Source organism: Chitinophagaceae bacterium (genome assembly GCA_016713085.1).
Taxonomy (GTDB): Bacteria; Bacteroidota; Bacteroidia; order Chitinophagales; family Chitinophagaceae; genus Lacibacter.
Window position 1 is genome coordinate 1 of sequence record JADJPV010000006.1, and the last position, 115,343, is coordinate 115,343.

73 protein-coding genes, 1 tRNA gene, 22 pseudogenes and 1 riboswitch (1 of these 97 running past the window's edge) are annotated in these 115,343 nt (G+C 39.6%); of the genes and pseudogenes, 12 read left to right on the forward strand and 84 right to left on the reverse strand.

Annotated elements, in window-relative coordinates; translation table 11 throughout:
• Window positions 1–446: 446 nt before the first annotated feature.
• The 10 genes and pseudogenes from IPK31_20830 to IPK31_20875 all read right to left on the reverse strand — a co-directional run bounded on the left by IPK31_20830 (window position 447) and on the right by IPK31_20875 (window position 8,666).
• Complete coding sequence (locus tag IPK31_20830) at window positions 447–644, reverse strand: hypothetical protein (protein ID MBK8090156.1); 198 nt, start codon at window positions 642–644, stop codon at window positions 447–449.
• A gap of 160 nt (window positions 645–804) precedes the next feature.
• Window positions 805–2,289 carry a xanthine dehydrogenase family protein molybdopterin-binding subunit gene (locus IPK31_20835; GenBank protein MBK8090157.1) on the reverse strand — a complete coding sequence of 495 codons (1,485 nt, stop codon included), beginning with the start codon at window positions 2,287–2,289 and terminating at the stop codon, window positions 805–807.
• 2 nt (window positions 2,290–2,291) lie between these two features.
• Window positions 2,292–2,759 (reverse strand): (2Fe-2S)-binding protein, encoded by a 468-nt coding sequence (locus IPK31_20840; GenBank protein ID MBK8090158.1) that lies wholly within the window; start codon window positions 2,757–2,759, stop codon window positions 2,292–2,294.
• A gap of 113 nt (window positions 2,760–2,872) precedes the next feature.
• Window positions 2,873–4,015: a carboxymuconolactone decarboxylase family protein gene (locus IPK31_20845; protein ID MBK8090159.1), complete on the reverse strand. Its 1,143-nt coding sequence runs from the start codon at window positions 4,013–4,015 to the stop codon at window positions 2,873–2,875.
• Window positions 4,016–4,045: 30 nt separating this feature from the next.
• Window positions 4,046–5,074: pseudogene (locus IPK31_20850) on the reverse strand (alpha/beta hydrolase).
• 48 nt (window positions 5,075–5,122) lie between these two features.
• Window positions 5,123–6,155, reverse strand: a pseudogene (locus IPK31_20855) (alpha/beta fold hydrolase).
• A gap of 147 nt (window positions 6,156–6,302) precedes the next feature.
• A pseudogene (locus tag IPK31_20860) lies at window positions 6,303–6,902 on the reverse strand (aldo/keto reductase).
• A gap of 59 nt (window positions 6,903–6,961) precedes the next feature.
• Window positions 6,962–7,219, reverse strand: coding sequence for a hypothetical protein (locus IPK31_20865; GenBank protein ID MBK8090160.1), 258 nt, complete (start codon window positions 7,217–7,219; stop codon window positions 6,962–6,964).
• A gap of 67 nt (window positions 7,220–7,286) precedes the next feature.
• Window positions 7,287–7,690 (reverse strand): annotated as a pseudogene (locus tag IPK31_20870) (nuclear transport factor 2 family protein).
• A 123-nt stretch (window positions 7,691–7,813) separates the two neighbouring features.
• A pseudogene (locus IPK31_20875) lies at window positions 7,814–8,666 on the reverse strand (aldo/keto reductase).
• Window positions 8,667–8,817: 151 nt separating this feature from the next.
• Here IPK31_20875 and IPK31_20880 point away from each other — a divergent pair.
• Window positions 8,818–9,704: pseudogene (locus IPK31_20880) on the forward strand (AraC family transcriptional regulator).
• Between the two features lie 53 nt (window positions 9,705–9,757).
• Here the strand turns inward: IPK31_20880 and moaA are convergent.
• Window positions 9,758–10,738 carry a GTP 3',8-cyclase MoaA gene (gene moaA, locus IPK31_20885; protein MBK8090161.1) on the reverse strand — a complete coding sequence of 327 codons (981 nt, stop codon included), beginning with the start codon at window positions 10,736–10,738 and terminating at the stop codon, window positions 9,758–9,760.
• 23 nt (window positions 10,739–10,761) lie between these two features.
• Window positions 10,762–11,589: an MOSC domain-containing protein gene (locus IPK31_20890; protein MBK8090162.1), complete on the reverse strand. Its 828-nt coding sequence runs from the start codon at window positions 11,587–11,589 to the stop codon at window positions 10,762–10,764.
• A gap of 123 nt (window positions 11,590–11,712) precedes the next feature.
• Between IPK31_20890 and IPK31_20895 the strand changes: the two genes are divergently transcribed.
• Both IPK31_20895 and IPK31_20900 read left to right on the forward strand, forming a co-directional pair.
• Window positions 11,713–12,012, forward strand: coding sequence for a SelT/SelW/SelH family protein (locus tag IPK31_20895; GenBank protein ID MBK8090163.1), 300 nt, complete (start codon window positions 11,713–11,715; stop codon window positions 12,010–12,012).
• A gap of 5 nt (window positions 12,013–12,017) precedes the next feature.
• Window positions 12,018–12,602, forward strand: coding sequence for a molybdenum cofactor guanylyltransferase (locus IPK31_20900; protein MBK8090164.1), 585 nt, complete (start codon window positions 12,018–12,020; stop codon window positions 12,600–12,602).
• Here the strand turns inward: IPK31_20900 and IPK31_20905 are convergent.
• The 9 genes and pseudogenes from IPK31_20905 to nirB form a co-directional block, all read right to left on the reverse strand.
• Window positions 12,588–12,881 carry a rubredoxin gene (locus tag IPK31_20905; protein ID MBK8090165.1) on the reverse strand — a complete coding sequence of 98 codons (294 nt, stop codon included), beginning with the start codon at window positions 12,879–12,881 and terminating at the stop codon, window positions 12,588–12,590. The two genes, IPK31_20900 and IPK31_20905, sit on opposite strands and share 15 nt — an antisense overlap.
• 1,198 nt (window positions 12,882–14,079) lie before the next feature.
• Window positions 14,080–17,644: pseudogene (locus IPK31_20910) on the reverse strand (molybdopterin-dependent oxidoreductase).
• A 47-nt stretch (window positions 17,645–17,691) separates the two neighbouring features.
• Window positions 17,692–19,065, reverse strand: coding sequence for an MFS transporter (locus IPK31_20915; GenBank protein MBK8090166.1), 1,374 nt, complete (start codon window positions 19,063–19,065; stop codon window positions 17,692–17,694).
• Window positions 19,066–19,089: 24 nt separating this feature from the next.
• Window positions 19,090–19,938, reverse strand: coding sequence for an ABC transporter ATP-binding protein (locus IPK31_20920; GenBank protein ID MBK8090167.1), 849 nt, complete (start codon window positions 19,936–19,938; stop codon window positions 19,090–19,092).
• A 63-nt stretch (window positions 19,939–20,001) separates the two neighbouring features.
• Window positions 20,002–20,787, reverse strand: a complete 786-nt coding sequence (ntrB, locus tag IPK31_20925) for a nitrate ABC transporter permease (GenBank protein MBK8090168.1) — start codon at window positions 20,785–20,787, stop codon at window positions 20,002–20,004.
• A 33-nt stretch (window positions 20,788–20,820) separates the two neighbouring features.
• Window positions 20,821–22,029 (reverse strand): ABC transporter substrate-binding protein, encoded by a 1,209-nt coding sequence (locus IPK31_20930; GenBank protein MBK8090169.1) that lies wholly within the window; start codon window positions 22,027–22,029, stop codon window positions 20,821–20,823.
• Window positions 22,030–22,073: 44 nt separating this feature from the next.
• Window positions 22,074–23,672, reverse strand: a complete 1,599-nt coding sequence (locus IPK31_20935) for an alginate export family protein (protein MBK8090170.1) — start codon at window positions 23,670–23,672, stop codon at window positions 22,074–22,076.
• Between the two features lie 99 nt (window positions 23,673–23,771).
• Window positions 23,772–24,119 (reverse strand): nitrite reductase small subunit NirD, encoded by a 348-nt coding sequence (gene nirD / locus IPK31_20940; protein MBK8090171.1) that lies wholly within the window; start codon window positions 24,117–24,119, stop codon window positions 23,772–23,774.
• Between the two features lie 199 nt (window positions 24,120–24,318).
• A pseudogene (gene nirB / locus IPK31_20945) lies at window positions 24,319–26,817 on the reverse strand (nitrite reductase large subunit).
• A 404-nt stretch (window positions 26,818–27,221) separates the two neighbouring features.
• Here nirB and IPK31_20950 point away from each other — a divergent pair.
• Window positions 27,222–27,910 (forward strand): annotated as a pseudogene (locus IPK31_20950) (Crp/Fnr family transcriptional regulator).
• A gap of 1 nt (window position 27,911) precedes the next feature.
• Here the strand turns inward: IPK31_20950 and IPK31_20955 are convergent.
• The 10 genes from IPK31_20955 to IPK31_21000 all read right to left on the reverse strand — a co-directional run bounded on the left by IPK31_20955 (window position 27,912) and on the right by IPK31_21000 (window position 39,725).
• The gene (locus IPK31_20955) at window positions 27,912–29,603 is read right to left on the reverse strand and encodes an NADPH-dependent assimilatory sulfite reductase hemoprotein subunit (GenBank protein ID MBK8090172.1); all 1,692 of its coding nucleotides are present in this window, start codon (window positions 29,601–29,603) and stop codon (window positions 27,912–27,914) included.
• 17 nt (window positions 29,604–29,620) lie between these two features.
• Entirely contained in the window at window positions 29,621–31,336 is a 1,716-nt protein-coding gene (locus IPK31_20960; GenBank protein ID MBK8090173.1) for a flavodoxin domain-containing protein, read from the reverse strand.
• A gap of 17 nt (window positions 31,337–31,353) precedes the next feature.
• On the reverse strand, window positions 31,354–32,142 hold the full coding sequence (cobA, locus tag IPK31_20965) for a uroporphyrinogen-III C-methyltransferase (protein ID MBK8090174.1): 789 nt from the start codon (window positions 32,140–32,142) through the stop codon (window positions 31,354–31,356).
• 49 nt (window positions 32,143–32,191) lie between these two features.
• The gene (locus IPK31_20970; GenBank protein MBK8090175.1) at window positions 32,192–33,088 is read right to left on the reverse strand and encodes a hypothetical protein; all 897 of its coding nucleotides are present in this window, start codon (window positions 33,086–33,088) and stop codon (window positions 32,192–32,194) included.
• A gap of 31 nt (window positions 33,089–33,119) precedes the next feature.
• Window positions 33,120–34,028, reverse strand: coding sequence for a sulfate adenylyltransferase subunit CysD (gene cysD / locus IPK31_20975; GenBank protein MBK8090176.1), 909 nt, complete (start codon window positions 34,026–34,028; stop codon window positions 33,120–33,122).
• A gap of 106 nt (window positions 34,029–34,134) precedes the next feature.
• Entirely contained in the window at window positions 34,135–34,869 is a 735-nt protein-coding gene (locus IPK31_20980; GenBank protein ID MBK8090177.1) for a phosphoadenylyl-sulfate reductase, read from the reverse strand.
• A 2-nt stretch (window positions 34,870–34,871) separates the two neighbouring features.
• Complete coding sequence (locus tag IPK31_20985) at window positions 34,872–36,134, reverse strand: homoserine dehydrogenase (GenBank protein MBK8090178.1); 1,263 nt, start codon at window positions 36,132–36,134, stop codon at window positions 34,872–34,874.
• A 22-nt stretch (window positions 36,135–36,156) separates the two neighbouring features.
• Window positions 36,157–37,188, reverse strand: coding sequence for a homoserine O-acetyltransferase (metX, locus tag IPK31_20990; protein ID MBK8090179.1), 1,032 nt, complete (start codon window positions 37,186–37,188; stop codon window positions 36,157–36,159).
• Window positions 37,189–37,295: 107 nt separating this feature from the next.
• Window positions 37,296–38,621 carry an O-acetylhomoserine aminocarboxypropyltransferase/cysteine synthase gene (locus IPK31_20995; GenBank protein ID MBK8090180.1) on the reverse strand — a complete coding sequence of 442 codons (1,326 nt, stop codon included), beginning with the start codon at window positions 38,619–38,621 and terminating at the stop codon, window positions 37,296–37,298.
• Window positions 38,622–39,055: 434 nt separating this feature from the next.
• A riboswitch (SAM riboswitch) is annotated at window positions 39,056–39,195 on the reverse strand.
• A gap of 71 nt (window positions 39,196–39,266) precedes the next feature.
• Window positions 39,267–39,725, reverse strand: coding sequence for a hypothetical protein (locus IPK31_21000; protein MBK8090181.1), 459 nt, complete (start codon window positions 39,723–39,725; stop codon window positions 39,267–39,269).
• A 281-nt stretch (window positions 39,726–40,006) separates the two neighbouring features.
• Here IPK31_21000 and uvrA point away from each other — a divergent pair, with 281 nt between their 5' ends.
• A complete protein-coding gene (uvrA, locus tag IPK31_21005) occupies window positions 40,007–42,841 on the forward strand; it encodes an excinuclease ABC subunit UvrA (GenBank protein MBK8090182.1) in 2,835 nt (944 codons plus the stop codon).
• Window positions 42,842–43,189: 348 nt separating this feature from the next.
• Here uvrA and IPK31_21010 read toward each other — a convergent pair whose 3' ends face one another.
• The 8 genes from IPK31_21010 to IPK31_21045 all read right to left on the reverse strand — a co-directional run bounded on the left by IPK31_21010 (window position 43,190) and on the right by IPK31_21045 (window position 50,998).
• The gene (locus IPK31_21010) at window positions 43,190–44,185 is read right to left on the reverse strand and encodes a hypothetical protein (GenBank protein ID MBK8090183.1); all 996 of its coding nucleotides are present in this window, start codon (window positions 44,183–44,185) and stop codon (window positions 43,190–43,192) included.
• 156 nt (window positions 44,186–44,341) lie between these two features.
• On the reverse strand, window positions 44,342–44,803 hold the full coding sequence (locus IPK31_21015) for a GNAT family N-acetyltransferase (GenBank protein ID MBK8090184.1): 462 nt from the start codon (window positions 44,801–44,803) through the stop codon (window positions 44,342–44,344).
• 12 nt (window positions 44,804–44,815) lie between these two features.
• Window positions 44,816–46,078, reverse strand: coding sequence for a replication-associated recombination protein A (locus tag IPK31_21020; GenBank protein MBK8090185.1), 1,263 nt, complete (start codon window positions 46,076–46,078; stop codon window positions 44,816–44,818).
• A 42-nt stretch (window positions 46,079–46,120) separates the two neighbouring features.
• Complete coding sequence (locus tag IPK31_21025) at window positions 46,121–46,654, reverse strand: hypothetical protein (protein MBK8090186.1); 534 nt, start codon at window positions 46,652–46,654, stop codon at window positions 46,121–46,123.
• A gap of 45 nt (window positions 46,655–46,699) precedes the next feature.
• Window positions 46,700–48,526 (reverse strand): aspartate--tRNA ligase, encoded by a 1,827-nt coding sequence (aspS, locus tag IPK31_21030; GenBank protein MBK8090187.1) that lies wholly within the window; start codon window positions 48,524–48,526, stop codon window positions 46,700–46,702.
• Between the two features lie 175 nt (window positions 48,527–48,701).
• Window positions 48,702–49,082, reverse strand: coding sequence for a hypothetical protein (locus tag IPK31_21035; protein ID MBK8090188.1), 381 nt, complete (start codon window positions 49,080–49,082; stop codon window positions 48,702–48,704).
• 116 nt (window positions 49,083–49,198) lie between these two features.
• Window positions 49,199–50,371 carry a molecular chaperone DnaJ gene (dnaJ, locus tag IPK31_21040; GenBank protein MBK8090189.1) on the reverse strand — a complete coding sequence of 391 codons (1,173 nt, stop codon included), beginning with the start codon at window positions 50,369–50,371 and terminating at the stop codon, window positions 49,199–49,201.
• A gap of 81 nt (window positions 50,372–50,452) precedes the next feature.
• Window positions 50,453–50,998 (reverse strand): nucleotide exchange factor GrpE, encoded by a 546-nt coding sequence (locus IPK31_21045; protein ID MBK8090190.1) that lies wholly within the window; start codon window positions 50,996–50,998, stop codon window positions 50,453–50,455.
• Window positions 50,999–51,185: 187 nt separating this feature from the next.
• Here IPK31_21045 and IPK31_21050 point away from each other — a divergent pair.
• Window positions 51,186–52,357: pseudogene (locus IPK31_21050) on the forward strand (class I SAM-dependent rRNA methyltransferase).
• 114 nt (window positions 52,358–52,471) lie between these two features.
• Here the strand turns inward: IPK31_21050 and IPK31_21055 are convergent.
• From IPK31_21055 to IPK31_21070, 4 genes and pseudogenes are all read right to left on the reverse strand, one after another.
• Window positions 52,472–52,831: a T9SS type A sorting domain-containing protein gene (locus IPK31_21055; protein MBK8090191.1), complete on the reverse strand. Its 360-nt coding sequence runs from the start codon at window positions 52,829–52,831 to the stop codon at window positions 52,472–52,474.
• A gap of 102 nt (window positions 52,832–52,933) precedes the next feature.
• Complete coding sequence (locus tag IPK31_21060; protein ID MBK8090192.1) at window positions 52,934–53,404, reverse strand: redoxin domain-containing protein; 471 nt, start codon at window positions 53,402–53,404, stop codon at window positions 52,934–52,936.
• Window positions 53,405–53,498: 94 nt separating this feature from the next.
• Window positions 53,499–54,433: pseudogene (locus IPK31_21065) on the reverse strand (LysR family transcriptional regulator).
• A 123-nt stretch (window positions 54,434–54,556) separates the two neighbouring features.
• Window positions 54,557–54,979, reverse strand: a complete 423-nt coding sequence (locus IPK31_21070) for a hypothetical protein (protein MBK8090193.1) — start codon at window positions 54,977–54,979, stop codon at window positions 54,557–54,559.
• 161 nt (window positions 54,980–55,140) lie between these two features.
• Between IPK31_21070 and IPK31_21075 the strand changes: the two are divergent.
• The 3 pseudogenes from IPK31_21075 to recN all read left to right on the forward strand — a co-directional run bounded on the left by IPK31_21075 (window position 55,141) and on the right by recN (window position 58,920).
• A pseudogene (locus IPK31_21075) lies at window positions 55,141–56,237 on the forward strand (Nif3-like dinuclear metal center hexameric protein).
• Window positions 56,238–56,399: 162 nt separating this feature from the next.
• A pseudogene (locus IPK31_21080) lies at window positions 56,400–57,154 on the forward strand (hypothetical protein).
• Window positions 57,155–57,265: 111 nt separating this feature from the next.
• Window positions 57,266–58,920: pseudogene (gene recN, locus IPK31_21085) on the forward strand (DNA repair protein RecN).
• Between the two features lie 14 nt (window positions 58,921–58,934).
• Here recN and IPK31_21090 read toward each other — a convergent pair.
• The 31 genes and pseudogenes from IPK31_21090 to IPK31_21240 form a co-directional block, all read right to left on the reverse strand.
• On the reverse strand, window positions 58,935–59,531 hold the full coding sequence (locus IPK31_21090; GenBank protein MBK8090194.1) for a class I SAM-dependent methyltransferase: 597 nt from the start codon (window positions 59,529–59,531) through the stop codon (window positions 58,935–58,937).
• Between the two features lie 5 nt (window positions 59,532–59,536).
• On the reverse strand, window positions 59,537–59,836 hold the full coding sequence (gene trxA / locus IPK31_21095) for a thioredoxin (GenBank protein ID MBK8090195.1): 300 nt from the start codon (window positions 59,834–59,836) through the stop codon (window positions 59,537–59,539).
• 216 nt (window positions 59,837–60,052) lie between these two features.
• Window positions 60,053–61,635 (reverse strand): annotated as a pseudogene (locus tag IPK31_21100) (MFS transporter).
• Window positions 61,636–61,694: 59 nt separating this feature from the next.
• Complete coding sequence (locus IPK31_21105) at window positions 61,695–62,357, reverse strand: bifunctional 4-hydroxy-2-oxoglutarate aldolase/2-dehydro-3-deoxy-phosphogluconate aldolase (protein ID MBK8090196.1); 663 nt, start codon at window positions 62,355–62,357, stop codon at window positions 61,695–61,697.
• Between the two features lie 141 nt (window positions 62,358–62,498).
• Window positions 62,499–62,948, reverse strand: a complete 450-nt coding sequence (locus tag IPK31_21110; protein MBK8090197.1) for a YhcH/YjgK/YiaL family protein — start codon at window positions 62,946–62,948, stop codon at window positions 62,499–62,501.
• A 73-nt stretch (window positions 62,949–63,021) separates the two neighbouring features.
• Complete coding sequence (locus tag IPK31_21115; protein ID MBK8090198.1) at window positions 63,022–64,047, reverse strand: sugar kinase; 1,026 nt, start codon at window positions 64,045–64,047, stop codon at window positions 63,022–63,024.
• 25 nt (window positions 64,048–64,072) lie between these two features.
• A pseudogene (gene kduI, locus IPK31_21120) lies at window positions 64,073–64,901 on the reverse strand (5-dehydro-4-deoxy-D-glucuronate isomerase).
• A 140-nt stretch (window positions 64,902–65,041) separates the two neighbouring features.
• The gene (kduD, locus tag IPK31_21125; protein ID MBK8090199.1) at window positions 65,042–65,806 is read right to left on the reverse strand and encodes a 2-dehydro-3-deoxy-D-gluconate 5-dehydrogenase KduD; all 765 of its coding nucleotides are present in this window, start codon (window positions 65,804–65,806) and stop codon (window positions 65,042–65,044) included.
• 8 nt (window positions 65,807–65,814) lie between these two features.
• Window positions 65,815–67,230 carry a glucuronate isomerase gene (uxaC, locus tag IPK31_21130; GenBank protein MBK8090200.1) on the reverse strand — a complete coding sequence of 472 codons (1,416 nt, stop codon included), beginning with the start codon at window positions 67,228–67,230 and terminating at the stop codon, window positions 65,815–65,817.
• A 251-nt stretch (window positions 67,231–67,481) separates the two neighbouring features.
• Window positions 67,482–68,835, reverse strand: a pseudogene (locus tag IPK31_21135) (Gfo/Idh/MocA family oxidoreductase).
• Between the two features lie 236 nt (window positions 68,836–69,071).
• A complete protein-coding gene (locus IPK31_21140; protein ID MBK8090201.1) occupies window positions 69,072–70,073 on the reverse strand; it encodes a hypothetical protein in 1,002 nt (333 codons plus the stop codon).
• Between the two features lie 356 nt (window positions 70,074–70,429).
• Window positions 70,430–72,070, reverse strand: coding sequence for an altronate dehydratase (locus IPK31_21145; GenBank protein MBK8090202.1), 1,641 nt, complete (start codon window positions 72,068–72,070; stop codon window positions 70,430–70,432).
• On the reverse strand, window positions 72,060–73,598 hold the full coding sequence (locus tag IPK31_21150; protein ID MBK8090203.1) for a tagaturonate reductase: 1,539 nt from the start codon (window positions 73,596–73,598) through the stop codon (window positions 72,060–72,062). Before IPK31_21150 ends, IPK31_21145 begins: the two co-directional genes overlap by 11 nt.
• A gap of 108 nt (window positions 73,599–73,706) precedes the next feature.
• Complete coding sequence (locus tag IPK31_21155) at window positions 73,707–75,611, reverse strand: glycoside hydrolase family 88 protein (GenBank protein ID MBK8090204.1); 1,905 nt, start codon at window positions 75,609–75,611, stop codon at window positions 73,707–73,709.
• A gap of 38 nt (window positions 75,612–75,649) precedes the next feature.
• Window positions 75,650–77,293, reverse strand: a pseudogene (locus tag IPK31_21160) (glycoside hydrolase family 28 protein).
• A 128-nt stretch (window positions 77,294–77,421) separates the two neighbouring features.
• Window positions 77,422–77,754 carry a nuclear transport factor 2 family protein gene (locus IPK31_21165; GenBank protein MBK8090205.1) on the reverse strand — a complete coding sequence of 111 codons (333 nt, stop codon included), beginning with the start codon at window positions 77,752–77,754 and terminating at the stop codon, window positions 77,422–77,424.
• A 142-nt stretch (window positions 77,755–77,896) separates the two neighbouring features.
• Window positions 77,897–79,291 (reverse strand): Gfo/Idh/MocA family oxidoreductase, encoded by a 1,395-nt coding sequence (locus tag IPK31_21170; protein MBK8090206.1) that lies wholly within the window; start codon window positions 79,289–79,291, stop codon window positions 77,897–77,899.
• Window positions 79,292–79,502: 211 nt separating this feature from the next.
• A pseudogene (locus IPK31_21175) lies at window positions 79,503–81,109 on the reverse strand (glycoside hydrolase 43 family protein).
• A 30-nt stretch (window positions 81,110–81,139) separates the two neighbouring features.
• Window positions 81,140–82,042, reverse strand: coding sequence for an alpha/beta hydrolase (locus IPK31_21180; GenBank protein ID MBK8090207.1), 903 nt, complete (start codon window positions 82,040–82,042; stop codon window positions 81,140–81,142).
• A gap of 96 nt (window positions 82,043–82,138) precedes the next feature.
• Entirely contained in the window at window positions 82,139–83,077 is a 939-nt protein-coding gene (locus IPK31_21185; protein ID MBK8090208.1) for a pectin esterase, read from the reverse strand.
• Window positions 83,051–84,022: pseudogene (locus tag IPK31_21190) on the reverse strand (alpha/beta hydrolase). The gene IPK31_21185 and the pseudogene IPK31_21190 overlap by 27 nt, the downstream one beginning before the upstream one ends.
• Window positions 84,022–84,945, reverse strand: coding sequence for an alpha/beta hydrolase (locus IPK31_21195; protein MBK8090209.1), 924 nt, complete (start codon window positions 84,943–84,945; stop codon window positions 84,022–84,024). Before IPK31_21195 ends, IPK31_21190 begins: the two are co-directional and overlap by 1 nt.
• A 3-nt stretch (window positions 84,946–84,948) precedes the next feature.
• Window positions 84,949–85,965, reverse strand: a complete 1,017-nt coding sequence (locus IPK31_21200; protein MBK8090210.1) for a pectinesterase — start codon at window positions 85,963–85,965, stop codon at window positions 84,949–84,951.
• A gap of 5 nt (window positions 85,966–85,970) precedes the next feature.
• Window positions 85,971–87,968, reverse strand: coding sequence for a T9SS type A sorting domain-containing protein (locus IPK31_21205; GenBank protein ID MBK8090211.1), 1,998 nt, complete (start codon window positions 87,966–87,968; stop codon window positions 85,971–85,973).
• Complete coding sequence (locus IPK31_21210) at window positions 87,965–90,652, reverse strand: hypothetical protein (protein MBK8090212.1); 2,688 nt, start codon at window positions 90,650–90,652, stop codon at window positions 87,965–87,967. The genes IPK31_21205 and IPK31_21210 overlap by 4 nt, the downstream gene beginning before the upstream one ends.
• 11 nt (window positions 90,653–90,663) lie before the next feature.
• The gene (locus IPK31_21215; protein ID MBK8090213.1) at window positions 90,664–91,410 is read right to left on the reverse strand and encodes a rhamnogalacturonan acetylesterase; all 747 of its coding nucleotides are present in this window, start codon (window positions 91,408–91,410) and stop codon (window positions 90,664–90,666) included.
• Between the two features lie 96 nt (window positions 91,411–91,506).
• Window positions 91,507–92,892, reverse strand: coding sequence for a pectate lyase (locus tag IPK31_21220; GenBank protein MBK8090214.1), 1,386 nt, complete (start codon window positions 92,890–92,892; stop codon window positions 91,507–91,509).
• Window positions 92,893–93,085: 193 nt separating this feature from the next.
• Entirely contained in the window at window positions 93,086–94,441 is a 1,356-nt protein-coding gene (locus IPK31_21225) for a DUF5123 domain-containing protein (GenBank protein MBK8090215.1), read from the reverse strand.
• Window positions 94,442–94,498: 57 nt separating this feature from the next.
• The gene (locus IPK31_21230) at window positions 94,499–94,663 is read right to left on the reverse strand and encodes a hypothetical protein (GenBank protein MBK8090216.1); all 165 of its coding nucleotides are present in this window, start codon (window positions 94,661–94,663) and stop codon (window positions 94,499–94,501) included.
• A 35-nt stretch (window positions 94,664–94,698) separates the two neighbouring features.
• Window positions 94,699–96,537, reverse strand: a complete 1,839-nt coding sequence (locus IPK31_21235; GenBank protein ID MBK8090217.1) for a RagB/SusD family nutrient uptake outer membrane protein — start codon at window positions 96,535–96,537, stop codon at window positions 94,699–94,701.
• A gap of 23 nt (window positions 96,538–96,560) precedes the next feature.
• Entirely contained in the window at window positions 96,561–99,779 is a 3,219-nt protein-coding gene (locus tag IPK31_21240; GenBank protein MBK8090218.1) for a TonB-dependent receptor, read from the reverse strand.
• A 362-nt stretch (window positions 99,780–100,141) separates the two neighbouring features.
• Here IPK31_21240 and IPK31_21245 point away from each other — a divergent pair, with 362 nt between their 5' ends.
• On the forward strand, window positions 100,142–101,173 hold the full coding sequence (locus IPK31_21245; GenBank protein ID MBK8090219.1) for a LacI family DNA-binding transcriptional regulator: 1,032 nt from the start codon (window positions 100,142–100,144) through the stop codon (window positions 101,171–101,173).
• A gap of 140 nt (window positions 101,174–101,313) precedes the next feature.
• Here IPK31_21245 and IPK31_21250 read toward each other — a convergent pair whose 3' ends face one another.
• The 10 genes and pseudogenes from IPK31_21250 to IPK31_21295 form a co-directional block, all read right to left on the reverse strand.
• Entirely contained in the window at window positions 101,314–102,168 is an 855-nt protein-coding gene (locus tag IPK31_21250) for a hypothetical protein (GenBank protein MBK8090220.1), read from the reverse strand.
• Window positions 102,169–102,229: 61 nt separating this feature from the next.
• Window positions 102,230–103,924 (reverse strand): SusD/RagB family nutrient-binding outer membrane lipoprotein, encoded by a 1,695-nt coding sequence (locus IPK31_21255; GenBank protein ID MBK8090221.1) that lies wholly within the window; start codon window positions 103,922–103,924, stop codon window positions 102,230–102,232.
• Window positions 103,925–103,935: 11 nt separating this feature from the next.
• Window positions 103,936–107,115, reverse strand: coding sequence for a SusC/RagA family TonB-linked outer membrane protein (locus IPK31_21260; protein MBK8090222.1), 3,180 nt, complete (start codon window positions 107,113–107,115; stop codon window positions 103,936–103,938).
• A gap of 518 nt (window positions 107,116–107,633) precedes the next feature.
• Window positions 107,634–108,341, reverse strand: a complete 708-nt coding sequence (locus IPK31_21265) for a response regulator transcription factor (protein ID MBK8090223.1) — start codon at window positions 108,339–108,341, stop codon at window positions 107,634–107,636.
• Window positions 108,313–108,972 carry a histidine kinase gene (locus IPK31_21270; GenBank protein MBK8090224.1) on the reverse strand — a complete coding sequence of 220 codons (660 nt, stop codon included), beginning with the start codon at window positions 108,970–108,972 and terminating at the stop codon, window positions 108,313–108,315. Before IPK31_21270 ends, IPK31_21265 begins: the two co-directional genes overlap by 29 nt.
• 52 nt (window positions 108,973–109,024) lie before the next feature.
• The gene (locus tag IPK31_21275) at window positions 109,025–109,387 is read right to left on the reverse strand and encodes a hypothetical protein (protein ID MBK8090225.1); all 363 of its coding nucleotides are present in this window, start codon (window positions 109,385–109,387) and stop codon (window positions 109,025–109,027) included.
• Window positions 109,388–109,588: 201 nt separating this feature from the next.
• Window positions 109,589–109,662 (reverse strand) — tRNA-Pro (locus IPK31_21280).
• Between the two features lie 134 nt (window positions 109,663–109,796).
• A pseudogene (gene dnaA, locus IPK31_21285) lies at window positions 109,797–111,231 on the reverse strand (chromosomal replication initiator protein DnaA).
• A gap of 132 nt (window positions 111,232–111,363) precedes the next feature.
• Window positions 111,364–112,295 (reverse strand): annotated as a pseudogene (locus IPK31_21290) (metallophosphatase).
• Complete coding sequence (locus tag IPK31_21295) at window positions 112,285–113,031, reverse strand: 5'-nucleotidase C-terminal domain-containing protein (protein MBK8090226.1); 747 nt, start codon at window positions 113,029–113,031, stop codon at window positions 112,285–112,287. Before IPK31_21295 ends, IPK31_21290 begins: the two are co-directional and overlap by 11 nt.
• A 142-nt stretch (window positions 113,032–113,173) precedes the next feature.
• On the opposite strand from IPK31_21295, the gene IPK31_21300 reads away from it, so the two are divergent.
• The gene (locus IPK31_21300) at window positions 113,174–114,787 is read left to right on the forward strand and encodes an FAD-binding protein (GenBank protein MBK8090227.1); all 1,614 of its coding nucleotides are present in this window, start codon (window positions 113,174–113,176) and stop codon (window positions 114,785–114,787) included.
• Window positions 114,788–114,841: 54 nt separating this feature from the next.
• On the forward strand, window positions 114,842–115,343 hold the 5' portion of the coding sequence (locus IPK31_21305) for an ATP-binding cassette domain-containing protein (GenBank protein ID MBK8090228.1). It continues 434 nt past the right edge of the window; only the first 502 of its 936 coding nucleotides appear in the window; the start codon lies at window positions 114,842–114,844; the stop codon falls past the right edge of the window.

Consider the following 115,343-nt stretch of genomic DNA (forward strand, 5'->3'; position numbering starts at 1 on the left):
TACTAAAACATTTCAGAAGCCGATCATAAAACAATGGCTGGAATGTTTTACTTGTTTATGCTAAATTCTTTACTTTTTCTGTTTGATGGGTTATACAGATTACGGATTTACCTACCATATTACTGATTGGGAGGTGATGAGTAATTACAATACAGAACCGGATACGATCCCGCAAAAAACGAAATCGATTTTAAGCCAACTGTTCGGCGAATGGTAACTTGCGTAATCGTTTTCCGGTTGCTGCAAAGATTGCATTGCAAGCGCTGCTGCAACAGGCGGTAAGCAGGCTCACCTAAACCGGTTGGGGCTTCATCTGATTCCAAATTGTACATCAATTTCTGATGGTGCATCTTTCATGCGTAGAAACTTATAAAGATGAAAAATTTGTTTCGGCCACAGCACCATTCACAAATGTAATTTTCGGAAACATTGCATGGCTGATGCCATCAACAATTGAACCCTGCACCTGGTTCTGCACCGCTCAAATTAATTACACGACCACAGTTTACCGCACAAAACACTTTCTTAACCTTCGGTTGTCCATTTACCATTTGCACATCAACTACCTGCGCCACAAAGAACCAAAGGAAAACCAGGTTGAAAAACTCTGAATACGCCAGGCGTTTTTTGTATCCCTTGCTCATCTTCTACTACAAGTTCAATCACACTTTTATATTTCTCCGGATCGTAATTAATTTTTCAAACAGTTTGTTCTTTGCTTTTTTCAACAATTCCAAACGAAATGCAACCGGATCTTTTTCAATGCGGTGCATACTTCGTCCATAAAACTTTCGGCAACAAATGCTAATGTGTTTGCACCGGGTGCTCTCCACCAGCCTGTTGGTGTATTGCTTTGTGAAGCCTTGCCCCTCTGCACGGTAGTTTTGCAACAGCTCCTGCAACATAACTATCACCCCTCACACCACGACCAATACCAACACCTGATTGATGCCATGATAATAAATTGTCGACTGAGAGTGCCGCACGGTATCTCCACATTTCTGCCGGACGATAGAAATCATTTTGCATGTCATCTTCCCGTGTCCATTGTACCTGCACCGGGCTTTGTGCTGCAGCCGAGATCAACGCAGCTTCCACAGCATTATCAGTCATTAACTTTCTGCCAAAACCACCACCTTGTCGGGGCGATGAAATGGTTATATTTTCTTCCGCTATTCCTAATTGTTTTGATACTTCGCTTCTTACTGAACCGGGCACTTGTGTTGGACCAAACAATTCTACTTTCCCATCTTTCACATTCGCATAAAAATTCAGCGGCTCCATCTGTCCGAGCGACAGTGCAGGTATTTCATATGTTACATCAAGAATTTTGCAGCACCTTGTTTTCGCTGCATCAACATCTCCATCATTCCTGGCAGGTGCTGTTGGTGCAGGTTTTTCAAGCAAGGCTTTAAACGTTACAAAATGTTCTGCACTGTTTTCTAATTTTTCTCCTGCATTCCATTGAATCACCAATGCATCTCTGCCTTTTTTTGCAGCCCATGTTGATGTTGCAAGAACCGCAACTGCATTCTTGATCTTCACTACTTTTTTTACCCCTTCAATTTTCAACGCAGCGGCATCGTTTACTTCGCCCAATGTTTTTCCATAGGCAGGAGCACGGCTTACCATGGCGAACAGCATTCCTTCTCTTCTTGTATCAATTCCAAATAATGGCTGACCGGTTACAATTTTATGTGCATCTACATCAATAACACGTGTGCCGATGAGTTTAAATTCTTTCGGATCTTTTAAGGTTGGTTTAGTTGGCACTTCCAATTTCGCTGCAGCGGATGCCAACGATGCATAACTCAATTTTTTCCCACTTGCAGTATGTATTACTTCTCCATTTTCAACTCCGCATTCAGTTACAGGAACATTCCATTGCTGTGCTGCAGCAGTCGTTAACATTTCACGGGCTGTTGCTCCAACTGTCCGTAATTCAGTAAATCGTCCTCTTACCGATCCGCTGCCACCAGCAGTTTGTCTGCCCATTTTACTGTGTAATGGTGCTAATTCAACCTTGATCTTTTTCCAATCAACACCCAGTTCTTCTGCAATGATCATTGGTAACGATGTTTTTACACCCTGACCAATTTCCGGGTTCGGTGCCAGTAACACAATCGTACCGTCAGCAGCAATTTTAATATAAGCATTCGGTGCAAAAACCATTTCTTCCAATGCGCTTGCTTCTGCAGGCAGGTTGAATAAACTGAAACCAATCAGCATACCACCACCTGATAAAGCAGATACTTTCAGGAAGTTTCTTCTTGAATGTGTTGTAGCCATAATTATTTTGTGCTTTGTTGTTTGGCTGCTAAATGAATTGCTTTACGAATGCGGACATGTGTTCCGCATCTGCAGATATTTCCCGACATCGCATTATCAATATCCTGATCAGTTGGCTTGGGGTTTCGTTTTAATAATGCAGCTGCACTCATGATCTGGCCCGCCTGGCAATAACCACATTGCGAAACATCGAGTTCTTCCCATGCCTGTTGCAAAGGATGATCACCCTTTTCGCTTAATCCTTCAATGGTAACAATGGCATTATTTTTTACAGAAGAAACAGGTAATGAGCAGGAACGGATAGCTACACCGTTTAAGTGAACGGTACATGCACCGCATTGCGCCATGCCGCAGCCAAATTTTGTACCAACAAGATTTAAATGATCTCTCAGCACCCATAAAAGAGGCGTTGCAGGATCTACATCAACCGATAGCGTTTTACCATTTACGTTTAAATTAATTGCTGCCACGGAGGAATACTTTTAGGTAAGTTAGCTATTCTCCAAAACATAAAAACATAAATCAACCACAATTATATGAATGCCTGATTTGTGAAGACCAACGGGAACTGAATAAAAGAATTTTACCGGTTATTACTCTTGTACTCTTCTTCTGTTACGGGCTGCAACCAAACGACGGCATTTTTTTGCGTGTTGGTGATAGCAACTTGTACAAATCCTGAATCAACACTTGCTCCATGCCAATGAGTAACATTAGGCGGGCACTTTACAGTATCTCCTTTACGCAGGATTCTCTTTGGACTTCCTTTTTCCTGGTAATAGCCCACACCATCGATCACCAATAAAATTTGTCCGCCTGGATGATAGTGCCAGTTTGTTCTTGCTCCCGGTTCAAAAGTTACATTACCTACTGAGGTTTGATTAAGGCTGTCGCTACCAACAAGCGGCTGTAGGTAAGCCGTCCCGGTGAAGTTATTATTCGTGATTTTATTGCCTGTTGGGAAAATGAGTTCAGGTTTATTTTCCTTATTTGTTTGATGATTAACTGTTACAGCAGGACTTTTTTTCAACACAGTCTGTAACACATCATTTGCAGCAATGCCATCTTTTGTGGAAACTTTTGTTTGAATGATCGTTACCAGTTCAACAAGTTGTGCTTCTGTTAATCCATTGTAGATACCTACATTGAAATGTGAACGCAACTGATTTTCGACGCCACCTAAACCAGCCAATGCAGAAATGGTAGCAATCTCTCTTGTTTTCCAGTCAATATTATCCCGTCCGAAAATATCGCCAAACAAATGCTCTTTTAAAAACTGATCAATGGCTGGTGCAAATGCATACACTTCACCTCTTACAGGTTGCCCCACAAGTTTGGTTTGCATTTCTGTACCGAATTGCAGTTTGCTTTTATCAGTCGGCAATGGCTTTGGTTCTTTGCCCTGCACATCGTTGATTCCCTTTTGTTTTCGTTCTTTCAGCACATCCATTAAAGTGTGGAGTGCATTTAAGCTGCGGGGAAAACCTGCATAAGCATACAACTGTACCAACACTTCTTTTACTTCATTTACAGTTAAGCCAGCATCCAATCCATCATTCAATGCGTTGTGAAGTTTGGGCATATTCCCCTTAGCTGTGTATGCTGAAATAGAGACAATGCTGCGTTCTTTTTTACTCAGTGACATAGCAGTATCCGTTTTTGTTTGAGCAAACACTACCTGATTTATTAATACAAATAAACAGAAGAGTATTTTATTCTTTACCATTTTAGAATATTTATAAGTGCTTACAAATGTTTACCAAAAAGATACCAGTTTATTTACTGCCTGGTCTACATACTCCGGTTTCCAATAGGTTTGAATATGAGTAGCGCCATCAATTACAAATAATTCTTTATTCTTTGCATTGGTTGCTTTGCTGAATGCTTCATCAGTCATGTACTTTGTATCGGCCTTACTGCCGGCCATCATCAATAGTGGCTGGTTAATTAAATCCATATTTGTGGCAGCATCCCATGTCATCAGGTCCAGCAGACTACTCATCGTATATAAAAAGGTAGAGTTTACATGAGCATGCGTTCTGTAATAATATTCGTATCCTTCACGATAAAGATCAGTAGAGGTTTTAGCAATTTCTTCATCTGTTATACTTGCTACGCCTGCATAAATTATTTTACCACCTGCAGCTTCCTGTGCACGGGCATCAGAAGCTTTTTGTAATCGTTGCTGTATGGTATGCAATTGTGAATTTTGAAAACCATTGCGTCTTACCTCTCCAGAGTTAAACATACTTAATGTTGCCACTGCCTTAAACCTTTTATCGCCCTGTGCCGCTTTTAAAAAGTATAACCACCGCCACCACAAATACCTAAAACGCCTAAGCGGTTAGCGTCAACGCCGGCATAACTGGAAATAAAATCTGCCATGCCACGGATATCTTCAATTCTGTAAGCTGGTTTATCTGTATGCCGTGGCTCGCCGCCACTTGCTCCCTGGTACATTGCGTCAGCAGTAATAGTGATATAACCTGCCTCTGCCAAACGCTGTGCATATAGTCCTGCTGTTTGTTCTTTTATACCACCGTTAGGATGTGCTATCACTACTGCCGGATATTTTTTTGATGAATCGAAATTGGCAGGAGTAACACATTGGCGGCAATATCAATACCGTTTAGTTTATAACTGACAGGATGGATATTCACTTTGCCGAAATATTTTCTGTAATTGCGCCTTTGTAAACCAAACCGAAAAGTTGGTAATTTTGTTTGAGCTGTTGCGAATAAAATTGCTGACATAAAGAGAATAAAAAAAAGTTGGTATTTAAAATATTGTTTCATTGTCAATTTTTGTGTTATTGATTTTTTTTGCTGACGATTTAATCAAGGTTTTTTTCTTTTATCCATTTTGACATGAGGTCAGCTATTTCAATATTGTTTAAATCAGAAAAGGGAAAATGTGTGTTCCTTTAATTCCCACTTCGGGCAAATGAACCACCGTTACATCTCCCCATGTTTGTTAACAACATCCCGCCACTGCTTCGCCATTGCAAGCCTTGCCCGCCAGCCATCAACACCTGGATTAGATGATTGTGTTGTGGGAATGTTATCACCATAATAAATGATGATTGGAATTTTGGTGAGTTTTAAAAAGTCTGACAAAGGAATTGCAGAAGCGGTTAGTGTGCCACCTGTAAATTCTATTGGTGCAGGAACTTCAGCTTCAGGAAATAAAAAACCACTGCCCGGTTCGTATGAAACAATCGCTTTTACATTTTGATTTTTTACCGCAGTAATCCAACCCATGCCGCCAGCATGTGAGTGAGTTACCAAAATAGCTGCACCAATCTTATTAAAAAGTGCGGATGCTGCATCTGTTGTAACGTTGATATCAATTGGACCAATGTTTGGAGTCATAGCCCGGAAATATTGATTAAGCGTATTGCTGTCATGGGCAAATTGCACGCCTTCAAAATAGGTTGGCCAAATGCCGATACGAAAAGTACTGAACCATTGTTGTTCATCAGGCGTTGCGGCAATACTACCACCTGTAATACTACGGCCTGCATTTCCCCTTCTTGGTTGATCAAGTATGTAAACAGGAAAGCCACGACGAAGAAAAATATTTTGATAACCTTCTCTTCCATCGGGAGTTGTTTCCCATGTTTTAGAAAATTGACCAATGCCATGCCACATTACTAATGGATACTTTCGAGCCTTAACCGGAACCTGGTAAAAAACATAAGCATGGTCTCCATGATAAGTTTGTCCATCTGGTGTTGGCTTGTTTGGATTAAATACGCCGTTGTTAGTTATTACTGTGCCGCCAACTGCAAAGCTTCCCTGCTCCCGTATGCTGATGTATTTACTGTCAACTCTTTTCCTGTTTGTTGCACAGGACGTCAATAACAGGGGTTGCCATAACGGATAAGAACAGCTGCCTTTTTTATTCGATCTGATCATAGCTTTATTTTTTGGAGGCCTCCACATCAGACATATTGAGTACGCCCTGCGGCAGGCGTAGTCCTTAATTTCAATCTTAGCTAAGTCGGTATTGAAACTTGTCCATTCGTCAACACTCAACCGCACCTGATCGGCGCCGTTATTTTCCAGCATGTGTGCCATCTGTGTTGTACCCGGAATAGGTACTATCCACGGCTTTTGTGCAAGTAGCCATGCAAGAGAAATTTGTGCAGGTGTAGCCGATTTTTGCACAGCCCACTTTTTAATCAATTCTACAAGGGCCAGATTGTTCGCCGCCACGAATATCACCAGCGGCAAACCTTGTATTTGCGTCAATAGCTCCTGTAGAAAGCCAACACCCAAGGGGCTCCACGGCACAAAGCCAATGCCAAGCTCCTCACAAAGTGGAATAACTGCTTTTTCAGGGCCACGCCACAGCAATGAATATTCATTTTGAATAGCAGTAACCGGGTGAGTGGCATGTGCCCTCCTGATAGTTTGTATGCCCGGTTCAGAAAGACCGTAATGCAATACTTTTCCTGCTGTAATTAAATCTTTAATAACACCAACAACATCTTCGATAGGCACTTCACGATCTACCCGGTGTTGATACAACAAATCACGTGATCGGTGCGTAAGCGTTTCAGCATTCCTTCCACCTTCTCCTTCAACTTCTCCGGGCGGCTTCCGAAGAATTTTGTTTCGATCACTATTTTATTTCGAAAAGATTCTACGGCCTCAGCGTAACACCATTATCAAAAAGCTTTTCGAATAATATTGATCATCTCTGGCCGGTAAGGTATAGTGGTTTGATAGGTGCGTGGCATATTTTGCACACCAAGGCCAATGCTGGATACTTCCAATGTACCACCCAATTTACGTTTCCCCATTTTTTGGTTCGACAAACTGGTTTGATTATTTTTCTGATTTATTATTTGAGCACCGGCTGTTGAGGCCAATAAAGTTCCTCCTGCTAATGCAAGCCCATTTTTAAAAAGCTTTCTACGGTTCATGACTTATTTTTTTTGATTTTCAATTGATCCAAAATTCCCGATTCCTTTATAAAAAATTAAAATTTTATTACTTCATTTTAACCGGCCTCATCAACTTTGAGAAGGTCAGTGACCCCATCTTCCATTTGCCATTCTCCTTGATATATACCTCAGTCACCATAAAAGGATTGACAACTTCGTTTCCACCCCACCACCGCGAATAAGTCGATATCGTTCAACAGGATGGCTGTATTATCGAACATGTTCACTATAACTGAGTACACTTCGGCTTGCTTGTACCATATGCCTCCACTTTTGATCACATTGATCTCCTGTTGCTTTCCCCAGCTTCCACCCATGTGTACAAACATGGATTTTTCATGAAAAGTATTGTCAGTGAATCTCCATTTTTATCTGCCATCCATTGCCATTTTTGTTGGAGAGGTTGATGATTTCCTGTTGTGCAGAAGTATTAACATTGGCAGTTTTGATTGTCTCTGTTGGTGGCTGCTGTGCGTAGGACGATTGTACACTTATTATTACTAAAAACAGTCCGAGCATTTTTTCTTTCATATAATTTGTATTTACAGGTTTACATCGAAATTTTTAATTTGATTAAATATCAACTTTTACTTCTCCCAGCCATTTTACCATTGCCGGATCACGATGATCAAAAAAGCTGCTTGTTTTAGTGTCGAGTGTTTTAACAGCTTCCATATCATCTGCACTCAATTCAAAATCAAAAACATTGAAGTTCTCCACCATTCTTTCTTTACGAACTGATTTTGGAATGGCAACAACACCTCTTTGTACAAGCCAGCGCAGAATAACCTGTGCAACCGATTTGTTGTATTGATCAGCGATTGAAACGAGTAACTCATCAGAGAAGATATTGTTTTTCCCTTCTGCAAATGGTCCCCATGATTCTATCTGAACTTTATTTTCCTCTAAGAATTTTTGTGTTTCAATTTGCTGGTTGAACGGATGTGTTTCAATCTGTTAACAGCGGGCACAATTTCATTGTGAACAATTAAGTCAATCAATCTGTCAGGATGAAAATTGCTTACACCAATTGCCCGAACCTTTCCTTCTCTGTACAGATCCTGCATAGCCCGCCATGTACCATACACATCACCAAATGGTTGATGCATAGGAATAAATCGAGATAGTCAGTTTGTAATTGTTTTAAAGAATTCTCCAAAACGACTTTTTGTGCCTCTTCATAACCGTTTGATTGTATCCACACTTTGGTTGTAATAAACAAATCTTCTCTTGCCACAGCACTTCGTTTTATCGCTTTGCCTACCGCCTCTTCATTTCCATAAGAAGCAGCCGTATCAATCAACCGGTATCCTGTTTCAATTGCATCAACTACACTTCTTTCACATTCTGCTAAATCTGTTACCTGGAAAACGCCAAATCCCAAAACCGGCATCTCTACTCCATTGTTCAATTTTATTTTTTCCATTTTTTGTTATTGTATCGCAAAGGTCTTCGCATTTTTTTGCCTGTTTGGTATACAGATTACGGATTTAACTACCAATTTCACTGATATTGCAACCTCCTCCACCGACCGTCTTATGGAATGCTTAAATTTGTATCACACAAAAAATGCAGCTATGCAACAGACGTACAGGTTTGATACCGTAAGCAGCTACAATGCACTGAACAACCAGGAAACATTGCATCCTTTGGTAAGTGTAATTGATTTTTCAAAAGCAAAACCCCGGTCGTGGGAACTATGGTCTTTACTGTATTTTTTGAAAGAAATAAAATGCGGTGACTTAAAATACGGTTGCAATTACTACGATTACCAGGAAGGCACTTTGGTTTTTGTTTCGCCTGGCCAAGTGTTGGAATTTGAAACTGATGGAAAAGTTTATCAACCAAAGGGACATGCCTTAGTGTTTCATCCTGATTTAATTCATGGCACTTCACTTGGAAAGCATATTCAGGATTTTAGTTTCTTCGGCTATCAGTCGAATGAAGCACTTCATTTATCAGAACGTGAAAGACAAATCATTATGGACTGCTTTTCAAAATTGAATTTGAATTACAACAGTCTGTTGACAAGCACAGCAAGAAACTGATCGTCTCAAATATTGAATTATTCCTGAATTACTGCGTTCGTTTTTATGACCGCCAGTTTATTACCCGTGATAATGTGCACAAAGGAATTTTAGAACGCTTTGAAAATTTGCTGAACGATTTTTACCGGTCAGAAAAACCACAAACAATCGGTTTGCCTTCGGTAGCATATTGTGCAGGTGAATTAAATTTATCCGCCAATTATTTTGGCGACCTCATTAAAAAGAAACAGGCAAAACAGCGCAGGAATATATCCAGTCAAAAGTGATTGATGTGGCAAAAGAAAAAATATTTGACCAAAAGCAAATCGGTAAGTGAAATAGCTTACGAGTTAGGCTTTAAATATCCCCAACATTTTACACGCCTCTTTAAGCAACGGGTTGGACAATCGCCGAATGAATACAGAATGTTGAATTAAGTTATTGTTTTTTTGTCCTTCCGACGAGGGCGTCTGACCTGGCGTACTTTCTTCTATCCCCCAATTCCAATCATACTTCTGTTATGAATGCTTTCTGCATTGATGTGTTCAAAGTCGGCAGTGAATTGTCCGCCAAGCTCTTTTGCTTTTGCTGCAATATTTTGCTCGATGAGTTGTGTTACATCTTGCCCGCTTCGTAAAGCAGTTAGCAGATCCATTTCCTTTTCAGCAAACAAGCAGTTTTTCATTTTACCATCTGCTGTTAAGCGCATGCGGTTGCAACTGCTGCAAAAAGGCGCACTCATGGTACTGATAACAGAAAATGTTCCGGCATGACCGGGAACGATATACCCCTTCGCTGTATCATGCTCTTCATTCTTTAACGGGAGAAAAGAATATTGCTGCTCTACAACTTGCAATATCTCTTGCCAGGTGAATACCTGGTTGCTTGTCCATTGGTTACCGCTGAAAGGCATAAACTCAATAAAGCGGACATGCACAGGTGTATCTTTTGTCCATGCAATAAAATCGTTGATCTCACCATCGTTCAAACCTTTCATCACCACAGCATTTACCTTTACATGAAAGTTGCGGTTGATGAGCAGCTGAATATTATCATACACTTTGAAAAACTGATCTCTTCTTGTAAGATGCTGAAAAGTAGCAGCCTGCAATGTATCAAGACTTACATTGAGTGAACGCACACCTGCTTCTTTCAGCACATCAACAAACTCATGCAGTCTTGTGCCGTTAGTTGTGAGTGTGAGTTTAACAGGCAATTTTGATAACCGAAGAATAATATCTGCCGCATCTTTCCTTACCAATGGCTCACCACCTGTTAAACGGATCTTATTTACACCCAGTTGTACAAATGTTTTTGCCAGCGATTCAATTTCATCTGCCTGCATTAGATTTGCCTGTTTCGTAAATTCATACTCCTCTTCAGGCATGCAGTAGAAACAACGAAGGTTACAGTTATCGGTTAACGATATCCGTAAATAATTATGTACACTGTTATATTGATCAATCAGCATATTGTTCTTTTTATAAGAGATGATCAGGCATTCAAATGCAGTGACGCTTTTGTTTGCACAACTTTCAACTCATCTCCCACCTGAATCACACCTTCTTTTTTGTATAAAATATTTTGTCCGAAATATACGTTGTTATTTGCTGCCCTGTATGTTGATAATGTTTTCAGCGGCTCTTTTGCTGTAATGCCCGTTTCCTGGTCGGTGGTTGTGGTTACACATCTTGCACAGGGTTTCACAGCATAAAAATCAGTTCCACTGATCTGAAAATGTTTCATGGTATCTTCTTCAAACGCCTCTCCACCTGTGAAAACAATATTGGGACGAAAGCGGTTCATTGGTACTGGCTTTTCCAACCTGCTGTTCAAATCATCCAGCGATGCCTGACCTATCATTAGCACAGGAAACGCATCAGAGAAACCGTTAATATCATCATTCAATGCATACTCAGCATTCACTTTTCGTTTGGTGGCATCGGGCATATACACCAGTTTGCAAACATGATTCAACTTTTGAGAAAACCATTGATTTGCCTTATCACTCATTTGCATTGCATCACATACATCATCCCATACCTGCACTTTTATCATTTCATTTCCGGCTGGGTACAAGTTAAGACTGATCTTATCTGTTTCATTGCCCTTTTCATAAACGGTTAATTCATTTGCATGAATGGCTGTACGCAACAACGCCATTTGAGGATATACCCGTTGTGTCATAAACCGGTTTTCTTCATCCACCAGCATCCAGCGGCGGTCGTGCTCAAAACCCCTGTCTGTTAACCGGGCATTTGTAAGCTCAATTCCGCCTAAGGACTTAATGGGGTAAACATATAAATGAGTGACTGTAAGCATCCATGAAATTACTGTATTTGCAAATGCTGCCCCATTTCACTTTTGCACAAAGAATAATTTTTACCCGGATAAAATAACAGTAATTTTATAGTGCCTTTTATCCTTAACAATCAATTAGAAAAAATGAAACCCGTTATTACCATTGAATACTGTCCCAAATGCCACTGGCTTTTAAGATCGGCATATATGGCGCAGGAATTACTTACCACATTTGAAAATGAACTGAAAGGAGTAACACTTCAACCAAGCGAGGTAAGCGGCGACTTTCATATTTCTATTGATGGCAAGGAAATCTTTAACCGGAAAACCTATGGTGGTTTTCCCGAAATAAAAGAACTGAAACAACTCGTAAGAGATCATGTAAGCCCGGGGAAAAGTTTAGGTCATGCTGATACCAAACCTCATCATCAAAGTTCCCTTTAACTGCAATGACAGGAATTATTTTATGTGGCGGACAAAGCTCCCGGATGGGCAGCGACAAAGGCCTGTTGAAACTGGAAGCAAAAACATGGGCACAAACGGCTGTTGATAAACTCAGCACATTAAATATTCCTGTAAAACTATCTGTTAACAGGCAACAGCACAATGATTATGCAGAAGTATTTACTGCCGGTGATTTAGTTGTTGATGCTGCTTCACTTCAACTGCATGGACCTTTGCTCGGTGTATTAAGCAGTCACCTCCAATATCCCGGTGAAGATTTATTTGTATTTGCCTGCGATATGCCGCTGATAGAACCAGCTTTACTCAAAGAACTTTATACACATTACGAACAAAATCCGGATCATGATGCATTTGTATTTATGAATGATCATGAACCGGAACCTTTATGTGCTGTTTATACGGCAAGAGGATTATCAACTATTTTCGAAATGTTACAAAGCGGCCATTTAACAAAACACAGCATGAAGTTTATGCTCGATCATCTTTCTGTGTTTACTGTTCCATTAAAAGAGGAACAGAAAAAACAATTCCGCAATTTTAATGCGCACGCCGAATTAAACGGGTTGTAAACCCAATGTTGATTTTTCAATTTTTACAAAGGCTTCTTTTTCCGCTTCACACAAAGAACAGGAATAATCATCTGGCAACAATTCAAAATTTACTCCTGCAGGAATATTATTTTCTGGCTCACCAATTGTTTCATCATAAACTGTGAGGCAGTGCCTGCACTGATGTACATAAACGGCAACAGCATTCTTTTCTGTTTCTTTTTTACCGGAATAACTTTTTGAGCAGCTTTCGTTTTGCCTGCACGGTTCTGCTGAAAAGCAAGAATAGAACGGTGCAATTGTTCCGCCAATAAAAACTTTGGATTATTTCTGCTGAAAACAGAACCTGTGCGTTCGTTGGGATTAAAATCTTCTGCACAAAGAATATCATATACATGAAAGAAGCCCCAGCCGAATATTTTCAATAACGGTTTTCGTTTCACCAATATACTGCTGAACACTTCACTCTTTACTCTTGTTTTGATTCCTATACAGATACCAAAGGTTCGGGTATCTTCATTGTTAAACTGTTTAACAAGATAATTCTTCAACTGCAACCCTTCCCTGCAATTATCTTCTACCTGGAAATTTAATTCATTGGCCGCATGCCTCATATTCAGCTGATACTTTTCCAGCAAACTGCTCCATTTCGCTTTATCGTTTTCATCAATTCCTTTTACAATAATACTTTTCCACGGAGTAGAGCATAACTGACCAATCTTTGTTTCAAGGCAAAGCAGACTTAACTCTTTCAGGTAATCGACATTAAACAATTCATCTCTGCGATACACACCCAGCCAGTATTTATTGTTGTTATACCTGTTTAATCCTTCGTAATAAGGCAGATTGAAGAAAGGGAGCTGCAGATTTTTATCAGCAGGCTTGGTAATGTAACGGTCGCTGTGTAAAAGTTTCACCAGGTCTTCGCCCCTTGCATCCTTGTTATCATAAAACATCGGACGGCTTTCCAGTATGAGCTGTTCAATTTCTTTTGAAACATTTGCCACATCATTGGTGTACACCATTTCCGACCATTCATAAATGGTATTGGTTTTTGGAAAGCGGATAAACAGGTGCCAGAAGTGCAGCGAATCATTAGATGCGACCCAGTTGATATTACCGGTAAGCATAGGTGTAAAACTCTGATTATTGTCAGACACATTAATCTTAAGCTGTGGCTGGTAATCCATGCCATCGAAAATATCTTTGTACACACCTTCACTCAGCCAGGTATTGTTGATAAAGATTTCTTCAGCTGGATAAGAACTTACAATATTCGGAAATTGCTCATAGCCTGCTTCATACTTCATACCAATGGCATCAAGTTCAGTCAACAGAACAGACCTGCTTTCATCACTTACAGTAATGATCAATTGCTGACGCAAACCAAAACTCACATAGCGGATTCCTGCCCTGGTTGATGCAACCAATATATTGTACAGATCACCGGGCGATATAATTCCACCACGAAAATTGATCATTATCGTTGAACTGCTTTTCATTTTTCTACCAGTACTTTTTCTGTTGTATTTTTTGATAACCAGTTTTCAAGAATCGTTTTAACTTCAGGTCTGCAACTGCCACAACCCATTCCTGCTCCTGTTAACTGGCATAACTGTAAATGGTCTTTGCAGCCTTCTTTAATTTTATTGGTAAGGTTTCCCTCTCCTACATTATTACAACTGCAAATTAATTTTCCAATAACGGGCTCTGCTGATTTACCGCTACGTAATAATTGCAACCTCTTTTCACTCAGCTCCATTTTATTTTCAATGAGGTTCCGGAATTCAAGAAACTCACTCTTATCCCCAATTAAAATAGCTCCAACCAGCTTATCATTATGAACGATGCATTTCTTATAATAGCGTTTTGCTTTATCAATAAAAATGATTTCTTCATAGGAAGGATCATTACCCGGAACTTCTGCCAAGCCAAGTGAACACAGTTCAGTGCCGTGCATTTTTAAAATATTCATCAACAGCGACCCGTTATAATATTTCGAAATATCACCGCATAAATATTTTGCAACAATTTCTGCCTGCTGTTCAGCAGCTGCAGTAATGCCATATAAAAAACCTTTGAACTCAGCAATTTCACCAATGGCAAAAATATTTTCATCACTGGTACGCAGATATTCATCAACCACCACACCACGTTTACATTCTACACCAGCCGTTTTTGCTATTTCAATATTTGGCACCGTGCCAATAGCAATAACCACTGCCTGGCAATTAATCATTAAACCACTCTTTAAGCGTACACCGGTAATTTCTTTTTCACCGAGAAAGCGGTCAATTTCATCGTTGTAAAATATATCAATGCCCTTATTCACTAATTCTTCGTGCAGCAGCTGACTGCCCAATGGATCCAGTTGCCTGTCCATTAAACGGGAAATACGCTGAATGATCGTTACCTCCACATTCACTTCACGTAATGAAGCGGCCAGTTCAATTCCCAGTAAGCCACCACCCACAATTACTACTTTTCCGTTGACAGGATCAACATGATGTTTAAAATTATCTGCATCAGTGCGGCTGCGCATTGTAAAGATTCCTTTTATTGGAGGAACATCTTTCAACATGAAAGCCCGGCTTCCGGTTGCCATCAATAACACATCATACTGATGTGAAATTCCATTACTGTCTGTTACTGTTTTATTATCCCTGTCAATATGTTCAATACTTACACTCTGTGTAATTTTATACGAAAGTCGGTCTCTTCATCATCCGTCATTTTAACCAGGTTATGCCAGGGCAACGCACCACTGATATAATCAGGTAATAACACCCTGTTATAAAAAGGAAAATTTTCTTTGCTGAAAATCTCAATCTCATCATCCGTATTTAACGCACGGTAACTTTTTACAAAACCACATGCCCCGGCTCCGGCGCCAACAACAATAATTTTCTGCCTGGCCTTTTTGTAAAGCGCAACCTCTACTGCACTAAACTTAAAATCGGGCTCTTTGCTTTTAGGATCAACAAGGTTGTTGGTAAGATTATTTGCACGGTTGAGATCACTGTTTAAAATTTTACCCCAGTGCATGGGCATGAACACAACTCCCTGTTTAATATCTTCCGTAAGTTTTGCTTTAACTCTTACGTTTCCTCTTACATTAAACACTTCCACAACATCGCCTTCTTTGATGCGACGGATAAATGCATCTGCAGGATGTATTTCAAGAAATGATTCACTGATATGCTGATTGAGTTTGTTAACCTTGCCTGTTTTACTGCGTGTATGCCATTGATCACGGATACGCCCTGTTGTAAGTATCAGGGGATGTGTTTTGGTAACAGCTTCACTTTGATTATTATCATCAAAAGAATGAATATTCGCTTTTTGTGATGGAGTGTGGAATTTTTTGTCAGCAAACAATCTTGGAGTACCATGATTTGACTTTGCATTTTTCCCATATTGATTTTTATAAGGCCACTGTACAGATCTTTTTTCTTTCAGTATTTCATAGTTAAGATCACTGATATCAATGGTTGTTCCTTTTGTTAATGCTGCATGCTCAGCATAAATTGCTGCAGCATTTTTGAAATTGAACCCATGATAGCCCATCTTTTTGCAAAACGGCAAATGATTTCTGCATCAGCTAATGCTTCACCCGGTGCTTCATTAATTTTGGAAAGATGAGAAATGTAACGGCCCGCATTAGTCATGGTACCTTCCTTCTCCGACCATGCAGCTGCAGGTAACACCACATCAGCATAAGGCAGGGTTTCCAGTTTACTTGTTACATCCTGTACAACTACAAACTTTGCTTTCTTCAATCCCTCTTCTGCTTTGCGTACGTCGGGTAAACTGATCAATGGATTTGTACACAAAATCCAGATAGCTTTCAGTTTGCCATCATTCAACTCATCAAACATTTCTGTTGCTGTTAATCCGGGCTTTGATTGAATCTTTCCCAATGGAATCTGCCAGAATTTTTCCACTTCATTTCTGTCTGTTTCGTTTAACAGATCTCTATGTGCCGGTAAAAGATTTGACAGGCCGCCTACTTCTCTTCCTCCCATTGCATTTGGCTGACCTGTTAATGAAAAAGGTCCTGAACCGGGTTTACCAATATGCCCGGTAATTAAATTCAAATTAATGAGCGAAAGATTTTTATTTACACCAATCACACTTTGATTCAATCCCATCGTCCACATGGTAATAAACCCTTTTGCATTACCGATGAATAATGCCGCCAAACGGATCTCATCTTCACTCACTCCGCAAATTGCAGCTGCATCTTCTATTGTACGTTCGAAAACTGTTTTCCTGTATTGTTCAAACCCATTTGTATGATCACTGATAAAATCAAAATCAATCTGCCCTTCCTCAATCAGGCATCTGCCAATGGCATGATGAAGTGTAACATCCGTTCCCGGATTTAACTGCAAATGCACATTCGCCATGGAGCAGCTTTGTGTTTTGCGTGGATCGCTGACAATAATTTTCAGATCAGGATTTTTTTCTCTTGCCGCTTCCACTCTTCTCCACAAAATTGGGTGGCACCATGCAGGATTAGCACCGGCAACAAAAATGCAATCGGCCAGTTCAAGATCATCGTAACTAACCGGCACACTGTCTTCGCCCAAACTCATTTTATAGCCAACCACTGCCGAGCTCATGCACAATCTTGAATTCGTATCAATATTATTACTGCCGATAAACCCTTTGATTAGTTTATTCACTACATAATACTCTTCCGTTAAGCACTGGCCCGAAGCATAAAAAGCAACAGAGTCGGGGCCATACTTTTCAATAAATGTTTTAAAGACTGCAGCTGTACGTTCCAAAGCAGTATCCCATGAAACTCTTTGCCGTGGCTGACTGCGGCTGTAACGCATTTCGGGATACAGTAAACGGTCTGTTTGATCGTTTACTGTATAATGAAGATTCATGCCTTTAGAACAAAGCATTCCTTTATTTACAGGATGATCCTTATCCCCTTCTACAGAAATGCGGCCCTGTTCATCTTTGTTTACAACAATACCACAGCCAACACCACAATAACAGCAGGTTGTTTTAAAACCATGATTATGGTTGACTGATGACTGTCCGTTTATTTTACCCGGCTTATTCAATACTGGTTTTTCGTTTTTATTTAATTTAGTTATGCTTTTACTTCAACCGGAACAACAACCAGATCTTTAATACTGGTGCCTTTTTTTGCAGTTATTGTTCTGAAAATAAAAACAGCAACACCAATTCCTAGAATGATATATCCCAGCAATGCAAATGCTGCTGTATAATCAATCACGGTTTTCGTTGTGGCTATTCCGTTTTCAATTACTTCCTTTGTTACATTCACTGCTTTTGCTTTAAACATAAAAGCAATGAGCATGGCCCCAATGTTACCACCGGCGCCAACAATCCCTGCAACACTTCCCACAGCAACAGGGCTAATGAATGGCACAAGACTGTATGTGGCTCCATTCGCCATTTTCAAACTGAGACCAAAGAAAAACATCAGAAAAATTGCCATGCCCAGATTACCTGATTTGGCAAACCAGATAATACCAATCCCTTCCAGTAATAATAAAGTGGCTAATAAAAATGATTTACCGTCGAAGCCCCACACTTTTCCAATTCTGTCGGCTACAATACCACCCATTGGTCTTGCAAAAATATTAATCCATCCAAAGATACCCGCAGCCATACCTGCAACTGCTATTGAAGCACCAAAGGAATCAGTAAAAAATATTGGTGCAAAATTGTCAACTGTAATTTCTACGCCAAAGCAGGCAGCATAAGCAATCGTCAGTATCCATGTGCGGTAATCTTTTACTGCAATCAGGAATGTATTTTTTTTATCATCAACCTTATAACCAATTTCTTTGTAATCCCCGGCAGGTGTGTCTTTGGTAAACTTATAATACAGGAAAGCACATACAAGCAGCATCACGCCGGGAAAAATCATTGCATACCGCCAGCTGTCTTCTCTGCTGCAAAAACCCAACGCAGTAAAAGCTGATGCAATCAGCGGCATAAAGAAGTTAGCTGCACCACCACCTGCATTGCCAAAACCGCCGGCTGTAGCATTAGCAGTACCTTTTATATTCGGTGCAAACATTACTGATGTATGAAACTGTGTAATAACGAAGGATGCACCAATAACACCAATTGCCAAACGGAATAATAAAAACGAAGTGTAAGAATGACTGGTTCCGATCAACAATACAGGAACAGCACACAGTACCAGCAGCCATGTGTAAATAATACGTGGGCCATATTTATCAATCAGCCTTCCGATAATTAAACGGGCAACAATTGTAGCAGACACTGAAGCGATCTGAATATTTCCGATCTGATCTTTTGTTAAATGCAACTGCTCCCTGGCAATCTTCATTAACGGTGCCATGCCAAACCAGGCGAAAAAACAAAAGAAGAAAGTGAGCCAGGTAATATGAAATGTTTTCATCTGAACTCCTTTCAGTGAAAAAATATTTAACCTGCCTAATGGTTGTGCTGCTGTTGTCTGTTGCATTGAACTGATTTAAGATTTGTTAATTTAAAGGATGTCATCAATTGAAAATTTGTCAATCAGGAGGTTCATCAGTTTATCATGAATGGTCATATAAACTTCATCATGCACGATATCTTTTTTATTGCGTGGCCTTGGTAATGGCACATCAACAATTTCTTTAATGGTTGCTTCGGGTCCGTTATTCATCACCACAACACGATCACTCAGAAATATTGCTTCTTCAATATCATGTGTTACCATTACAATGGTTTTTTCCCGGTTATCGAGGTTCCAGAGTTTTAATAACTCTACATGCATACTGCTTTTTGTCAAAGCATCTAATGCGCCAAACGGTTCATCAAGCAATAAAATAGAAGGATTGATAGCAAACGCTCTTGCAATAGCCACACGCTGCTTCATACCGCCAGACAGCTGACCGGGCAGTTTGTCTTTATGATCATACAGTTTTACCATTTTCAGGTTATTGATCACCAGTTCCTTCTTCTGTGCAGCTGTTTTATGTTTTATTGCAGAGTCTACTGCTTCATAAATATTCTGATACACCGTTAACCAGGGAAGCAGGGAATAATTCTGAAAAACAATCCCTCTGTCAGGTCCGGGTTTTTCAACTTCGTTACCGTTTGCCCTTACAACACCACTCGAAGGTTTTACCATTCCGCTGATGGTACCCATTAAGGTTGATTTGCCGCAACCTGAATGACCGATCAGGCAAATGATTTCCCCTTTCTTTACACTTAACGAAATATCCTTTACGGCTGTGTAAATACCTTTCGGTGTTTTGAAACTTACAGTTACGTTTTCGATCTCAATGCTTTTTCCTGCATTATAAACAGGCTTCAATAAATTTTCTGAAGTAACATTGCTCACTTCCATTGTTGATTCTGCTGCCATTGATGAAGTACTCATATAATCAGTTTAATTGTTATAAATGATTGCCTATACAGCATAGCTGAATTTCTTTTGCAATGCCATAAATAATTTGTCCAGTATTAATCCTACAATTCCGATAATAATGATGGCTACAATAATCTTTGCAACACTTCCCCCATTAAATCCTTCCTCCCAAACAAAATATCCAAGACCTATACCACCCGATAACATTTCACCCGCAACAATGACCATCCATGCCACACCAATTGCCAAACGCAACCCCGTAAGTATATGCGGTAAAGTGAACGGTAACATTATTTTCGTGAGGTACTTCCACTTTGAAAAACCAAAAGCTCTTCCAACATTCTTATGATCCTGCGGTATTGCTGAAACACCAAATGCTGTATTGATAACTGTTGGCCAGAGTGAACAGATAAAAATCATGAAAATGCTTGCAGCTGGAGAGTCTTTAAAAATCGCCAGCCCCAATGGAAACCATGCTAATGGTGAAACAGGGCGAAGTATCTGAACAATAGGATTTACAATAGCCATCATTGTTTTGCTGGAACCCATTAATAAACCCAATGGTATTGCTATTATACTTCCCAATCCGAAACCAATACCCACCCTTGCAAGTGAACTCAGCAGTTTGGTGCCAATCCCTTTCACATCCGGTTCATTCTGCATCGGATTTTGCATCACTTCCTTAAAAGTGATCCAGGTCATCCGTGGATTGGGAATTTCATTCTTCGTGTAAAAGGAAATCACCTCCCAAATTGCGCCCACTAACAACAGCCCCGCAGCAAAGTATACAACTGATAACAATGTTTTTATTGTGAATATTTTTTTCATACTGAATGATTTATTTTTGTTAGCGATACAATGTTATCTTTTTGTTGTCTTGAGGTATGCCGAAGGATTGTTCGGATCAAACGGTACATCGTAAGTTGTTTTAAACGTCTGCATATCAGGTTGCACAGGAACACTCATTTCCTTTGCCACTTCTGCATACAAATCGTCCAGTATTAATTTTTCAGCAATGCCTTTGTAATCAGGATCTGATTTTAAATAACCAAAACGTACATACTGAGCAAGGAACCAGATAGCGTAAGATTTTTTAGGCATGTTCACAATACCGTTATTGTAAAACATCATATAATCATCTTTATATTTCTGTACGCCTAATTCACAACCCAGATCATTAGAACCTTTTAATCTTGCTTCAATAACCTGCATAGGAGCATTTACATAATTAGGTTTAGTTAGCCATGACGCAGCTTTCGAACGGTTGCCCATTACATCGAGCCATTTACAGGCTTCAATAATTGCTTTCATTACTTTTTTCAAATCACCTCTGTTATTGGCTGCAAAAGCTGAATTAACCACCAATGCTTTCTCGGGATGATTTTTCCAGATGTCCTGCGATGCGATATGTGTAAAGCCAATATTCTGCGCAGCAGCTACACCATTCCATGGCTCACCAACACTGAACCCTTCCATATTATCTACCCGCATATTTGCCACCATTTGCGGGGGCGGAATGGTAATGATACTTACAGATTTCTGGTTGATTCCGGCAGCTGCCAGCCAGTTGCGTAACCATATATCATGTGTGCCGCCCGGGAAGGTCATAGCAAATGTTACTTCCTTACGACCCTGTACATTCTTTACAGCCCCTGCTGCTTTATTCACTTCTTTAAATCCAACCAGGCCGCAAAAATCTTTGGATAGAGTAATACCCTGACCATTGTTGCTTATAGTCATTGCAATTTTCATTTCACTGCCTGCCTTACCACCAAAACCGGTATAAACAGACAGAGGCATGGAGAATAAACAATGTGCACCGTCAATTTCTCCGTTTAATATTTTGTCTCTTACAACTGCCCATGATGCTTCTTTCTCGAGCTCAACATCTACACCGTATTTTGCGAAGAGCCCTAACTCTTTGGCTACTACGAGCGGAGCACAATCGGTAAGAGAAATAAACCCCAGTTTAATTTTCCGGGATGCTGTATGTATTTTAAAAGAAGTAACACCGGTGAGTAAACAGGTAAGTGTTAAAAAAAGTATTGCTTTTGTTATGATTGATTTCATTGTTGTAAGTTTTAATAACTGGGTTAAATTTTCGCTATTACCTATTATTGTTTAATTGCCACTGGCTTCGTATATAAAAAATCAGGGGTAAACCGGATCATTGCATAAAACCAATTCCCTGTTTTTCTATACGTATCAGCTGCTGCATCTGTAGTTGCCTGTCCTTTGGCAAAAGCCATGCTCTTTGTGGTATTCATAACTGAGTAACCCAATTCTATATTGGTAAACTTGTTCATGTTATAGTTGATCAGTAAATCAATTTCATTGCCCAGGTTTTTATCAATCAATGTTGCGTCTGCTTTTTTCATGTCTTTGTCAATAGAGAAAAGATGAAAATCAACTCCTGCTGTGAATACATTTCCAGCGTACTTAAATTTCAGATAAGGGTTTTTTAATCCACCTGCAGGCGAACCTGTACCTACATAGAAATAGTCCATAAAGCCCCAATGACGGTGCGGGGTGCCATACAATGGATCAAACTTTTCATCATTCGATGTAGAGGCATCATTTCCACTCAGCACATCAAAACCGGGAGTGAAACTTATTTTCCCTTTCTGATACGTTGCAGAAACTGTGTAGTGATAAGCATTTTTCATTTTAACTCCATCACGATTTTTACCACTTTGTGCATAGTAAGCAGCCTGTATGGCAATTTTTCCAAAACCAGATGCGTTGCCAATTGTATGGTTGATCATTAAACCATATGTATAGCGGTTAAATGTTCCGGTATAATCAAACATATCAGAAGCACCGGCTGAAACAAATCTTCTTCCATATACATAACCGGCAGAAGCGCTTCCTACAGAATCTAATTTATATTTACCAAACATGTCGTTGAAAAATAAAGCGGAGAACTTCGTTTGTTTTATTTTTTTACTGATGTACAAGCTGGCAAATGATTTATAATCTTGGTTACCACCATTCGTAGTTGGTGGGTTAACCCATACAGGTGCTCCTGTTTTAGCGCTGTTATTACCGGCACTACCTGCCGCTGCCATTGGTAAAATACCGGCTGGTGTGGGAACCAGAACACCCAATGAATTTTTTACATAAGCCGGAATATTGGCCGGAACATAAGATGTATTTGTTATGCCAAAGGCATCTGAGTTTTGATTAAATGCATAGCCTAAATCTATCTGGCAACCTTTATGAACTGTTTTTAATAAGGCCATATCGTGACGACGCCCCTGCTGCAGCCAATCAAGATTTCCAATTAACCTTACATCATCATAAATTAATTCCTGCCGCCCGATCTTTAAACTCATCAGATCAATTCCTTTTGTTTTGATCGTTGTATCTGCTTTGTTGAACAGTGTTAAATCAGCCCAGCCTTCATGCAGCATTAATCGGTTGCCATCTGCATTAGAAATGGTTGATGCATCCTGCCCCCATACTCTAACATCCTGAACAGATGCACCAAATGTTAACCTGTCCCATTTGTAACCAAAAATTAATCTTGTACGCTGCGAAGTAAACACAGCAGGTTTTGAACCTTTCAGTACAAGATTGCCAAGCCCGTTACGTACTTCTGTTCGTGTTCTTAACTGGCCCGTTAATGTAAACTGTGCATTTGAACTGAACGCATTCAAAAAACATAACAGCATACTTACCCGTAAAGCTTTCTTTTTCAGATTTTTAATCATAGTTTTGTTCTGGTTTTTAGATTGTTGTCAATTTAAATTCTACTCCCCGTCCGAGCTTCCATTTCGAGTCGGGGTTTTTTATTACTAACTTTTGTTTTATTAATCAGCAATTCCGATAAACACTTTATCTCCCTCCACTTTTACAGGAAATGTTTTGATGGTACATTCTTCTCCATTTAAACACTCACCGGTTCTTAAAGAAAAAGTTCTCTTATGAAAGGGGCAGGCCACTTTTGGTTCTTCACCCTGTGTACCGATCATACCACGGCTCAATGCCATTTGCATACGATGCGGACATTCATTTTGAGTGGCATACCATTCATCACGGCGGGTAAAATGAAACAAAGCGATTTGTTCGTTTTTATACTTTACACATACTCCCCCGTTTTGAGGAACATCTTTTGCTGAACATGCATAGAACCAGGTCAATACTTTTTCTTCTGTCATCATTTTTGATAAAAGTTTATCTGTTGCTTATACTAAAGCAGGCCCGTCCGGCCGGCTATCCGGGCAGGCAATCGTTAACTAAAATGGCTTTGGCTTTTTTAAAAACTGGCAAACAATCGTGTAAGAATGTTTTTAAGGGAAAGGATCATTATCTACAGTATGGCAAATCATTGAATCAAAGAAAGCAAGCAACCCGGTATTACTTCCACTCTTTTGCTTTCTTCTGTTCTCTCATTTCATCAAACTTCACAGATGGATCTTTTTCTTCGGGTGCATTCACAAAATGACTGAAACGTTTTCTTAACTCCGGCGTTTCAATAGCAGCCTTCCACTCACACTCATACGTATTTACATGGTTGATCATATCAGCTTCCCATTGTGCATTCATACCCAATGCATCATTCACAACAACTGATCTTAAATAATCAATTCCTCCTTCCATTTTATTCAGCCATGTAGCAGTACGTGTAAGCGGATCAGCAGTTTTTACATAAAACATTAAGAAACGGTCTAAATATTTAATACAGGTTTCTTCGTCAATATCAGTTGCTAATAACAAAGCATGCTGCGGCTTACTTCCACCATTTCCGCATACATAAAGATTCCAGCCTTTCTCTGTAGCAATGATGCCGAAATCTTTGCTCTGTGCTTCAGCACATTCACGAATACATCCGCTTACACCACCTTTTAATTTGTGTGGTGAACGCAGACCACGGTAACGCTCCTCAACTTTTATTGCAAAGCTTACACTGTCATGTAAACCAAACCTGCACCAGGTACTGCCCACACAACTTTTACTGTACGTAAACTTTTACCATATGCATGACCACTTTCAAAACCTGCTTCTATTAATTCTTCCCAGATATTTGGCAGATCGCTGAGGTGAGCGCCAAACAAATCAATACGCTGACCTCCTGTAATTTTTGTATAGAGATTATATTTTTTTGCCACCTGCCCAATGACGATTAATTTATCAGGAGTAATTTCTCCACCTGGAATACGTGGCACAACAGAATAGGTTCCTCCCTTTTGTATATTGGCCAGGAAACGATCATTACTATCTTGTGCAGTATCATTTCCTTTTTTCAGAATCACTTCATTCCACAAGCTGGCAAGAATAGATGCAACAGGTGGCTTGCACAATTCACAACCATCACCTTTTCCAAACATATTCAGCACTTCTTCATAGGTTGTGAGTTTGTTTATTTTCACCAAATCAAATAACTCCTGTCTGCTGTAATCAAAATGTTCGCATAAAACATTCCTTACAACTTTTCCCTGTGTTTTCATGGTGTGAACCATCAAATCTTTCACCATTGGTACACAACCGCCGCAACCTGTTCCGGCTTTTGTACACTTTTTAATAGCATCTACTGTTTCATAACCCAATTCAACAGCGCCGCAAATAGCACCCTTGGTAATTGCTTCACAGCTGCAAATCACAGCATCATCGGGCAATCCAATAATCCCAGCACCAGCTGACTCTTCACCACCTCTTGAACCCAATATCACATCTTCAGGATTGGGTGGCAACACAACTTTGTTCTTGCACGTTTGCAGCAACATATTGTATTGTTCTGCATCTCCAACCATAATACCCCCTAATAATGTTTTTCCATCTTCACTGATATTGATGCGTTTGTAAACACCTTTATGATTATCATTAATTGCAATTGTTTTTATTCCATTCCCACTGATAAACGGATCACCAAATGAAGCTACATCTACACCAATGAGTTTGAGCTTTGTACTCATGTCATATCCCCTGAACTCTTTGTCGGCTTCAAACAAATTATCTACTACTACCTGAGCCATTTCATAACCAGGGGCTACAAGTCCATAAATCATATTATTATATAAGGCACATTCTCCTATTGCATAAATCGATGGATCAGATGTCTGCAATCTTTCATTCACAAGTATCCCGCCTCTTGGCCCAACTTCAATTCCTGATAACTTCGCCAGTTCATCTCTTGGTTTAATACCTGCACTGATGACGAGCATATCAACATCGATAATTGTATCATCTGAAAACTTCATCCCGTTAATACAACCATTGCCCAATATTTCAGAAGTATTTGTGCTGGTCAATACTTTTAATCCGAGGCTTTCTAATTTTCCTTTTAATAAATTACTGCCAGCTTCATCAATCTGTCTTGGCATGAGTCGTGGAGCAAATTCTATTACTGTTGTATCTGTAACTCCCAGATCAATCATTGCTTTTGCTGCCTCCAGTCCCAATAAACCACCGCCGATCACTGCACCTTTTTTTGCTTTCTTTGCATAGGCAGTCATCAGCTCCAGATCTTCAATTGTTCTGTAAATAAATACACCGTCTTTTTCAGTACCCGGAATTGGAGGGACAAATGCTGCCGAACCGGTAGCAAGAATTAAAACATCATATGAAACTGAAAGTCCTTTTGTGTGAGAGGATCGTTTTAGAAGCACGGTCTATTTGTGCAACAGGATCGGCCAAATGAAGTGTGATATTATTTTCAGCATACCAGCTGGCGGGCGCCATTGTTAAATCTTCAGCAGATTTACCTGCAAAATATTCGCTGAGGTGAACACGGTCGTAAGCGGGGCGAACCTCTTCACCAAAAACGGCAATTTCAAATTGATAGGGGTTCGATTTGTCAATTAATTTTTCACAAAACTTGTAACCCACCATCCCATTACCAACAATGACAATCTTCATGCTAAAAGAATTTAAAATCAATAAATAATCTATAGCATGGCAAGAAATCGTTACATTAAAATAAATTATATTTAATACCTGTAAACTTTAAAAGCCCTAAAAGTCATCATTAAATATGATCTATATCATAAATTTAACTATTTTTTCAAATATTTCATCAACTTTAAAAAATATTTTACATAGATTTATTTTTAATATTTGTAATTGACTCTTATGCTCATGCCTTTAAAGCTTTTATGGATATTCAAAGAAAGATTCATTTGCATGTATGATTCTTAATAGATTTGCGAACAACACTGTTTACGAATATGTTACATAAGTAATGTTGTAAAGAATGGGAGTTTATGCATTAAAAGTTAGGAAACAACATTACCCGAAGTTTATCATATATTATTATAGCACATATGAAGAAAACCAAAAAACCCTGCGACCTTAAAAGTTGTTCCTTTTGTAGACTCTGTTTAAAAGAGTGGCTGCCAGCCATCGATTTAAACAGGCAAACATTGCAGATAAGCAAAGGCCAGACATTTATTCAGGAGGGTGAAAAGGTTACGGGAGTATACTTTGTATATGAAGGTGCAGTAAAAGTGCATAAGCAGTGGGGAGAAAAAGAACTGATTGTACGCTTTGCTAAAAAGGTGACATTGTTGGTCACAGGGGTCTTGGGAATGATATTTATTACCCTGTTTCAGCAACTGCTATTGAACCTTCTGTTGTATGTTTTATTGAAATTGATTTCTTTATATCCTCTTTGAAAGTAAACCAGGACTTTTTGTTTCAGCTAATGATGTTCTTTGCAGAAGAATTAAAAGTGTCTGAACGTAAAATGCGTAACCTCGCCCATATGCCGGTGAAGGGACGTGTTGCTCTTGCTTTATTAACACTGCACGAAAAATTTGGGGTAAAGCAAGATGGCGAGATTGATCTTACCCTAACAAAGCAGGACCTTGCTTCTTATACCGGAGCTACTTACGAAACAGTATTCAGAATATTAAATGAATTAGCAGAAGAGAAGTTGGTAAAGCTTTCCGGTAAAACAATTGCTATCCTCAATAAAAAAAAGCTGACAGAAATTTCAAGTAAACCAGAATAAATTATTGCGCCTGTAATTTTTTTTCAGGTTCAGTTATTATCCATTTTCGATTTGAAAAATCACCAAAGGTTTCACCGGCTTTCTGTTCAGTTTTATACGCTTTAAATAATTCGTCCAGTGTATTTAATATCTGTTCTTCGTTTAGGCTGTCTTTATACTTTGCATTTAAACGTTCCCCAACTCTATCACCACCAATATGTAAATTGTATTGTCCGTAAGCAGTTCCTACAAAACCAATTTCAGCTGCCGGTGATCTTCCGCAACCATTGGGGCAACCTGTCATACGTAAAATAATTTCTTCATTCTGCAGAGAGTGTTTCTCCAACAATGGTTCTATTTTATCAATCAAAGAAGGAAGATAGCGTTGTGCTTCAGCAAGTGCCAGCGGACAGGTGTTAAATGCAACACAGGCCATTGCATTTTTGCGTAATGCGCCTGCATGATCAGTATGTGCAATCACTCCAAACTTAATAAGCAACTCTTCAACAGCTGCTTTATCTGGTTCTGCAATATCTGCCAGTATCAGGTTCTGGTTACCTGTAAACCGGAAATTTGCTTTCCCTGTTTTTGCAATTTCAAGCAAAGCTGTTTTTAATGCAATCTTTTCATCATCCAGCACTCTTCCATTTTCAATAAAGACTGAGTAATACCATTTGCCTTCATGATTCTGTTTCCAGCCGTAATGATCTTTGCGATCGGTAAAAGTGTATGGCTTTGCTTCTTCCAATTGAAAGCCGCAACGTTTTTCCAGTTCAGTTCTGAATGCATCCGCACCGAATTTATCAATGGTATATTTTAACCTTGCAAGCTTCCTGTCACTTCTGTTTCCATGATCCCGTTGAATGGTCATTACTTCATAAACTGCTTTCAATACATTTTCTGTACTAACAAACCCAAGAACAGTGGCAAGTCTTGCATATGTATTCAAATTACCATGTGTAGAGCTTAATCCACCACCTGCAGCTATATTGAAACCCTTTAATTGATTGTTCTCGATAATTGCTATTAAACCAACATCATTGGTTAATACATCAATATCATTATTGGGAGGAATCGCAATTCCTACTTTGAATTTTCTTGGCAGGTAACGATCCTGGTATAAAGGATCTTCTTCGTTCTTATCTGCTATCTGTTCTTCATCCAGCCATATTTGATAATAAGCTCTTGTTTTTGGCAAAGCCATTACACTGATCTTGTCTGCATATTGAAACACTTCTTCATGTATTGCAGATTCTTTCGGGTGTGCACTGCAGGTCACATTCCTGTTTACATCACCACAAGCAGCAATAGAATCAAGATGCAATGTATTAAAAGACTGAATGGTTGGCTTGATCTCTGACTTTAAAATACCATGCAGTTGTACCGTTTGTCTTGTTGTGATTTTAATTGTACCTGTTGAATGTTCACCGGCAACATGATGCAGACCAATCCATTGTTCAGGCGTTAAAAAACCACCGGGTAGACGCAGACGTATCATGAACGAATACAGCCATTCTAATTTTTTTGCACTGCGTTCTTCTCTCCTGTCACGGTCATCCTGCTGATATAATCCATGAAACTTGATCAGAGACTGATCATCTTCATATAAAGCACCTGTCAGAGCTTCATCCAGGCTTTCCTTCAAAGTTCCTCTCAAACCATCGCTTGATGTTTTGATACGTTCAACAGCTGATAAATTATTTTTTTCGCTCATGGCTGAATTGATCTCTTTTAATAAACATCTTTTTCATACCTGCCCTCTTTCTTCAGCAGTTCCAGGTATTGTTTTGCTTCTTCGTTTGATTTCTGTCCTTTTTCCACAATGATCTGCAGCAATGTGTTTTCTACATCTTTACTCATGGGGTCTTTTGTTCCGCTTACAAACACCGAAGCTCCATTGCTGATCCAGTTGTACAGCTCTTCTGCTTTTTGTTGCATACGGTGCTGTACATAAATCTTCTCCTGCTGATCTCTTGAAAAAGCAAGATCAATTTTTGTAAGCACACCTGTCTGCACATAATTCTGTATTTCTGTCTGGTATAAAAAATCTGTTGTGAACTTCTGTTCACCAAAGAAAAACCAGTTTCTACCAGTTGCACCTGTTGCATCCCTTTCTGCAAGAAAAGCACGGAATGGAGCCACACCTGTACCCGGGCCAATCATGATCACATCTTTCTCAGCAGCAGGCAATTTAAAATTCTTATCCTTATGTACATAAAAAGTAATTACTGAATTAACAGGAAGATCACCGAGAAACTCACTGCACAAACCAAAACGCTGCTCATCTTCTGCAAGAAACTGAATTCTGGCCACTGTGATATGCACTTCATTTTCTCCATGTGCTGCAGGAGAAGATGATACAGAATATAATCTTGGTGCAATCGGCATTAATATTTTCACTACTTCTTCAAACTGTGCAGCGTCTTTCACCGGGTAGATACGAAGCAGATCAACAAGGTCCATTCTTGTATCAGGAATTTCCTGTTGTATAATTGCTGCATACTTTTTTACTGTTGATGAAAGCAGGTAACAGATATTGAGATGCTGTGTGAGCAACTCTGAAACTGGAGCTGATACTTTTGCAGTTTGAATTACTTTATTAGCCTCAATACCAGTTAGAGAGATTATTTTTTCAACAACTTCTTTCCTGTTTTGCGGAACAATACCGATTGTATCGCCGGGTTCATATTCAATGGCTTCATCACATCCTATTTCAATATGATAGGTTGCTTTGTTTGAACCACGATCGTTCAGATTAATATTTGCAAGAACACTACCCCGGTAATATTTTTTCCCAGTTGCCTTTTTAACAGGCTGTTGCTGAGGAACAGCCGCTTTTTCAACTGCTTGATTTTCGATTACATTTAAAACATTCCCAAACCATTCCATTGCCTCTTCTTCATAATCAACATCACATTTACGCAACGGAACAACCCGCTTTGCACCGAATTTTTCAAATTGCAGATCCAGATCCTCTCCAGTTTTACAAAACATGGGATAGGATGAATCGCCCAGTGCTAATACACTGAATTTTAAATTGGGCAATGACAACTCATTATCATGTATATGATCATAAAACTTTTTAGCCGGTGCAGGAGGTTCGCCTTCGCCTTGTGTACTGATTACAACAAAAAAATATTCTTCTTTTGAAAGATCATTCAGGCGATACTGATCCAGTCCAATCAACTTTGCATTTACTCCTCTTTTCTTTGCCGCTGCAGCTAACTGTGTGGCGAGTTTTTTTGAATTGCCTGTTTCAGTACCAAAAGCAAGACTGATTTTTTTAGTTGCTGCAGATTTTATCTCATGTCCATTGCTATTGGAAGAACCATTGGTTAAACCATTCGAAACAATTCCGCTCAAATAGCCATTGATCCAAACCAGCTCTTCCTTTGAATAGCCATTCAGAAATTCATGCAGTTCCTTTAATCTCGCCTCACCAATCATATTTATCTTTTTGCAGTTTATAATTTTTTGAAAACAGACCCGGCTTCGTTTCCGGCAAACCATTTAAAATCCTGGTGCAGTTTGACAACATCACCAACAATGATTAAGGATGGCGAACTGAATTGCTTTCTGGCAAAATCAGCTGCACATTCTTTCAGTGTTGTAATATGAACTTGCTGATGACTTGTTGTAGCCTGTTCGATAACAGCAAGTGGCGTTAGTGGCTGGCGTGAAAAGCGCAACAACAATTCAGTCAAGTCAGTAATATTTTTTGCGGCCATATAAAACACCAGTGTGTCATTGGTATTAGCCAATGCCTTCCACTTTTCAGTACTGTAAAAACTATTTGGGTTGAATGTAATAAACTGCACAGCCTGTGAGTAGTCCCTTGCAGTTAATGGAATACCTGCATAAGCAGAAGCGCCTGATGCAGCTGTAATACCGGGAATAATTTCAAATGGAATTTGATTCTCATGCAAAGCCCTTAATTCATCAAGCACATTACTGAAGAAAGCAACATCGCCTCCTTTTAACCGGACAACTGTTTTTCCATTTAATGCATACTCAAGAATTAAAGCAGTAACATCTTCCTGCAATAGAGATGCTTCATTGTATCCCTGCTTACCGGCAAGTACAATCAGTGCATCTTTTGCTGCATGTTCATCAATGATTTCCGGATTCACCAAACGGTCAACAATAATGACATCTGCTTCAGCCAACCGCTTTTGCAGCTTCACGGTAATCAGTTCCGCATCACCCGGACCAGCTCCCGCCAGTATAACTTTCCCTTTGGTTGATTGTTTCATGTTTATTTAGTCTACCCACTGGGTAGGAATTATGCGTAAAAAAAATTAATTACTTGAACAGCACAGCTGCGACAGTACTGTTGCTGGCTTCCTCAATCAAAATGGCGCTTCCGTTTGCATTAAGCGTTTCATCGCCATCATACACAACCGGCGATGCTGTTTTAATGGTTGCTTTCACTACTTCATTCAGCTTTACATTTCCTTCAACAGGCTGGCGCTGCAGGCTGTTCACATCTAACTTATACTCCACCTCTTTTACAATAGCTCTTACGAGACGGCTGTTATGCTGCAGGTAATACTTATTGCCGGCAATCAATGGTTTCTCATCCATCCAGCAAAGCAATACTTCGAATTCATTACTCACCTTAGGAAGATTATCTGATTTTACAATTGAATCGCCACGGCTGATATCAATATCATCAGCCAGTTGTATGGTTACACTCTGTGGTGCAAATACTTCATCTACTTCTTTTCCTCCAGCCTGTAAATGACTGATGGTTGTTTCGATGCCTGCAGGCAATACAGTTACTTTGTCGCCTTTCTTATAAATTCCACTGATCACCTCGCCTGCATAACCACGGTAATCGTGTAATTCTTCTGTTTGAGGACGAATCACTAACTGCACCTGGAAACGTGCATCCGTTAAATTCACATCATTGTTGATTTCAACCTCTTCCAAAAATTCGAGCAAAGGTTTTCCATCATACCAGGTAATCAACTGAGATCTGTCAACAATATTATCTCCGTTCAATGCACTGATAGGAATATAGGTAACATCTTTTAATCCAAGTTGTTTCGCCACTTCGTCTGTTCTGTTCTTGGTTGATTTTTCCAATGCTTCCAGTTGATCGATCAGGATGTTTTTACTGTCGTACAGTAAACGACCGATCAAAGTGCTTTTCCCATCATCCACACTGCCTGCTGTTATAAATCTCAACAAATCCATTATTATTAGAATTAAGTCTGTTTAAAAATTATTAGAAGTAGCCGTTCTTTTTTCTGTCTTCCATTGCTGCTTCTGTTACTTTATCGTCTATTCTTGTTTCGCCCCGTTCACTGATCTTGGTAGCGATAATTTCATTCACCACTTCTTCAAGCGTTGATGCATTTGATTCAACTGCAGCGGTGCAGGTCATATCGCCAACTGTGCGATAACGAACTCTCTTTGTTACTACTTTATCGCCTTCAGAAAGTTGTACATGTTCACTCATTGCCACCAGCTGACCTTCATGTTCAATCACTTCCCTGTCATGTGAAAAATAGATTGAAGGAAGATCAATTTTTTCTGTACGGATATAATTCCAGATATCCAGTTCAGTCCAGTTGCTGATCGGGAACACACGAACATTTTCGCCTTTCTGTATACGTCCGTTATAAATGCTCCACAATTCAGGTCTTTGCAACTTTGGGTTCCACTGACCAAACTCATCTCTTACAGAAAAAATCCGCTCCTTAGCTCTTGCCTTTTCTTCATCTCTTCTTGCACCGCCAATGCAGCAATCAAACTTGAATTCTTCAATAGTATCTAACAATGTGTATGTCTGTAACCAGTTGCGGCTTGGAAATTTTCCTTTTGGCTCGGTAAGGCTTCTCTCTTTGATTGTATCTTCTACTTTTCTTACAACCAAAGTTGCGCCTACGTCATTTGCCATCCAGTCACGGAATGCCAATGCTTCAGGAAAATTATGACCTGTATCAATATGCACTAAAGGAAAAGGAATCTTTCCGGGTGCAAATGCTTTTCTTGCTAAATGCACAAGTGTAATGGAATCCTTGCCTCCGCTGAATAATAAAGCGGGTCTTTCAAACTGTGCCGCAACTTCACGGAAAATGTGAATACTTTCCGCTTCCAACTGCTCCAGGTAATTTAACTTATATTGACTCATATTCTTGTTTCTTTAAAGTCCACCTGATACGTAGACTTTATATGCAAATAAACACTAAAATCTCCTAACATCTGTTGATAAATACGCAAACGATTGCTGACCGCCGTCAGGATTTTTTTCCTTCTTCAATTTCTGCATGTTCATGCAGTCCGCATTCCTTTTTGCTGCTGTCTTCCCACCACCAGCGACCGGCCCTGAAATCTTCGTCCGGCCTGATGGCTCTTGTGCAGGGGGCACAACCAATGCTGACAAATCCTTTGTCGTGCAGTGAATTATAAGGAACATGATTTTTCTGAATGAATTCATTCAGTTCTGCCCATGTCCAGTGAAGTATGGGGTGAAATTTAATCACCTGGTTGGCTTCATCCCACTCCAGTTGAGGCACATTCTGTCGGTTGGGACTTTGTTCAGCCCTTAACCCTGTAATCCAGATTTGCTTCCCTTTCAGAGCCCTTTGCAATGGCTCAACCTTACGGATAAAACAACATCCCTTCCTGTTTTCAACCGATTCATAAAATGAATTCGGCCCTTTTTCAGTTACAAAATCCTGAATTGCCTCCGCATTTGGATAATAGGCTTTGATGGGATGCTGATAAGATTCCAGCGTTTGCCTCCATGTACTGTAGGTTTCAGTAAACATTCTGCCCGTATCAAGCGTAAAGACTTCAATGGGCAGGTGCTCACTGAAGATCAGGTGACTGATAGCCTGATCTTCTAAGCCAAAACTTGTAGAGAACACAATACTTCCTTCGAATCGTTGATTCAACAATCGAAGACCTGCTTCTGGACTTTGATCCTTCAGCAGGTTTTCCAGTTCCGTTATAATTGCCTGTTGACTCATTTTCAGTTGAGATTTAATCCAGCCAGTTCAAGGCTTTTCTTTTTTAATTTCCTGATCTCCACATCTTCAATAATTGGTTCGGGAGTTAAAATAAGCGATGTGCCGTTTTCTCTCCACCAGTTATTATTAAGCAATTCTGTTGCAGGTAATACGCCAATCAGATACTTACGGTCGCTTTCTGCATGCCACTCTTCAATCCATTCAAAACGCTCTTTCGGAACAAAGTTCCAGTCATCAAAGCTAACATATACTTTGAGATAGAAATCAGTTGTCAATTCATTTGGCTGATGATAGTATAATTTCTTATACTCATACTTATAATCATAACGTAAAGCGGAGATATCACTCAGTACAGCAGATGCTGTGGGGAATGAGCCTGCTCCCTTACCGTAAAAGAATTGCTTATCAGAAAAAGAACTTTCAACCACTGCACCATTGTACTCATTCTTTACAAATGACAAATGATCATCATGTTTTACAAACTGAGGTAATACAAATGCAGCCACTTTTCCATTCTGTAACTTTTTTGCCTGTCCTACCAAACGAATTTCAAAATTCTTTTCACGGCCTACGGAAGCATCAGTTCCCTGTATATTCTGAATACCCGTAAATAAAATCCCTGTTGGTTTTGAAACGATACCATAAGCATGTAATAGCAGGATTACCCATTTGTTTACTGCATCCCAGCCATCCACATCCAGCGTAGGATCTGCTTCTGCAAAACCTAATTGCTGAGCCTGTAACAATGCCTGTTTGAAATCAAGCTTCTCTTCAAACATTTTAGTGAGAATATAATTGGTACTGCCATTTACAATTCCCCTGATGCCATGTAACAGATCATTATCATAATATTCTTCGAGGTTACGGATAACGGGGATAGATGCACAGGCTGATGCTTCGTACAGGAAGGAAAGACCTGTATCAATTTGCAACTGTAATAATTCAGGTAAATGTTCTGCAATCATCTTCTTGCTGGCACTCACCACTTCTTTACCATTCTTTAATGCTGTTGAAACAATGTGAAAAGCCGATTCACTTTCATTGATCACTTCTACAATTACATTGATCTCTGTATCATTTAGCAACACATTCTTATCGGTTGTAAATAATTCATCCGGGGCATTTCTTTTCTTTTCAGGATTCTTAATACAAACTTTTTTAATCTTTGCATTCAGCGAAGGGGTTTGCTGCAATACTTTATACAAACCTTCCCCTACCACTCCAAATCCAAATAACCCAATGACTAACTGTTTATCTGATGACATACTTAATTTGTTAATTGTTTATTTAATTGCCCTTTTGAGTTTGCTGCAGAAAAGAGTTGATTGCTTTTGTGATTTGGTCATACTCAGCAAAAAAGCCATCATGACCATAAAATGATTCGATAGTTTTAAAATTTGCCCCGCTGATTGTATTGGCAAGAAACTGCTGTTCGCTAACAGGAAATAAAATATCATTGCTGATACCGATCACCAGTGTTCTGGCAGTAATTTCTTTTAATGCCAGTTCAATAGAAGAACGGCTGCGGCCAACATTATGAGCGTCCATTCCTTTACTAAGAAAATAATAACTGAATGCATTATACCGCTTCACTAATTTTTCGCCCTGGTAACGCTGATAAGATTCACTCTTGAAGTTTTCCAGCTCATCATTACTTTCTTCAATCTGGCTGATGCCATAAGCATCGTAATGACGGTAAGAAAGTAATGCAATGCTTCTTGCTGCAATCAATCCTTCACTGCCTGCATCATCTGCTTTATTTTTCCATGTTTGATCTGCTTCAATAGCCAAACGTTGTGATGAATTGAAAGCAATTCCCCATGCAGAATGAAAAGCATTGGTTGCGATTGGTACAATATGTTCAAACAATTGCGGTTCTTCAATAGCCCACTCCAGTAATTGCTGACCACCCATGCTGCCGCCAATACCAAGAAATATTTTTTCGATGCCCAAAGATTTGCGTAATGGATCATAAGCACGAATCATATCTCTTGTAGTGAACCAGGGAAACTCATGATAATAAGGGTCACCGGTTAAAGGATTTTTATCAAATGGACCAATACTACCATATGCGCTGCCAGGCATGTTGACACATACAATAAAATATTTAGCAGGATCAAATAACTTTCCTTCACCTACCAAACCAGTCCACCATTCTGAGGGATCACTGTTGGCCGTTAATGCATGAAAAATCCAAACCACATTGCTTTTTGATTCATTCAGCTTACCCAATGTCGTATAGGCTAAATGATATTCATTGAGCAGTGCACCCGATTCTAACCTGAATGGTTTATTATATGAAAATATTTCTGTTGACATTTACTGTTATCGTCTTTTGAATCTTTATCAGCTGAATTAAAAACAAAGCGTACAAGAGTGTGACACAACGCAGACACATTCATGTACCTGCGCTGGTCAACTGCTCTTTATCCTACTAATTCTTTTTCAAATACTGCCTGGAAAGCCTGTTCAATATCTGCTTTAATATCATCAATATGCTCAATACCCACACTGATGCGTACTAAGTTTGGATCTACTCCTGATGCTATCTGTTCAGTTTCGCTTAACTGTTCATGTGTAGTGCTTGCCGGATGAATGGCCAATGTTTTTGCATCACCCACATTTGCCAGGTGACTGATCAGTTTCAATGAATTGATAAACTTCTCAGCATTTGCTCTTCCGCCTTTAATACCTACCTGTAATACGCCACCAAATCCATTGGTTAAATATTTCTTCGCCAGTTCATGATAAGGATTGCTTTTCAATCCCGGATACAATACAAACTCAACAGATGGATGTGTTTCCAGCCATTGTGCCAATGCCAATGCATTCTGTACATGACGTTCAACACGAAGCGAAAGTGTTTCAAGCCCCTGTAACAACAGGAATGAATTGAACGGGCTTTGAGCAGAACCAAAATCTCTCAAACCTTCTACCCTTGCACGGATAATGAATGCAATATTTGGTAAACCCAAAGGATTGCCTTCACCAAAAATATCCCAGAATTTCAATCCATGATAACCTTCACTTGGTTCTGTAAACTGCGGAAACTTTCCGTTACCCCAGTTATAGTTACCACCATCAACAATTACACCACCAATAGTTGTACCATGACCACCGATCCATTTTGTTGCACTTTCAACAACAATATTTGATCCTTGTTCAATTGGGTGGAACAAATAACCACCGGCTCCAAATGGATTGTCAACGATTAATGGCAGATCATATTCCTTCGCCAGATCGGCAAATTTTTTAAAGTCAGGAATATTTAAGCGGGGATTACCAATGGTTTCTAAATAGATCGCTTTTGTATTCTTGTCGATATGCTTTACAAAACTTTCTGCATCATCACCATCGGCAAAGCGTGCTTCAACACCAAGACGTTTGAAAGCTACTTTGAACTGGTTGTAGGTTCCGCCATATAAATAGGAAGTAGAAATAAAATTATCACCTGCCTGCAGAATATTGTTCAGTGCAATAAACTGTGCAGCCTGTCCGCTGCCCACTGCCAATGCAGCTACACCGCCTTCCAGTGCTGCGATGCGTTGTTCAAACACATCACTGGTTGGATTCATGATACGGGTATAGATATTTCCGAATGCTCTTAAGCCAAATAAATTAGCAGCATGTTCACTGTTATCAAAGCCATAGGAAGTTGTTTGATAAATTGGTACAGCACGTGATTTTGTAGTTGGATCGATTTGCTGACCTGCATGCAATTGCAATGTTTCAAAATGAAGTTTGTTACTCATGATTGTAATGAATGAAAGGTTATTTAATTGAAATTATGTAGTGAGAAAAAGAGTGTGAACCTTCCCGTCGGGGGATCGGAAATGAATAGGTATGCCTTACGGCATACAGCAAATCATACAACAGCAGCACTGCATAGATACAGTTGCTAAGATTGGCTTATTGTTGTTGTTGAGCATATTTTTCAAATACCCTACAAATGTAGTTGGGTTTACCCGGTTAAGCAAGTGCTTAAATGTAAAAGTTTTGTCAATGCTTTGAAAAACGATTGTTTGTTTCATCTTTTTACAATTGTGCTGAACAATGATGTTACAAGGTTCTGTATACACAAATCAATAGAGGAATGAGGAGCTGATCGGTTGTAAAACAAAAAAGCTCACCCGATAGAATCAGATGAGCTTTAGTATATATAAGTTTTGCTAAAAGCTTGGAATCTGACTTATCTGGCCCTGACATTACTGTCCGGGATGGAATTGGCACCTTTTCTCTTCATTATCCTCCGTACACTGAAAGAAAATAAGAGAGAGGTTGTCAAGGCTTCATCGGGCCATTACCCTCTGCCTTTCTTGATAAGTGAAATAAAGAACTGGCGCAAATTTAGTAACAAATGGCTCAATCAGCCAAATGTTTTTAGCTAACAAATGTTTTTATACGGCAGCCTGCAATTCCTTTGTAAATATCAATGCTGCTAACACAGAGGGAATCAATGCTTTGAGCTGGGCTGATTTTTCAACAGCATTTGAATAATTTAAAGGAATAGATGCTACGAGTTTATGTTGTGGTGCTGCTTCATCTTCAAGCATTACTTCTATTGTGTTTCCCTCATGAATGGCAAATTTAAACTGCTCATGTTCTTCTGTAGTTGCAGAACCATTCAGCATCTGCTCATCATTATAATGGATACGTCCTATTGTAATACCGTACTCATTCCTTATAAGCTGAAACAACTTGCTGAACACTCGTTTCCCAATAAAAATACTTCTCCTGATTGTGCCGCATTCAAGCCTGAAGCTATCAGTTGAGGGACTTAATCTTAATGTAAACCGATGTTCATGCCCGTCATCATTTAAAACCATTGGAACAGCATTGTAAACTGTGATGCTCATACTTGTAAGTTTTATTTTTTATGAATGGCAGGTTGTAAGTCACCGTTAAGTTAGGACGATGCCCTGCAAAAGGGGGCAGATTTTGGCTCAACTTTTCCACATCACAATTTCTTAACATTGGGAAGATCCTGCTGTGGAATATTTATTACTCTGTTACTGCTGCTTATTAAACAGCTAACCTGTTGAGGGCCATGTATAGATGGCTCACAAAATCTTACCTCTGCTGATAAAAGATTTCACGGTAAATTCGTTTCCCGGCTATTTTGACCGGGTTCCAAATTATGAGCGACTTAGTAAATGATCAGATAGAGGTTTCAGGCGCAAGGGTGCATAACCTGAAAAATATTGATGTAAGTATTCCTAAAAATAAGCTGGTTGTAATTACCGGCATTAGTGGTAGCGGCAAATCTTCTTTAGCATTTGATACAATTTATGCAGAAGGTCAGCGCCGGTATATGGAAACTTTTGGTGCATATGCCAGGCAGTTTGTTGGCGATATGGAACGGCCCGATGTTGATAAAATCACCGGGCTCTCTCCCGTTATTTCGATTGAGCAAAAAACAACCAATAAAAACCCTCGCTCAACAGTTGGTACTATAACCGAAGTGTATGACTTCCTTCGTTTGCTGTTTGCAAGAGTTGGTGAAGCCTATTCATACAACACAGGTAAGAAAATGGTGAAGTGGAGCGAAGAAGAAATTGTTGAAAATATTTTCCAGCGATTTGACGAACAGAAAATCTTATTACTTGCTCCATTGGTAAGAGGACGTAAAGGACATTACCGTGAATTGTTTGAAGACATAAGGAAGAAAGGTTTTGTAAAAGTGCGGATCGATGGTGAAGTAAAAGATCTTGTTCCAAAAATGCAGGTTGACCGTTACAAGATTCATGATATTGAAGTGGTGGTTGACCGTTTGAAAGTAAGTGATGATTTCAAAGTGCGCATCAGCCAGAGTGTACAGCAAACATTAAAGTTGGGAAAAGACCTGATGTTTATTGGAACAGAAAAAGGTGCTGTTGTTTCTTATTCCAAGCAGCTGATGTGTGAAGATACAGGGCTCAGTTATGAAGAACCATCACCCAATGCATTTTCATTTAACTCACCTTATGGTGCATGCCCAACCTGTAAAGGATTGGGAAATGTGTATACCATTGATATGGAACTTGTACTTCCAGACAAAACAAAAACAGTGAAGGAAGGTGGTATTGCTCCTTTAGGTGAAGAACGGGAAGCCAGTGTGTTTCAGCAAGTGATTGCTTTTGCAAAAAAGTATAAGATCAAATTAGATCTACCTGTAAAAGATTTAACGAAAGAACAATTAGAATTACTGTTGTTTGGTGATAAAAATATCAATGCGTCACTTGAAGTGGATCCGGGCGATGAAACAGTACCCCAGGAATATACAGGAAGTTATGAGGGTATTATTCCAATGCTGAAACGTTGGTTCGTTTCACCAAACAGTACAGAAGCTCTGCGTGACTGGGTAACACAATTTATGACATTGCAAACCTGTGGCAGCTGCAATGGTGCAAGATTAAAGAAAGAAAGTTTATGGTTTAAAGTTGAAGATAGAAATATTGCTGAGTTAAGTGAATTGAACCTCGATAATCTTGCTGCATGGTTTGATGGACTGGAACTCCGTATCAGTAACAGGCAGGCAGCAATTGGAAAAGATGTATTAAAAGAAATCAGGGAACGTTTACAATTTCTCTTGAATGTTGGGTTGACTTATCTCACATTAAACCGTTCTTCAAAATCATTGAGTGGTGGTGAAAGCCAGCGTATCCGTTTGGCAACACAGATCGGATCTCAACTGCAGGGCATCACTTATATTTTAGATGAACCGAGTATCGGTTTGCATCAAAGGGATAATCACCGTTTAATAGATGCATTGAAAAATCTAAGGGATGTAGGCAACAGTGTGCTGGTTGTTGAACATGATAAAGATATTATGCTTGCTGCTGATCATTTGATCGATGTTGGACCGCAGGCAGGGAAACATGGTGGTACAATTGTTTCAGCAGGAACTCCAAAACAAGTTCTTGCATCAGGCAGTGACACAGCTAAATATCTGAATGGTGAAAAGAAGATTGCAATACCAGCTGAAAGAAGAAAGGGCAATGGGAAATTTATAGAATTAAAAGGATCAACAGGTAACAACCTGCAGAATGTAAACATTAAACTTCCTCTCGGCAAACTGATTGTTGTAACAGGAGTAAGTGGCAGTGGCAAGAGTACACTCATCAATGAAACACTCTATCCAATTCTCAACAAATATTGTTACGATTCAAAAGCGATTCCAATGCCTTATAAATCCATTAAGGGATTGGAACATATTGATAAAGTAATTGAAATTGATCAGTCACCTATTGGCCGTACGCCAAGAAGTAACCCTGCCACCTATTGCGGATTTTTTACTGAGATCAGGACTTTATTTGCGGCAATACCTGAAGCAAAGATTCGTGGATACAATGCAGGAAGGTTTTCTTTCAATGTAAAAACCGGGCGTTGTGATGTTTGTGAAGGCGGAGGCATGCGTGTTATTGAAATGAATTTCCTTCCCGATGTTTATGTCCATTGTGAGAAATGTAATGGCAAACGATATAACAGGGAAACATTAGAAATCCGTTACAAAGGAAAATGCATTGCCGACATACTGGACATGACTGTTGAAGAAGCAGTTGATTTTTTTCAGCCTGTTCCATACCTGTACCGCAAAATAAAAGTACTGGCAGATGTTGGGCTTGGTTATATCACACTTGGTCAGAGTGCTGTTACATTAAGCGGTGGTGAAGCACAGCGTGTAAAACTTTCAACTGAGTTGGGAAAAAAAGATACCGGCAAAACGTTTTATATTCTTGATGAGCCTACAACAGGTTTGCATTTCCAGGATATTCAGCATCTGCTGGATGTATTAAATAAATTAACCGACAGAGGAAACACCGTTCTGGTAATTGAACACAACATGGATGTCATTAAAGTGGCAGATCATATTATTGATCTTGGACCTGAGGGTGGTGATGGTGGCGGACAAATTTTATTTGAAGGAACTCCCGAAGAATTATTAGAATGTAAAGAAAGTTATACTGCACAGTTTTTAAAACCAGAAATGTAATTCTTTCACTCAGTACATAAAAAAAGAGCCCCCGACGCATCGGGGGCAATGGATAGAGTACGGACCAAGAGAAACAAAGCAAAGCATGGTGAAAAGAATATTAGTCACTGGTTCTCGTTTTAGATTTTCACAGGATTGGAAAACTTAAGAGAGGGTACGGACTAAAATTAATTACATACTTTGCTTAAAGAGTTACAGGTATAATTTCTTTTTGAATATAAATAAGATAACATAAAGCGTTATCAGGCCTACACGGAGTAGCCAGATAGAAAGCTGCGGATTTAATTTTTGGATTAAAGTTTTCATTTTAAAAGAGGGATTGGGTATGGATTATTTATTCTTCTCAGTTTAGAAGTACTGCGGACACTTCATCGAATTTTTATTTTTAAACCAGTCAGCATATACATCACCGATCTTCCAGGTTAAACGGAAAGTACTTGAAAAATAAGAGTCATTCCGTAAGGGATTTCCTCTTTTCTTTCCCGGTTCATAAGGAGTATATCCTGGTGAGCTTGATGGATAAAACGAACTCGGATTTGCCATGAATTTTGCAATGGCAGCCTGGCTCGGTGAAAGATATATATCAAACAGAGCCGGATCAATAAACTTCGTACTTACGTCATCAATATAATCACTCCCGGTTTTACGGTGAATGAATTCAACACCTAATGTCAGTCTTTCAGTAATGTCATATTTGAAACCTACACCTAAAGGAATGCAATAAGATGTAAGGCTGTATTCAGGATTACCTGTTTCAACCATTCCCTGCCCTTCTAATCTTAATGGTTTCAGATCAACCCATGTTTCTGTTCCTGCAGGGCTTGTATATAATCCTTGTGGATTAAACTTCAATACTCCTATTCCGCCAATAAGATATGGCCTGAATCTTGGTAAACCCCAGCCATTCTTTACACTGAAAAAAGCTGTTGGATACAATTCAATTGCAGCGTATGCTTCATATAAAGGAGAACGAAAAGTAAGGTTTCTGTATTTGCGTGCACCTTCCCAGTTATCAGTAGGTTGCTTTTGTTTAATTAAACGGTCATCGCCTTCCATCTGGCCAATGTTACCTGCAATTCTGAAACCTATCCATTCTGATGGATAATAAGAAGCAGAGATACCGCCAACGATATTTGTTACTGGAAAATTATTGTCTTTAGGGCCAAAAGTTCCTTTGCCTCTATTACCACCCAGGTCGCCAAGAAAGCTCATAGGACCAGCATTAATACCGATCTCAAATCTTGAGTTAGCAGTAGTTAATCCTACCTGCGCATTCGCAGAATGAATGAATAAAGTAAAAAGGAAAAAAGCGTACAGGAAATACTGAGGAGTACGAATTTTCATAGTTTTGGATATTTGGTTTTTCTGATACTGGATATAACATGGCAATATTAAACAACAAATTCTGAAGTTCAAAATTATTTCTTTAGCATTTTTAGTGTAAACCCTTACTGGCATGGGCTTTTAGGTGCTTTTACTAAACACCATTCGTAAAAATACTTATTGGTTTTTAAAAAAACGAATCATTTCAACATGTTCTATTCCATCTTCCAAATAAACTTCTCCTGACCTTTCAAATCCCAGTGATGAATAAAATTTCAACAGGTATAATTGTGCCCCGATTTTAATATCCTGTTCGCCAAACAGTTTACAGCAATGAGCTATGGCTGTATTCATTAACTCTCTTCCAGCTCCTTCTTTACGTGCTGCAGGATTTGTTACTACTCTTCCTATTGAAGGTTGTACATACGCTAAGCCCTGGGGTAATATTCTGCTGTAAGCCATGAGTTGTTTGTCATCAGCCCACCCCATTAAATGCCAGCTTTGCTGATCTTTAAAATCAGCATCCTGGAACACGCAATTCTGTTCTACTACAAATACCTCATTCCTTAACCACATGATGGCATACAACTCATGCGGAGTTAATTCATCAAATTTTTTGATTGCCCAATTTAATTTCATTATTCAAAATGCTTAATAGTTATATTTTTCTTTCCAGAGTTGTTTTAAAAACTTACGCAGTTCTTCTTCCCTTGCATTTTTACCGGGTTCATAAAATGTTGTTCCGCTTATTTTATCAGGTAAGTATTCCTGTGAAGAAAAATTATTTTCATAGCTATGTGAATACTGATAGCCTTTGCCATAATCCAAATTCTTCATCAGCTTCGTTGGTGCATTTCGAATATGCAAGGGAACAGGCAGATCACCATACATTCTTACCGCTTCTTCTGCTTTGCCAATAGCTGCAACAGCAGCATTACTTTTTGCTGATGATGCTAAATAAGTTGCACATTGCGATAAAATAATTTTTGATTCGGGATAACCAATCTTATTTACCGCATCAAATGTTGCATTTGCCAGCAGCAATGCATTGGGGTTGGCATTGCCAATATCTTCACTGGCAAGTATTACTAACCTGCGTGCAATGAATTTCACATCTTCTCCGCCATCAATCATTCTTGCCAGCCAATATACAGCGGCATTGGGGTCGCTGCAACGGATAGATTTGATAAATGCTGAAATGATATCATAGTGCTGTTCCCCACTCTTATCATACAAAGCCATCTTTTGCTGAATAGTGTGCAAGACCAGTTCATCTGTAATCACTAACTCATCTTCTATTGATGTATCGGTTACAATTTCAAGCAGGTTCAACAGTTTTCTTGCATCACCACCACTTAAACGGAGCTTTGCTTCCGTTTGCTTCACCTTAATTTTTGTTGTTTGTAAAATGCTGTCTTCTGCTATTGCTTTGTTTAATAACTGCAGCAGATCTTTTTCTTCCAGGGCTTTTAATACAAAAACCTGGCATCGGCTGAGCAAGGCGCTGTTTACTTCAAAGGAAGGGTTTTCTGTGGTGGCACCAATAAGTGTAATGATTCCTTTTTCAACTGCACCCAATAATGCATCTTGCTGACCTTTATTGAAACGGTGAATTTCATCAATAAATAAAATGGCTTTGGGTTCTTTCTTTGCCTGTTCAATCACTTCACGAACTTCTTTTACGCCACTGCTAATAGCACTGAGCTGATAATAAGATGCCTTAACCGTATGTGCAATGATATTGGCGATAGTTGTTTTACCAACACCAGGCGGCCCCCACAAAATCATACTGGGAATATGACCGCTTGCTATTGCCTTTTGCAAAATACTCCCTTGCCCTGTTAAGTGCTGCTGACCAACAAGGTCAGTTAATATTGCCGGTCTTAAACGTTCTGCTAATGGAGCCTGCTGCATAGAGGCAAGTTACAGAAATTATGAAGCTTCTGAATAAGCTGATCAATCAATTCCTGCAGAATGTGTGTCATCTGTTTTCTTCTCATCAAAAAGGTGTGCATACTGCTTCAGCAAACGAAAGGTCATAGAAATATGAGCACCCAGAATCACTGCATAGAAAAGAAAGAACAAAAGAAACGCCTGCATAAATTTGAGTGCCAATCCCATAGTTAACGGTGATTTCGGAGGTTGCTTTGACGCCATTTCTTTAGCAATATCCTTTATTGCAGTGGGGTTACTTAACTCTGAGATCGAAAAAAAAGCAAGCATCATTACGAATACAAATGATAAATAGGCATTTATATTAATCAGGTCTTTTGTTTTCGGTTTAAGCTGCTGCTTGCCATCTATTCCGTTAAGAAGAAAAAAGAAACTGGCGAAACTATAAATTACAGCTGCAACCAAAACAAACACTTCCAGTAATATTTCCGGGTTACTCAATCCAACAAGTAATAAAAAAAAGGATACAATGCCAAGAAGAGCAGCGATAGCAATAAGAAAGTAAGAGAAGATGCGATAAAGCACTAATGATTTCATAAAATACATTCTGTTTATGTGTCAGACAACCTGAGTTGTCAGACACTATTTCAAATCAAGCTTTATCTGTAATTCGTCAAATTGTTTTGCATCAATTGTACTCGGGGCATCCAGCATTACATCTCTTCCTGAATTGTTTTTCGGGAAAGCAATAAAATCACGGATACTTTCACTGCCGCCAAGGATAGCACACAAACGATCGAAACCAAATGCAATTCCACCATGCGGCGGTGCACCATATTCAAATGCACCCAGTAAAAATCCAAACTTATGCTGCTGTTCTTCTGCATCCATACCAAGAGCTGCAAACATTTTTTCCTGCAGTTCACGCTGGTAAATACGGATAGAACCACCACCAATTTCATTACCATTCAGCACCATATCATAAGCATTGGCTTTGATAGTGGCGTAAGGATGTTTCAGATACTCAGCCGCATTTTCAATAACCGGGGTGTTATCGATCATTGTTTCAATCTGGTCGGGCTTGGGACTTGTAAACGGATGATGTCTTGCAACCCAGCGGTTGTCTTCTTCCGCATATTCAAACAACGGGAAGTCAAGCACCCACAGTAATTTAAAATCACCTGCTTTACGCATACCCAGTTTATCGGCCATATACATACGCAGATCACTGATGGCTTTACGTGTACGTTCTTCTGCACCTGCAAGAACTAAAATCAAGTCACCGGCTTTTGCATTCGATGCTTCAGCTATAGCTTTCAATTTTTCTTCACTGTAAAATTTATCTACACTGCTTTTGAATGTTCCATCAGCATTTACTTTAATAAACACCAGCCCCTTCATTCCAATCTGCGGACGCTTCACCCACTCTGTTAATTCATCCGTTTGCTTGCGTGTATATTCACTGCAACCGGGAACAGCAATAGCAACAACAGTTTCAGCTTCATCAAATACTTTGAAATCAACTCCATCAATCAATGCTGATTGATTTTGTTTTGCTGGGAATGTATGTGCAGGGAATTTGATATTGCAGATCTTCAGATCGAAACGGATATCAGGTTTATCGTTTCCGTATTGCCACATGGCTTCTTCCCATGTCATGCGTTCAACAACTTCAGTATAATCGATATTCTTAACGTCTTTAAAAATGGCTTTCACCATTCCTTCGAACATGCTCAGGATATCTTCCTGTTCAACAAAGGCCATTTCACAATCGATCTGTGTAAACTCAGGCTGACGGTCGGCACGCAGATCCTCATCACGAAAACATTTTACAATTTGATAGTAACGGTCGTAACCACTTACCATCAGCAACTGTTTGAATGTTTGCGGCGATTGTGGCAATGCATAAAACTGTCCCGGGTTCATTCTGCTTGGAACAACAAAATCTCTTGCACCTTCAGGTGTTGATTTAATTAAGAACGGTGTTTCAATATCCATGAACCCGTTATTGTGCAGGTAATTTCTTGCAGCACGGTTTACAGCATAACGCAGTTCAATGTTTCTTTTCACTGCATTGCGACGCAGATCAAGAAAACGATACTTCATTCTTAAATCATCACCACCATCTGTATCATCCTGTATCGTGAAAGGAGGAACAGCTGATTTATTTAATACTTTAAATGATTGTACAAGAATTTCAACATCACCTGTTGCAATGTTTGCATTTTTATTACTGCGTTCATTCACAGTTCCGGTAACCTGCAACACAAACTCACGACCAAGTGGATTTTCGTCCAGCAGTTTATTCAAATCTTCTCCAAACAATAACTGAGTAATACCATAACGGTCACGCAGATCAACGAAGGTGATACTTCCAAACTTTCTTACTGTTTGCACCCATCCGGCTAATGTTACGGTGTTGCCGGCATGATTGCTTCTTAATTCACCACAGGTATGAGAACGGTACATGTAAACTTCTGATTTTGATAATGATTGAATTTGCCACTAAAGCACCAAGTCGCAAAGAACACCCAAAGGATTCCTTTGTGAACTTCCTGTCTTTGAGTCTTTGTGGCTAAATGCAGGGCGCAAAGATAATTATTGAGAGCCAACCAACTGAGATGGAATTAAACTGTTTTCTGAATCATTTGTCCCTGAATCTGCGGCTGGTAAAATGGAGGTAATAATAAACAGCAAGAATAAGAAGCCCGATAGAAAAAGGGATCAATGCAATGCGCCGCAGCCCATAAATACCCTCATCTATCCCATAAAACTCACCGACCATCCAGGTACAGTTGGCAATAATCCAGAATACAACAGCGAGATTATGCATGACTTCTGAAAACAACTTTCTTGTTTGCCAGGTAATAATCAGTGCTGCCAGGATAGTTGGAACAATCATGATCAGTGCCGGGATCCGCAGGTTCAATGCCCAGCAGGCATCTTTAAGCAGCCACAACAGAATATGCAGGTTTTCAATACGCCGAAACTTTGCAGGAATGGAATAGTTGTCTTTATCACTCATGTTTAAATGCAGTTAGTGAAGTAATGCAGCTGTTGCCGGGAACGGGTAAATATAATAAGAAATAAAAAATGGCGGATCGAAAACCGACCCGCCATTCAATTATTGTAAGGATACATTTAGCTGAACATTTCTTTCACTCGTTCAAAAAAGCCTTTGTCGCCTTTTTCAGGTTTTGGATGAAAATTCTGGCTCTGCTGCATTTTTTCAAGCATTGCTTTTTCTTCTGAACTTAAATGCTGCGGTGTCCAGATGTTGACATAAATCAACTGATCACCTTTTTCATAACTCTGCAAAGCAGGGAATCCCTTTCCTTTCAAACGGAATACTTTTCCGCTTTGAGTGCCGGGTGGTATTTTAATTTTTGCACGACCATCAATGGTTGGCACTTCGGCCTGGATTCCAAATGCTGCATCAGGAAATGAAATGTGCAGATCATAGGCCACATTCAAACCATCACGGTGCAGATGCGGATGTGCTTCTTCTTCAATCAACACAATCAAATCACCGGGAGCACCGCCACGTTCGCCCATATTTCCTTTTCCTGAAACACTTAACTGCATTCCCTCCTGTACACCTGCCGGTATATCAATAGAAATATTTTCTTCGCCATAAACCCTTCCTTCACCTTTGCAGGCAGTACACTTATTTGCGATGGTAGAACCTTCTCCATTACAAGTTGGACAGGTTGTTACCGTTTGCATTTGACCAAGGAAAGTATTCTGCACTCTTCTTACCTGCCCACTGCCGCCGCAGGTACCGCAGGTTTGCATACTGCTTTTATCTTTTGCACCACTACCACTGCAGGTAGTACAACTCACATATTTTTTTACTTTGATAGTCTTACTTGCACCTTTTGCAATTTCTTCATAATTCATTTTGATACGAACACGGAGATTGCTGCCTCTTACACCTCTGGATCTTCCACCGCCGCCTCTGCGTTGTCCGCCACCACCGCCAAAGAAACTGCCGAAGGGACTGTCATCACCAAAAATATCACCGAACTGGCTGAAGATATCATCCATGTTCATGTTATGGCCGCCGCCAAATCCACCACGGCCATTGCCACTAACACCAGCATGACCATAACGATCATACTGCGATTTTTTATCCGCATCACTCAATATCTCGTAAGCTTCTGCAGCTTCCTTGAATTTTTCTTCCGCTTCTTTATTACCGGGGTTACGGTCGGGGTGAAATTGCATGGCCACCTTACGGTAAGCTTTTTTAATCTCATCCGCAGTTGCAGTTTTACTTACTCCAAGTATTTCGTAAAAGTCTCTTTTCATAATAATGTGCTGATATGCTAATGTGCCAATGAGCTAATGTGGGGTGCCTTCATTAGCACATTACCGCATCAGCTAATCAACTAATTATTTCCCTACTACCACTTTTGCAAAGCGGATGATTTTATCGTTGAGCAAATATCCTTTTTCAATTTCATCCACTACTTTACCAACCATCTTATCATTTGGAGCAGGGATTTCAGTAATGGCTTCATGTTTATCTGCATCAAATTCCTGGCCCTTTGTATCCATTGCCTTTAAGCCACGGCTTTGCAGAATACTGCGGAGCTTATGAAATACCAGTTTCACTCCTTCCAGTTCTTTAGGGTCAAGTGTTTTTGAAAGCTCGGCTTCAGCACGGTCTGCATCATCCACAACTTCCAGCATGGAAATGATCACATCCTTTCCTGCAGTCTGCACCAACTCATTCCGTTCTTTCGCAGTACGGCGGCGGAAATTATCAAACTCAGCCATCAGGTAGAGATATTTGTTCTTTTCTTCTTCCACCGCTTCTTTCAGTTTTTCCAGTTCGGTTTCCTCGGCAATCTGTTCATTGAGGAGATTTGTACCCGCTGCACTTTCGTCGGTGCTGAATTCAGAAGTATTGAGGTCATTGTTATTTTGTTCTGTCATTTCGTTCGTCTTTTGTTCTTTTATGCGAAAAATTGTCGGCAAAGGTAAGCTGGACAAGAATATTGCCAATGGGCAAGATGGGACAAATTGTCTTGATAAATAGCCAAAAGCAGTTTTAAAACATACAATTCCGTGAATTTTCAATCTGTTTGGATAAGAAAAGATATAACAGATACCTTTGGCAGCTATGACAAAAGTTATTTTAAACAGGAAGATTTCGCCACGTGTTTTAAACGGTCATCCATGGGTTTTTGCCAACGAGGTAAACATGGTGAAAGGTGAAGCTGCAGGTGGCGATATTGTTGATGTGCATATGCATGATGATAAATTTCTGGGCAGAGGTTATTACAATCCTAAATCACAGATCCTTGTCCGCATACTTACAAGAAATAAAGCAGAAGAGATCAACGAAGCATTTTTTCTCAGAAAACTGAGTGAAGCATGGAAACAGCGGCAGCAATTGGGTTATACAGAGAATTGCCGTTTGGTCTTTGGCGAAGCTGATGGTTTATCGCAGCTGATCATTGATAAGTTCAACGATTATTTTGTGATTCAAACGCTGGCATTAGGCATTGACCGCTGGAAAAATGCGATTGTAAAAGCCATCCATGAAATCTTTCAGCCAAAAGGGATTTATGAACGTAACGATGTGCCTATCCGTGAACTGGAAGGTATGGAACAGAAAAAAGGATTTCTGAGTGAGCCTTTTGATACCAATATTATCATTAATGAAAATGGATTGAAGTTTTACGTAGATATTGCTAATGGACAAAAGACAGGTTATTTTCTTGATCAGCAGGATAACCGCCGGGCCATTCAGCATATTGTAAAAGATGCAGATGTATTAGGGGCATTTACTTATACCGGAACCTTTGAAATACATGCTGCACATTATGGTGCAAAAAGTGTTCACGGACTTGATATTTCTGAAAGTGCAATAGCCATGTGCAATAAAAATGCTGAGCTGAACGGAGTTGTTGATAAATGCACATTTGAATGTGTAAATGCATTTGATGTATTGAAAATTGGGTTAAAGAAGGAAGGCAATATGATGTGGTAATGCTCGATCCACCTTCTTTCACTAAATCAAGAGCAAATATTCAGAAAGCGATTGCCGGATATAAAGAAATCAATCTACGTGGAATGAAACTGGTAAAGCCGGGGGGATTTTTAGTTACCTCATCCTGTACCAACTTAGTACAGCCCGACATGTATCTGCAAACCATTCAAATGGCAGCCAATGATGCAAAAAGACAACTGAGACAGGTTACTTTTCAAACCCAGAGTTCTGATCACCCGATTATCTGGGGCTGGGAGAATACACACTATTTGAAGTTTTTGATTGTTCAGGTATTTTGAGAAGGATGTATGAAGTAAGAAGTATGAGGCAGGATGCAGTTCGCATTTGCAAAACTGATAATCACAGCAAAAAATCGTTTTATAGCGACTGATCAAATAAATAAAAAGAAGGGATTATTTTACTACCTGAAATTTTCCGCTTTCAACAACCTTACCGGTACGGTCGGTTAACTGGAAGATATAAACACCACGGAAAAAATCATTGAGATTTACTACAGTACGGGGAGAGAGGTTGTTGTTCTCTAAAACTTTCTTACCGATAAAGTTGAACACTTTTAACGAATAGTTAGAAAGATTACTGTTATCCTTAAACTCAAAATTGATGAAAGATGAAGCGGGGTTGGGAAAGAAACGAACCTGTTTAATAAGTCCTTCAGAATTATCTACAGATGGCCTGTTAGTCTGTGCAGATGCTGCAGTAGCTATTAAAAGGATACAGGATAATATGGTAAAAATTGCTTCAACGAAACAAATCTAATTTTATTACCTGCAAATTACAAGCTTTTTTTTCACAATTGTTTAAAATCTACGGACTGTACTTGAAATGGCCACCAGTAAATTTACTGGTAATTTTTCTCAGCTCAGATCAGCCAAACACTGATTAATTGCTTCAAAGTTGGGCAGGTCACCAGCTTTTTCGAGTACTTCTGCATACTGCACAACACCCTCTTTGTCAATAATAAATGCACTTCTTTTCGATACCCCTTTCATTTCCAGCTTCCATTCCTGGTAAATTGTATCGTAGGCTGTTGAGGTTTCCTTATTAAAATCGCTCAGCAGGGGAAAGTTATAACCCTGCTCTTCTTTATACTTTGCCAGTGTAAAGACCGAATCAACAGAAATGCCCAAAACCTCTGCATTGGCATTACTGTAACGGGCAATATCATCTCTTACAGCGCAAAGTTCCTTTGTACAAGTACTTGTAAATGCCTGCGGAAAGAAAAGCAAAAGCACATTTTTTCCTTTTAACTCACTGAGTGTTACTTTGTTTTTATCTGTTCCAAATAGTGAGAAATCCGGAGCCAGCTGTCCAACCTGAATACTCATACTTATAATGATTTTTCATTTACCTGATTAAGAACAAAGCAATCACCAAAAAGTTAAACTAAAAATTATTTTTCGCTTAATGCAGGAGAACTTATTAAACCGGTACAATGTTTTGACTTTTATTGTTCTTGATCTTTTCAGGAACAGCTGCAATAATTTCGTGTTTCAATGCTTCTTTAATCTCTTCTTCATAAAATCCCTGTGTACAACCATACTCACTTCTCTTGATGGTGCCGGGCTTTTAAAATGGCGGATAAGTTTCTTTTGCTCGGCAGTCATATCCAGTGTAGAGAGTTCGGGCAGTATTGTTATGCCGTCATTTAATTCAACCATCCGTCTAAGTGTTTCTATGCTTCCTGCTTCATATTCAAACTGGGTAATTGATTCACTGGCTTTCTTCAGTTCACAGAGATTCACAATCTGAGACCGAAAACAATGCCCTTCTTCCAGCAACCATAATTTTTCAGGTTCAATATCCTTTGCCAGCACATAACTCTTTTTAAATGCAGCGTTCTTGGGTGAAACATATACCAGCAATTCCTCATAAAACAGGATGTCTTCTTTTATTCCGTTTTCCTGAAGCGGGGTTACTAACAACCCGGCATCAATCCTGCCTTCACGCAACCGCTTAATGATGTATTCTGTCATCATTTCATGTACAATCAGCTTAACAGAAGGATATTTTTGGTTGAAACTTTTAGCAAACAGCGGCAATAAATAAGGAGCCAGTGTTGGAATGATTCCAATCCTGAGTTCACCGGTTAATGTACCTTTTTTGCTTTGTGCCAATTCATGAATGGCATTTCTTTCCTGCAAAATTTTGCGTGCCTGTTCTATTATTTCAATCCCTGCATCAGTTGGAATGACGGGCTGCTTCTTTCTGTCAAACAGTTTCACCCCTAATTCTTCTTCCAGCTTCTGGATCTGCATACTGAGGGTTGGCTGGGTTACAAAGCATGTTCCGGCTGCTGTTGCAAAATGGCGGTGCGTATCTACTGCCACCAGGTATTCGAGTTGCGTTAAAGTCATAGTTGAAATCTATCAATGTATAAAATTAATTGATTTAGTGATTGAACCTGCCACTACATTTCTTTAAAAAGAGAACGGGCTTCAATTTGAAGCCCGTTCTCTTTTTACTCTACTATCTTTCTTTTATTTTTTTCTCAGTTCTAAGGTTGTGAGTTTGCCATTAATGGTTTGGGTTGCTTTTACCCATGTCCAGGTGTTATCAACTATTTTCCACAAACCATTTAACCGCTGAAGAGTAATAGTTGAAGATGCGGAAAAATTAGAAGAAATCGTCATTGCATAACCATCGCCCTGCCAAGTTCCGTTTGATTCAACGGATCCTCCGTTAATTGCATCAACTGTTCTGTTTGTTTTGAATTGAAATTCGTAAGGGTCGAAATCGGGTTTGTAATCAGTTCCATCAGTATAAACTGTTACGGTCCACTTACCATCCGTCATTGCAGTAACAATCAATTCTTCTGCAACCTGTTCTTTTGTTTTCTGGATGGCCTTCTTACAGCCCGCAAGAAATGCGAAGCATAGAAAAATGTATAGTACCTGTTTCATAGATTTTGAATTTTAACGAACGATAAAACTACAATTTGTTCCCGGATTGTTTGTACCAATCTGAACGTTCCCACCTGTCCATACAATTTACGAGAGCAGATTTCAAATCATTTCGCTGCTCTATTTAACGGTCAAAGATTGATTTATCTTATTTTTAGTGCATGCAAATTGCTGAAATCATCCATTTTCTGGAGACAATTGCTCCCCCATCCCTTCAGGAGAGTTACGATAATGCAGGACTAATTACCGGTTCAGCCAGTTGGGAATGTACGGGCATCATCGTTAGTTTGGACGCTACAGAAGAAGTGATCCTGGAAGCAAAGGCAAAGGGAGCAAACCTTGTGATAGCCCACCACCCCATTGTTTTCAGCGGATTAAAAAAAATTACCGGGAAAACTTATGTGGAAAGAGCAGTCATCAGTTCTATCAAACATGATATTGCTGTTTATGCTATCCATACAAACCTCGACAATGTAATAGAAGGAGTGAATGGTGAAATGGCGGAAAAACTTGGATTGGTCAACTGCAAAATCCTGAAGCCCAAAGGTTCAACACTAAAGAAACTCTACACTTTTGTTCCAATTGCCCAGGCAGAAGCAGTTCGTACAGCTATTTTTGAAGCAGGTGCCGGTAACATCGGTAATTACAGCGAATGCAGTTTCGCTGCTTCCGGGACAGGGACTTTTAAAGCTGGAAGTGATACTAATCCGTTTGTTGGAGAGCCCGGAAAGCGGCACGAAGAGGCGGAACTGAAGATAGAGGTCGTCTTCCCTGCCTGGCTTGAAAGCCAGATAATCAGTCCTCTTTTGAAAGCCCATCCTTATGAGGAAGTGGCTTATGATATTGTTTCGCTTGACAATCAGTTTCAATCAGTTGGATCTGGACTAATTGGTGAGCTGCCGAACCCAATTTCAGAAACTGAATTCCTGCAATTGCTTAAACTCAGGTTTGGGTTACAGGTCATCAGGCATACGCCTTTCCTGCAAAAACAGGTTCAAAAGTAGCGCTTTGCGGCGGGGCGGGAAGTTTTCTTACTAAAACAGCCATTGCTGCCGGGGCAGATGTTTACATAACAGGGGATGTAAAGTACCATGAGTTTTTTGATGCTGATGGCAGGTTGCTGCTGGCCGATATCGGTCATTGGGAAAGCGAGCAGTTTACAATTGATCTTTTGGCCGATCATTTGAGCAGGAAATTCCCTACCTTTGCCGTCCTAAAAACCGGTGTAAAGACCAACCCGGTTGAGTATTTCAGATGAGTTGTTTCAGCAGCAGATAATTGAATTGCAGCGTTTTTTGAAGAACAGAATTACAAAACGTATAAGAGTGCGACGCAACAACAGATGAAGAATGAGGGAAAGCCGGTCACCCCCCAAAGCGAAAGCCACGGAGGATTAAACATTAAAAATTTCAAATTAAATATGCCTAGTACAAAAGAGTATTCCGTTGAAGAAAAACTGAAGACACTTATTCGTGTGCAGAAAATTGAAAGCAAGCTGGATCAGATCCAGATTCTGAAAGGTGAATTACCGATGGAAGTAAAAGACCTGGAAGATGAGATTGAAGGATTGAATGCACGTAAGAACCGCATTGAAGAAGAGATCAATGGCATTCAGGAATTTATGGAAAGCCGCAAGCAGGCAATCAAAGATTCACAGGCACTCGTAAAAAAATATGAAACTCAAAGTGAGAATGTAAAAAACAACCGTGAATTTGAAGCCATTAACAAAGAGCTTGAAATGCAGGGATTGGAAATTAAACTCGCTGAGAAGCATATAAAAGATGCCAACGAAGAGTTGATTGAAAAAAGCGAAGTGCTGGAAAAAGCAAAGAAAGCAATTGCTGGAAAAGAAAAGAATTTAGATCATAAAAAAGGCGAACTGGATAAAATTGTTGCTGATACTGAAAAAGAAGAAAATCAGTTAAAAGCACAGGTAAACACAGCAAGAGAATCAGTGGAAGACCGCTTGCTTGCAAGTTTCGACCGTATCCGCAACAGTTACCGTAACGGATTAGCAGTTGTTCCAATTGAAAGGGAAAGCTGTGGTGGTTGTTTCAACACCATTCCTCCTCAGCGTCAGAGCGAAATTAAACAGCATAAAAAAATCATTGTGCTGAGAAAAACTGCGGTCGTATCCTGGTTGATACTGACCTGAATGATTCAATTGATTTTTAATCTGTTTCTGATATAAATGGAAAGGGCACTTTATGGTGCCCTTTTTTTATTGATTAATTTTTCACTGTCTTTTATCTTTATCCCTCATTTAAGTTAGTTTTGAAACTGCGTATGCTGCAAAAACTTTCCATACAGAATTTTGCCATTATTGATGAACTGGCTGTTGAATTTCAGCCGGAGTTAAATACTATTACCGGTGAAACAGGTGCCGGTAAATCGATTTTATTGGGAGCTCTTGGATTAGTATTGGGCAACAGGGCTGACAGTACTGTATTAATGAACAAAGAAAAAAAGTGTGTGGTTGAAGCTTTCTTTTCTGCGGGCAATTATTCAAAAGTAAAAGATTGGTTGCAGCAGCAGGAAATGGATGAAGAAAATGAATTGATCTTGCGCAGAGAAATTGCAGCAAGTGGAAAGTCAAGAGCATTTGTCAATGATACACCAGTTAATCTTACACAATTAAAAGAACTTACTTCTTTACTGGTAGATCTGCATCAGCAATTTGACACCCTTGAACTAAGGAAGAAAATTTTCAGCGTGAAGTGCTGGATGCATTAAGCGGATGCACAAAAGAAGTAAAACAATACCACAGCAGGTTTCTACAATTTTCCAAGCTGCAAAAAGAATTACAGCTGCTGAAAGAAGAACAGCTGCAGGCAAAAAAGGAACAGGACTACAAACAGTTTTTACTGGATGAGCTTGAACAGGCATCTTTCAAAGAAAATGAACTGGAACAGATTGACCAGGAATTAAACCTGCTGAATAATGCAGGAGCGATTTCCACTGTACTGAACGATGCAGTTCTGTTATTAAAAGAAAGTGATACTCCCCTTGTGCAACAACTGAAATCATTGCTACTGAAATTGCAGCAGTATAAAGATGTGCATAGTGATTTAACATCCGTTACTGAACGTCTGCAATCTGCTCAAATAGAATTAAATGATATTGCCAATGAACTTGATCACCTTCAAAATGCAATCTGTGTGGATGAAGCAAGAATAAAGGTGATTACAGAACGTTTAGAGATTGGTTATAAATTACAAAAGAAACATGGTGTTAACAGTACAAATGAACTTTTGAAAATTCAGCAACAGCTGGAAGAACAGGTGCTGGTTGTATTGAACATGGATCAAACAATTGCTGCCAAAGAAAAAGAAACGGCAGAGTTACAAAAGCAATTACAAACTGAAGCAACTGTTATTCATAAAAAAAGAAAAGAACAGGCTGAACCATTTGTGAAGAATGTAAACACCTTACTCAACAAAGTTGGTATGCCGAATGCAAAACTAAAAGTTGAATTGAAGGAAACAGCCTTGAATCCTTTTGGAAAAGATGAGATCAGCTTTTTGTTTGATGCAAACAAGAGCAATCGTTTTGAAGCCATCAGCAAAGTAGCCAGTGGTGGTGAATTGAGCAGATTAATGCTGTGCATTAAATCACTTGTTGCAGACAGTATTGAATTACCTACTATGCTGTTCGATGAAATTGATACAGGCATCAGCGGAGAAGCAGCAAGACAGGTAGGCATCTTATTAAAAGACTTGTCAACCAATCACCAGGTGATTACGATTACACATCTTCCGCAGATTGCGGCAAAAGCATCGGCACATTATTTTGTGTATAAAGAAGAAGAAAAGAATATTATACGCACAAAAATCCGCCTGCTAAATAAAGAAGAACAAATTGAAACTATTGCACGAATGCTGAGTGGCGAAAAATTGACAGCTTCCTCATTGGTTACGGCAAAAGAAATGGTGGCGGGATAAATTCAATCAGCTCATTATATACGTTGCCCGATAAATCGCAACACTGAAGCTTTCCCTTCATGAAACGCCCCCTCTGCAAGATTTACTTCTTTCTGTTCACAACTCAGGATATGTAAGGACCGGAAATCATCACATAAAGAAGGCGCATCATACAATTGATTTTCATCTTTAGGTCCACCTGAATTTAATTTCAACTGCTCCCGCCCAAATGCTTCGAGTATTAAATAACCTCCCGGCTTGATTGAATTAATAATTTCCTGGTGAAACCTCTTTCGTGCTGCCGGAGCCATATGTACATAGATGAGGGCAACTGCATCATATAATTTAGCAGCTCTGAATGATTCAATCGCTTTTATATCATAGTTAATTTTCACCTGTTCACCTGTAGCATTGAACAAAGCTTTATCACGGGCCACAGTACTGAAATCAAATGCATCAACTACCCATCCTTTCTTTGCCGCATAGATGGCATTTCTTCCTTCGCCTTCGGCTGGCAATAAAATTGAACCCGGTTTACGCAGATCAATAAATTGCTTAAAAAAAGCATTGGGTTCATTTCCGTAAACTGTTTCATTTTCTGCATAACGCTGATCCCAGAACTGTTGCTGCATATTTTTTATTTAAGACTGTTTATCTGTGTTGCTAAAACCTGCGCAGAAACTACTCCTGATTTTCTCCACTTAATTTCACCATTCTGAAAAATGATAATTGTTGGAACACTCTGTACTGAATAGGCGTTTGCTGTAGAGGGATTTTTATCCACATCAACTTTTATAATTACAGCACTGTCACCTACCAACTGCTTGGCTTCTTTTAAAATAGGCGCCATCATTTTACAGGGGCCGCACCACTCAGCAGAAAAATCGACAATAACGGGCCGATTTCCATTAATGATCTCCTTAAATGTTTGAGCCATTTAATTCCTGATTTAATATGCAAGTTAAAATCATGGCGCTTGCCAACGGGTGATATAAGTCACAGGTTTACTATTCTTACAACCAATAATTAAGTAAGGGTTAAAGCAGAAAAGCAGAAAGCCCTTACCGGGCTTTCTGCTTCTATTTGAGAGCGTATTTTATTTTTTGCTGAGCTGCTGCTTACTGCCTGTTAATCTTACAATACAGTAACTAAATTACAGATCAGTAATCGCTTTATACTTTGGAACCAGCAATTTCATTACCGACCATGCAATAAGGTAAGCCAAAGCACAAAATGCAAACATGATTGTATAGGCAGTTGCCATTTGAGTCTGTACAAGGGGCTTTTGCAGCTCAAGCAGTTTATCAAACATAGTTGGGTCAATCGTTTGTAACTGTACAGTTACTTCCTTTGAAAGACTTCCTAACTCTGCTTTATTCAGATCGATTTTATCGCCATATTTTGTCACCAGGTTTAATCCTTCAATTCTTGAAAGATAATCACCCAATCCTGCTGCTTTTGCTTGCACCCATGAATTTGCAATACCTGTTGCACGGTATGCATCAAAAAGCCAACCGCCGCATTTTGAAACAAGCACACCACCTAATCCGCCTGCCATTCCACCAATACCTACAATTGAACCAACCGCTTTTTTGGGAAACATATCTGATACAGTCGTAAAGATATTCGCACTCCATGCCTGGTGCTGCTGTACCAATACCAATCAATAATACAGGAACCCAAAAACTATAATCACCAAATGGCTGTGCAAGTAATACCACCAATGGAATCACTGCAATTGTGAGCATCGCTTTCATACGTGCATCGTATGGCTGCAATCCCTTCTTCATAAAATAGGTGGGGAACCATCCGCCACCAATACTCCCTACCATTGTTATACTGTACAACACAGCCAACGGAACATTAATGACAGTTCCGGTCATAGCATATTTTGCTTTCAAAAAGGCTGGCAGCCAAAAAAGGAAGAACCACCAAACACCATCGGTCATGAACTTTCCAAATACAAAAGCCCAGGTTTGCTTATATCCCAGCAATTTCACCCATGATATATGTACATGTTTAATAGCGGGATCTGCTGCGGGTTCATCATCTTTATCACTTTTGATATATGCCAGTTCAGCTGCAGATAATTTTTTCTGCTGCTCAGGTTTATCATACATCCATATCCAGAATGCCAGCCATAAAAAACCAATGGCGCCTATAATAATAAATGCATATTCCCATCCCCAATGATCACCAATCCAGGGAACAGTTAATGGTGCAAGCACTGCTCCTACATTCGCACCTGAATTAAAGATCCCTGTTGCGAAGGATCGTTCTTTCTTTGGAAAATATTCAGCTGTTGCTTTAATGGCAGCAGGAAAGTTACCCGCTTCACCAATTGCAAGTACAGCTCTTGATATCATAAATCCTGCAATGGAAACAGGAACGGCAATGATACCAACCCAACCCAGCACAACTGATATTCCCTGCCCCATTGGAATAGCTAATGCATGAATCAAAGCACCCACTGACCAGATGATAATGGCCCATACATAGCCTTTCTTCGTACCCAGCTTATCAATGATACGTCCAGCAAATAGCATAGAGATGGCATATACAAACTGGAATACAGAAGTGATATTGGCATAATCACTGTTCGACCAGTTGAACAACTCGGCAAGCCGTGGTTGAAGCAGACTAAGCACCCTGCCTATCTAAATAATTAATAGTAGTAGCGAAAAAAAGTAAGGCGCAAATTGTCCACCTGTATTTACCTATGGCTTGCATCGTCATAATTTTTATTTTTTACAAAACAAAAAAAGGAACAGTGATTCCTTTTTTTATTGAGTGGTTTATTTTTTAACCGAAGCGATTAGTTCCAGTACTTCTTTTGTTGCTTTTTCAATGGCTGCATAATCTTTTGTCTCCATTAATTTCTTACTCACCAGTTTGCTTCCCATACCTACTGCACAAACACCTGCTTTATACCAACTTTCAATACTTTCCTTTGTTGTATCAACACCACCTGTTGGCATGAACAGCAGTTTTGGAAAGATATCCTTAATAGTAGTTAAAAACTCAGTACCCAGCATATTTCCGGGGAAAAGCTTAATGAATTTAACTCCTGCGTTTTCTGCAGCAATGATTTCTGATGGTGTCATACATCCGGGAGCGTAGAAAATATCATTCTCAATACAATAAGCTGCCACTTCACCAACAAAACCGGGGCTTACTAAAAAATCAGCACCTGCACTCATGTAGTCTGTTGCCTGGGCCTTATTTTTTATTGTACCAACTCCAAGTAATAAACCGGGCATTCCTGCATTTCTTACTTCCACCATTTTTTTGAAGTTGCTCAATGCAGCTTCTCCACGGTTGGTGTATTCAACTGCTTTTACTCCTGCACTATACAATGCTTTCAATACTTCAACACTAACTGTTTCATCAGGATTGAAGTACAGTGGAAGAATTCCCTGTTGAACTATAGCATCTGTTATTTGTTGTGTTTTGCTCATAATTTAATAGAAACGCTGATTACGCTGATTACAGCGGATAAGCGCAGATTTTTAGTTTAAAAAATAGATAACAGGATTGATTGGAATTTGCCTAATAATCATTTCAGCGAAAATCAGTTTCAATCTGTGTCATCTGTGTTTCTATATTTTTACTTTGATCACTAATTTTTTAATCTCCGCATCTCCAATCATCGGTGCATGCACATCTTCCGGAAAGAAAATGGCAAACTGCCCATCAGTTAATTGAAAGAACATATCAGGTGCATCATTAAAAAACAATACATCCTTTTCATCATTATATTCTCCATTGGGTGATGCGCATTTTTCTCTTGGCTTCCATCCGATGGTTTCAGTTCCGCTGATGCAAAGCTGTATATCAATATTTTTATTATGACATTCAAACTTCGAAAGACTTGCTTCTTTTGTTTTGCCGGGACCATTACTGATGATTGCCTTCAATCCTTCTGCAATATCTGACTTGCCAACTTCTGCATTCTTCATATCCGTTTGCTGAATATACTCAAATGCTTTTGCAAATAATGGATGTGCCGAAAAGTATTTTGGTGCGTTCTGTATTGTATCGATGATCATATTATAAAATTGAAAAGAAACTGAAAAACAAAAGCGGAAGACCGGGCTTCCCGATCTTCCACTTTCTTATTATTTAACGTTGTACACGGCCGCTTCCATCACCTTTCATCAGTTCTTTTACTTCTGATAAAGTTGCATGATTTAAATCGCCGGGTATTGTATGTTTCAATGCACTTGCTGCCACACCAAATTCTGCTGCTTCGCCCATCGGCATTCCTGTTACCAATCCGTAAATTAACCCGCTGGCAAAACTGTCGCCACTGCCTACACGGTCAACAATGCGAACACTGTATTGTTTTGTGTGATAAAATTCTTTACCATCATATACCAATGCACTCCAGCCATTATCACTGGCACTGTGACTTTCTCTTAAGGAAGATGCAATGAATTTAAATCCAAACTTCGCCTGCATTTGTTTGAATACATCTTTAAACCCATCCAGGTTTAGTTCACCTTTGGTTACATCAGTATGTGCAGCTTTAAAACCAAGTGTTGTATCTGCATCTTCTTCATTACCGATACAAACATCAACATACTGACAAAGTCTTGTCATTACTTCTCTTGCTTTCTCTTTGCTCCACAATTTTTTGCGGTAGTTAAGATCAATGCTTGTTGTAATACCTTTTGCTTTAGCAGCTTTTAATGCAGCTTCAGTTAAAGCAGCAGCTTTATCACTCAACGCAGGTGTAATACCGGTTGTATGAAACCAATCAGCACCTTCAAATATTTTATCAAAGTCAAATTCACTTGCATCTACATCTGCAATAGATGCACCTGCACGATCGTATACTACCTGTGATGCACGCATGGAAGCTCCTGTTTCGAGGAAATAAATTCCTAACCTGTCGCCGCCTCTTGCAACATATTGTGTATCCACACCATAACGGCGCAGATGATTGATTGCTGACTGTCCGATTGGATTAGCGGGCACTTTACTTACAAAGGTTCCGTTTAAACCATAATTACATAATGCTGCTGCAACATTGGCTTCACCGCCGCCGTATGTTACATCAAACGTATCGGCCTGTACAAAACGTTTGAAATCGGGAGTTGACAAACGCAACATGATTTCTCCCATTGTTACTACTTTCTTTGACATTTTTTGTTTGTTTTATTTTTGTTGATTATTTCAATTGTGCCACAGGTGCAGGATCCATATCGGTATAAACTAAATTTTCACCGGCCATTCCCCAGATAAATCCATAATTACTTGTGCCGCTTCCAAAATGTGTACTCCATGGTGGTGAAATGACTGCTTCATTATTTGACATTACAATATGTCTTGTTTCAGCCGGGTTACCCATGAAGTGAAACAGACGATGTTCAGGAGCCAAATCAAAATAGAAATAGGCTTCCATTCTGCGTGTATGTGTATGAGGTGGAATTGAATTCCATACACTGCCCGGAGCCAGTGTTGTTAATCCCATTACCAGCTGACAGCTTCTTATACCATCAAGATGAATGTATTTGTATACTGTTCTTTTGTTTGCTGTTTCAACTGCACCCAATTCAACAGGTGATGCCTGTTCTTTGGTGAACACTGTTGCAGGATAAACTGCATGTGCAGGTGATGATAACAGGTAAAATATTGCCGGTGCTTTTTGGAAGAGGATGCAAAGCTTACTTTTTTGTTCCTTTACCAAGATAAAGACAGGACATTTTTTCCAGATCGAATTTTTTACCATCGGCTGTTACAGTTCCTTTACCGCCAACATTAATAATTCCTATTTCTCTTCTTTCTAAAAAGTATTCTGCTCTTAATTCAGGATGGTTGGGGAGAGTGAGTGTTTTGTTAACCGGTACTGCACCACCAATGATCACACGATCATAATGTGTGTACACAAGTTTCAACTCATCATTCACCATCAGGTCCTTTACAAGGAAATTATCAATGAGCTTTTGTGTATCGAACCCTTTTGTTTCTTCCGGACCAACTGCAAATCTTATTTCCATTCCATCTTCAACAAATGTGCTTGATTTGTAATCTTTTAATTGGACTGCCGGAACTTTACTGTTTGACTTTTTCATTCTTCAAAATTTTGTTTTAACCGCTGTCGGGGTTTTAAACCGCCGACAGGGTATAATATCATTCATTATCTGGCCATCCATCCTCCGTCAACAAACAACACTGTACCATTTACATAGTCAGATGCTGATGATGCAAGAAATACAACCGGTCCTTTAAAATCTTCAGGCACACCCCAGCGACCTGCAGGAATACGGCTTAAAATTGATGCGCTTCTTTCAGGATCTTCACGCAAAGCCTGTGTGTTATTGGTTGCAATATATCCCGGAGCAATCCCATTTACACAAACACCTTTGCTTCCCCACTCATTTCCGAATGCTCTTACCAAACCGGCAACTGCTGATTTACTTGCAGTGTAGCCCGGCACATTAATACCACCCTGGAAACTTAACAATGAACAGGTGAAAATAATTTTACCACCCCCCTGCTCAATCATATCTTTTCCAAACTCACGGCCAATAATGAATTGTGCATTGAGGTTAATGTCAATTACTTTATCCCAGTATTCATCAGGATGTTCGGCAGCAGGTTTACGCATAATAATACCTGCATTATTCACAAGAATATCAATACGTTTATTTTCTGCTTTTACTTTATTGATGAATGCATACAAAGCTGTTCTGTCTGAAATGTCAACTCTGTGATAAGTGAACTTTCTGCCTGTTGCTTCCACTGCATTTTTAACTGCTGAATAATCTTCAACGATTGATGCACCAACAACGTCTGCACCTGCCTCTGCCAATGCTGTTGCTATGCCCATTCCTAAACCGGTATCGCAACCTGTTACCAATGCTGTTTTACCGGAAAGATCAAATGATTTTAATGTGTTCATATTGATTGTTATAAAGTTTTAGCTGTAAGTTTCTGTGGTTCGTCTAATTGTTGCAGGTTGAAATAATTCTTTGCATTGTTGTAACAGATATCCTGAATTACCTGACCCACCCATGCAATATCGTTTGGCAGTTCCCCATTCTCAATTTCTTCACCAAACAAATTGCAGAGCAATCTTCTGAAATATTCATGCCTTGGGAAAGAAAGGAAACTTCTGCTGTCAGTAAGCATACCAATGAATTTGCTGAGTAAACCCATATTGCTGAGCGCATTGATCTGTTTGATCATTCCATCTTTCTGATCTAAGAACCACCATGCACTGCCCCATTGTACTTTTCCTGCAACAGAACCATCATTGAAATTACCAATCATGGTTGCCATCAATTCATTATCGGCGGGATTGAGATTATAGATAATTGTTTTCGCCAGCTGATTGTTTGTATCAAGACGGTTTAAAAATTTCGATAATGCTTTTGCCTGTGAGAAATCACCAATACTGTCCCAGCCTGTATCAGGACCCAACTGCTGCAACATTCTTGCGTTGTTATTTCTGAGAGCTCCTAAATGAAATTGCTGCACCCATCCTGCTTCACAATCCCACTCTGCAAAATTCACCAGCATTGCACTTTTAAATTTCTTTCTGTCTTCTAATGAGAGTGTGCCGCCAGAACGGACTTTTGCAAAAATGCCAACAATCTCTGTTTGGGTATAATCTTCTGCATAAATTTCTTCCAGTCCATGATCGGAAACACCGCACTTGTTTTCTGCAAAGAAAGCATGGCGGTTTTTTAACGCTGCGATATAATCATTATAAGATCCAATAGAAATATTGGATGCTTTTTCCAAGCCAGAAAGATACTCATTGAATGTAACTGTATCATCCACATTCATTGCCTTATCGGGACGGAAGGCAGGGTTCATTTTTGTAAACGTATCTTCCTTTCTTAACTGCTGATGATATTCCAGTGAATCAACAGGATCATCAGTTGTGCAGATGAGTTTTACATTCATCTTTTTCAGCAAACCCCTTACGCTGTATTCTTTGGTTTGCAATTTTGCCGAACACTCATCATAAATTTTCTTTGCACTGTCTGCATTCAGGATATCATGCACATCAAAATAACGTTGCAGTTCAAGATGAGTCCAGTGATAAAGAGGATTACGTAATGTATAAGGAACCGTTGCGGCCCATTGCTGAAATTTTTCAAAGTCGCTGGCGTCACCTGTAATGAATCGTTCATTTACACCATTGGTACGCATGCCTCTCCATTTGTAATGATCGCCATACAACCAAACCTGCGTTAAATTTTCAAAATTGATATCATTGGCTACCTGGTCAGGAATCAAATGATTATGATAATCAATGATCGGCATCCCTTTCGCAAACTCATGATAGAGTTGCTGGGCTGTTTTGCTTTGGAGCAGGAAGTTTTCGTCTAAAAATTTTTTTCATATAGCACTTTCATTAAGTGATAAAATGCAATCCCTCACCGGAGTATTTTTTATACAATCCAAACAGGAAGCCTGATACTGTATAACGAAGACAAATAAAGGACCAGCAGCTTTCGGAAAAAGCAATGCTAAAGTATGAAATCTGCTTTGGGGCAGGTTTAAAATCTGTGCAATCGTTACCGTAAAATCCGATAACGTTGCCGGTTATTTTTTATTTACAAAGATCAGTACCTGAATACTTTACCGCCAACCATCACTTCCTGTGTCTTTTCATCGAAGGTTGCTTTAAAACCTGTGCGTGATGCAGCAGTAGTCATGATATTGGCAATGGAGTGATAATACCCCGCTTCTACAGGAGCATTTGGCTGTTTCCGGCTGCGGATACATTCCATCCAGTTACGTACATGCGCCGATGTTAATGCGTCACCACCAGTATTCGCCGAGGCAACAACTTTTTCGGATTTGGCCAGGTTATATTCTGGTAAGAGGTTTGCCTGCATTCCCATGGCTTCTGCCAGTCTTTGAGTGAGCCACCTTTAGATGATACTTTGTTGGTAATTAGATTGAGTTCCCCTCCGTTTGAATAGTAGATCTCAGAAGGGTTTTCATCTCCATTATGCATCCGTGAACCAAAGGTTACCTGAAACCGCTTGATAAATCATTCTGCGGGCCATAGTCAAATACGGCCGTCATTGTATCCCAGTTCTTTCTTCCATCTTTCCACATATAAATACCGCCGTTGGCAACCACACTGCGTGGATGTTTTAAACCGGTGAACCAATGCACTGTATCAATCTGGTGACTCATCCACTGACCCGGTAAGCCTGATGAATAAGGCCAGAACAAACGGTACTCTAAATATTTTCTCGGATCCCATTTTTCAAAGGGCCTGTTAAGTAAGAAACGTTTCCAGTCGGTATCAGCTTCATTCAGCTGCGCAACCAATGCAGGTCGGCGCCAGCGTCCGGGCTGGTTTACATTCCATGTTAATTCTACCATAGTAATAGCGCCAAACTTTCCTTCTTTAATAAATTGCTCGGCTGACTGATAGTTAGCACCACTTCTTCTTTGCGAACCAATCTGCACAATACGATCGGATGCTTTAATCACTTTCAATGCAGCACGGTTATCTTCCATTGTTTCTGCAAAAGGTTTTTCAACATAGGCATCGCAACCTGCTTTCACCGCTTCAATGGCATGCAGGGCATGCTGAAAATCGGAAGTGGCAACAAACACTGCATCAATATTTTTGAGATTATACAGCTCTTCATTATTTCTGCAGCCAATAATATCATGACCCATTTTTTCTTTCAGGAAATCAGTTCCTTCATTGCGACGTTTGTTCTATAGATCATATACGGCAACGATATCGAAATTCAATTCTTTGTAATGATTGCTGAAAGATGGAAACAGTGCCTGCCTGAAACGGTCAGAAAAACCAATTGCCCCAACACGCACCCGGTCATTGGAGCCAATGATACTGGCATAACTTTTTGCACTAAAGCCCAGGCTTGCTGCGTAAACAGCAGCTGATGCTTTTACTGACTTCTTGATAAACTCACGGCGGTTTGTTGACATGGCAAGATATTTATATGAATGATTTCGTTAAGTTATAAATAATCATTGAAGCTCTAACCAGACAGATCCGGAACTTCTGCCCACTTGAAAATATAAAATTGAAGTTAACAACAAAAAGCCAAATTGAAACTCGCTTGCCCGAACTAAAGTAATGTGATGCAAACAGCAGAAGTTTCAACATCCAGCCTCACTTGCAGGAATACTAATGTTTGGGTCAGCATTTCGAAGCACAAAATCTATTTACAACATTCCTTAAACCAATGATGGCTTATTTCATAAAGCCTGTACCCTTTTTTGGTCTCAATAAAAGCAAAGTAGATCGTTGGAGGGTTACCATTTTTAGTATTCCGTGTTACCAACATCTTCCTTAGCCTGTAGCTGTCACCCACCCTCATAATTTCTTTTTTAACCTGAGAGGTGAGGAGGTTATAAAATTCTACCCCTGTGGATGTATATTCAAGTTTGGTATGGTCGACTATTCTTTTCCTTACCTCATCGTCAATCACTTGTTTAAAACATTTATCAATAAACTTATCTAAAGAAAGCAGTTGGTCGCATACGTATAAGGTATCCAGTGCAATGCTTCTAAAGTTCTTTAGTCCAGATTCATTTAGTGATGCTACAAAAGTCTTCCAGAATGCCAGAAATTTTAAATCATCTGCATTCGGTGGCGTTTTGGGTGGTTCCGGTTGGAATGATTCTACCATATATTCTTCCTGCTCAGGAGTAGCTTCAAACAATCCTCTTGCTGTCAGAAAACCGTTTTTCTTTAAAGTAAATAATTCCTCAACATAATTACCATAAATAGCAATGGCATTGTCACCAACTATCTTAAAATAAGGCTTGGGATATGCATCATTTGCAGGATAAACAACTCTTTCAGCAAAGTCAATTCTTACAGGTTTTATTTTTGTACGCTTATTGTATGGATGTTCATAATCATCCCCTGCATATGTGCCTGCCCAACGTGCATCTTTAGTTTTGTAAACATCGTTGTAAGTGTATTTCTGATGATAGTACACCCCCCTGTCCGCTGAAACATACAATAGTACATTTTTGAATTTCGAAAAAGGCGGCACACCATAATGATCATAGGCTACAAATTCAATGGTATCTTCAGCAAAGTTACCATACACTTTTTTGAGAATTGAATATCTCGCAATGAAACCATTATCCATAGAACCCCGTTCATGAGGCAACTCTTCAACTGATATTTTTTCCCCTACAAAAGCAAACAATCGGTTGCTGTCGCTTACACCATAATTCTTTACAAAGCTTCGGGGGGTGTCAATTAATATTACTGCTTTGTTATTATTTATTCCTGTGTCCTTTATGCGACTGTTAATTGTATCCCTTGGTTGATTGTTACAACCTAAAAGTAGCATTACAATAAAAGCTGTTGTTACTTGAGGGATGGTTACCATAATGTTGCTGCTAACAGAGTTCGTTGATTAGACTAAGTTAGGAAGACAGAGAATTATACTGTGTAAATGTTTTACAAAACTTTCCGCCTGCATAGTATCAACACAACTTCTTCAGCAATAGAAACATTGCAGTTACAGTAAAAACAGAAATAAAAATTAGCAGAGACAGATTAAAGGGACACACCTCTTTTCCATGGAATAAAATCGTCCTGATTCAGCAGTACAGCTTTGGGTGTTACTTCACCACTGGCAGCTTTAATGCAGTACTCCAGAATTTCCTCTCCCATTTCTTCAATGGTTTTTTCGCCTTCAATCACCGGACCGCAATCAATATCAATAATATCCTTCATGCGTTTGGTGAGTTTGCTGTTGGTTGATACTTTTATTGTGGGACAAACAGGATTACCTGTTGGCGTTCCCAATCCGGTTGTAAATAAAATTAAAGTTGCTCCGCTGGCTGCTTTACCTGTTGTTGCTTCCACATCATTGCCCGGAGTACAAACCAAACTTAAGCCGGGTTTTGTAACAGGTTCAGTATAATCCAATACATCAACAATGGGCGATGTGCCGCCTTTTTTGGCAGCACCTGCACTTTTAATTGCATCAGTAATTAATCCATCTTTAATATTTCCGGGCGATGGGTTCATATGAAAACCGGAACCAACTTTTAGAGCCTGGTCGTTATACGCCGTCATGAGATGAATAAACTTTTCTGCACTTTCCTTTTCAATGGTACGGTCAATCAGTTCCTGTTCAACACCGCATAACTCAGGAAATTCAGCCAGTAATATTTTACCCCCTAATGCAACGACCAGATCAGAACAGTAACCAACTGCAGGATTTGCTGAGATACCGCTGAAGCCATCACTGCCGCCGCATTTAACCCCAATACATAATTTATCAAGTGATGCAGGTTTGCGTTCAAGTTTATTGATCTCAATTAACCCTGCAAAGGTTTTACGGATTGCTTCTGCAATCAACAGTTCTTCACTCTGTGATTGCTGCTGTTCAAAAATATAAACCGGTTTATCAAAGTTGGGGTTGTGCTGTTTCAGGTCGTTTGTAAAATCCGATACCTGCAGATTCTGGCAACCAAGACTTAATACAGTAATACCGGCAACATTTGGATGATCTGCATAAGCAGCGAGTAATTTACTCAGCACGGCTGCATCCTGACGAATACCGCCGCAACCACCCTGGTGATTTAAAAATTTAATGCCGTCAACATTTTTAAACGGACGATTCTTATGCTGCTGGGCGGAAGGTGAAAGATCAACAGATGAAACATCTTCTCCCTTTTGATAAGCTTCGAGCAACTGATGTGTATAGCTTTTGTACTTCGCAGTAACTGCATAACCGAGTTCATTCTGCATGGCTTCACGAATCACATCCATGTTCCTGTTTTCACAAAAAACTGTGGGAATAAAAAGCCAGTAGTTGGCAGTGCCTACACGTCCATCAGATCTGTAATATCCATTAAAGGTCTTATTCTTAAATTTTGAAACATCAGGTGCGGTCCATTCATATTTTGCTTCCCTGTATGCAAAAGGAAGCGCTGCATGTTTTACATTCTCTGTTGTCATTACGCCACCTGCAGGAATGGATGTTTGTGCTTTACCAACCAACACACCATACATGATCACTTCATCACCAGGCTGCATCAGCCGTTCGAAAAATTTATGCTTCGATGCTACATTATCGTGTAATGTATATTCATTCCCGTTGAAGGAAATTACTTCTCCTTTTGACAGATCTGTTAAAGCCACAATTACATTATCCGCCGGATGCACTTTTAATACTTTATGCTTCATTTCTTTCTGCTTTTTCGTTGTTTAAATGATGATCCTTCATCGTCAGTAACACGCCTCTTTCCAATATTGACTCAAGGCAGTTCTGCACAGCAAAGGTAAACCCGGGAAGTGAAGTAAGGTCATCATCCCATAAGTTTTCGTTAGCCAGCACTTTCTTCACAACGTCGGCTGCCTCATTGTTATTCCAGAGCTGATGAAAATAACCGGCCCGTTCATCGTGTACGGGATAGGCAACTCCGTTCAGTTCACCATAGTATGTGCCGCTTTCGCCGGGTGCACATTTCATAAACAGGATATAAGCAGCAAAGCCCATGGCCATTAAGCCCGGAACATACAGATCATGTTTAAAATGCTGTTGAAGCAGTGGTACGTTCCGCATTTTCATTTTATGTGTATAATGCAGTGATATGCTGATCCATTTATGATCGAGAAAAGGATTCCGAAAGCGGTCGAGTACTTTTTTTGAGAAGTCAGCTGTTTCACTTTCAGCAATCAGTTCACTGTTTAAGCAGGGAGCAAGTTCATGATAGATGAGGTTGTGAATATACATGGCCATCCACTTGTTTTCCATGGCTTCTTTCACCGTTTCAAACCCAGCCAGGTAAGCAAGTGCACAGCTGAAAGTATGTGTGCCGTTCAGCAAACGGAGTTTCAGCCCCCTGTATTTTTTTATGTTGGGGGTAATCAAAACCGTATCATCTGCTTTAGCAAAACTTAAAATCTCTTTTACTTCTGGCTTTGCAGATTCAATGGCCCACAAGCTGTACACTTCACTCATGATCATCAGCTCATCAGTATATCCAAGTTTTGCTTCTGTTTCTTTTTTCTGTGCATCAGGAAGTTTACCGGGAACAATACGGTCAACCAGTGAATTACAGAAGCAGTTGGCATTCTCCAGCCAGTCAATAAATGAATACTCAAAATTATTGAGATGTGCCAGCTCCATTACAATGGATTGAAGTTTGGTTCCATTATCTGTAATGAGTTCTGTTGGTACAATCACCATTCCCTTTGCTGCATCACCATTAAATACTTTATAACGTTCATACAAAAACGCCAGCAGTTTTGCCGGAAAAGAAACAGGTGGGTTGCCATTGATCTGATCATTTTCAATCAACACAATTCCTACTTCTGTTGTATTGGAAATAATGATCTGCATTTCAGGATTGGCAGCACAGGCCAGCACTTCCTTCCATTGTGATTTGGCTGACAATACCCTGCTGACAGATGCATTGATAATATATTCTTCTGTAATTTTCTGCTGACTGATTCCTCTTACACAATGAGTAAATAATCCATCCTGTGCTTTATACACATCGATATCTCCGTCGGTTGATTTTACAGCAACTATACGTCCGTTGAAAATTCCCTGTTTATTCGCTTTATCAATATAATAATCGGGTAAGGCACTCAGTAAAACGCCTGTACCAAACTGCAATACTTTCTCAGGCAGTTCAAACAACTCTTTAGCAGGTACTGATTGAACCGTACCATTTAGCTGAGACAGTATTTTTTTTGATAATTGCATTTCTCTTTATTTCTGCCCGATGTTGATTTGCTTATCCATTTGGTTTCCATTTCTCTCCAAATACCCGGTGAGCGTTTATTTTATGAGCGGGCTTTTACCGATATCACCTCATTTCTTAACTGCCTGCTGAAGCAGCCATTTCACAAGATCTTCTGCCGCTTTATAATTCTCGAATTCTGCAGGCAACAGTTTCCTGTTATCAATGTATTCATTATAAACCCATGGATCGCCAACAGCAAACACGGTTCCTTTGCCATACTTTGCAACAGCAATGATCACCGCATTATCTTTTGTTACCAATGCTTTTGCAGGAGCTTTTATATTCAGTTCACTGAGTTCTTTCAGGAACATTCTTTTTGTTGTTTTGAAAACAGGATTGTTTGTGCCGGGTAATACTTCACCCTGCATATACGTATCATTCTTCACCATGTTTAAACTGGTATTGGTGAATGTGATCCCAAATTTATTTGCAAGCAGGTTTAAATGCGGCAGATCGCAGTTGTTACTGTCGTTGGCCATGATCACCAACACACCGCCTGCCTTTACCCAATTGCTGATAACTGTTGCATCTGTTGCAGAAACAAAATTCGGTTTTGGATTATCACGGATATGATCAGGATCAACCATTACATATACCGATGCTTTACTGAGATTGGCTGCAGTTGGAGCAACATCTAATGATTTAAGATTTGCACCATAGCGTTCAAAAATAGTTCCCAATGTATAATAACCACCATGACTTCTTTCTTCCCATGTATAATGCCAGTAACTCATTTCATCGCCTGCATCTTTCTTTTTCTCACTGTTGAACCAGCGGTCGAGTAAAACTGTTTTTCCTTTGCCTGTTGATTGCGTGGGTAACTGTTCCATTTCGCCAGCAGCCAATAAAAAAGCGCCAACACCTTTTGCATCGTTCACAATTACATCTTCGCTCATGTAATAAGCAAAGCTGCCATCACGGTAAGGTTTGCCTCCAAGTCCGGAAACTTTTACTGTTCCATGTAAATTCGTTTGACCGTTTTCTTCTTTGATGAAACGCTTTACAATTCCATCGTAACCTTTTTTAGCAATAGAAAGTTTAGCAGCAGGTAAATAACCTTTGCGTACACCTTTTGCTACAGCATATACAAATTGAGAGGAAGCAGATGCTTCAAAATAATTTTTTTCTTTGTTTGGCCCGTTATAGTTCATTACATCATACCACAAACCAGTTGCCGGATCCTGTTGTTTTTCGATAGCATTTACCAAACGGTTGAGAATTGCGATCAGGTCATTACGTTTGGGATGATTGACAGGAAAATAATCCAGTGCATCAACCAATGCATCTGCATACCAGCCCATTGCCCTGCCCCAAAAATGTGGTGAAGTGCCTGTTGTTTTATTGGCCCATTGCTGTTGTTTACTTTCATCCCATGCATGATATAGTAACCCTGTTTTGGGATCTCTTGCATGTTTTTCCATCCAGATAAACTGGTTGGCAATATCATTAAAGGCGCTGTCTTCATGAAATAACATTGCATACTCTGCATAAAACGGAGCGCCCATGTACAAGCCATCGAGCCACATCTGGTTGGTGTAAATTTTCTTGTGCCAGAAACCGCCTTCATTGGTGCGTGGATGTGTGCGTAACTGATCACGGAGATGCATGGCTGCTTTTTTATACTTCTCTGCACCGGTTATTCGATAAAGCATTAACACCAACTTGCCATTGTTTACATGGTCGATGTTGTATTCTTCCAGTTCGTAGCCTTTAATACTGCCATCATTCTGTACGAAATAATCTATTCTCGATTTGAGTGAATTGTAATAACGCACATCACCTGTACGCATCCATAAACTTTCAAACCCTTTCAGCACCACACCCATATCGTAGCTCCATTTGGTGCGGCTGCCAATGGGCAAACTGTCGGGCCAGATTTTATCTACTGTTGCAGCAACCTTTTCACTGTATTTTGTTTGAGCGGTTGACTGTAATGTGAATGCAAGCAATGCTATTATGATCAGTTTCTTCATGTTTCTTTTTATATGAGTCAATTATACTAAGTTCAATCTTACCACTTAACTTCTTTTGCGTTGGTACCAAACTCTGTAAGCAACTTTTCCTTTGCATTAGCGCCATTTGTATTTTTTATAGTGATGTTCTTTACACGGTCGCCACTTATACGAAACAGTAATTCACTTCCATCTTTGTAAGTAATCTTATCAAACGTAATATTATCACTGTTGAGAATATCAACAACAGGGCTGGTTTCAGTTGAAATGATCTGAATGTTTTTGAAAGTAATACCACTCGATTCCTGCACATCAATTCCTTTGTCGGCTTGCAGCACCATATTCTCAAGTACAATATCTTTTACATGCACTTAAGGAAGTCCTCTTACAAAAATGCCTTTAGCAGCACCATTGCAATACACATTGCTGATATGGAAATTTCTAAACACCGGTGTTGTTTCATCAACCGGCTTTAATTCCACTTTAGGTAATTCTCTTTTTTCACCTAAGAGGGGAACAGGATCTTTCGCCATATAATACATATCAAACAAAATGGCTTCAGCAGGAATATCCTTCATGTAGATATCTTTAATGAAGATATTTTCTACTATACCACCACGACCTCTTGTTGTTTTAAAACGAAGACCAATATCTGTACCAATGAATGTACAATTGCTGATGTACATGTTTCTTGCACCACCACTCATTTCACTTCCAATTACAAAACCACCATGCGACGCATAAACAGTACAACCACGAATGATCACATTCTGCGTTGGCATTGCCCGTTTGCGGCCTTCTGCATCACGACCGCTCTTCATACACAATGCATCATCCCCAACATCAAACACAGAATTTTCAATGAGTACATTGCTGCAGCTTTCTACATCAATACCATCACCATTCTGCGCATACCAGGGATTCTTTACAAAAACATTGCGAACGGTTAAGTGCTCACTCATCAACGGATGTAAACACCATGCTGCTGAGTTTTGAAATGTAACACCTTCGAGTAAAATATATTTACAGTTTGTAATCAGTACCATGTTGGGCCTCAGAAAATCTTTAATGCTTTCGTAATAGGGTGCATCTCTTTCCGGCTTTATCTCGCCGGGGTTAGCAGGGCCTTTGCTTGCTTTCAAAAATGCTTCTGATGGATACCATGTTTTTTTATCATCACTCAAAACACCACCTGACTCAACTAATTTTTTCCATTGACCTGCAGTCAGTTTATCACTTTTTACAGATCTCCATCCATCACCATTGCCATCAATAATTCCTTTACCTGTAATAGCGATGTTACTTGCACCTGTTGCTGAGACAGGAGATTGGTTACGCATCTGTGGTAAACCTTCCCAGTTTGCTTTCACCAATGGATACTGTGATTTATCGGCTGTGAACAACAATGTAGCACCTGTTGCCAAATGCAGGTTTACATTACTCTTCAACACAACAGGTCCTGTTAACCATAAACCGGCAGGAACCAATACCACACCTCCCCCTTTTTTATTGCAGGCATCTATTGCATTGTTGATTGCTTTCGTATTGAGAACATGTCCGTCGGGAACAGCACCGAATTTTACAATACTGCTGGTATCCTTTTTAAATTTGGGAGCAATGATCACCGGCATTTTTGCATTGAACTGAGCAAAAGAGAATAAGCCAACTGTAAGAACAGATACTATGAGAATTACTTTTTTCATTGAAGCGTTGAATCGTTAAAAGATATTATTTACACTGGTTTACGGTTCACAAGTTTACCTTTATGGGGCAGCATATTCAAGCATTTCGGGTGCTTTATTTACGCAATCGATACCGGGAACGAGGTCATTTATTTTATAACTTTTACAGCCTGGCGTGCCAGCATTTTCCAGCCACCTTTTTCCAGCTGCCAAACCGTCATCAGTTTTAAATTCACTTCACCGGGCTTGCCATTATCATTGGTTTTTGCCGACAAATTAAAGCACACAACTGCAACCTTACCGCTCATGGTTATTTTCTGCTCAGTAAAATCACAGGTTACAAAATCAGATTTGCCGCTTACAATTGCTTCAACAAATTCCTGTTTTGTTTCAACCTTGCCACCGCTATGTCCATAGTTCAATTGATCAGAAGCTATGCTTTCAAGAGCATTCCTTTCGCCGCTGATCATTGCCAGTCTCAGGTTTTCAACAGCAGCTGCTACCTGCTTTTCTTTTTTCGATTGAGAGAAAGAACATAAAGAGGTTACTGAAAAAACAAAAGCAAAAAAAAGTTCTTATACTTCATGTTTGATTTTTTTAATTCTTAAAATGACTGTACTGTTTTTAAAATCTGTTAGCCAAAGGTACCAGGTCTGTTAACTCACTGATTTTTACAGGCCGTTTTAACTGAATACTTTTCCTTGCGGCAATACCAATCAATATCGACATTGCACCTTCTCTTGTTCCTGCCATAACATGATGCGGATTGTCGTTGATATCTGTAAACATCCTGCGTTGCATACGAACATCTCCGCCACCATGTCCACCACGTATTTTTGGAGTTGTATATACTTCGTAATCTTTTCCAAAATTATCCCATGCAAGAATTTCCCGAACCTCACCGGCAACCGCATCATCTGCATTGCTCATTTCTATTGCAGGACGTTTTGCTTGGTCGTCGGGTGTTTTTTGCAGGTAAGTAATATCTTCCCAGGTTTCAATTCTTCCTTTCATTCCATTGAAAGCAATCTGCCAGCCTTCATATGCCGAATAGGTAGTGAGAGAATAATTCACCGTTACACCATTTGCATAAATGATCTGTGCACTCATCTTGTCATAAATATCAATCTCGTTACTCCATACACAACCGTCACGGATGTAGCCATCGTGCTGCTCATTGTTTACATATAAATTGACGTTGTGTTTATTGGCAGTGATGTCCCAAAAGAATTTGCAATTAGATTTGTGTTCGCAACCACGGCACTTGGTACCACGGAACTCATTGTTCTTTCCGTAATGTTCGAGCGAACCATAAGCACTTACTTCAACCGGTTCGCTATTGAGCCACCAGTTGAGCAAATCAAAATGATGGGTTGCTTTATGCACCCACAGCGAGCCACCTTTTGCCATGCGGCCATGCCAGCGACGGAAATAATCGGAACCATGACTCACATTCAAATACCAGTTGAAATCAACAGAAGTAATTTTTCCAACACGATTAGCAGCCAGCAGTTCTTTTAATTGCATAGCATGTACGCTGTGGCGGTAGTTAAAGGCTACGGTTACTTTTTTTCCTGATTTTTTTTCTGCTGCTAAAATGTTCCTGCATTTATCTTCATCGGTGGTCATTGGTTTTTCAGTAATTACATTAAAGCCTGCATTAAGAGCTTTAATAATAATTTCATCATGCGTTGCATCAACGGTGGTTACGATAACATAATCAGCTTTAATCTGTTTCAGCATTTCATCCACGTTTACAAATGTGGGGCAGCTTACACCCATATATTCTTTGCCATACGCAAGACGGCCGGGATTAATATCACACAATCCCACGAATTCGCAGGCATCTTTAAATTGACTTACAATTTGTTTGCCCCACAAACCTGTACCACGGACACCCGTACCAACAAGAGCAAGTTTTAATTTATTGGCTGAGCCTGACGCAAGTGAAGTGAATGGATGCAGCATTAAAGATGCTCCGGCTGCGGCAGTGTATTTAACGAATGATCTTCTTTCCATATGGCAATTTTTTATTTGTATTATAAATAAGCGATCGTTACAATTTTTTTAGCCTCATCCCTCATTCCCTTCTCCAATAGAGAAGGGACGGTGCTTTATGAACTAACTCAACAATGAATCTTCCACATCATCATTTGTACTCCATTCAACTTTCTTACTCGTTTGCAAAGCAAGAGCTGTGTGTTGGCAAGTCTCCCCTTTCGGGGGAGATTTAGAGGGGGCCTTCTATCCTGAACCAATCCACATCTGCAACACCGGCATCATTGGTTTTATTCTGTCTTGTAAAAAACAGCCCCACTTTTGTTCCCACCCAACGGCCCGGCTTTGCCGTTAGTTTTTCGCCAACAGTTTTAAAGCTGTTTCCATCTTCACTGTAACTGAATTCACAAACGGCTCCGTTGGATATTTTTACCCTAAAATAAATATCCCTATTGTTGAGCTTTTCACCGTCCTGCACTGTTTCTTTTTTCCCTTTATCTGCATCCCTGCAGTAAACAAATGAAAGATAGTTACCATCCTGTTTTTTTACAATAGATATATATGCAAAATCCAATCCCAATACAATCATCCCAAACCGTTCTCCTTCCCATTTTGGCTGAAAAGAAATTTTTGCGGTTGCAGTAAATTCATCGGCGGGAGTTTTTTGCCCGAGAATATACGGGTAGTTCCATGCTGATGTAATTGAATCGGCTTTAATACAGAAAACATTCTTAAAAAACCATTCGGCGTTGGCATGGCCCAGAATTGCTGCGGATTAGCCTGCCATTGCCATTGCAAACCCAATGAAGTTGAATTGAATTCATCAGCATCAGCAATGGTTGCAACAGGATAAGTTTTTCCGACGTTTGGTTTCTTATATGCAAGAACAGGTTCGCCCTTACCATCACCATCTTTATCTGCTCCAATCACAGGCCAGTCGTTCACCCATTTCATTGGCTGTAAATGCACCACTCTTCCATAAGCATCTTTATCCTGGAAATGCAGGAACCAGTCCTCACCTGTTTGTGTATTTACCCATCCTCCCTGGTGCGGACCATTGACTGTTGTTGATCCCTGATCCATTACAACCTTTCGTTCATAAGGACCATAAATATTTTTTGAACGGAGAACCAATTGCCAACCGGTACTTACGCCGCCAGCGGGAGCAAAAATATAATAGTACCCATTACGTTTATAAAACTTCGGACCTTCAAGTGTAGGATCAGTTACACGTCCATCAAATACCATTACCGGGTCACTGATTACTTTTGTTCCTTCTTTATTTAATTCTTTTACAACGAGGATTGATTTGATTCCAGCACGACTGCCTGCATAAGCATGTACCAGATAAACTTTATTATTATCATCCCAAAGCGGACATGGATCAATTAACCCTTTACCTGCTTCAATCAAAACAGGCTCACTCCACGGTCCGTTAATATTTTTTGCTTTAGTAAGATAAATACCAAAATCAGGATCAGGGTAATAGATATAAAATTCATTGTTGTGATAGCGGATGGAAGGAGCCCATACTCCACCACCATGCTGAACAGTTGAAAAATGTTCAAAAGGTGGTTGACGTTTTAATGCATGACCAATTAATTTCCAGTTAACCAAATCTTTTGAATGAAGAATTGGCAAGCCGGGAATATGTGTGAAGCTGGAAGAAATCATGTAGTAATCATCACCAACCCTGATTGCATCAGGATCGCTGTAATCAGCATTAATCACCGGATTTTTATAGGTTCCGTTTCCATTATCTGCCACCCACACTTTTGAAACAGTTTGTGCAGATGCGTAGCTGAAAACTGAAAATAAAATAATGAGTATCTTTTTCATTTCCTGTAATTGTTAAATTCCGTTCTAATATTATTTTAATGAACTAAGCCAGTTTGATAAACGTTCCATCCAGTTATCGGTTGTTGTTTTATTATACATACCAAAACCATGTCCGCCCTTTGGATACAAATGCATTTCAGCAGGCACTTTGTATTTTATACAGGCCTGGTAATAACGGATACTGTTTTCAACCGGCACTGCACCGTCATCACCCGCATGTACTAAAAACGATGGCGGTGTTTTTGCTGATACCTGTAATTCATTTGAAAAAAGTTTGATGACATCTGCAGATGCATTTGCGCCAACTAAATTATTTCTTGATCCTTTGTGTGTGATGGTACTGTCGAAACTGATCACGGGATAAATTAGTATTGCAAAATCAGGGCGAACAGATATTGTGTCTTTTTCTGTTGCATCAGCATTCGATGTAAAATGTGTTGCGGATGTTGATGCAAGATGCCCACCTGCTGAAAAACCCATGATGCCGATCTTGTCTTTTCTCAAACCCCATTCTGTTGCTTTACTGCGAACCATGCGGATGGCCTGTTGTGCATCCTGCAATGGCGCAAGGCTTTTGTCAACATTCGCTGTATCATCGGGCAAGCGGTATTTCAATACAAAAGCAGTAATACCCCACTTGTTCATTTCTTCTGTAACCCTTGTTCCCTCTTTATCAAATGCAAGAATACCATAACCACCACCGGGACAAATGATAACGGACATGCCATTTGGATTTTCCGGCTTATACATTGTAAGAGTGGGTACACTTACTTTTGCAATCCTTGTTACATTATCCTTAAATGTTGAATTCTCTTTATTGGGTGCCTGTTTTGAATTAGGCACGCCGTTTTTATACAAAGGCATTTCTGTAAAAGATTGTGCCTGCAAAACTGATGCAGTAAACATGATTGCTGTAATAAGAAGTAATTTCATAATTAAATTTTTCAATTCACTAAGATTTCATTTTCTAAAGATCATTCTTTTATTCAAGTGAAGAGTGATGATTCAACAACTGCCTCAAACTGAAAACTACTTTACCGGGTTCCAGTTACCAAACATATTTTTAATTGTATAGTTCTTCATTTCTTCCTCACTTAACTGTTTTGACCAGAGAACTCTTTTTAACGGATCTGCCGATGCCCCGTAATTCTTATACTCAGCATAGCGTGTCGTCTTATAGTTCTCTGTATTGTTCCAGTTACTCCAGCCTTCCTGTCTTATATGTTCACCAATAAAGCAATGGATATAAGTAACAGATGCATACGGACGCCATGGCCGACCCAAAGATGCATTTCGAACTGAAGTATCGCCGGTTAAAACACATTCATTAAAAACATAACCGAACTTATTTCCCTGCGGCGTGGACGCAGCCGTTACATGTGAATCTTTCTTACTGCGGATATGACATTTCTCAAACCAAACAGTAGCCGATCCGAAAATAAAATCGGTTGTGCCTTCTATATAACAATGTTCAAAATACTGCCTGCTTTTTTCATTGTTGGTAAACAGTACATCCTGGAAACCGATAAAACGGCAGTTGATGAATACCGCTTTGTCTCCATCCGATTCAAGCGCCACAGCCTGTCCTGCAGTAAAGCCTGCATCGTTCTGAATGGTTAAATCCTTTGCAGTAAAGTTAGCGGCAAGTATTTTAAAACTCCAGGAAGTTCTTGTATTAATCACTTCACCATTGGGAGCAACCTTGCCTGTATGATCATTGTAAGTAAGTACAGTATTTAACTTATCTTCTCCAACTATCGTAATAAATTCTTTTGATGAATCAATCAGAATCTTTTCTTTATAAATTCCTTTCTTAATAAAAATGGTTACAGGTTTTGTGTTCTTTAAAGGAATCGAATTTACAGCAGCCTGTACTGTTGAAAAATCACCGTCACCATTTTGTGACACAACAATTGTTTTTGCAGCTTTTTGTTTTGAAGGAAAAATCCGTTTCAGGAACCTGTCCATGTACACAACTGTTGTATCAAACCAGGGATGAAATAATAAAAAAGTATGCGGTGAACCTTCGAGTGTATTTACTTCTGAATAAGTATGATACTTTTTCAGCACTGCAATAAAATCTTCTCTTCCTGTATGCATGCGTTCAACACTGCTGTTGATAAATTGAAATGGTGGCGTATGATTGCCAACATGCTGCAACGGGCTCGCCTGTTTCCACAATTCAATGTTTTCTGTTTTTTTATACCCGAACCAATAGGTTCCTGCCGAAGGACCCTTGCTTTCATCAGGTACAGCAGATGCAGGTAGATAAAATGACAATGTTCCGTCGAGATCAATCACCGCATTAACTTTGCTGGATACTTCTTTGTAACAACCATTTCCTTCATACGCTTTCATTCCGTTGGTAGCTCCCCTAAAAGCGGCCAACTCTCCGCCTGCTGAGTGACCGGCTACAACTATTTTATTTGGATCAACATGATACTTTGCTGCATTTTTTCTTACCCAGCGAATGGCAGATTTTACATCATAAACAGCTGCAGGATAAAGTGCTTCTGTTGATAATCGGTATTCAGGTGTAAAGCATGTATAACCCAATGCAGCCAGTTCCTGCATCAGCGGATGATGCATGGATTTATCGCCGCTTCTCCATCCTCCGCCATGAATAAAAATAACTGCAGTTTTGAGAGAAGATGTTTTTGCAACAGGAGAAAATACATCCAGCTTTAACTGCCGTTTATTAACTGTGCAGTAAACAATATTTTGTTCTTCCTTCACATACGGATAAGAAAAGCCTTCTGCAATTTTTATCTGCGGATAATTTTTGATATGCTTCCTGTACTCATTCTGTATGTTGTAGGAAGTATCTTTTATCCCGGTTAAACCAGAAGTTAACTGAGCGTTTGCAACAGAATACAACAACAGTGAAAATATGATGGCAAGTTTATTCTTCATTATTTAAACTTGATTGGGATAACCAAATTCATTTCTTTTAGCCACAACTCAAGCAAATTCATCCACAAATCAGTTGAGCCGGGATTATCGTCCAGTCTTATTCCATGTCCGCCCTGCGGGAAAATATGAATGCTTGCATTGACTTTGTTTTTTATCAGTGCTTCATAAAACATCAAACTGTTCTGCACCTTCACAGTACTGTCGTTCAACGCATGTACTATAAATGCTGGTGGCGTAAACGATGTCACCTGCAGTTCGTTTGAAAACAATTCAATATTGGCAGCAGTTGTATCTGCACCCAAAAAATTCTTTTTACTTCCCGGATGTGCAAGCTTACCCATTGTTATAACAGGAGAAAGCAACACCATAAAATCAGGGCGGTAATTGTATTTATCAATCGTGTCATTCACCAGTGATTCATCTTTTATATGTGTACCCAATGTACTTGCCACATGTCCGCCTGCACTTGATCCCATTACACCTACTTTATCTGCCAAAATATTCCACTCAGCAGCTTTTGAACGGATCAGCTTTATGGCACGTTGTGCATCCTGCACAGGCGCAATTTGTTTATTGATCAAATCGGCCTGGTGCGGTAAGCGGTGAATGAGTACAAATGCACTTACCCCAATGCTGTTATACCATTTGGCCAGGTTGAAACCATTGTACAAATAAGAAAGACGTTCGTAACCACCTCCGGGAACAATTAAAACAGCAGTGCCTTTATTTTCTCCCTTAGGAACAACAAATGCATAAATGCCCGGGGTTGCAACTCTCCAGATGCGTTCATGAAATAAACTATCGGTTACTTTCTTACCGTTATAGTTTGGCTTTTTCCCGTTTTGCCATAACGGATAAAAATCCTGTGCCTGGATAATCAGTGACAGTTGAATAAACAGCAGAGAGAATAAAATCTTTTTCATGTCTTACTTTTTAACGGGCCATTCAAACACTTTTGATCCCTGCTGAAACCAACCAGCTTCATCTTTCACTAAACTGTTATTCGAGAAAATATTTTCCAGTGTATACTCCTTTGCTTCTTTATCACTGAGTTGTTTGCTCCAGCTGGCACGCTGTGCCGTTACAGCACCTTCGCCGGTACATTTATATTCGGCATAAAGAACAGTTTGTTCATTGGCATGATTACTCCAGTTACTCCATCCTTCAGCTGCAATTACCTTCGGAAGTTCACAGCGTACAAAAACAGTTTTTGCATGTGCACGCCATGGTCTGCCTAAATACAATTTGGTAACAACTGAATCTGCAATGATTTTGCAGTCAAGAAATACATAACCGAATTTTTTACCGGGCGTTGTACTTGCCGCCGTTACAAATGAATTTGATTTTGCTTTGATGGTACAATTCTGAAACACTGCTGTTGAAGGACCGAACAGAAAATCAGTTGTTCCTTCAATATAACAATCAACAAACAGTTGTCTTGCATTTTCTCCGGCTGTGAAAATAGTATCCTGGTTACCGAGGAATTTACAATTCTTAAACACTGCTTTATCTGCATCAACATATAAAGCCAATGCCTGCCCAACCGGACCGGCACTATTGGCAAACGTAATATTCTCTGCATAAAAACGATTGCCGGAAATTTTTGCAGTAAATGAAGTAAAGGTGGTATGCTTTCCTCTTCCTGAATAATCGTTGAATGTAATGATCGTCTTCTCCACACTTTCACCAATAAATGTTACATCCGTATTTGTTGCAGGCAGTTCTACCTTCTCGTTATAAACTCCGTTTTTAATATAGAGCGTAATGCGGGCTAATGGATACACACGCATGGCATCAATAGCATCCTGAATATATTTAAAATCGCCGCTGCCATCTTTGGCAACAGTGAAAATATATTTGTATTGCTGGGGATTACCTGTTTGTGCAAATAACTGTAATGCACTGATCATTATCAACGAAACAATGATTAAACTTTTCTTCATGTTAACTAATGTATTATGATACATTTTAAAACTGCTTTATCTTTTCCTGAACTGTAGTGAATGAAATACTGTCCCTGTGGTAAGGCCTGTACATCTACTGACGTAAGTATGGTATTGGGAGTTGCTTTCCATTCGGCAACTTTAACACCATGCAAAGAATACAAAGCAATGTTTGTATTACTGCTGCTCCGTGGATGTTTGATATACACTTTATTTGCAGCAGGGCTTGGGTAAACCGAGAAACCAGCCGTTACTGTATTATCACGAACAGCTGTGTTAATGCTTGCCACACCACTTACTGCAAGATTTACCAGCGCAGCTCCTGATGAACTGTGCTGTACATTGCCATTATACGTTCCTGCAGCTGAAGCATTCAGGCGAACCTGTATACCGGTTGACGCAACAATGCCACTTGACGGTACAAGTAACAAGGGTTGCGTACTGTTTTTCCATGTAGTGCCGGCATCAGCAGACAGTTCAAAGTTTTCCGGAGCAATTAAGTAAATCGATCCATTCAAATTTGTTCCGCTTACTGTATAAGACTGAGCGGCTGAAGGATTACCTATAACCTGTGCAAACGGATTCACTGTTCCGGTTACAGTTACAACTGAAGCAGGAGCAGTTGTATTCAACGAACTTCCTTTAATGATTACATCTTTCAAAAATGCATAACGTCCGGTACTTGTACTTCCGCAGCTGAAATACATACGGAAGGTAATTGTTTCCCCTGCGTTTATCAGAACACCGCTTGTACCATTAAATGCAACAGCATAAGCTGATGTTGTTGATCCGCCGCTTTGATTCGTTAATGCAATGGGCGATGCAAATGTGCCGGGTACAGTTGAAATATCTGTTGAGTCGTTTGTGGTAAACCCGGTTTTTGAATACACAATTCCCACTTTTGTGTTTGATGATGAACTGAGGAAACCCGATTTAAACAGCAATGAGTCAACCTGTACTTTATAATTTGTATTGGCTGTTACAGTAAACTGTACATAATAAATACGGTTGAGATTACTACCATTACCACCTGATGCAGTTGTCCATAACCCTGTTGCTAAAGGTGCAAAAGCCATTCCATAGGCAGTTGAATAAGCCGGTGCAGCAGCTACCGTTATCCCATCAGACAAAACATTTTTATTCAGCGTTGGTGAACTTGCTGCAACACCTGCATTACGTACAGCTGTACTGTCATTCCCATTTTGAGTAAAAGGATAATGATGTAATACAACTGTTGTTGGTTGCGGAATAATGGAACAGGTTCCTGTAACTGCAACATTCACAGTTGTTGCACCTGTACTGCTTACTGCAACAGAGCCTGCATATGTTCCCATTGATGCAGCATTTAAACGTACCTGCACGATTGTATTTGCTAATGCACCTGAAGTTGGAGCAAGCACAAGCGGCGCCGCTGATGTGAACCATGTTGTACCATTTGCACTTACTTCATACGAAGCAGGCGGAGTAACAATTACATTATCAGTTAAGTTCATACCCGATACGGTAATGTTTTGCGATCCTGACGGAGCTCCATAGTTCTGCGAAAATGCGTTCAAACTTCCTGTTGCAAAAGCAGTCTGCATATTCGATACAGATAGTGTATCGGTGTTGTATGCAAGAAACCCTGCCTTTGAACCCGCTACAAAATAATAATAAACAGAACCTGCCGGAGGTAATGCATCCGTTAATTGAAAATTATACGTAGTGTCTTCTAATGAAGTTATTTCGGCCACTTTTGTATAACCACTTCCCATTGCAGCTGAGCGATACAATTCATATTTGATCTGCGGCATAGCCCAACTGATATTCCAGTTGAACGTCGATGCAGTTGGTGATTTCGTTACACGAAAGTTGGAAATGGCAATCTCCGGACTTTTTGCTGTACAAAAAGCTGTACCTGCTGAACAGGGATCCCAGCCATTGAACAAATTTGCATCGCTGTAAGTTGCAGCTTCAGGATCAGTTAACTGGAAAGACCATGCTGCACGTGAAGCAATGTTCACCAATGAACCATCAAACTTTTTGTTTTGTATTCACCATAATAGATCAATGAAGTATTGGTACCTGCATCCCATACACTCCATCCTGCAGGTAAAATGCTGCTGCTCATAATTGAGTTAATGAACACCGTCTTGTTATTGGCAACAGGACTTGAACCTGTTGAGTTTTGCCATGGTCTTGCAAGAAAATAATTTGTTACGCCAAGATTAGGAGGTAGTATACAATTACGAAAGACATAACCATAGGTTTGCCCGGCTTGTGTGTTAGCAGCAGTGATATAAGAATTACCTGCACTTGATCTGCCTTTGGCATACACAACTGTTGAATCGAAAATGGCTCTTGCACTGCCAAAAATAAAATCAACATTACCATCAATGTAGCAGTTCTTAAACAACTGACGATTGCCAGCGTTCGCATTCGTTAATAAGGTATCCTGGTTACCTATTATCCGGCAACTGCGGACAATGATTCGATCACCATCTGTTCGCAAAGCCACTCCCTGACTTCCATCGCCATAACTGTTTTCAATCGTCAAGTTCATCAATGCACAATCGTTCGCTGCAACATAAACTGTGTATGAATTAAATGTGCCAACGTTAATGCCGTTATCGGCCCATGAAACAATGGTTTTGGCGGCACTTTGTCCGATGAGCTGAATAAAAGATTTGTTAGAAGGAATGTTCACCTTCTCTATATACTTGCCATTCTTAATGTAAATAATATAAGGAGCAGTTAATCCGGCTGGAGCTGCATTAATTGCAGCCTGTATACTTGTGAAATTTCCTGAACCATCCAATGCAACAATAACATTCGTTCCTGCAGGTACATCAGAATTTACTGTATTACCCGAAACAGCAACATTCACTGTTGCTGCATTTGTACTGGTATGCGCAATATTGCCTGTGTAATTTCCCGGAGCTGCTGCATTCAATCTTACAGTGATTGTTTTTGGTGTTACCGACCCTGCAGATTGAACAACTGTTAATGGCGATGCATTGCTGAACCAGGTAGTACCTGCATTATCCGATACCTGGTATCCAACAGGAGGAGTAACCGTTATATTATCTGTAAGATTCGAAGCAGATAAGGTATAAGTTTGATTAGAAGAAGCTGTCCCTGTTATTTGTGAAAAGGGACTTAGACTGGTCGTTGATGAAATGATTGCAGCAGAATTAACAAGGCTGTTCAAATAGTTTTCAAGATTCGTATAACCATTCGTTGCAAAGATGCCACGATCATTTGCATCATTCGGGTTTAAACCATTTGCTGTTTCCCATGTATCAGGCATACCATCATGATCAGTATCCACTGGTGCTGCTGTTGAATTTAATGTTGGCCACGCATTTACAGTATTGGCATAAGGAGTACCATGCGCATAACCACCCTGCACATCAATCAAGCGGCCAGTACGGTTACGAACATCATTGGTAATACGTTCATCAAGTGTATCACGTTTTAAACTGGCACCGGCATTCTGCAATACCAGCTCGTATGCTTCCTGTGCTGTATGCGTGGTAACCGGCGATATATCATGTGCAACTGTTGCTTTCGCTACTGTTGTATCGGCCTGTACCCCACCGCTCATTGATACACCCAGCCAGTTATTTGCTGTGATGTTAGTATAGCCATCAACATAGTTACCCGATAAATAAAATTTTCCGTAAGGAATGGGTGTGGCTCCGGTTGTTTGACCAGGTTGCACAATCATACCACGAACAGGAATAGAAACTGAATTACCTGTACCTGTTGACGGACCATACTTATAATAATTATTTATAAGGTTGTAATTACCACCATCTCCACCATTAGTACTGTAGCTGCCCCAGTTATACACCACATTATTTCTGAAATCAGCATTTTCAACTCCAATCACAGCAGGCGAATAGGTACTGATACCAGCAAAGCGTGGGTTACGTCCTTTTGCATCGGCAATTAAATTATGATGGAACGAACCACGCTTTGATCCCCAGATTCCACCATAACCATGATGTTCAAAATCTGTATCACCTGTTTCAAAATGATAAGAATAATCCAATGGCTCTGAAACAATATTCCATTGCAGCGTTATACTGTCGCCACGATAAACAGTTAAAGCTTCATCACTGCTCCAGCTGATGGAGCAATGATCAATAATAATATTTTTACCTCCAAGATTTCCAAATGCATCATCACCACCGCTACCATCCAATGGCATACAGGCCGCAGTAAAAGGCGCAACAGGCACACCACAATTAGCAGGAGATGTGAGCAGTTGATTTTTATCGCCCATACGAATACGGATATAACGAACGATTACATTATCACCGCTGATTACAACAGGATAATCAGCTATGCAAATACCATCGCCGGGAGCTGTTTGCCCTGCAACAGTTGTGTTATTTCGAATATTCAGTTTTGAAGCAAGATGTATTGTTCCTGAAACCCTGAACACAATGGTACGGTGTGTGGCAGATTGACCTAATGCATAACGCAAACTGCCGGGATTATTATCATCATTTAAGTTTGTTACTTCAAACACTGTTGAAGGAACAGCTGCTGTTCCTCTGCCGCCTGAAGTAAATCTTCCTGCACCTTCTGCACCCGGGAAAGCGATCTGCTGTGCATTTAACGAAAGTGTTTGCAACAAAAGCAAAATAAGAAAACCAATAATACGTTTTGGCCGGCTAACAATAACAGGAAGTTTCATTATACGATTGATTATTCATTTGTATTCACAATTCTTGCTGCGAGTTCAGGCAACTGATTACGGATCTCTTTCAAAACTAATTGTGCAACCAGCCTTGCACCAAATTCATTGAAATGAGTGTTATCATCTTTCCCTTTTGGATGGTTGGGATGCTCGCCCGGTTTCAATTGCATGAACAGCAACGCAGAATTTTCGGGGCCAAATTGCTGATAGAGTTGCTGAGTAAGCAGATCCATATCGAACAATATTGTATTTTCTTCTTTTGCAACAGCTCTTGTAATCTTCATATACTCATCATGTGTACCAACAATTTTTCCTGTACTGTCGAATTTTCTTCTTGCCATGGATGTGAGCAAAACAGGAATGGCTTTTTTCTCTCTTGCTTCTGTTATATACTTCTTCAGGTTAAATTTGAATTGATCCGGGGTTGTAGCCGTTTTTTTGGTTGGCACTTCATCGTTGTGCCCAAACTGAATGAACACATAATCTCCTTCTCCTGCTTCATCTGTGATTTGTTTCCAAAGTCCTTCATTGCGGAATGAGCTGGTGCTTCTCCCGTTCTTTGCTTTATTTACAATAGTAACAGTTGAGTCCCAGAAATACACAAAGGGCATTCCCCATCCATTTTCGGGGAAAGCTTTTATTTCCTTGATGCTGGCTGTAGAATCGCCTGCAATAAAAATTTTAATTTTCTTTTTTTGCGGCAGGAGAAATGCCATTGCCGGAATTGCCAGTAATAAGACCAGTTTTGCTTTCATGCATTTTATTTATAAAAACACTCCTGCCCGACTTCTTCATTCAGGCGGGATAATACAGATTTTGGCTGATGAACACTGATCAGTTAATATCTGTTTCTATTTAATCAAACTGTTGATGTACATTTCAATATTCGTATAATGCTTATCCAGTTTATTCCCTGCTGCATCAGATGCATCGTTTGGATTTAAGCCATTTCTTTTTTCCCATTTATCAGGCATCCCATCTTTATCTGCATCAACAGGTGCTGTTGAGGCATTCAAAGCTGGCCATGCATTTACAGTGATTTCAAAAGGTGAGTGATGCGGATAATGACCCTGTACATCAATGATTGTTCCTGTCCTGTTTTCCACGTCTTTAATAATACGCAGATCCATGGTATCTCTTTTAACCGAAGCGCCAACAAAACGCAATACTGCTTTATAGGCATCTTCTGCACTTTGCGATATAATTGCATCGGTAGAAAAAGCTGTGGTCATTACCGCTGATTTCCGTTCTTCTTCCGTGCCTTTATTATCTACATGAATTCCGGCCAGGTTGTTCTTTGTAACATCAGGTGCGTCATCCACATAGTTCCCATCTACATAAAACTGTCCGAAAGGTTGTTTGTCCACCTTGGATGGATTGACAATCCGGCTCTGCACATTTTTATTTGTAGAAGGACCGTACCTGTAGTAATTATTCACCACGTTGTATGTTCCTCCTTCGCCGCCATACACGCTGTTATGTTGCCAGTTATAAATAACATTATTCCGAAAATCAACAAACTCTGCACTTGCGCCCAATCTTGCTCCGTTGAAACGAGGGTTACGGCTTATGCAATGTGCAAACAAATTATGATGAGCCGATAAATGTTGTCCGCCCCAGATACCTCCATAACCATGATGTTCCCAATCGGTATCACCTGTTTCGAAGTGATAGGAATAATTTAAAGGTTCGGTAATGATGTTCCACTGTAACGTAGTGCTGTCGCCTTTGTAAACAGAAAGCACTTCATCAGTACTCCAGCTGAATGAGCAATGATCAATGATGATATGTTTGCGGCCCGATGCACCAAACGCATCATCACCGCCACTTCCATCCACCTTTCCTTTTTGCCGTTGAAATTTATCACCCATTCGTACACGGATGTAACGAACGATGATATTATCACCAGCTAAACTAACCGGTTGATCAGCCAGGCAAATACCATCGCCGGGAGCAGTTTGTCCTGCTATTGTTGCATCGCCTTTAATGAAGAGTCTTTTTTCTAGATGAACAGTACCTGATGCCGCAAACACAATGATGCGATTACCTTTTGCTTCAGCAGCATCACGAAAACTACCCGGGCCATCATCGTTAAGATTGGTTACTATCATTACTTTACCTCCACGACCGCCAGTTGTGTATTTACCAAAACCTTCAGCTCCGGGAAAGGCAATTGCACTTACACTGCTGTTCACTGCAGATTGTTTCTGCTGTGCGCAGGCCGTAACAGTAAACATCAAAAGATAGCTCAGTGCTATAGTAACCTGTTTTGTTTTCATTCTGTTTATTTAATCCTGAGGAGTACAATGAATGGCAAAAAATGTATTACTGCTTTTTAAAACAGCATTTCTCTAAGAGCAGATTTGGATAAACCCACAGGCTGATGAAAGCCTGTGGGTTTTATAATGTTAAAAACTAAGTCTTGATCTATCAGGGTCTCCAGCGTGGATCACCTGTTGAACTTCTTCCGGGGAAGGTATTGTCGATAATTTTAAAATCACCACCCACTGGGTTTTGCCACAATTGAATGGCTGTTTTTGTGTGTGTGAGAATACTTGGAAAATCATTACCGGCAGATAAATGATCGGATGTGCGATAATTGTTACTTGCGTTAATTGTTGTTGCAGCATTTGCTCTTACATCTCTGACGGTTAACAATCCTCCTGTAGTAATTTTTCCAATACCAAATATGCAGTTGTTTACAGTAATGCCATTGGTAACATTGTTCGTACCTGCAATGCTGTAATCAATATAGTAAGCTGAACTGCTGCCGGTGGGTGCTTCATTAAATGTACAGTTGTCAATCAGTAAAGAAGTTGAATTATTACGACTGGTTATAACTTTCTCCATTTTATAAAATGTACTGTTGGTAACAGTAATCACATCTGCTTTACTGGTAGCAACGTCTACTGTTAAAAGTCCATAACCTGCAATGCTGTCAATAATGCAATTGTTTACCTCAAATGCATTAATGATGGCGGGTTGACTTTGTGTGCGAACCACTCCTCTGAAAATTTCTGCCCAGCAATTATCAAAACGAATTTTACCAATGGTACAGGCCGTATTTATATTGAATACATACTTCGAAGCATAATCAGTACCCCTGAGCGTAAGATCTGAAAATACAATTGAATCAATCAAACTGCCTGAAGTAATATTGAAATTAGCAGGCATACTGATAATTGGCTTCGCAGGATTCAGCAGGTCAGTTCCCGGCATAAAAGTGAGCGACTTGTTTAAGCTTATAGACGAAGCTATGGTATAGGTTTCTCCTCTCTTTAATAAGATAATACTGCCTGAAGGAACATCAGGAATTGTATCTGACAGAATTGATGGAACCCCTGTAATTTCACGCAAGTCAATCAGGTTACCTGTTAATGCAATTTTGGTTGAGAAATCAGCCCATCCACGAACGGTTGCACCGCTGTATAAATAAATAATGTAAGCAGTGGCTGCATTTAAACCCGATACTACTTTATAAGAATTGGTAACATCAGCAGGAAGCAGTGTAATATCTTTTGCAACAGAACTGTCGGATGCAAGTAGTATTTTGATACCGGTTACAACTGCTCCACTTGTTGCCCAGCTTACTTTCACTGCATTATCAGCAATTTCACCCGAAGAAGGGATATTTAAAATTGTCGGGAAACGTGCTGTTTTTATTGCACCAAGGCTTGCAATTCCAGAGTTGTGGCTCGTATCTTTTGCATTCGCCTTTACCTGTACCTGGTATAATTTTTCCCATTTCAGATTTTCAAATAAAACATAATTGGTATCAACAACCAATGTAGCAGCAATTGTCTTAAATGTATCAGTACTGATTTGTGCAGTATAAGAATCTGCTCATTTTACAGCCTGCCAGGAAGCCTTAATCCAGTTGCCTTCAGAGGCAAGCGCTTCTTTTAGTACGGGTCTGAATAATCGTGGTGCTTCACCCGGATCCTCTACCTTTTTGCAGGCAGCAATCACCAGTATTGCAACCATTGATATATATATTATTTTCTTCATTTCGTTTTGTTATTAGTCGTGAATGAAATGGTTAATTAGTATCCGTACTGATTTTGTAAAACACCCTGGCTGCTTGACAGAACAGAATTATGCAATGGCAAAATATACCGCAATGGTGCAGAACCTGTATTATCTGTATATCCCCTCCATGTGTTTAGAATAAAAGCAGCCGGACCTGCTGTGGTTGAGTTATACATTGACAGTGTCCAGCTTAATCTTGTATAACCATTTGGGTTATCGCCCGGTGCCGGTGAATTAATAATTGGCGGCGCCACGGCTGGTTTCGTAAACTTATTAAACCAAATAATATTCTTGCTCACAGTTGTTGAATCTCTTTTGTAATACAAATAATCGGGAAGTTGCGAGTAAGCTCCTGTTCCTGAATTTGCAGCAATACCCATTTCAGTTAATGCATTTCTTGTTTCGGCTATTTTTTTGCTGAAAAGATTCCAACGGGCAAGATCATATTTGCGTAAGCACTCTCCGCCAAATTCCCATGCCCGTTCATTTACGATCGCATTAAAAAACGCCTGTTTACTGGATGATACAGATGTAATATAGTTCTCAACTTTATCAGTCCACTGTGATGCATCAAAAGCTCTCTGACGAACTTTACGCAACGCACTCTGAGCTACTGCAGTTGGTCCGTTTATTTCATTTTCACTTTCAGCAAGAAGCAATAACACATCAGAGTAACGCATTACAGACCAGTTAATACCTGTTCCTTTTGCAGAAGCGGGACCGAGTGATGAAGGCACCAGCATCCTGTTCCATTTACCCGGTGCAATTGATCCAGAGCCAGCTGGTTGCTGAATCAAATCTTTATCAAAATAGATAAGAGAGCATGTTACCGGTAAACGTTTATCAAGTGTATCGAAGGAATGATAATAGGTAAGAGGAAAAGAAAGATAATTTGAACCGGCACCATAAGGATGTGTACCACCATCTACCCTGATACCATTATTCCAGGCAACATCTCCAAAGCCGGGATGAAAAGCCACTTCATATAAAATATCACTGTTGAGTGGTTTTATATATTTGTTCTGATTCATAAATACAGTGGCAAACTCAGGAAGTGCTCTGGGCTTCTGATCAACCAGGTTTTTTGCATATGTATTTGCCAGTTGTATATAAGTTAGATAATCATCTTTACGTTTCATCGTCATATCAGGATATAACCAGTAACCTCCACGCATCATGGATAAACGTGCAATCAAACCAATTACAAATTCCCTGTTGATCCGTTCTATTCCATAATCAAGATTTTCGGCCCATGACATTTTGGGTTCAATATCAATTAAATCATTGATGAGGAAAGTAAGAATTGTATCCCGGCCTGTCCTTGCTAAATAAAAATTATCACCCGCTCTTGAAGGTGTTGTTTTAAACGGCACATCGCCCCAATGATTCATGAGCCAGTAATACCATAAAGCTCTCAGTGCTCTTGTTTCACCCAGCAGATTATTATAAACGGCATTGGTCGGGTCTTTTGCCAGTGATACTTCCATCAGTCCTTTTTCACATTCATTGGCTCTGTTGATTGCATTATAGGCATTGTTCCATACCGTAAGCAAATCAGCATTTGTCGGTGTGCATTCAAATGACCAGATATCCCTGCGGGAGTTATCAGGCGAAGCTGCAACACCTCCGTACTCAACATCGGTATTCCCTGTAAAATTGTTTGAAAGTCTTGAAGTGTATGCATCCTGGTTAAAGAGTGCATATACGCTGTTGACCGTTTTTTTAGCATCTGTTTCACTGCCGAATACATACTCCGGAGTGAACAGTGACGGGGAGTCGGCTGTTAAAAATTTCTTACAGGAAGAAAGCGTTACTCCCGCAAAAATTGTCAGTATAATGAATAATTTTTTCATATTAATTATTTGAGTTTTTATTATCAGAACGTTACGTTAAGTCCCAATGTATAGTTCCGGCTTTTTGGGTATGAAGAATAATCAACACCCGGTGTAAGCTGTGAATACGAACTGCTTCTTATAGAACTTACTTCCGGATCATAACCTGAATATTTTGTCCATAATAACGCATTATAAACTGTTGCATAAATTCTCAATTTCGTCATCCCCACTCTTGAAATTACTTTCTTCGGCAGTGAATATCCAAGCGACACATTATTCAAACGTAAGAAGGACCCATCTTCAACAGCCCATGAATGAAATACAGGTGTGGCATTACCAAAAGAAAATGGTGACCAAATTGTAGCGTTGGCATTTAATTTCCCCAGCTCGGTTAAATCTGTAACCAGGTTACCGGCAGCATCAATGTATTTAAAGCGGTTGTCAGAGTTCACTGTATTCAGCATATTACCATAAGTAGTTCTGTAAAACTGGTTGAAAGATATTTTTCCTGTATTGTAAATATCATTGCCATACACCCAGTTAAACTGTGCCATGAAATCAAAATTTCTGAACACTGCATTTAACCCGAAACCACCTGAATGTTTTGGCAGTGCACTTCCTATTATCTGCCTGTCAGCAGCTGTAATTACACCATCCCCATTCAAATCTTTTATTTTGGTAACACCGGGCCTTGTACTTATACCACCAAGGAATGATCCTATACTTGGTACTCCTGCTTTCAGAACATATGCTCTTGTAACAGAATTATAACTGTCAAAATCTGCTGTTGTGTACATTCCATCTGTAACATATCCATACATCAAACCAATTGTTTGTCCTACATATACCCTGTAATCATCCTGCGTTTTCAAATCAGTTCCTGCCCAGTTCGACATAAATGGTTTTTCATTCACACCATCCAGCCTGTCAATTTTTGCTTTATTTATACCAATATTAAAATTAGCTGATAACTGAAAGTCTTTCTTTTGAATCAGCACTGCATTCAGAGCCAGCTCAACACCTTTGTTAGATGTTTGACCAACATTCTGCTGCTGTCTTGAAAACCCCGTAATTTGAGGAATATCGGATTCAACCAGCAAATCTTTTGTTGTGTTCCAGTAAAGATCAAGTCCTCCGCTCAATCTGCTGTTGAAAAGGGTAAAATCAAATCCGGCATTTCGTGTAATGGTTGTTTCCCAGGCTATGAGAGGGTTTGGCAGCAAGGATGAAGAATATCCGTAATAAGGTTGTGCTACATCACCAAAGCCAATAGGCCGGTTATCTGTTGGCTGAAACAGTACACGGAATAAATCATTATCGAGCCTGTTATTACCTGCTTCGCCATAACTTAATCTGAATTTTAAGTCATCCACCCATTTTACGTCTTCCATAAATTCTTCGCTTGACATGCGCCATGCAAATGCAGCAGCAGGGAACAAGCCCCATTGCTTGCCTGCCGCAAATTTAGTTGAACCATCAGCCCTTGCTGTTAAAGTAAGCAGGTATCTTGAATCATACTGATAGGTTGCCCGTCCAAAAAAAGAAGCCAGTTTTGCTCCTGCAAAAACAGTTGTTGTATGCCTGTCAGGAGTACCCAGCGTCATGTTTGCAAAAAGATTCTCAGGTTGAATATTCTCAGCAAAATATTTTGCACGGTTAAATTCTGAAAATCCCATACCGGTAGCCAAAATTTCCTGCCCGCCTAGTACTGAAAAATCATGCTTTCCTATATGACTTTTATAGTTCAGTGTATTCGTGAACCGGTAGCCTCTTGTATTTGAATTGGTGATTTCGCCTAAAGGAAGATTTCCACCTGCGTTTCTTGATTCACCGGTTAATGGCCCGTAATACCGTTTGGCCTGGCCCATTCCTAAATCAAGACCAAACTCTGAACGGAAAGAAAGATCTTTAAGGATTGCCCATGTTAATGCAACATTCATATTTAAGGTGTTGCTTAATCTTTTGCGGTAATCCTGTTCAATTAATTTTGATGGATTAATTAAACTTTTCAGGAATTGCTCATAATCATCATCAGTTCCGGTAGGATCAAGTTCAATAATGTCAGCCAGACCGTTTACCGGACGGGTTGTGATTGCATCACCAATTCTGAAACTGGATGTACCGGAAGAACCGGCCCCGTCTATTACAGTATTTACAAAACGTGAAGTGAAATCAAACTTTAACGAGTTTGAAGCATCATGATTTAATTTAAAGTTGAGATAATTACGCTGATATCCAGATCCGGGCATCAAACCCTGGTCGGTATTATTTGTTGCACTAAAACTGAATTTTGTTTTTGTTGTACCGCCTGTAATACTCAGGTTATGCTGTTGTGAAAAAACAGGTTTGCCAAATAACTCTTTCTGCCAGTTTGTTCCTTTCTGGTATTTATACAATTCTAAATCTTCATACACACCAAAGTATTTGGAGAAATTATCTACATCTGTCTGTGATCTCAACCTGGCATATTCATAGTTTGCCAGAACAAATTCATAAGGAGATAATACTTCCAGTTCTCTTGGGAGAGTACGTGCCTGAACAAACCCGTTATAAGAAATGGTTGTTTTACCTGGCTTGGCCGATTTTGTGGTAATGATTACAACCCCATTGGCACCTCTTGCACCATAAATAGCTGAAGTGGCAGCATCTTTCAAAATGTCAATAGTAGCAATATCGGCAGGAGCAATATCATTGATACTGTTCACCGGAAAACCATCCACAATATATAACGGTGAGTTATCCTGAGATACAGAACCTCCACCACGAATACGAATAACGATTTCTGCCCCGGGGGCACCATCAGTGGTTGTTACCTGTACACCGGGCAAACGCCCTGTGATAGCTTCTGCTGCACTGGAAACAGGAATTTTTGATAACTCAGGCCCTCCTATTGATGAAACGGTTCCTGTAAGATCTTTTCGCTTACTTGTTCCATAACCAACTACAACTACATCTTCCAATGCAGTTACATCCTTTTCCAGTTTCACCTGAACCTCACTGGTTCCATCACTCACTACTGTAACCCGCTTATAACTTGTAAAAGAGAAAACCAATGAAACCTTTCCTGTACCGGGAGCATCAAGTTTAAAATTTCCGTTTGCATCTGTTTGAGTTCCCTGTTTAGAACCCGCAACTACAACCGAAACACCAAAAAGGGGTGCGTCATTTTCATCAGTTACTTTTCCTTTTATCTGTCTTGTTTGTGCAAATAGGGTTGTGCTGCACATTAGAAGCATAAGCAGGAAGAAATAATTTTTCATACTGTGTGCTTTGGTTTAAAGTGTTACCTGTTTTTCACTGCACTTACATACAGCTGAAACAAGTTTTAAATAATGAATTTGAAATTGAATCGTTAACCGATTTGGCAAATGTGTAGAATGATATATTCGTTTTTCTGCAAGCAAATCCGTCCTGTTAACGGAACAAGACTATGCACAATTTCATTACCGCAAAAGGATTTAAATTCATTTATTTACGCAATCGTTCCCGATAACGATGTCATGTAAAACAGGCAAAAACCCTCTGTAAAAGGGGATAGAAAATAGCTTGTTTACCATTTATCATCCGGTATGAGCATTAGAAAGCCGAAACAAGTACCTTTAACCCTGAATTATGACTGCTCATGAAGTTTGAAGCTGTAACAATTAAAGATATTGCCAAAGCACTTGGCCTTTCCACCTCAACTGTTTCACGGGCTTTACGTGACAGTTATGAAATCAGTTCAGAAACAAAGCAGCTTGTACTTGACTGTGCAGAGAAACTGAACTATAAGCCCAACCCCATTGCCCTCAGCCTGAAAGAAAAAAGAAGCCGTTCCATTGGTGTCATTGTTTGCGAAATTGCCAATAACTTTTTTTCACAGATTATTAATGGAATTGAATCCATTGCCTACGACAAGGGTTATAATGTAATTGTTTCCCAGAGCAGGGAATCATACGACCGGGAAGTAATTGATCTGCAATACATGGCTTCCCGATCAGTAGATGGCATCCTGATTTCCCTTTCAACTGAAACAAGCGATCTTTCGCACCTGATGGCACTGCACGACAGAGGTATGCCCATTGTTTTATTTGACCGGGTGCATGATGAAATTAATACACATAAAGTCATTATTGATAATTATAAAGGTGCATATGAAGCCACCGAGCATCTCATAAAAAACGGTTTCAGAAAAATTGCAGCAATTGCGGGTTCAGAGTTTTTATCCATTACTGCTGAAAGGCTTGCCGGTTACCAGGATGCACTAAAAGCATATAATCTTACTCCCAATAAACAATTTATTCAGCACTGCTTTTATGGCGGCATGGTTTTTTCTGAAGTGGAAGAAGCCGTTAATAACCTGTTGACTTTAAAACAAAAACCAGATGCCCTTTTTACTACAAGCGATAAACTCACAACAGGTTGTTTAAGCACATTAAAACGAAGAGGCATGCATGTTCCGAAAGATATTGCACTGGTTGGTTTTTCTAACTCAGATATTGCTGAGCTGGTTGATCCGCCGCTTACTATTATCCGTCAGCCTGCTGAAGAAATGGGAAGAGCAGCAACAGAATTATTACTGCAGCTGGTAGAAAGCAAACGGGCAGTGAAAGAATTTGAAAAACGAGTGCTTACCCCTGAACTGCAGATAAGGGGATCATCAATAAAACTTTAAACCCTTATTATTTCATTACATCACCCTTCATTGTTATGCAATGAACTCTTTTTTTATTCAGAATTCTTAAAAACAGGGCCCCACATTTCTGTGAGGCCCACTTTCTTTATTAAACTGAACGTTGCAAGAAACCGGGGTTCTTATTTTTCTAAAATAAGTTGTGAAAATCCCTGGTCGCCAAATGGAGGGGCATCAATATGTACCCTGATCGTTATCCTGCCTGTACAGGAAAATACAAAACCTGTACTGCCTCCACGGGTGATTGCTTTATATGCTCCGTAATCACCAAATGTTACATTATCTGGAACAGTAACAACACCAGTCGTTGGATCTACATTAATCGTTAATGGTGTTACCACTGCAGCAAAAGCAGGGTTTGGCCAAACCTGGCTTAAGTTTACCTGGTTGGCACCGGCTCCGGCTGTTACCTGTACTAGGTCGCCGGGCACCCAATCCTGCCAGTCATCTCTAATTACAGTGTATGTACCGGCTATGGAAGCTGCGTTATAGGGACAAACAACAGTACCTGTCCATCTGAGAGCTGTATTAAATGCAAGTTGATTTTCTAAGTCAATGGCACTTGTATTAATGGAAGAATATGTTTTGCCGTCTTTTGTAACAACTTCATTGTAAAAATTAAATACCGTTCCAGGTGGAAGATTTCCGGCTGTAAGACCTAAAGCCGAAGCTATTTGAGCATTGGTGGCGGTAATATTTGTTTCACCGGCAAATGCCACATTCTTGATCAGCTTCCATTTTGTTTTATCAGTTGTAGCCGTTGCAGCAACATACAGGTTTACACTTGCAATTTCAGCACCAACTGAACTGACAACAATATTTACACTTGCTGCAGCATCTGTTCCGTTTAACAGGTTGTTGGAGCTTACAAATGTTAAGTAAGCACCTTTCCCCAGTTCGTTATAAAAATCTTTTGGCTTATTGCATGACAGCAGTAACAGCAGCAGCCAGATTGATATAGAATAGTTTCTTTTCATGTGTATATTTTTATTGATTTTTTGGCCACATAGTATATCCATATTTTTTTCTTGAAATAGTTTAATTGACATAGATACCATCGGGGTTATTATCCCAGAAAACTTTTATGTTGGTTACTGTTTTTTGTGTAACATTTTTATTTCTGTCAGCAAATGTTGCAGGATAAAACATGGAACGCATAAATGGCCCGGGAGTAGGATTCAGATTCGGCTGCATATTTTTTGGCATTCCTGTACGGCGATAATTGTTGTATGATTCAATGCCATTCCCCCAAAGAGAAATGTAATATTCTTTCATCACCACATTAAGTTTTGCATTATTATCTGCTGCTGCATCATACAACTGTAAAACCTTATCAACATAAGCCTGTTTTGCAGCTTCAGTTGGTACCCTTGCTGCAGGAATTGCTGTACCTATTGTAGCCGGGAATGCAATTACTGTTGCAATAGATTTTCTTACACCAGCTTCAAGTAATGTTCTTGCATTACCCGCTGTTCCTAAAGTAAGTGCTGCTTCTGCTTTTACAAAATCTGTAAAAGCCGGTTGCCATAATGGTATAATTCCCTGCCCTTGTGCACCATCATTTGAGCCGCTGATTTTTGCCCTTTCATCATTATCAAATTTTCCACCGGCAGGATAAATGACCCATACTGTGCGTTGCAATGCATCTGGCGGAATACCCCTGTCGTTTCCATGATCACGGCCATAAAAACCAGCAATATTTGCATAACAAAAAGGTGTGCCTGCAGGATAATGCGGAGGTGCAATACTGTTGGCACATTCCAATGTTGTTACAGGCAACACTGTTACATTTCCAATTTGCCTGTAGAAATAATAACGCCAGCGTGGATCAAGCCCAATACCTTTTTCTTCATATACAACATACATAAAGTAGTTACTGATATAATCCCCTGCTCCGTTATCGGTATAATAAATACTGTATTTTGGATGACGGCTGTTGGGGTTTAATGCTTTTGAACTGTACCTGTAAACAAGTGCCTGCGCATCGGTGCTGATTAATTCGCCATCGGTTAACAATGCATCAATTTTTGTTTTCGCTGTATTATCAACCAGTCTTACCTGGTTGAGCAGTTTTAGTTTTATTGTTTTTGCTGCACGTCTCCAGCTGGCAGCCTGCGCTGGAGCGGTACCAGTGTAAAACAAATTATTAGTTGGCAACGGTGTAAGTGCTGTTACTTTATTAAAATCTGCAATGGCATCATCGAGTAATGCAAAAACAGAATCATACACCTGCCTTCCGGGATCAGCAGCAGGATTTGTATTGTCAATACCAAGGTTAGCTTCTTTATAAGGCACATCACCAAAGTAATCAACCAGTGTGGCAGCGGTATATGCTTTGATCACTTTTGCCATACCTGTATGAATATACCTGTTTGATTTCTGTGCAATGGGAAGCAATGCATTTACATTTTTAAATACATTCTGATAAGCATCACGCCATGCTCCGTCAAATGACCCAGGGCCATATAAATCTTTATACGTTCTGGAAGCCATATATTCCATACGTGTCATCTCTTCTCCATTTTCAGATAGACCGGGCTGATTACTGGTTGCCCCGTTATTTGCATAAAAACTGGAAAAAGAAATTTGCACATAGTTTAAATACAAATCAACATCAGCCGTTGCAGGGGCTGGTAAATTTGGATTGGTCAATCTGTTGTCGAGTTTTTTGCAACTGGCAAGTAACAGGAAACATGCAATTGCCAGCTGTAAGAATATTTTAAATTTTTTCATTGCTGTTTGTTTTAAAAGGTTACTTTAATTGTTGCACCAATTCTGCGTGATTGCGGACCTGTCATAAATTCAAACCCTCTTGTTTTACTTACACCGCCACTTGATGATTCAGGATCATAATTTGATCCCTCAGGAAAATAAGGTGCTTTGTGCCATAGATTCTGTCCGCTGATAGAGAATGATATTCCTCCGAAAGGAGTTTTCGATAACATGGTTGATGACAACGCATATGATAATGACAGTTCTCTTAACCTGAACACTGTTGCATCATACAGGTATTGTTCATGTGCTCCGAGATAGGTATTAAAATAAGCACGGTCAATAGAAGTTTGAATATCATTCGGCGTTCCATCCTGTTTTACTCCCGGTAATATGATTGGAATGGATCTGTCAACATCTGTTGACTTTGAAAGCCCACGGGCAATCAGTGTGTTTACAGAATTGGCATAGATTACTCCGCCTTTTGTTAAATCCCACTGCATACGGAACTCAAATCCTTTAAACGAAACGGTATTGATAGCTGTTAAGCGGTAGTCTGCATTTGGATCGCCAATGATCACTGATTCAGTTGAAGGAATATAATATCCGTCCTGGCCAACAATTCGTAAGCCTGTTTTAGGATCTTTTTGATAATAAGTTCCTTTGATAACTCCAAATGGCTGACCATTGATCGCAAAATTTCCAATATTACTGAACAAACCTCCGGTTTGAACCTGTGCAATTTCAGCAGGTAAATTTTTTACCATACTTCTGTTTCTTGAAAAATTCACATCAACCTGCCAGGTTAAATTTCTTGTTTTAACAGGAGTAACTCCAACACCTAATTCAATTCCTTTATTTACTAAATCACCCGCATTAATCGTTGTTGTTTCAAAACCTGTTGATGGATCGAGTGGTCTTGTAAGAATCTGATCACTGGATGTACGTTGATACCAGGTAAAATCAATTGATACCCTGTTGTTAATCAGCCTTGCTTCAAGACCGGTTTCAAATTCTCTTAGCAACTCAGGTTTCAGGTTTGGATTTGCCAATGTATTACTGATTGTATTTGTATTTACAACCGCACCCCCTCTTGTTACAAAATCATTGGTTGAAATAATCAATGATGGTCTTGTACGGTATGGAGCCGGAAAGTTTGCACTTGTTGCATAACCTGATCTCAGCTTCAGATAATTTATTATTCTGTTTCCTTTCAGGAAAGCAAGTGCTGAAGTTGGAACAAATGAAATACTTGCACTTGGATAAAACTGGGAACGGTTTGCTTTCTCAAGTGTTGAAGACCATGAATTTCTTGCACCAATATTAAAATAAACATACTCATTGTAACTGAGGCCGGCCTGCGCAAAAACTCCAACACTCTGAACCGCAGATTTCAGATCCATATCAGTGCCGTCCTCGGCTCTTGTATCATGATTAATAAAATTGGAATGATCAAATAATCCAAATACAAGCTGATCTGTACTTTTCATCCCTGTTTGATCATATAATTCTTCATTCGCATTAAACCCACCGGTTAAGTCAAACCTCAGCTTTGAACTGAAATCGGTTTGATATTGTGCAATAAGAGAATGATCCCATATTTTATTGTTTGCGCTGATGGTACGGTAGATCCCTTTTGTATATTCAAGCTCTGCTGATCTGGTTACTCCACCCTTGTTAATGGTTAAGATGTGATTTTCATTGTAGTAATCATATCCTACCCGGTATAACAGGTCGAGATTTTTCAGCAGACTGTATTTTACATTGAAGTTTCCATATACACGGTTTGTTTGCTGATAGTTTAAGGAGTTATGCAAAGTCCATACGGGATTCTGAATACTGTTATCCGGACGGTAATATGCTGATGCGCCGTCAGGAGTTTGATATGGCCAGTTTGCCAGATCATTTGCTCTTGGTGTATACATTAAATCGGCAAACACACCTGCGCCACCTGATTGTGCACCACTTGCTCCGCCCTGTGAAGTTGTTGGACTTTGAAAATTATTAATTACATAGTTGATGGTTCCTCCTATTGTAATATTATTCAGCAGCTTTGTATTAATTCCCAAACCAAAATTGTTTCTTGATACTTTATTTGTTGCAAGAAATCCCTGGTCGCTTAAACGGCTGAAGTTTGCATTGATCGTTCCGTTTGCACCCAACCCGGCAGAAACATTTACAGCAGTATTTAACACCTTCCCGTCTTTAAAAAAAGCCTTGAAATTATCATGCGGTTTAAACTCAATTGAATCATTTGCCAGCTGAGGAAATGATCCTGCCTGAATTCCCTGCGAATACGGATGAGGCAAGCGCTTATAGGTAGTCGTAAACTTTGGTCCCCAGTTGCTGAAAAATGCAAACCCCCCGGTAAGTGAAAATCCACCACCATAAGTATTCTGAAGCTCTGGCAAACTGGAAGGCTGAACTGTAAAATAAGATTGCGTGAATGTTACCTCCGCTTTTTTATTTGTTCTTCTGCCTGCGCCATTTTTTGTAGTAACCAGAATAACTCCATTCCGTCCCTGTTCACCATACAATACGGTTGCACTTAATCCTTTGAGGATGCTGATGCTTTCCACATTGTTTGGATCCAGATCCATAAACCTGCTTGAAGTCTGGTTACCATAAATCACATTTGTTTGCTGATTGGTTGCACCACTGATGGGTGTTCCATCAACTACCCATAACGGATCACTTCCACCTGTAATAGAATTAGCGCCCCGTATCTGAATATTTGTTCCGCTTCCTGAAATACCGCTGGAAGCAAGAATATCAACGCCCGGTGCTTTACCACTGAGAAGTCGGGCAATATCACCATCGGGTCTTTGCTCCAGTTGCTTTTTATCAATGGTAGCAACAGCATAGCCCAACGCCTTTTTTTCACGCCGTATACCCAATGCCGTAACAACAACTTCCTGCAAAGCAGTTGAAAGTTGTGTGAGTGTTAACAGCAGATTTGTTCCGGGTGAAAAAGTTAATGGTTCAAATCCAACAGCGGAAACTCTCAGTGTTTGATTTCTTTGAGCTTCAATAGAAAAGTCACCATTTAAATTTGTTGCAGTACCTTTTTTAGAACCTGTAATTGTTACAGAAGCTCCTGAAACAGGTTTGCCTGCAGAATCTACCACCCTTCCTGAAACGGTTGTGACCTGTGCTTGCAGAAAGCTGATGCAGATCACCAGTGACAGAATAATTAAAAACAATTTTCTCATACAGATAGTATTTAGTTTGAACAATAGATAAAACTAAAAGAGAGTTGAACTGATGCATGTGCTGCACTTCAAAAACAGCTATTCAACGAAACCCATTTTATTGTGTATGAAAAGAGATTGTGTGTGTAATTATTCCTGTTTATCTTTTTTATTTGAATGTATATTCAGATAGTCAAAGTGTAAGAAATGACTGGAAGACAGGCAGAACCTTATTTACCTATGCATTTATTATGTTGAAATTAATATTCATTCAGAGTACAGATGTCATTAATAACAAAAAAAAGCAGGTAGTAGAAACCACCTGCACAACATGAGAAAACATTATACCCGTACTTCTGCTAAAAAACAAAATGCGTGGGCATAAAGAACATAAATCATTAATTAATCTAAACCAAGAAGTAAAAATAACAGTGAGTACTACAGAATTTTCAACTATTCAACGAATAGCAGGTTGAAGTGTACAAAGAACAGACAAAGGACTTTCAATTATTTGAGAGAGGTTGTCAGAAATTGAAAACTTATTTCTCCAGTTCGCCTGAAATAGATTCCTTATAGTTGGTTCCTACAGGTAATACAATAGTGCCAACATTAACTTCCATATGGTTGTAGGATGTTACTTTACTTTTAGCAACAATATAAGAACGGTGTATACGTACAAATTCTTCATTTAATAATTCCTGTATCTGGCCAATTTGAAGTTTTGTCATCAGCCATTTATCTTTTGATATATGAATCTTCACATATTCCTTCATTCCTTCAATAAACAAAATTTCAGAAAAATTAACCTTTACCCTTCTTTTATTCATATTAATATACAGATAGCCGTGGCCTTCACTTTTTTCAACTGCTCCCTTTGGAACATGTTTCTTTTCAATCTCAGCTGCTTTTTTAACTGCCATCAAAAATCGGTTAAACTCAACAGGCTTAAGCAGGTAATCAACTACATTTAATTCGTACCCTTCCAGCGCATATTCATGATAAGCAGTGGTGATAATAAATTTTGCTGACACAGGTACCATTTTAATAAAATCAATTCCTTTCAATTTTGGAAGATTGATATCAATAAAAATTAAATCCACTTCATTTTCTTCCAGGTATTCCAATGCAGTAATGGCATCGTTCAGAATTGTTTTCAATTCCAGAAAGGGAACCTTACTGACATACTCAGCCAATACTTCAGCCAGTATCTGTTCATCTTCAATTATCAAACACGCCAATTTCCTCATTGCTGGTAAGATTAATCGTTAGTGCCGTTTTAAATATATTTTCCTGTTTTTCAATTTTCAGGATATGGCCAGGATAAATCAATTCCAGCTGCCGTTTTACATTTGCCAGTCCAATTCCTGTTTTAATAATAACATCTTCAGCCGGTTCATAAGAATTCTCAACAACAAAGTTGAGTTTTTCCTTTTCAACTCTGAGTTGAATATGTATAAATGATTGAAACCTGCTTTCGGATGCTCCGTGCTTAAATGCATTTTCAACAAATGGAAGCAAAATTAAAGGGGCAATTTTTTGTGATTCATCATCCATACTCTTTGTAAAGTTTACTGTAAGTTTTTGTTTGAATCGTATTTGCTGCAATTCAATATAATCTTCGAGCACTTTTACCTCATCTTCAATACTCACCTGTTTATTCCTTGCTTCAAACAGCATAAACCGCATCAATTGAGAGAGCTTTACAACCACATTCGCTGCTTCAGGTGCCTGGTGCCGTGTAAGCGCATGAACAGTACTTAACACATTAAATAAGAAATGAGGGTTGATCTGAGCTTTTAAATAATTCAGTTCAGTTTTTAGTTTCTCTTTCTCCAGTTTACTTTCTTTTTCCTTTGTTGATTTTGAATATCTGAACAACTCAAAAATAATCAGTAAACAAACCGGGATCAACAACTCAAAAGATTAAAGATCAATCCCTCCAGATTAAAAAAACGAATTTTTTCGGGTGAATATCATATATGTATGGAAGAGATATATACAACATAATTGCCCTTGACAGCAGCAGGGTAAATAATACTGAAATTGCCGCTAAGAAAACGGGCAGGTAAGGTTTTTTCTTCCCGGAAATCATTGGCCTTAATGTAAAAAAGAACACCGCATAGAACAGAATGATTTTACAGATAACGCTGATAAGAGTAGCATATACTGCCAGCATTATATCGGGCGAAAACGATGTTTGCGGGGAAGTTGAGTAAGAAACGACGGCCTGCAAAATATCCCATGTAATAAAACCAAGCCAGAATATAACATGCTGCTTTACGGAGATTTTCATTCTTAAAATTGCAATAAAAAAAAGTAATTATCAATAACAGTCTTCCAAACGGTATGATGGGTATATGAATAACTGTTTACGGTGTAAGAATTGAATAAATCAGTATCTAAAACTTGCTTTTCAGGCTGTTTACGACTTAGTTTCACCTCAGCAGATGAATGAAAACAAAAAGCCCCACATTTCTGTGAGGCTTAAAGCTTGTCGGGAAGACAGGATTCGAACCTGCGACCCCCTGGTCCCAAACCAGGTGCGCTACCGGCCTGCGCTACTTCCCGAATAAACTGCTGAAACTTTAGCGAAAGCAGTTTCCCCTAAGGGGCTGCAAAAATAGCCGACTCTTGGTAAAGTGCCAAAAGAAATCCCAAATTCCGCAGATGAAATTTGGGATCGATAATTTATTATAATGCAGTTACATGGCAGCCAGCTGAACTTTCTGCTGCAACTCCAGTACACTTTCTTTAAACATGCTGTCTGTATCCATCAAATCCTTTACTGTTTGGCAGGAATGGATAACCGTTGTATGATCTCTGCCTCCAAAATGTTCACCAATGGTTTTAAGCGAATTCTTTGTAAAGGTTTTAGCCAAATACATTGTAATCTGTCTTGCCTGAACGATTTCCCTTTTACGGGTCTTTTGCAAAAGCTTCTCATAAGGCACATCAAAGTAATCGCACACCATTTTCTGGATAGCGTCGATTGTAATTTCTTTGGATGATGTTTTAACGAAGTTTTTCAGCACTTTTTTAGCAAGATCAAGATCGATCTCTTTTTTATTCAGCGAGGATTGTGCCAATAATGAAATCAATGCACCTTCCAGCTCTCTTACATTGGTATTAATGTTATAAGCAATGTACTTTACCACATCCTTATGCATTTCCAGCCCGTCATTCTTCATTTTCTTTTCCAGTATCTCAATACGGGTATCATAATCGGGCATTTGCAGATCAGCACTCAAACCCCAACGGAAACGGCTCAACAAACGCTCCTGAACACCTTCGAGGTCTTTTGGCGGTTTATCAGATGAAAGCACCAATTGCTTACCGCTCTGGTGAAGATGATTAAAGATGGCAAAAAATGCATCCTGCGATTTCTCTGCACGGTTAAAGAACTGCACATCATCAATGATCAAAACATCTACCAACTGGTAAAAATGGATGAAATCATTAATGGCATTGTTACGGCTATGATCAACAAATTGATTGATGAATTTTTCTGAGCTTACATATAACACCACTTTATTAGGATGCTGACGTTTTACTTCGTTACCTACTGCCTGGGCAAGATGCGTTTTTCCTAAACCAACACCACCATAAATAACCAATGGATTGAAAGAAGTAGCACCCGGTTTATCGGCAACGGTTTTACCGGCACGGCGTGCAACACGATTGCAGTCACCTTCTATAAATGCATCAAATGTATAGTTAGGATTGAGCTGAGGATCAATCTGAACCTTTTTTAAACCCGGTATTACAAACGGGTTCTTTACAGGATTGCTTATCACCAGCGGAAAATCCATTTCGTTATTTGTATAAGTTTTATAACCATGACCGGGTACATCCATTGTAATCGGCTGGTTGTTATTATTGCCACTATCCATCATGATGCGGTATTCAAGATTCGCATCTTTTCCTAATTCTCTTTTCAGCGTTTTGGCAAGCAGTGTTACATAATGTTCTTCCAGGTATTCAAAGAAGAACTGACTGGGAACCTGGATAGTAAGAATTTTATTTTTCAGCTCAACCGGTTTAATCGGCTCAAACCACGTCTTTAAAATGCTGCCATTCTACGATATCCTTAATTATGGTTAAACAACTTTTCCATACCTGATCAGCCGTTGTCGTCATTTTTCCTAAAGCAGTTTATATAATGAGTTAATAATTTTACTGTTATTTTCTCAGTTTTCTTATAATGAAACCATCATAAAAAAATTAGGGGGGACAGCGAATATCAACACTTTTTGTGGAAAAAAAAATTTTTTATTCCCCTGATTTTTTACCTATTACAAGTGGGGTTGATTGCGCCAGATTTTTCTTTTTAAACCTTGAAAATTCATAGTCCAATCTTCCCAGCTGAATGCCCGCCCAGCCTACCTGATTCACCAAAACATCAGCTCCGGTTTTGTTCTTTACTAACACCGGTTCACTTAAAAAGTATGTGTATGTCCTCCGATTATTAAATCGATATGCTCGGTTTCTTTTGCCAGGATCAAATCTGAGATTCTGTTGATATCTTCTTTATACTGATACCCAAGATGTGATAAACAGATCACCAGATCACAATCCTTTTCTTTTTTCAGCATTGCTGCCGTTTCATTTACTTTCTGAACAGGATCAAGATAAACTGTATTTCCAAACAAATTATCCGGAACCAGCCCTTTCATTTCAATACCAACACCTGTAACTCCTATCTTTAGTTTTCCTTTCTTAAATATTTTGTACGGTACAGATTTATGTTCCATTGCTGTGTTTGTAAAATCATAGTTACATAACAGCACAGGAAACTCTGCATGATTCAATTGTGTTGCAAAGTTTTCAAGTCCGCCATCAAAGTCATGATTACCCATAGTGCAAGCATCGTACCCCATTTTCGTCATGGCCTTTATTTCAGGTTCACCTTTATATAAATTAAAATAAGGAGTGCCCTGGAAAATATCACCAGCATCAAGCAACAACACATGCTCTTCCTGTGAACGGATATCTTCAATCATTTTTGCACGGGCAGCTACTCCACCCAAACCCTGGTTGCGGCTTCCATCCATTGGAAACGGTTCAAGTCGGCTGTGTACATCATTCGTATGCAAAATCGTCAACCGCTGAACTCCCGGATCAGCAGCTTCCGCCCAGCGGGAAGCCATGATGGCACCTGCAGTAAAAGCTGTTTGCTGAATAAATTTTCTTCTATTGAGCATTGATCACCCTGTTTTCAATTGTTACAGTAATTTGTTTTCCGGCTTTAGTAAATGATGTAAAATATTCAATTAACCCATCCCGCAGCAAGACTCCTTTATTGATCTGTGGAATTGGTCTCAACATATCGCATTGATCGCCGCCATTAGTCACATAGTCTGAATTGGCAACGGTATACACAGCATTTACATCTAATGCTTTTCCATTGATTAGTACATTTTCAGCTTTCCCATTTTTGATTTCCATGCTTAATCCTGAAACCGGCCATCCGCCTCTTGATGCAATATGATCTAAAAATTGCTTAAATATTTTTCCCGGTACTTTTTGCAGCACAATGATATTGTCAAATGGCATCAACTCAAACACCTTCCCTTTTGTAATGTTTCCTGCTTTAACACTGGGTATTCTGATGCCACCATAATTCACAAAAGCAGCATCAACCTGTGTTGCATAATATTTTTCAGCTGTTATCTTCATTGCATCTGCCATCAGGTTACCCAATGTTCCTTCGGGTTGTTTTTTTTCTATATCCACTGCCAATGTTGCAATCACAGTATTCATGCTGCCATTCACACTGTCAGAATAGGGTTGAAGAAATGTAATAAAAGATGAATCAGTTTTTGTGTTTGCAACAGGATAATCTTTGTATTGAACTGCTGCCGCCCTGTATGATGGATTGCAGGAAAAAAAGAATGCAATGCAGAATGCAAAAATTAAATGGATAGTAGCCTTGTTCATATGCAGGTTGTAACAATTGGAAGGTAGTTGTTTTTACCAGCACAAAAAACAGTTTTTTAATAAATACATGGAAATTTTTCAAACATAAAACAAAAGCTATCTTTGGCCTTCACTTAATGTTTTTGGGTTAATTACCCGACACATGCAACAGCAAATTACACTTCGCCTTCTGCCTTCACAGGCATCCAATCAGGACATTATACATGAGCAAATTGCACAATATGCCGGTGTAAATGCAGCTTCTGTTAATGGATTCCATATCATTAAACAATCAATTGATGCCAGAAGTAAGCAACCTTGGGTTAATCTTAGTGTATTAGCTTTCATCAATGAGCCTGTTCAGGAAAGGGAAAAAATTGATTTTACATTTAAAGATGTGCATGATGCACGGTTCAAAGTGATTATTGTGGGTGCAGGACCGGCAGGACTTTTTGCTGCTTTACAATTAATTGAGCTTGGTATTAAACCAATTGTTGTTGAAAGAGGAAAAGATGTTCGATCAAGAAGAAGGGATCTTGCGCTGTTAAATAAGGAAGGAGAAATTAACCCGGAGAGCAACTACTGTTTTGGTGAAGGTGGCGCAGGTACTTATAGTGATGGCAAATTATATACACGCAGCAGTAAGAGAGGAAACATAGACCGTATTCTGCAACTGTTTGTTCGTTTTGGTGCTGAAGAAAAAATTCTATACCAGAGTCATCCGCATATCGGCACCAACAAATTGCCGCATATCATTACTGCTATGAGAGAATTTATTCTTTCCTGCGGCGCTGAAATTCATTTTGAAACAAAGCTTACTGATTTTATTGTTGAGAAAGACACATTGAAAGGAATTCAGGTGAATCATTCAGCAGTAATTCATGCCGATGCTGTAATCCTTGCAACAGGGCACAGTGCAAGAGATATTTTTGAATTACTTCATCAAAACAATATTTTAATTGAAGCAAAACCCTTTGCATTAGGTGTGCGAATAGAACATCCGCAGACATTAATCGATTCTATTCAATACCGTTGTCCTGTTCGTGATGAGTTTTTACCTCCTGCATCTTACAGTTTGGTGGAACAGGTAAAGGGAAAAGGCGTCTTCAGTTTTTGCATGTGCCCCGGTGGCATTATTGCTCCTGCAGCAACTTCAGCAGGCGAATTGGTCGTAAACGGATGGAGTCCTTCCAAACGCAACAATCCTTTTGCAAACAGTGGAATGGTTGTAACGATTGAGATGAAAGATGCTGTACAGTATTTCAAAAAACAAAAGCCTGATTCAGCTATTTCAGAAAATGATCCGTTGCTGATGATGAAGTTTCAACAGGCCATTGAACAAAAATCCTTTGATGCAGGTGGTGGCAAATTTGTTGCTCCTGCTCAACGAATGGTGGACATGTTTGAAAAGAAAACATCTTCGTCACTCCCCGATTGTTCTTATCTGCCCGGTATCAACAGCGTGTCATTGGCCACTGTATTGCCCGATTTTGTTTTTGAAGATCTTCGTCTTGCTTTCAAAGCATTTGGCCAGAAGATGCGGGGCTATTTTACCAATGAAGCCATTGCAGTGGCAACAGAATCAAGAACATCCTCCCCTGTGCGTATTCCAAGAGATAATGAAACCTTGCAGCATCCCCAGATAAAAGGAATCTATCCCTGTGGTGAAGGGGCAGGTTATGCAGGCGGAATTGTGAGTGCTGCCATGGATGGTGAACGGGTTGCCCATATGATTGCGCAGCAGATGAACCATTCATCAACAAATATTTTTTCCTGATTTTCCTGCGCTTACCTTGTAACAAATTTCCAACTCAGTATACTAACTATCAATATGAGCACAATCTTAGAAGTTCAGAACCTGAAGAAATACTTCTCTTCGCAAAAAGCTGTTGATGATATCAGCTTTACCATTCACAAAGGATCCATCTTTGGCTTGCTTGGCCCCAACGGTGCAGGTAAAACAACATTGATCAGGATGATCACAGGAATTTTTTATCCTGATGCAGGTACTATCAACCTCAATGGAAAAAAATTCGACGCAACTGAAGACGTTATTAATATCGGTTACATGCCCGAAGAACGTGGACTGTACAAAAAGATGAAAGTGGGCGAACAGGCAATGTACCTGGCGCAATTAAAAGGCATGGGTAAGAAAGAAGCCTTTGTGAAAGTGAAGGAATGGTTTGAAAAATTTGAAATGGAGAGCTGGTGGAATAAGAAAGTAGAAGACCTTTCAAAAGGAATGAGCCAGAAACTTCAGTTTGTTACAACTGTTCTGCACGAACCAAAGCTGGTGATACTGGACGAACCTTTCAGCGGATTGGATCCTGTAA

Bases quoted from the DNA above. Each gene is read 5' to 3' on its own strand.
- IPK31_21275 (MBK8090225.1), bottom strand. From the start codon at position 109,387: ATGAAAATCTCCGTAAAGCAGCATGTTATATTCTGGCTTGGTTTTATT.
- IPK31_21230 (MBK8090216.1), bottom strand. From the start codon at position 94,663: ATGAAGAAAATAATATATATATCAATGGTTGCAATACTGGTGATTGCT.
- IPK31_21185 (MBK8090208.1), bottom strand. From the start codon at position 83,077: ATGGACAGGTTCCTGAAACGGATTTTTCCTTCAAAACAAAAAGCTGCA.
- IPK31_20895 (MBK8090163.1), top strand. From the start codon at position 11,713: ATGAAACCCGTTATTACCATTGAATACTGTCCCAAATGCCACTGGCTT.
- IPK31_21215 (MBK8090213.1), bottom strand. From the start codon at position 91,410: ATGAAAGCAAAACTGGTCTTATTACTGGCAATTCCGGCAATGGCATTT.
- ntrB (MBK8090168.1), bottom strand. From the start codon at position 20,787: ATGAAAAAAATATTCACAATAAAAACATTGTTATCAGTTGTATACTTT.
- IPK31_21180 (MBK8090207.1), bottom strand. From the start codon at position 82,042: ATGAAATTACTTCTTATTACAGCAATCATGTTTACTGCATCAGTTTTG.
- IPK31_20890 (MBK8090162.1), bottom strand. From the start codon at position 11,589: ATGCTTACAGTCACTCATTTATATGTTTACCCCATTAAGTCCTTAGGC.
- IPK31_20985 (MBK8090178.1), bottom strand. From the start codon at position 36,134: ATGTCATCAGATAAACAGTTAGTCATTGGGTTATTTGGATTTGGAGTG.
- IPK31_21145 (MBK8090202.1), bottom strand. From the start codon at position 72,070: ATGAAGCATAAAGTATTAAAAGTGCATCCGGCGGATAATGTAATTGTG.
- IPK31_21200 (MBK8090210.1), bottom strand. From the start codon at position 85,965: ATGAAGAAAAGTTTAATCATTGTTTCGTTGATAATGATCAGTGCATTA.
- IPK31_21260 (MBK8090222.1), bottom strand. From the start codon at position 107,115: ATGAGAAAATTGTTTTTAATTATTCTGTCACTGGTGATCTGCATCAGC.
- IPK31_20980 (MBK8090177.1), bottom strand. From the start codon at position 34,869: ATGAGTCAACAGGCAATTATAACGGAACTGGAAAACCTGCTGAAGGAT.
- IPK31_21210 (MBK8090212.1), bottom strand. From the start codon at position 90,652: ATGAAACTTCCTGTTATTGTTAGCCGGCCAAAACGTATTATTGGTTTT.
- IPK31_21250 (MBK8090220.1), bottom strand. From the start codon at position 102,168: ATGAAAAGAAACTATTCTATATCAATCTGGCTGCTGCTGTTACTGCTG.
- aspS (MBK8090187.1), bottom strand. From the start codon at position 48,526: ATGTACCGTTCTCATACCTGTGGTGAATTAAGAAGCAATCATGCCGGC.
- IPK31_21090 (MBK8090194.1), bottom strand. From the start codon at position 59,531: ATGCAGCAACAGTTCTGGGATCAGCGTTATGCAGAAAATGAAACAGTT.
- cobA (MBK8090174.1), bottom strand. From the start codon at position 32,142: ATGAAACAATCAACCAAAGGGAAAGTTATACTGGCGGGAGCTGGTCCG.
- IPK31_21255 (MBK8090221.1), bottom strand. From the start codon at position 103,924: ATGAAAAAATTTAAAATATTCTTACAGCTGGCAATTGCATGTTTCCTG.
- IPK31_20845 (MBK8090159.1), bottom strand. From the start codon at position 4,015: ATGGTAAAGAATAAAATACTCTTCTGTTTATTTGTATTAATAAATCAG.
- IPK31_21045 (MBK8090190.1), bottom strand. From the start codon at position 50,998: ATGACAGAACAAAATAACAATGACCTCAATACTTCTGAATTCAGCACC.
- IPK31_21155 (MBK8090204.1), bottom strand. From the start codon at position 75,611: ATGAAGAAACTGATCATAATAGCATTGCTTGCATTCACATTACAGTCA.
- IPK31_21020 (MBK8090185.1), bottom strand. From the start codon at position 46,078: ATGCAGCAGGCTCCATTAGCAGAACGTTTAAGACCGGCAATATTAACT.
- IPK31_21105 (MBK8090196.1), bottom strand. From the start codon at position 62,357: ATGAGCAAAACACAACAAATAACAGATGCTATAGTTCAACAGGGAATT.
- IPK31_21025 (MBK8090186.1), bottom strand. From the start codon at position 46,654: ATGAAATCATTAGTGCTTTATCGCATCTTCTCTTACTTTCTTATTGCT.
- IPK31_21300 (MBK8090227.1), top strand. From the start codon at position 113,174: ATGCAACAGCAAATTACACTTCGCCTTCTGCCTTCACAGGCATCCAAT.
- IPK31_21115 (MBK8090198.1), bottom strand. From the start codon at position 64,047: ATGTCAAAGAAAGTAGTAACAATGGGAGAAATCATGTTGCGTTTGTCA.
- kduD (MBK8090199.1), bottom strand. From the start codon at position 65,806: ATGAACACATTAAAATCATTTGATCTTTCCGGTAAAACAGCATTGGTA.
- moaA (MBK8090161.1), bottom strand. From the start codon at position 10,738: ATGCTGATTGATCAATATAACAGTGTACATAATTATTTACGGATATCG.
- IPK31_20835 (MBK8090157.1), bottom strand. From the start codon at position 2,289: ATGGCTACAACACATTCAAGAAGAAACTTCCTGAAAGTATCTGCTTTA.
- IPK31_20955 (MBK8090172.1), bottom strand. From the start codon at position 29,603: ATGAGCGAAAAAAATAATTTATCAGCTGTTGAACGTATCAAAACATCA.
- IPK31_20915 (MBK8090166.1), bottom strand. From the start codon at position 19,065: ATGCAACAGACAACAGCAGCACAACCATTAGGCAGGTTAAATATTTTT.
- IPK31_20970 (MBK8090175.1), bottom strand. From the start codon at position 33,088: ATGGATTTGTTGAGATTTATAACAGCAGGCAGTGTGGATGATGGGAAA.
- IPK31_21060 (MBK8090192.1), bottom strand. From the start codon at position 53,404: ATGAGTATTCAGGTTGGACAGCTGGCTCCGGATTTCTCACTATTTGGA.
- IPK31_21010 (MBK8090183.1), bottom strand. From the start codon at position 44,185: ATGAAAATTCGTACTCCTCAGTATTTCCTGTACGCTTTTTTCCTTTTT.
- metX (MBK8090179.1), bottom strand. From the start codon at position 37,188: ATGTCAACAGAAATATTTTCATATAATAAACCATTCAGGTTAGAATCG.
- IPK31_21245 (MBK8090219.1), top strand. From the start codon at position 100,142: ATGAAGTTTGAAGCTGTAACAATTAAAGATATTGCCAAAGCACTTGGC.
- IPK31_21235 (MBK8090217.1), bottom strand. From the start codon at position 96,537: ATGAAAAAATTATTCATTATACTGACAATTTTTGCGGGAGTAACGCTT.
- IPK31_21170 (MBK8090206.1), bottom strand. From the start codon at position 79,291: ATGGAAAGAAGATCATTCGTTAAATACACTGCCGCAGCCGGAGCATCT.
- trxA (MBK8090195.1), bottom strand. From the start codon at position 59,836: ATGGCTCAAACATTTAAGGAGATCATTAATGGAAATCGGCCCGTTATT.
- IPK31_21150 (MBK8090203.1), bottom strand. From the start codon at position 73,598: ATGCAATTATCAAAAAAAATACTGTCTCAGCTAAATGGTACGGTTCAA.
- IPK31_20995 (MBK8090180.1), bottom strand. From the start codon at position 38,621: ATGAGTAACAAACTTCATTTTGAAACATTGCAATTGCATGCAGGTCAG.
- IPK31_21015 (MBK8090184.1), bottom strand. From the start codon at position 44,803: ATGAAATTAAATTGGGCAATCAAAAAATTTGATGAATTAACTCCGCAT.
- IPK31_21240 (MBK8090218.1), bottom strand. From the start codon at position 99,779: ATGAAAAATTATTTCTTCCTGCTTATGCTTCTAATGTGCAGCACAACC.
- IPK31_20935 (MBK8090170.1), bottom strand. From the start codon at position 23,672: ATGATTAAAAATCTGAAAAAGAAAGCTTTACGGGTAAGTATGCTGTTA.
- uvrA (MBK8090182.1), top strand. From the start codon at position 40,007: ATGAGCGACTTAGTAAATGATCAGATAGAGGTTTCAGGCGCAAGGGTG.
- cysD (MBK8090176.1), bottom strand. From the start codon at position 34,028: ATGAGTCAATATAAGTTAAATTACCTGGAGCAGTTGGAAGCGGAAAGT.
- IPK31_20930 (MBK8090169.1), bottom strand. From the start codon at position 22,029: ATGAAATCAATCATAACAAAAGCAATACTTTTTTTAACACTTACCTGT.
- IPK31_20900 (MBK8090164.1), top strand. From the start codon at position 12,018: ATGACAGGAATTATTTTATGTGGCGGACAAAGCTCCCGGATGGGCAGC.
- IPK31_20830 (MBK8090156.1), bottom strand. From the start codon at position 644: ATGAGCAAGGGATACAAAAAACGCCTGGCGTATTCAGAGTTTTTCAAC.
- IPK31_21220 (MBK8090214.1), bottom strand. From the start codon at position 92,892: ATGTTTACTGTTACGGCCTGCGCACAGCAGAAACAATCTGCAGTGAAC.
- IPK31_21265 (MBK8090223.1), bottom strand. From the start codon at position 108,341: ATGAGGAAATTGGCGTGTTTGATAATTGAAGATGAACAGATACTGGCT.
- IPK31_21195 (MBK8090209.1), bottom strand. From the start codon at position 84,945: ATGAAAAAGATTTTATTCTCTCTGCTGTTTATTCAACTGTCACTGATT.
- IPK31_20865 (MBK8090160.1), bottom strand. From the start codon at position 7,219: ATGAACCGTAGAAAGCTTTTTAAAAATGGGCTTGCATTAGCAGGAGGA.
- IPK31_20920 (MBK8090167.1), bottom strand. From the start codon at position 19,938: ATGGAAGTGAGCAATGTTACTTCAGAAAATTTATTGAAGCCTGTTTAT.
- IPK31_21070 (MBK8090193.1), bottom strand. From the start codon at position 54,979: ATGAAACAGGTACTATACATTTTTCTATGCTTCGCATTTCTTGCGGGC.
- IPK31_20960 (MBK8090173.1), bottom strand. From the start codon at position 31,336: ATGATTGGTGAGGCGAGATTAAAGGAACTGCATGAATTTCTGAATGGC.
- IPK31_21035 (MBK8090188.1), bottom strand. From the start codon at position 49,082: ATGAGTGATAAAGACAACTATTCCATTCCTGCAAAGTTTCGGCGTATT.
- IPK31_21000 (MBK8090181.1), bottom strand. From the start codon at position 39,725: ATGAGCATCACAGTTTACAATGCTGTTCCAATGGTTTTAAATGATGAC.
- nirD (MBK8090171.1), bottom strand. From the start codon at position 24,119: ATGACAGAAGAAAAAGTATTGACCTGGTTCTATGCATGTTCAGCAAAA.
- IPK31_21295 (MBK8090226.1), bottom strand. From the start codon at position 113,031: ATGAACAAGGCTACTATCCATTTAATTTTTGCATTCTGCATTGCATTC.
- IPK31_21110 (MBK8090197.1), bottom strand. From the start codon at position 62,948: ATGATCATCGATACAATACAGAACGCACCAAAATACTTTTCGGCACAT.